We start from the raw sequence: 115,343 nt of genomic DNA, 5'->3' as shown, positions 1-115,343 counted from the left end.
AATTTTTATCAGGATGCGACCAATATTAAGCCCAATGAACTGGGGTCATTACAGTTGTACCATTATCATCAACAGGCTTGGTCCGAAACCCAAGGACTGGATCTTTTTTAACGGATGAAGATAGTGCTTGACATATTATGTCTCAGTGCTATCTTTGAACACAGACATAATATGTCAATAAGGACAAATATGAATATCCATACTCTTGCTAATCACCTCAACAGCCTTGGCAATAACAGCCAAACCGGCTTCCAATTCGATTGCTATCCAATTGATGGTGAAGTCGAAGTGTTGCAAGTGAATGTGGTCGGCCGTGAAGAAATCCCGGTATTCGTATCGGTTACGGATAACCAAATTCTCTGCATCAGTTACCTGTGGGGCGAAAATGAAGTAAACCAAGAACGTCGCAGTGAAATGTTTGAAACCATGCTCGAATTGAACATTCCAATGCCACTGTCAGCTTTTGCCAAGATTGATGACAAATACGTGGTTTACGGTGCACTGTCTCTGCAATCTAGCATGCTCGAAATCGAGCAAGAGCTAGCAGTATTATCCGATAACTGTTTAGAAGTTATCGATGAAATGGTCGACTATCTGAAATAAGGAGCCACAACATGGGCATTCTGAATAAAATTTTAACAGCGTTTCGCGGTGGTGCCACCGAAGTTGGCCAAAGCATCGTAGACGCAAACTCGACCCGAATTTTCGAACAGGAAATCCGCGATGCCGAGAAACATTTAACCAACGCCAAGCGCGAACTGACCGATGTGATGGCCAAAGAAATGCAAGCCAGCCGCGAAGTTGACCGCTTAAAGCGTTCGATTGCTGAGCACGAAGGCTATGTCGCCCAAGCGTTAGACAAAGGCAATGAAGCCTTAGCGATTGAAGTGGCGGAAAAAATTGCCCAATTGGAGCAAGAACTATCTGAGCAGCAGACCGCCAATGATAGCTTCAGCGCCCATGCGGTACGCTTAAAAGATTTGGTGAAGAAAACCGAGCGTCAACTGTCTGATTATCAACGTCAGTTAAGCATGGTAAAAACCACCGAAAGCGTGCAAAAAGCCACGGCGACCATTACCGACTCTTTTGCATCAAGCAACTCTAAGCTACTGAATGCAAAAGACTCTTTAGAACGTATCAAAGCGCGTCAGCAGCAGTTTGATGACAGATTAAAAGCCGCTGAAGCCTTAGCCGAAGAAGGCAGTGATAAATCATTGCAGGCTAAGTTAGCTGAAGCGGGCATCGGTGAGCAAAAATCCAATGCTAACGCTGTGCTCGAACGTATCAAGGCACGTAAAAGCTAATTAAGATTGACCAAACGCCGAGCACTGATGGGACCATCACCCCCTATTGTGCTCGGCTTTTTTGTTTTAGGTATACCAACATTCACCCAAGTCTAAGCTAACTCATGGGTTAGTTCAGAACATTGGCGCACAGCTTAGGAGCGAATATGGGATTTTTTAACAGTATTTTTGGTAAAAAGGCGCCACCAGCGCGTGAACTCAATCATCCCTCCGCGCTCAAGATCGGTGACATGATCTCCATCGACAATAGTTTTGCACTGCCACCACAATTGCGCGGCCAACAACTCAAAGTCGAAGCCGTTAATACCTACGAATTTGAACGTAAACAACAAACCGAATGGGTACTCAAAGGGCATGGTAGTGACACCTTGTTTTTAAGCATCGAAGAAGACGATGAAACTTACCTTGCTTTTTCCCTTAAAATTACCCGCTCCCAGGTTGAGCAACTATTCGACCTAGAGCAATTTAGCACCCTGTTCGATGAGCCTGGACACGCCGAGCTCACCACCCAAGAGTTATCACCACCGTTAGCCGAGCAGCTCGAACAATGGTTGGGCAAGCAATACCACCAAGTGAGTTTTGCACTCTTTGGCTACTTTCACCGTGAAGATTATCGAGGACTTAAACCGCCGCAGGATGCCAATGGCGCCAGCGGTGAACCCTTCGAATATTATTTGCTGCTCGATGATGACGAAAGCCGCGCAGTAGAAGTTGAAGTGTATGAGGGTGGCGATACCGATGTGGTACTGACCTTATACCGCCCCTTGTCAGACATTCGCGACTACTGGCCAGGTCAGTAAAATTTGGCAAAAGATAAAGTGCGTGACTCGCACTTTATCGCTTAAGCCATTACAATCCCCATTGAATTGGCTCGCAATATACGGTTGATAGCAACAGGTAAAACCCAATGAGTAAAATGAAACACCCTCTTCCAGAGCAATGGCAGAAGAACCAAGATGCTGCAAAGGCGACTCAAGTGGCTTTCGACCTCGATGAAAAGTTTCAATATTCTATTCGTAAAGCGGCGCTCGATGCGGGCGTTAGCCCTTCCGATCAGATCAGAACGATTTTGGGCTTAAGTGTTTCAAAACGTCCGACTCGCCCCCGTTTAACCGTGTCACTTAACGCCGACGATTATGTGCAACTTGCTGAAAAATACGGTCTAAGTGCTGATGCCCAGCTTGAAATTAAACGTAGAGTACTTGAAGATCTCGTACGCTTTGTCGCAAAGGACTAATAATTTCAGCGTTAATCCTGCACAAAAATCGGCGTCAAATGGCCTGACTGGACTAACTCGGGCGATTTATCACAAAGTTAATTTACTCATAGCGTAAACTCTTTTACCTTAAACATTCGCCTTAAAACACAGGGATCATGTTAGGCATGACAGATAAAACCTCTTGGTCACTCCGCGCCGTTGGTAATCCCTCACCCATCGAAGTTGCAATGATGCTGCTATCGCTGCTATCGGTGATCATAGTGCTAGTGATGACCTTTGGCCGTCTCGATACAGAAACCTATCGATTACTCTTTTTCATCGATACCACGATTTGCATGATTTTTATGGTCAACTTTTTTGCTGGCCTATTACGCTCGCGGAATAAACTCTTTTACCTACGCCATCATTGGATCGATTTCATCGCCAGTATTCCTGCTATTGAGGCGCTACGCATTGCACGGGTCTTCCAAATCCTGCGGGTGATCCGTTTAATCCGTATGAGTCGCTCCTTCCTTATCCCACTGATAAAACAACGTAAACAAGCCACCCTTGCCAGTTTGCTGGTGGCTATGGTGACCATTTTAACCTTCGCTTCAATTATTATTTTGATTGTCGAAAGCGGCACAGAAGGCGCGAATATCCAAACCGCCGAGCAGGCTATTTGGTGGGCATTAGTGACCATTTCGACCGTAGGTTACGGCGACTTTTATCCCGTCAGCACCGCGGGGCATATTGTGGGTGGCATAGTGATCGTTAGTGGTGTGAGTTTTTTCGGGGTAATTTCGGGGTATATGGCTTCTGTGTTTGTTGCACCAGATGAAAGTGAACGACAGGAGCGCCAAGATGCCCATAAGGCAGAAATCAAGTCAGAACTTGAACTAGCGCTTGCTAGAATGGAAGAAACCCAGCGGCAAATGGAGCAAAATCAGGCACAGATGCTGGCCAAAATTGCTGAGTTAAAACAAGCATTAGAAGCCCAAAAAAATTAGGAAGGCACTGCCTTCCTAAGCTTCGTTTAATATGGCTATTTCAACAGGCCGTTTACCAATAGGTCGTTTGCTCAATCGCGTTTTGTCTCGATGCCTCCATCGCAAAAAGTAAGCTTTGCTGCTTGTCCTCAAGCCAATCGGTTAAATCGACACCAAGCGATTTGGCCGCAAGTGTTAATTGTCGATAACAGGCTAAGGTTCGAATGCCTAACACTAAATCCTGCCATGGCGCCCTAAAGGCATCACGGGATTTTGCCTCATATAAAAGCCCATACGCTTGCCCTATTTGAATACTCTCATCCAGTAACGCGGCACACTGCAAATAATCCTCGGCGGTCATTGTTTTATCGCTAGGCATGGCAGCTAAAATCGCCTGCCATGAGGCTTCCTGAGCATGATCAGCATGCTGGGATAATCCAAGCTCTGCGGGCAGTTCGATATTACCCGCGCTGAGTGCCAATAGGATCTCGACAATCGCTAACTGCAATTGACCGTATTCAACTCTTTGCCAGAGTAAATTTAACCGCCCTGAGATATCCATGGCTTCAAATTGCAGCTGTAGTTGTTGCATCAAAGCTTGACGGGCGTCGTGCCGAGTTAATAAGCCTTTTTGACTACCGAGCAAGGCTGCTAAGGCCTGTGCCTCTTCAATAAACGTTAGTTGTGATTCAATAAGATTAAATTGCTGCATCAAAGTAGCATTAGCGAGACCAAACTGCCTCAGAGTCATCCGTAATAAACGAATACAAGCACGCATCCGCCACCATAGGGCTATCTGAGCTTCGTTATCTTGTTCATCAGCTATCATCGCCTCAAGCAATTGCCAACGTTCAAGTGCCGTTTCAAGTAACACTTGGCAGGTCGCCGTTAAATCCTGTTGATGGGGTTGATGTAGATTCAAATCTTCAGGCACAGGCAGAGGCAAAAACTCCAGCGCACTTAAGGCTAACGGCTTAGATTGCCCCGCGAGTCGATAGCCCCGCTGCGCCTTACTGGCTTTGCCTAAACGCACTGGAACAGTATCAGCCACTTCTGTTGCTAATACTAATAGTGCATTAGCATCTCCACTTAACAGCTCAAATTCCAGTTCACAGAGCGCCTCGTGCTTGCCATTGGCGGTAATTTCGCCAGTGTCTAAGGCGACCTCCACTAGGCTATTTCCCACAGTTACATGCCAAGCTCGGCGATAAAAATCGGTATGGAACACGCAACCAAGCTCAGTTTGTACAGCGGTTAGATTAGCATTTAAGGGCCAAATGTTTGCCGGAAACAGGCTTAAATCAGGGCTATCAGCTTGAATAGTGACATTATATTCGGGGCGTGAATGGATCCCTCCAATCACTTGCCCTGCTGTTTTGATGGTTTGTTCTTGGTGTCCATCATAGCCACGAACCCGCAATCCCATGTCCCATTGACGCAATTGCAATGTGGGTGTGTCAAAGTAACCGTTGGTTAAACGACGTGTGCCTTGCGGAGCAGCATTTTCTAAGCTATCTAGCTTATTTATCAGGGTTTCTAGAAATTTAGGTAGGAAAAACAGTTTTAATTCAATCTCAGCATTCATTACTGCACCGCTCATTTTGTCATCAAATATTCATTCACGCGTCATTTTTAGTTCATAATGTCACAAATGTGTCATAAAAATCCCGTAGGATTTGGTTTTGAAGTTGGTATATAACCCGTTAGAATAAAGCTGTGATTTTTTCTCAAAAAACACAGTTTCAATACGCGGACGCATAGGGTAACATGCGCCCGCTTTTTCCAATCATGGAACAATCTAAATAGGTAAACGGCAATGCCAGTAAACTCTATTTTGGGCGTGTTTGCAAAATCGCCAATTAAGCCTCTTCAAGAGCACATGGACAAAGTCTACGATTGCGCATCGTTACTGGTCCCCTTTTTCGAAGCCACCATCACAGGTAACTGGGATGCTGCAGTTCAACTACGTAAACAAATTAGTTTAGCGGAAAAGCAAGGGGACTCACTCAAACGTGAAATTCGCCTCACTCTGCCAAGCGGTTTGTTTATGCCTGTTGAGCGTACAGATCTATTGGAACTACTGACACAACAAGACAAAATCGCTAACAAAGCAAAAGATATCTCTGGTCGTGTAATCGGCCGTCAATTGCTTATCCCTCAGGTCATGCAAGTCCCCTTTATCGCATACTTACAACGTTGTATCGACGCTGTAGGTCTTGCAAAAGAAGTCATTAACGAACTCGAAGATTTGCTCGAAGCAGGTTTCCGTGGTCGTGAAGTTGACTTAGTGGCCAAAATGATCAATGAACTCGATATCATTGAAGAAGATACTGACGATTTACAAATTCAACTTCGTCGTCAATTATTCGCATTGGAATCAGAATTGAATCCTGTCGATGTGATGTTCCTCTATAAAACGATTGAATGGGTCGGCGGTCTTGCAGATCTGGCCGAACGCGTCGGTTCGCGTCTTGAGCTTATGCTTGCTCGCGTTTAATAAATAAGGTTATCAAGGTATCAATATGGTTGATGCAGGTATGGAGGTGGCTAACGTATTAGCCACTAATGGGCCGTGGCTTATTGCCATTGCGGCTGCGTTTGGTTTTCTAATGGCGTGGGGCATTGGTGCAAACGATGTGGCCAATGCGATGGGAACCTCTGTTGGTTCTAACGCTATTACGATTAAACAAGCGATTATTATCGCTATGATCTTCGAATTTGCAGGTGCTTTTTTGGCCGGCGGCGAAGTGACCAGTACAATCCGTAACGGTATTATTGATTCAAGTTATTTTACCCAAACCCCTGAATTGCTGGTATATGGCATGATTGGCTCATTGTTAGCTGCGGGGATTTGGTTAGTCGTGGCATCGGCATTAGGCTGGCCAGTATCAACGACTCACTCAATTGTAGGCGCGATTATCGGCTTCGCGGCTGTAGGCGTTGGCACTGAGTCTGTCGCTTGGGAAAAAGTAGGCGGTATTGTTGGTTCTTGGGTCATTACACCAGCAATCTCTGGCTTTATGGCGTTCATTCTGTTCCAAAGCACTCAAAAACTGATTTTCAACACCGATAACCCACTTGCTAATGCTAAACGCTATGTACCTTTCTACATGGCGTTCGCAGGCTTTATGATGTCATTAGTCACGATCCTCAAAGGATTGTCACACGTTGGCATTCATTTAAAAGGTGCCGAAGCTTATATCCTGGCGGGCGTAATAGCATTGGTCGTTGGTATCATAGGTAAAGTGTTTATTTCTCGTCTAAAAATGGATGAGAAAGCAAGCCACAAAACCATGTACGCTAACGTCGAAAAAGTGTTTGCGATCCTGATGGTTTTAACCGCTTGTTGTATGGCATTCGCCCACGGTTCAAACGATGTTGCAAATGCGATTGGTCCTTTAGCTGCGGTGGTATCTGTAGTTAATAGTGGTGGCCAAATTGCATCTAAATCACCGTTAGTATGGTGGATCCTACCTTTAGGTGCTGTGGGTATCGTTATGGGTTTGGCGATTTTCGGTCAGCGCGTAATGCAAACCATTGGTAAAAATATTACTCACTTAACTCCAAGTCGCGGTTTTGCTGCCGAATTAGCCGCAGCCTCTACCGTAGTGATTGCTTCTGGTACTGGTTTACCTATCTCTACCACACAAACGTTAGTCGGTGCGGTATTAGGTGTGGGTATGGCCCGTGGTATTGCGGCAATCAATATTGGTGTGGTGCGTAACATTGTTGTGTCTTGGGTGGTTACTTTACCTGCGGGTGCAGGTCTATCGATCATCTTCTTCTATATGATTAAAGGCATCTTTAACTAAGAAGCACATGACGACTATGGCAAGCTCGCCGTAGAAATGTACTAAACACAGAGGAATTGCTAGCATGGATGCGGCAAAGTTGAGGGAAGTCTATGACTTCCCTCTTGCATTGCAGGCCTCAAATCCCTAGCATGTGGTCACTATTTCGTTGATGAGAATACAAAAGTGTTAAGAATGCTGACTCTGGTGGGAATGATGTTACTCTCCCCTAACCTGCTGGCCGAAGGCCAACCCCGCTATATCTCGGATAACGTGTTTCTTTATATTCTCAACGGCCCTGGTACTGATTATCGTATTTTGGGTTCGATTGAAGCGGGACAACCCGTTACGTTACTTGGCGAAACTCAGGGCGATTATTCAAAAATAATCGACCATAAAGGTCGTGAAGGTTGGGTGCCAACCAACTTAATCAGTTCAACGCCTAGTTTTCGTGAGCAAGTTTCAACACTCACTAATGAGTTAAACGAAACCAAAGCCAAGCTTGCAGAAGTCTTAAGTTCGACGAATAACCATTCCGATGAAGTGGATGAACTCAAAGCCAAGCTAAGCGAAGCCGAAGCTATGCTGAACAAAACCACTCAAGAGCGTGATAACCTCAAAGTAGCGGTTGATCATAGCGCCCAAGAGGCACAATTTGCGCTATGGCGTGAGGGCGGACTGATTGCCGCCGCCGGTTTAGTGGTTGGGGTAATTTTGGTATATCTGCCAAGACCACAACGCCGCAACAAGAAGCGTTGGATGTAAATTTTTACGCAAATAATCTGAAAGTCAAAGCTAAAGCCAGTGTTTTCAAACACTGGCTTTTTGTCAATCAAGCGTTACAACTAACACTTAACAAGCCAATCAAACAATCCTCACATTCTTTCACGCTATAGTGTTGTCCGTCACATTTTGGTTGTATAATCTGCGCGCGCAAAGCTTCATATTGTATACAAAATATCAAATGCGTTTCGCGCCCCCCATTTTTGTTTCAACAATAGAGCCGAAAACAACTGGCCAAGATGGAAGCGATTACTATGTTCAAAGCGAGTGAAGTGCTGGCAGGCCGCTACGATTCTGCCAATCTCGACGAACTGTTCAAAGCCGTCACCGACAACTACATTGTCGATGAAGAACAATACTTGTCAGAGCTAATCAAACTAGTACCCTCCAGTGATGAAGCCATCGAGCGCGTCACTCGTCGTGCCCACGAACTGGTAAACAAAGTTCGTCAATTTGAGAAAAAAGGCTTAATGGTTGGCATCGATGCCTTCCTGCAGCAATACAGCTTAGAGACTCAGGAAGGCATCATCCTGATGTGTTTAGCCGAAGCCCTGCTGCGTATTCCCGATGCGGCTACCGCCGACGCCTTGATTGAAGATAAACTTTCAGGTGCTAAGTGGGATGAACACTTAAGCAAGAGCGATTCAGTGCTGGTTAACGCCTCCACTTGGGGCCTAATGCTCACCGGTAAAATTGTTAGCTTAGATAAAAAAATCGACGGCAGCCCGAGTAGCCTATTAGGCCGTTTAGTCAATCGTTTAGGTGAGCCTGTGATCCGCCAAGCCATGATGGCGGCGATGAAGATCATGGGTAAGCAGTTCGTTCTCGGCCGCACCATGAAAGAAGCGCTCAAGAACAGCGAAGACAAGCGTAAATTAGGTTACACCCACTCCTACGATATGCTGGGTGAAGCCGCGCTAACGCGTAAAGATGCCGAAAAATACTTTAACGATTATGCCAATGCGATTACCGAGTTAGGCGCGCAAAGCTATAACGAAAGTGAATCACCACGCCCAACCATTTCTATCAAGCTGTCAGCATTGCACCCACGTTACGAAGTCGCTAACGAAGACCGTGTATTGACCGAGCTGTACGACACTGTTATTCGCCTGATTAAACTCGCGCGCGGGTTAAATATCGGTATTTCTATCGACGCCGAAGAAGTTGACCGTCTCGAACTGTCATTAAAGCTGTTCCAAAAACTGTTTAATTCTGAAGCCACTAAAGGCTGGGGATTACTGGGTATCGTTGTTCAAGCTTACTCTAAGCGCGCCCTGCCTGTGCTGGTATGGTTAACTCGCCTGGCGAAAGAGCAAGGCGACGAAATCCCCGTTCGCTTAGTGAAAGGCGCCTACTGGGATAGCGAGCTGAAATGGGCACAACAAGCTGGCGAAGCTGCTTACCCACTCTACACCCGCAAAGCCGGTACCGACGTATCTTACTTAGCCTGTGCGCGTTACCTGTTATCCGACGCCACCCGCGGCGCGATTTACCCACAATTTGCCAGCCACAACGCGCAAACCGTTGCCGCGATTTCAGATATGGCGGGCGATCGTAACCACGAATTCCAACGTCTACACGGCATGGGACAAGAGCTGTACGACACTATTCTGTCGGAAGCTGGCGCGAAAGCGGTACGTATCTACGCTCCAATCGGTGCCCATAAGGATCTGCTGCCCTACTTAGTGCGTCGCCTGCTGGAAAACGGTGCGAACACCTCGTTCGTACACAAGCTGGTCGACCCGAAAACCCCTATCGAGTCTTTAGTGGTTCACCCACTGAAAACCCTGACAGGCTACAAAACCCTGGCTAACAACAAAATCGTTTTACCTACCGACATATTCGGTAGCGATCGCAAAAATTCCAAGGGACTCAATATGAACATCATTTCAGAAGCAGAGCCATTCTTCGCGGCCTTAGACAAATTCAAATCGACGCAGTGGCAAGCGGGCCCTCTGGTTAATGGTCAAACCTTAACTGGCGAGCACAAAACCGTGGTGAGCCCATTCGATACCACCCAAACCGTGGGTCAAGTGGCCTTTGCCGACAAAGCGGCTATCGAACAAGCTGTCGCCTCTGCCGATGCGGCGTTTGCAACTTGGACTCGTACTCCGGTTGAAGTGCGCGCCTCTGCCCTGCAAAAGCTGGCGGATCTGTTAGAAGAAAACCGCGAAGAACTGATTGCCCTCTGTACCCGTGAAGCGGGCAAGAGCATTCAAGACGGTATCGACGAAGTGCGTGAAGCCGTTGACTTCTGCCGCTACTACGCGGTGCAAGCTAAGAAGCTGATGTCAAAACCTGAACTGCTCCCAGGCCCAACGGGTGAGTTAAACGAACTCTTCCTCCAAGGTCGCGGTGTGTTCGTGTGTATCAGCCCATGGAACTTCCCATTAGCTATCTTCTTAGGCCAAGTCTCAGCAGCCCTCGCTGCAGGTAACACTGTGGTCGCAAAACCCGCTGAACAGACGTCTATCATTGGTTACCGTGCAGTGCAGTTAGCACATCAAGCGGGTATTCCAACGGACGTGCTGCAATATCTACCAGGCACTGGCGCTACCGTAGGTAACGCACTGACGGCTGATGAGCGCATCGGTGGCGTATGCTTTACCGGTTCAACGGGCACAGCCAAACTCATCAACCGCACACTGGCAAACCGTGAAGGCGCAATCATTCCGTTAATCGCCGAAACTGGTGGTCAAAACGCTATGGTGGTTGACTCTACGTCTCAGCCAGAACAAGTGGTTAACGATGTAGTGTCTTCATCCTTCACCAGTGCAGGTCAACGCTGCTCGGCGCTGCGTGTACTCTTCCTACAGGAAGATATTGCAGACCGCGTTATCGATGTTCTGCAAGGTGCGATGGATGAGTTAGTGATTGGCAACCCAAGTTCAGTGAAAACCGACGTAGGCCCAGTTATCGATGCGACCGCGAAGGCTAACCTTGACGCCCATATCGACCACATCAAGCAAGTGGGTAAGTTGATCAAGCAAATGTCTCTGCCAGCGGGTACCGAGCATGGCCACTTTGTAGCGCCGACTGCCGTTGAAATCGACTCAATCAAAGTGCTTGAAAAAGAACACTTTGGTCCAATCCTGCACGTGATCCGTTACAAGGCATCTGAACTTGCCCATGTGATCGATGAAATCAACAGCACAGGTTTTGGCCTAACCTTAGGTATCCACAGTCGTAACGAAGGCCACGCCCTCGAAGTCGCTGACAAGGTTAACGTAGGTAACGTGTACATCAACCGTAACCAAATCGGCGCAGTCGTTGGCGTACAACCTTTCGGCGGTCAAGGTCTATCTGGCACTGGTCCAAAAGCCGGTGGTCCACACTACTTAACTCGCTTCGTGACTGAAAAGACTCGCACTAATAACATCACCGCTATCGGTGGTAACGCGACCCTGTTGTCACTGGGTGATAGCGACGCCTAAGTCCTAACGACTTATTGATAAACGAAAGCCAGACACTGTCTGGCTTTTTTATTGGGTAATGAATGCTTAGACCTAAATTCAATGAGAGAAATGAGCACTGGAATCAGTGGCGCCCTGAACTTTTCTGCCGTTAAACTTTCAGTCGTCGCTTAATTTTTCATCCTTTGGGACTTTATCTGTCTGAATACTGGGCAGTAGTTTCGGTAATGGTTCGAGGTGCTAATAGGCGGCATAATGGTTTCTAGCTATCGTATTCCCTCATTGCCTGCCGCAGGCCTTTGCACTGTTACACCAGTGACACGCCGTGAATACGTCCCTGTAGGCTCTACTAAAACATCCATGTTTTAGAAGGTCACTGGCGCAACAATGCTTGATTTGGTGCAACCATTAATAATCGAGCAATGCCAGCCCTGACCTTATCTCAACTTTCTATTAATCTAAATGAAGTTTGAAAAAACAGGACATTGACCTTAGTAAGCTAGAGCTGACCATAAATGTTTCAATAAATTAGCCTATCAAGTCACTACACGCGTTGTTACTATAGATAACAAATCTAAAAAAATATTCCTTTTAAATGAGCGATAGATGATATGAGTGCAAACTTTGTCTTATAAATGAAGACTTGCAAAAATCACACATTATTCCAAATGCATTTTTTCGTCATATAAAAAAAGATGAGAATGATCCTGGAAAGTATATTGAAATCTCTACTATTAAAAATACATTCGAGCAATGCAGTTACTCAGAAAATTTGCTTTGTTGGGAATGTGAGCAAAAATTTTCAAATGAATTTGAGTCTTATGTTATAACTCTCATCCTTAAAAACCCCATAAATATTAATGTTTCAACAGCAAAACAACACAACCAAATCACTTTCAAGAATATTGATTTTAGCAAACTAAAACTTTTCCAAATGTCAGTATTATGGAGAGCTGCGATTAGTTCACTAAAATTTTTTGAGCATGTAAATCTTGGAGCAGAGCAACTAGAACTTTTAAGGAATCATTTAATGGCATTGAAGCCATTACAACCACAGCAGCTTCCATGTTTTATGGAGCGATGGCTACTAGATCCACTAGATGAAACATCTACAGAGGAATTAATAAATAGTAAGTGTTCCATATTTAAGCCAAGGAGTACGGCAATCAATTTTTTAGGGCTTGAATATATAACATTTGTCTTTGGTGGCTTCGCATGGAGATATTGGTTAAGTGACTTTAGCAATTTTTATGTTAATGAAGGATTGATAGTAAATCCAAATGGTACTCTTATTTGTCCAATAGTAACCCTACCAGATAATAAATTCCTTCTCTCGGCAGGAGTTCTTGCTCTTGCCAATGAAAAAAAAGACAAAGGCATAAAAAAACCAGACTAGCTTCTACAAAAAAAGACAGGATAGGCACAGCTCTTTAGGGATTAATAGCTCGCACAGTTGCGTCAGGAGTTCACCTTCCCCTGCGAAGTTGCTGAAGGGCGTTGAAGAAAATCGCGTGAGCGAGGCATGGATGCCTCGCTAGCTTTCGGGGTACAGGATGTACCATCGGAAGCGTTAGTGATTTTTGAATAAGCACTAAGCCACTAACCAATGCATGTAACTTCGCTAGGGGCGTCTTGGAGCATCCAAGGAGGATAGGACGAGCAGTCCTCCTTGGTCGGGTGTGGGGTGAAGCCCCACGACTTTGATTCACCTCGGCCGACAGGCCGCAATTACTCATAGACTAACCGCGATAACCAAGCCAATTCAAACACTAAGCAAACCAGCATGATTATCGGGTGTGGGTGAAGCCCCACGACTTTGATTCACCTCGGCCGTTAGGCCATGATTCGAGATTCGTGACATAACCCCAACGCATTTTTCTCACTCACTTACCTGACAAGAATTTCCTCAAAATTGAGTCTCACTGAGCAAGAGGTTTCAAAGCCAATGTGAGCGGCTTCAAATTGTGAATAGGCGAGATTTGAAAGCGATATGAGGGGATTGCGCCTAAGAGATAAAAACCTTCATAATCGCCATTCAATCAACCGATTTTTTACTTTCTCAAAGTCACTTTCTCAAGGCAACTATGACATTCTCGCTATTAGATATTTCTGCATTAACGTGGTTTATCGTTTCTTGGGCTGGCTATACCGCCTTTGCCCGACGTAAGGCGAAGGATACCGACTGTATTGCCCGTGGCCTGCACAAGCACAGGATCTACTGGATGCTTGAACTGATGACTCGAGGCGTGCGGGTTGGCGATGCGGCGTTATTAGCGAACCTTGAGCGTAATATTGCCTTTTTTGCCTCGACTACGCTATTCGTGCTCGCGGGGGTACTAACCTTATTTGCCCAGGTTGAACGCCTCGAAGCCGTGATTGCTACGATTCCCTATGCTACGCCGCCGAACCACTCCTTAGTCCAAGTGAAGTTAGCGCTGTTGGTGGTGATCTTCGTGATGGCGTTTTTCCAATTTACCTGGTCGATGCGCCAATACGGCTTTGTGAACGTGATGATAGGCGCGGGTCCCATGGATAGCGAAGGCGCCAACGACAACCTCAAAGCCTATGCGCGGCAAATGGCAACGGTGCAAGACCAAGCCGCCCACTCCTATAACTATGGCCTGCGGGCTTACTACTTTTCGATGGCCGTGCTCTGCTGGTTCGTGCACCCTATCCTATTTATTTTGGCTAGCCTGTTTGTGGTGGTCACCCTCTATCGCCGCGAATTTAAATCCCGTGCTGTTATGGCCATTACCGCTGCGAAGGCACATTTAGGAACCGAATACCAAGCGCGAGAAACTCAGCGTCAATCCAAGTAGTCGTCATTTAGCCTGAGACTGCGCCAGTAAAGCGCAGTCTAATTCTTGTTCTATACTCATTGGGTTAATCACCAATCAATAATGGGAGTGAACCATGAGTGATAATCTGTTAACAGTGGATGAAGTGTGCAAGTTGCTAGATAAGAGTCCGGCAACTATCAAACGCTATGCGCGGGAAAACCTGCTCAGCAGCGTCAAAGACGGTGAAGAATTGCGATTCCCCGAAGAAGAGGTCAAACGTTACTTAGCCTTTTCGCAGCGCTTAGGAAGATAAGCCGCCGCGCCTTTGTCGATTCATCCCCAAATGGACTTGGGATGCCTCGCTTATCCTTGTATAGCCATCTGTAACTGTTTGTAAGATAAAAACTCCCGCTGTGATTCCTCTAGCCCAAGCTCTGCGGCTAAGGCGAGGAGCTGCGCTTCATAGATGGGCAACTTAGTTTCGTCATTAGTCATGATTGCAAGCTCGGCAAAGTCTCCTAAACCTTCGAGCCAATCAAGCGTTAAATGAAATTCCCCGAGAAAATACACGCTGCGGCGTTTTTTAATCTCAAGCACACATTGATAACCTAAAGTCCGTAGCATACTTTTGGCTTTAATGGCATCCGTGATATTGACCGCCTCACAACGGTCTTTCTCGGGTCCTTTCACAATCCACAGCATGATGCCAGAGGGCTGCATCTCACGAATACACAGGCTTTTATGCTCCGCCGCTAACGACACTGAGGGCGAATCAAAATAGCAGTCATGCTCAAGATTATCCTCGAGCATCACCTCGGGGGATTTGGTGCTTAGGCGTGCCCAAAAGGCTTCACGGTCTGTAAGCCGATACTTAAGCTCAACCTCAAACTTGCCGTTAAAATGAGCGTTAATTTGCGGCGCAAGCTGTGCAGGCATAAAATTATTCATCAACTATCTCCATGATTACAGCCTAGTTCAACCTAATCGACGATAAAGAGCCTGGTACGCCGCACATTCCTTGAGCAGACTTTGATGATTTCCTGAAGCAACGATTTTACCCTCAGCCATAAGGTGAATTTGGTCCATCTTGGCCATCGCCGTTAAACGATGGCTAATCATCAGCAGAGTTTTATCCTTTGCAAATTCAAGCAGTAAACTTAAGATCTCCCGCTCGGTGCGCTTATCTAAGCCCTCGGTTGGCTCATCTAACAGTAACAAAGGCGCATCACGCAGCAATGCCCTTGCCACGCCAATTCGGCGCTGCTCACCGCCCGATAACTGCCGGCCGCCCTCACCAATCCACATATCTAATGGCTTGTCGCCTTTGAGTAACTCACCTAAACCAACCTGCTGTAATACTTGGATAAAACGCTCGTCATTGGCGGTACGCTTTTGCCCTTCTGGCACAGGCAAGGCAATGGCAAGATTCTCCCGCAGCGTGCCCGCATACAGATAGATCCGCTGGCTCACGACTGTCATCGCCGATCTTAATGCGCCCTCGCTATAGTCACTCAATTGATGACCATCAAGGTAAATCTGACCGCTTTGCGACTGCCACTCTCGGGTAATTAAGGACAATAAACTGGATTTACCGCAGCCAGTGGAGCCCAATAGCGCCACCTTTTGGCCCGGCTTTATCTCGAGGGATAAGCCCTGAAGTACGGGCTGGCTTTCGCTATAACTAAATTGGATATCGCGGATCAGCAATCCACCAAAGGTCGCCTTAAGATCTGTATCTGTACTAAAACGAATATCGCTTTCCTGCTCGGTGATTTCGTGGATTCGTGTCGCCGCCAGCACGCAGCCCGACAAATGTTGGAAAGCGCCCGCGATTGGCATCATCATTTCGACGCAGGCCATAGTGGCAAACACCATCAAGGCGAACATCGGGCCAGGAGGCACAGCATCGCCCACGCCATTGGCGGCTAAAAATAGCATCATGATGAGTGCCGAGCCCGTCGCTAGGATCAGCATGGCTTGGCTTAAGGCGGTGATATTCGCCATCGCCCCTTGGCTAGCAAATAACGCCTGCTCGGCCTCATCGAGCTTGTGTCTGTATCTGGCGTTTGCACCAAATAAACTCAGCTCCGCTTGGCCTTGTAATATATCGAGTAACTGCACTCGATATTGGCGTTTAGTCTCCAGCATATTGCGGCTAGGCGCATGCCCGAGACGATAAAACAACAGTGGTAGCAGCAGCCAAATCACCACTAAAAACAAGCATAAACTTAAGGCTAGCTTGGCATCAAACCATGCAAGGAATAGATATAACAACGCCGTCATCAGCAAGGAAGCCGCCATCGGCGTCAACAATCGTAAATACAGATGGTCGAGCGTATCGATATCCGCCACGAGGCGGTTGAGCATATCCGCACGGCGCAAACCTTGCAGATTTTTAGCGCTGAGTGGGAAGAGTTTTCGCCAGGCCCAAACTCTGAGTTCAGTCAGTAATTTAAAGGTCGCCTCATGGGTAGCGAGACGCTCACCGTAACGACTGGCCGTTCGCGCGATAGAAAGGAAACGCACGCCACCTGCGGGGGTAAAAAAGTTAAAGGATTGGGAGCCGATAACCGTTAATCCCGCCACTGCCGTCGCCGATAAAAACCACCCCGACAGCGACAATAAACCAATCCCCGCCATGAGTGTGGTTAAGGTGAGCACAAGTCCAACGGCCATCATCAACCATTGGTGGGAGAACAACCGAATAAAGGGAAGGAGTATTTTCATTGTGTTGCTCCTCCTGTTGTCCCTAACGCGATATCGCTGTGGTTATGGGGCATGGGCGTTTCCAGCCCAATATCGGCTACTGATTCAGTATTTTCATGCAACATGGTTTGGAATAACCCCGCCTCAGTTGACAGCGTCGCAAAATCCCCCCGCTGGACTATCTCGCCTTTATCGAGCACTAGGATGGACGACATATGGTCCAGCTGATCGACTCTGTGGGTCACCATAATGCCCATCTTACCCGCCATCGCCGCTTTTAAGGTGCGGCTAACGAGTTGTTCGCTGACACTGTCTAAACTTGCCGTCGGTTCATCGAGAATAAAGACCTGCGCCGCCTGACCCAATGCCCGCGCCAGCGCAATACGTTGCGCCTGCCCGACCGATAAGGTCGATGACTGCTCGCCTATCGGCGTGGCTAAACCAAGGGGTTGGCTGCGGACAAACTCATGGATATTGGCCTGCTCTAGCAATTGCCAAACCTGCTCATCCGTCATTTCGGGATTGGCTAAGGCGACGTTTTCTCGCACTGTGCCATGGAATAACTGCGGCTCCTGTCCAAGCCATGCTAACTGCTGTCGCCAATGGGCAAGATCTAGGCTTGCAAGCTCAACCCCATCGATTAGCAGCTTGCCTTTATAGGGCAAAAATCCTAATAAGGCATTGAGTAAACTGGTTTTACCGGCGCCGCTTGGACCAACCAGAGCCAAATGTTCGCCCTGCTTCAACTCAAAACTGATGGGGCCGAGTAAACGGCTGCCATCGGTACTAAAGACTTCTAGATCTTTTACGCTAAGGTGAGTCAGCTTATCGAGTCGCGTCTGCTGCCCTATCTTTTCCTGCGAAAAATCTGGCTCAGGGTGTTCCAGCAGCGTCATCAATGCTTGGGCCGCGCCAATCGCCTGCGCTTTAGCGTGATAGTGAGTGCCCATATCCCTAAGGGGCTGATAAAACTCAGGCGCCAAAATTAAGATAAACAAGCCGACAAACAGGCTGAAAGGTAAACCTTCATTCGCATTAGGCCCAAGTTGAGCATGCGCGCCATAGTAGCCAAAATCGAGGTGACCTAAATAACTGAAACCAAAGTAAACCGCCAATACGGCAATCGATACCGCGGCAAAAAACTCTAGCACCGCCGAGCTTAAAAAGGCCATGCGCAGCACAGACATAGTACGGCTACGGAACTCCTCCGAGGCTTTTTCGATAACCTTAAGTTCAGCATCACCCCGATAGAAGAGTTTTAAGGTCGAAAGCCCTTTCAATCTATCCATAAAGTGGCCACTTAATCTGGCTAAGGCATTGAAGTTTTTACGGTTAGCATCGGCCGCGCCCATGCCGACAAGGATCATAAACAGCGGGATAAGTGGCGCGGTTAATAGCAAAATCAGCCCCGCCGCCCAGTTGATGGGAAACACTGCGATGAGGATCAATAAAGGGATCGCACCAGCAAGGGTCATTTGCGGTAAATAACGGGCATAAAAATCTTGTAAATCTTCCACTTGCTCTAAGACTATGCTCGCCCAACTGCCTGCTGGTTTACCTTTAATAAACGCGGGGCCAAGCCGAGTTAACTTATCCATTACCGCACCGCGGATCTGTTGGCGTAAGCGTTTGCCCGCTTCAAAACTGGCGCGCTCGCGGCCATAGGCGAGTATTGCTCGCAATAACATTAAGCCAATCAAGGCCATAAAATGCGGCAGATAATCACTCGCTCTGATAACAGTCTGAGCGCTATCGGCGCCTAATCCGAGCAATCCATTACCAATAATCACACCATCGAGGAGAGTAGCAATTAAATAAGCCTGCACGATCAATGCAATAGCACTTAATATTCCACACCAGACCGAAAGTTTAAGAAACCAGCCACAGGCCTTTTTTTGCGACTTGAGCCAAACAAGAAGGGACTTTTCTAACGACTTATCCATGGTGCTCCAACAAAACCAACACTGCAGTAAATTGTAGAAATCGATCTAACGCTTACCAATCAATGCCAAGGACTTGCAATAAGCGAAAAGGTTCGATAGGGACGCAGTATCGCAGGCATCCCCAACAGATGAAACCTTGGACGTATCTTTTGCTAAAAGATTCACGAAAATGCGATGATGATCAATAAATTCAGATTTAGCTCACACAGATAAATACTTCACGCCTATAAACACTTATCTAGAACCACGTATTCGCACTCTCACATATCATCAAACTTAAAAATCTTTGTTGATTACGGATAACCCTATTTAACGAGGATAAAGACTAAAATATTAGCTAACTGGTCATTAGCGAAATTGTTGGATAAGATAGGAATAATTTTCAAGGAGTTAGATAGCAATGACAAACAAACATTCCGGTTTCACGTTAATAGAACTTGTTGTTGTGATTATTATTTTGGGCATTTTGGCTGTAGTGGCTGCCCCCAAATTTGTTAATTTACAGTCTGATGCGTACAAAAGTCAGTTGTCGGGTGCATTGGCATCAATGAAGTCTGCGGTCACCTTATTCAAGGCAAAATCAGAAATCGCCAACACAGGTACGACTAATCGTGTGGTTTTTGATGGTATTCGGGGCGAGAATTACCAACCTTGGGCCGCAAGCAGTAGTGGCACAGCACCTAGTGCGGGCTACACAACACCACCTGAAATTTTTAATGCCGCTGGCTTAAGCGTGAATGATTGGTCCTACCGTATTTATACATCCAACGGCACCTATCAAGTCATTGCAACCCCAAAGCAAAAGTTAAATCTGGCGACCCCTACTCAAGCAGAGGTATCTGCAACCAATTGTTATATAGACTATAAATGGGAGACAACAGGTGTTCCGACCTATACTAAGGTTGACACAGGTTGCTAATGACTGAGGCTTGTTGACGTTTTGGGCGCAATCAAAACGTCAATAGTGCGCATGTAACCATATTTAGTGACCCTATTTCCGCGCTAAGGCTGAATACCACCGTATTTGACTAACACATGCCAAAGTAGCTTGAGTTCATGGGCTACTTGAGCACGATTACCTCGATCTCGCCAGTGTTGTGGTGAATGATATAAATCCCGCGCAGCAACCCCAATGGCATAAGCATCGACGCTGTCGTCAATCGCAATACGTTCGGCCAGAGATGGCATAGTGGGTCCACGGAAATCGCTAGGGATCTGTGCCATATGCAGGCTAAAACCATTATGGTATTGCAGCTCAATATCGTAACGGTCGCACAACTTAGTTAACGTTGCCCCGATTTCAGTCCCTTTAAAACTCGGATCGGCCACCAGCATGGCAATATCTTCATCGAGTGACACGTCACCGTGAATTTGCGCTTCGATATAATGATCAAGATTTGTCGACATCGGGCGTTCAAAGCGAGTAAGCAATGACGAATTAAGCTGATGCGCCAAATAATGGATCACATTTAGAGGCTTAAAGTCCGCTTTACCCAAGGCATAGTGGCGCTCAAAACTCTCGGTCAGCAGTGCCGCTAGCACATCATCAAAACAAGATAATGTCCCCTTTTCCTTAGGATTACGGTAAGAATCAAGGTAAGTAAAGGTCGAACGCGTGAGCAATTGTGAGTGGGTGAGCAGATAACAACTGCCAAAACGCGGGGCGGGGCCATCCTGCCACATGCCTAAATCTAAAGCGCCATACTTAGGGCGGGATTTGGTTCCTTTATACACATCGCCAAATAGCTGATTTTCCCAATGATCCCTTGGTCCTCCAAGCTCAGGTGATAACTGCCCATTGGAAATATGAGTCTCGAACTGACTACGGTATTGCCCGTCACGTAGAAGCCCTTCGGCGACTGTTAGACCTCGGCTGTCGATTCTGTCGGGATGGAAATGCAGTGCAACGCGGCCACACTGAAATAATTGCTTGAGTGCTAACTGCATCTCATGCATGGGAATATTCGACATCTGCTGCACGTTTTTAATCACAGCCACGGCCTGCTCACTTCGCCCACGTGCAAGGCGTTCAATATGCTGTATTGCTGTCATAATCCACCCGCCATGAGGCGTTAATATTCCTGAGCAGAACTATCTTAAGAATGCAATGGTGCAGAATTCAACCTGCAAACGGAAAAACATCCCGCGAATCTTTACATATCCCGTTTATGAATATGTCTGGCCAACACTTTGGCAACCTATTGAGGAATCTTGTTAATTTTACCCCAAGTTGAACTACTTATAAGCAATCAAATTAACATAAACGTGATCTTTCGCTAAATACTGAACAAGATACTGATAGGTCGATAAATTAGCCACTAATGAAATAGGATTTTTATGCCTTTATACAACAAAATGCTTTCAGTCGTAGCACTGAAGCCCCTGTTAATGTAAGCTGCACGCCCGCCGTTCAGGCTATACCAAAGCAACGATGCGATGTTGCCACAAGAGATCCATTAATGAGTTTTTCCGCCTTAGGTTTATCCGCACCACTCCAAAAAGCCGTATCCGAACAGGGCTATGACACGCCATCTCCCATCCAAGCGCAGGCAATTCCAGCTGTACTAACGGGCAAAGACGTCATGGCGGCGGCCCAAACGGGGACAGGAAAAACCGCAGGTTTTACGCTGCCATTACTGGAATTACTCGCTAAAGGCCAAAAAGCCAAGTCAGGACAAACTCGCGCCTTAGTCTTAACTCCTACGAGGGAACTGGCGGCACAAGTTGGCGAAAGTGTTGAAACCTATGGTAAATATCTACCACTGCGTTCAGCTGTGGTCTTTGGTGGCGTGCCTATCAACCCGCAAATCAATAAATTACGTCATGGTGTTGATGTGTTAGTTGCCACACCAGGGCGACTATTAGATCTTGTGCAACAAAATGCGGTGAAGTTTAATCAACTTGAGATCTTAGTGCTCGACGAAGCGGATCGTATGTTGGATATGGGCTTTATCCGTGATATCAAAAAAATCCTTGCACTCTTACCCGCTAAGCGACAAAACCTGATGTTTTCAGCCACCTTCTCCGATGAGATCCGTGAGCTTGCAAAAGGGTTAGTCAATCATCCGGTTGAGATTTCTGTCACGCCGCGCAATGCCGCAGCAACGACGGTTAAACAATGGATTTGCCCCGTTGATAAAACGCAAAAATCAGCCCTGCTGATCCAACTCATCAAACAGGAAAACTGGCAGCAAGTGTTAGTGTTTTCGCGTACTAAACATGGCGCAAACCGACTCGCGAAGAGCCTTATCCAAGCCGACATTAGCGCTGCCGCGATCCACGGTAATAAAAGCCAAGGTGCGCGCACTAAAGCCCTCGCCGACTTTAAGAGCGGTGAAGTTCGCGTATTGGTTGCGACCGATATTGCCGCCCGCGGTTTAGATATCGATCAGTTACCGCAAGTTGTTAACTTTGATTTACCTAACGTGCCTGAAGATTATGTGCATCGCATTGGCCGTACCGGCCGTGCTGGCGCCACAGGCCAAGCCGTTTCATTAGTCAGCAGCGAAGAAATTAAACTGCTTAAAGATATTGAGCGATTAATTAACCGCGTGCTCGAGCGCCAAGAAGTTGCAGGTTTTGGCCCAGTGCATGCGCTGCCCGAAACAACGCTCACTCCCCAAGGCAAAAATCATAAAGTAAAAGCCGTGGCAAGCCAGCGTAAACACCGCAGTGCAGGAAAACCTGCCCCACGATCTGGTTCTGGCCGTGATGTGTCTCAAACATCAAGCGTTCGAGATGGCAGCCACGATAAGCACAGCACGCCATCACGCAACAGCAATGAACATCATAATACCGAGGCAGCAGTTGCACGCTCGCCAAAACCAAAGAGTAAGCATCCTCAGCGCGATGGCGGCACAACTAACAGTGCAACGGCGGGGAACAATGCAAAAGCGAAACCGCATTCAGGTGCACAGCAACGTAGCCATGCAGAACGAAGCGACAAATCAAACAATGATGGACGCCGCCAAGAGCAGCCCAAAGGCCGCAATCCACAGAGTGCAAAACCGGCTTCGAATGAGCCGAAACAGAACTCACATCGCGCAGATAACCGCCCGAATCGTGTTAAGCCTTAATCGCGTTAACTAATAATCGCCGTTAAGCTTCAGCCAGTTATCCCAAAATGCACAATAAAAATGCCCAGAGCCTAAGCGCTGGGCATTTTTATTTTACTAAACAAATTGATAGCGATAGTGCTAAATCCCTAGACTGTGCGCACCTTAAATTGCAGCATCGCTTCACGTAATGAATTTGCCTGTTGGGAGAGTGACTCACTAGCTTTAGCCGTTTCAAAAGCGCTGCTAAGCACCGACTCACCTGAATCCCGTATGGTATTGAGCCGTTCACTGATATCCTCAGCCGTGACAGCTTGTTCCTCACTCGCGGTAGCCACTTGCGCATTAGCCTGCGATAACTGGGTTAAGGCATCCGAAATCTCAAACAAGTTTTGTTTGATTTGATTGACTAATAGAGAGGAGTCTTTGATTTGTAATTCATTTTTACCAAATGAATCCACAGCTGATTTCGCATCAAGCACTAAAGTTTGAATAAGTTCACTGATTTCCTGTGTAGCCGTTTGGCTACGAGTTGCCAATGCACGAACCTCATCGGCAACCACGGCAAACCCTCGACCTTGCTCACCCGCTCTTGCCGCCTCAATAGAGGCATTTAAAGCTAACAAATTGGTCTGGCCTGCAATCGCATCAACTACAGACACAAAATTTAAAATTTTACCCGTACTGGCCTGTAACTGTTGGATCAGTTGACTGGATTGCTGAGCGCTAGCCACTAATTGCTGAGCAATTTTCTCACTCGCGTCAACAACGGCACAACTTTCTTTCACTCGGCTTTCCGCTTGTCCAGAGGAGTAGGATGCACTCTCGGCGCTGCTAGCAACTTCAGTAATTGTCGCCGCCATTTGGGTCATGGAGGTGGCAACTTGATCTGTATCTTCCTGCTGGCTAAGTATCGCTTTACGGTTATTTTCAGCTACAGCATTAAGCTCTGTAACCATAGATGCGATTTCTTCACTGCGACCAATCACTTGCCCAACGGTTTTACTGAGGGTTAGGGCCATTTGATTCATACTAATAGTCAGCTCGCCCAGTTCATCTTTCGATTCTACTGTTAATTCTCGGCTAAAGTTTCCCGACTCCATCATGGATGCAGCATTCCGCAGGCGCATAATCGAACGCACTATGTACTGACTAAAGGCGATTCCGATAACTAAACCTAAAATCAAAGCGATAGAAGAAATAACTATTAAGCCGTAAATGGCGTCTTGCTCTTCGTTCTCGGTAACAGTGTCTGCTGTTTGTGTCATTTGCTCTAAACGCAACGCAAACTGGCTTAGCTGGGTATTAAATTCACCTTGGGTTTGTTCAAGTTCATTCACCTGTTGCACCAATGCCGCAAGATTAGTGCGTTGCTGGATTGCGGCGACCACGGTGGCAAGCTTTAGATCGTAATCTCGATAAACTCGAATAATATTGGTAATTTCTTGGGTTAACTGTTGTGTTTTATCTCGTAACTCTGAAGATTGGGGATATGCTAGCGCCTCATTGAGCATGGTTTGGGTGGACATCAACTCATTATTAATCCGCTCTTTATGTTGAATCACTTCACCAATAAAGCCGTCAATTAATCGCTCCTGCGCTGAAACGGGTATCTCTGAGGCTCTGAAAGCCTTCTCAAGGCTAATCGAACTCTCAAGCTGCAAGATAGTAACTTCATTCGATAATTTCACTAATGGTATGTTTTCTAATGCAATTGTGTGAATTTCATCGGCAACCCGCTTCATTTTAAGCAAGCTAAATCCTGCTAATAACAGAATCAGTAGCAGCATAATGCCGATTAAACTGCCCATTTTATATCTGATCTGCAAATCTCTTAAGAAGCCAAGCATAAGGATGCTACTCCAACTGCCAATGTCTTATTTGTCTTTATTTAGCATAGTCGGAGTTTTTCGCTTTGCAGTGACGAGCAAGCATGACTAAACAAAAATAGTGGCAATCTGCAAACTTAACGTTTGAGTCTACGACTTAAGCATAAGGAGAAATTTGAGACTGAATCTTGGTTAAGCTAAACCGCCATAATAAGAGAGTGGGAAAATAAGCGTTGGGATGCCATAAACGCCTGTGAAAACTTGCATTCGACGGGAAGATATCCGAAGATCCCAACGCCTTTTTATTGCGTTAAGCCCTAGATGACACACTCAACCTCGACCGACACGCTATTGCCCGATAGCCATAGCCAAATCCGCGCGCAATTTCCCACCCTCTCGCAAATGTTGGGCGATTATCCCCTTTGTTATCTTGATACTGCGGCCACCAGTCAAAAGCCGCAGTGTGTGTTAGAGGCAATGGCACAGTATTACCAATACGACAATGCCAATGTGCACCGTGCGGCGCACCAGTTGTCGGCGCGCGCCACTTCTAGCTACGAGAAGGTGCGCGATCAATTGCAGGTATTTATCAATGCCAAACGCCGTGAAGAAATCATTTTCACCCACGGCACTACTGAGTCCATCAACTTAGTCGCGTTTGGCTTAACGCCACAACTTAAATCTGGCGATCTGATTTTGATCGACAGCGCCGCCCACCACGCCAACATTGTTCCGTGGCAAGAATTGGCCAAACGCACGGGCGCTATCATTAAACCGATTCCGCTGACTCAAGATTGCCGACTTGATCTAAATGCCTACCAAGCCTTGCTGGAACTGAAACCCAAGGTTGTCGCCCTGTGCCATGTATCCAACGCCTTAGGTACGGTAAATCCGATGGTGGAGTTAGTTCGCCAAGCAAAAGCCCAAGGGGCACTCACCTTAGTCGATGGCGCGCAGGCCGTGGCACATTTAAGCGTTGATATGGCCGCCATCAATTGTGATTTTTATGTGTTTTCCGGCCACAAGATGTACGGCCCGACGGGCATTGGCGTGCTTTATGGCCGTTTCGAGATACTCGATACCCTTACACCGCTGCTTACGGGCGGCGAAATGATCAAACGCGTTAGTTTTGATGGCACCGAATTTGGCAGCTTGCCTAATCGCTTAGAGGCTGGCACACCGCCGATCAGTGCAGTGATTGGCCTTGGCGCCGCTCTCCGCTTTTTGCAACAACACCTCACGCCAGAGGTTAAAGCCCATGAAGCTGAACTGCTTCAGTATTTGCAAAACCAACTACGCGCCCTTGGCGATGTGCATCTGTATGGCGCGCATCGCGATAATATTGGCACAGTCGCTTTTAACCTTGCCGATGAACATCATCAGGATGTGGGCATTTTATTAGATCAACAAGGCGTTGCAGTTCGCTGCGGCCATCACTGCGCCATGCCCTTAATGCAAACCCTTAACCTTAAAGGTTGTTGCCGCGCATCGATTGGTATCTACACCAATAAAACCGATATCGACCGCTTTATTGCCGCCTTGGCCTCAGTTAAAGAATTGCTACTCTAAGGTTTATCCTTAAAGCCATCAGCAAAACAGATAAAAAGAGGATAGTTCCCCATGACATTGCCAATCATGCCTCCAGCAACCGATTTTGCTTATCAGGTTGAGGATGCAGCGACATTACTAGCACGGTTTGAGCAGGCGCCAAACTGGCAGGAAAGATATCGCCAAATCATGTTACTAGGTAAAACCTTACCCACTTTAGCGGATGCGTTTCACCTTGAGTCTGCTCAAGTGAAGGGCTGCGAGAGTGATGCCTGGCTGTACCATATTGAACAAGACGGTAAGCATTATTTTCTGGCCGATAGTGATACGCGCATCGTGAAGGGGTTAATCGGTTTACTGTTGAGTGCCTGTCACGGCAAACAAAGCGACGAGATACTCGCCTTCGACCCTTCCGCCTATTTCAAACAATTAGGGCTAGAGGGCCAATTAAGTCCCTCGCGTACCAACGGCTTACATGCCTTAGCTAAGGCAATGATTGATGCGGCAAAACCCTAAATCAATCTGCGGGTTAAATAGATAAAAGAGGGATTTAATCAAAGACTTCTATGCTTTAACAGGGTATAAAGAAGTACAAATGAGCTTAATCTAAAGGAGAGTGCACGTCCATGAAGGCTATCAATCACCGTCGCCGAACTCTGCTCAAAGGCCTCAGTGCAGTTACTGGATTGAGCGCCGCCAGTGCATTAAGCCCTTTTGCCAGTTTCTCTAGTCTTGCCGCGCCGCTTCCGCCACGTGCACGGCGCTTATATATCGATGGTTTATCCTTTTTGCCCGATGATTTAGCCGATGTTCGCGCCTCAGGCCTCGATGCCTTTCTGTGTGATATATCCGCCATTGAAACCATTGAACAAGCAGACGGCACCTTAAACTACAAGCGAACCTACAAAGCCTGCATGGACAGCATCCAGCAAGCAGCAAAACGGGTGAGCGAGCATCCCGATATCCTCTTACAAGGCTTAACAGGACGCGATATCCAGCTTGCGAGGGAGAGCAATCGTACGGCAGTTTTCTTTCAAATCCAAGGTGCGGACTGTGTTGAAGATGATAGTGATGCCACCCAATGGGCCCGTGTCGATGAGTTTCATCGCCAAGGCCTACGCGCACTGCAACTCACTCACCATTATGGCAATACCTTTGCGGGCGGAGCGCTAGATAACGATGCCAATGGCGGACTCAATAAACCGCTGACGAATCATGGGCGAGCGCTTATCGCAAAACTCAACCAAGCCAATATATTAATCGATGTGAGCCACTCAAGCGCCCAGACCGCGTTAGATGTGGCTAAACTGAGCCGCGCGCCAATCGTTCAAAGCCATGGCGCGACGCGCGGGATCGTTAAACATGCCCGTTGTAGCCCAGATGAAGTGATCCGTGCTATTGCTAATTCAGGTGGTGTTTTTGGTGTCTTTATGATGAGCTTTTGGCTCACCAATAAGGCCGTCCCAACGATCAATGACTATATTCGTCAGTTAGAATATGTTGCACGTATAGGTGGAGTTGATTGTGTGGCCATCGCCAACGATTTTCCGCTCAGAGGCCAAGAAAATCTGTTAGCCCTGAATAACGATAATGCCCAAGGCATTAAGGAATATCAGGATTGGTGGTACAGCCTAAGGGCCAAAAAAGTATTAGGCTTTGATGCCGAGCCAAGGCATGTAGTCATTCCTGAGTTAAACCATATCGAACGCATGAGTCGGATTGATGATGCCCTAGCCAAGGCCCGATTTAAATCGACCGACCGCGACCGCTTTATGGGCGGCAACTGGCAACGAGTGTTAAATCAAGTATTAATCTAAATCCATCACCGCATAACTGGTACTTAGATAACAGCTCCAAGACAGCTTACTCTAGGATGATGGGAAACCTAACAGGATAACCATGCTAACCACACTTGCCATCTCTAACTACCGCACCTTAAGGGAAGTCGTCTTACCCCTGGGCCGACTTAATGTCGTCACTGGCGCTAACGGTAGTGGCAAATCTAATTTATACAAAGCATTACGTCTATTAGCGCAAACGGCGCAGGGTGGCGTAGTCAATGCTTTAGCACAAGAGGGCGGCTTAGATTCCTGTTTTTGGGCTGGACCTGAGAATCTGACCAAGGGCATGTTAGCAGGTGATACCCCCATCGAAGCGACCGTAAGGCAAGCGCCAAAACGCCTAAAGCTAGGCTTTGCGGGCGAAGATTTTAGTTATCTGATTGAACTTGGCCTGCCCAAACCCGACTCGACGACCCTCTTTGGCTTAGATCCCCAAATCAAACGAGAGGCGATTTGGAATGGTGCAAAATACCGTCCAGCAAGCGTCTTAGTCGAGCGCCGCGGCCCTATGGTGAAAAGTCGCAGCCAAGATGGCCAAGGCTGGATTACCCTAAGCGCACACCTGCAAACCGGTGACAGTATGTTTACCGAACTTGCTGATCCAGAACGCAGCCCTGAAGTGTTAACGCTAAGGGATAGCATTCGTGCTTGGCGTTTTTATGATCATTTTAGAACCGATGCCGAGGCTCCGGCCCGCCGCCCTCAACTTGGCACAGCAACGCCCGTGCTACACCATGATGGCCGGGATCTTCCCTCTGCTATACAAACTATTTTTGAAATTGGCGATAAGAGCGCTTTTGACCATGCGGTGAGCGATGCCTTTCCGGGAGCGAAGGTTCGTATCACGCCTCAAGCGGGCGGGATCCTACAACTTGAATTTCATCAGCAAGGTTTATTAAGACCACTGCATGCGAGCGAGTTATCCGATGGCACACTGAGATATTTACTGTTAATTGCCGCCCTGTTGACTCCAAGACCACCGGAACTCATGGTGTTAAACGAACCCGAAACAAGCCTGCATCCTGATTTATTACCCGCATTAGCGAGACTTATCGCTAAGGCGTCCGAGGTATGTCAATTATGGGTAGTGTCACACGCTAATCGATTAATCAATGCCTTAAGTCAGTTTGAGGAATGTAATACTTTGGCTCTGGATAAAACCCTAGGGCAAACTCAAATCTTAGGTCAGGATTTGCTCAATACACCCAGTTGGCAATGGCAAAACAGCTAGACCTCACGCATCATAAAATACCGCCAGCCATAGGGTTTCGCCCTGTATACAAGTCGAAGCGACGCGGTGTTTTTCATGGGGCGCGATGGTGAGATAATCTCCTGGTTTAAGTGTTAACAATCTACCTTGCTCAAATTCGAGTTGTGCCTCTCCTTTGAGCAACATCACCCATTCATATTGTGTTTGATCGTACCAATCACCCTCAGGGGTTGAATGGCCTTTGGAGATAATGCGCTCAATCTTCACATTGCCATTTCCGGCAAGGGTTTCAAACACTTCTTGTGAAAGATCACTTGGGAGTGACTGATAAAAATTTTGTAGCATCATGAATCCAGATCTCGACTTAAGGGCAAGATAATCTATTGAGAAACCAAAGTATAACCCGTTATCATAGGCCTATTTGACTTAAGAAATTTACCAGATAAGTCAGTTGTATCATATGGATTTGGAGATGTTGACCTATGTCGTTGTTGAACGCATTTAAAGCAAAGTTGTTTAATACCAAAGAAAAACGCGGCGTCCAGCAAGACATTCCATCTCAAGCAGCTCGGCCGCAAGCCACTCAAGCAGCCTCCTCGTTTAAGCCTTATTTTAGCCTTGCCATCCAGGCCACTCCGGCGCAAGCCAATCGAGTGGATACTCAGGCAGCGATAAATCGATATTATTTTGATAACCCGCAAACCATTGAACTCCTTGGCTGGGAACATAAACATGAGTCCTGTACTTTTCACGATACTCAGTTTGACAGCATTGAGGTCAATGGACCTGGGCAATATTTTTATCTAGGCAAAGATAAAACCTGTAGTCTGCTCCCTCATCCCAATAATGCCCAGCAAACACTATGGCAAGTTGAACTCTATAACCAACAAGATTTAGTGACTTGCCATTTTATTATCGACTCAGCTCATACCGTTCAAGGCGATATGCAAGATTTCTCCAGCCTCACAGGGAAATTGCAGCGTACTTTACATCAAATTCATACCGAGCAAGGGCGCTCGCTGCTGAGGATAATCACCCTATCCCCTAACATCACTCAGGCGGTAGATTGCAATTACTTTGGTGAGCGCAACGGGATAACGCGCCAGCTCAATGCCTTAGGTGTACTGCAATTTGAGGGGCATTTCGTTAATGACCAACAACTTGGCCGCCAAACTTGGTACGACCATGAAGGAAAAATCAATCAAGTCGAAGAACGCCAGCTCGATGGTATGTTACTCACCTACTACCATAGTAATGGTCAGATAAGGGAAACCGCAGAAAAGGATAGCGAAGGCAATTATATCAATCAGTTAAAACGCTATTATGAATCTGGCAATCTATGGCTGACGCGCCCAATGGTGGCAAATCACATCCACGGAATTGAGTATATGTACTATGAGGATGGCAAGCTGCAAGCCGAATTAACCCATGATATGGGTAAGCCTGTTAACGAGCTTTGGTATCATCCCAATGGCAATCTGAAGCAAGAAGTCCACTTCAATCAGGTGGGCAAACGCATTGAAACTTACTATGAAGACGGCCAACTCGCTTGGCGAGTACAACTCAATTCACAGGGGGTAAATGAAGGCCTACGTCAAGAATGGCACCCCAATGGCGTACTCGCCAAGCAGCTCAATTTTAGTAACGGTATCGCCCATGGCAACAGTGAACAATGGTATCCCAATGGGCAGTTAGAACAGTGCATTCCCTTTGAAAATGGCCATGAACAGGGCCTTGCCACTTGGTACCATGAAAATGGCCAACTCGCCCTTGAAATCTACCTTGAAAAGGGCTTAAGAGAAGGATTATTTCGCAGTTACTATGAGAGCGGAGTCCTATCTGCCGAAGGTCAATATCGACATAATCTCTCGATCGCGCCTTTTATTGAATACTATGAAAACCAACAAATTCAAATGTATTTGCCCCATACCCAAGGCAATCGTGATGGCACAGCGCGCTGGTTTTATGAAGATGGCACCATCCGCACTATTACAGAATATGTCGTTCGAGAGGGACAGGGTTATCTCAAACAAAGTAGCGCCTACAACAAGCAGGGCATCCTTGAATCCTTTGAGAGCCACTCAAATACTCGCTGCGGCTATAATCTTGAGAATAATCAAAGGCAATACTATCAAGAAGGCACTCCTGATACTCGGATAGAATACTATCAAGATGGGACAATTCGTTGGTTGTTAACTCGCCTAGAAGGAGAACGATACAGCTCAAAATCCTTTTCTGAACAAGGCAAACTCATCGAAACGGGTTTTATCACCTATATCGATGGTGATTACCTTGATGTCGGCCATTGGCAACGATTTACGCCTCAAGGGCAACTGTATCGTGAAGCGTGGCTCAGCGACGATGGTAAGCTCAATGAAAGCCGCCATTATTTTGATGGCGCAGAGGATACACAGGAACAAACTGCAACAATTCAAGCTGGTGCTGATAAAACTCACTTGAATCTTACAGAAGTGACTTCAACTGGAGCAGACACCGCAACCTGGCAGCAAGCAAAACAACCCGCTCCTATCCTCTCTTATCATTTAAAATTTGACCCAGATAGCCAACTCTACGCCATGAAGCGCTATCACCCCAACAGCCAAATCGCTGAGGAGGGTAACCTACACTTCCAAGGAGAAGAGCAATTTTGGGTCGGCATCCATAATCAATATGATGAGCAAGGTCGAATCACACTATCAGAAACTTACACTATGAGCGGCAAACCGATAGAACAGTCTAACGACATAAACTACCGAGTATTAAATTGATTGGATATAAGCAAGCACACCTGCTTGCTTATAATATCTTGATATAAAAGTATTAAATCAAAAGACTACAGTGCGAAAGTGGCGATAGTCTTTTGGATCCCGACCACATCGGTGCCGCGCTTAAGCTCCTTTACCAGTGGCTCACTTCGACCTGAAATCCAAATTCTTAGCTCGGCATCCATATCGAAATGGCCTGTAGTTTCTACTTCGAAATGGGTGATAGATTTATAGGGCACGGAGTGATAGCTGGTTTTTTGGCCCGTGAGCCCTTGCTTATCAATTAAGATCAAGCGCTTATTAGTAAATACAAACAGATCGCGGACCACTTTATAGGCCAGCTTTAATTCTTCCTGAATCCCCATGATTGGGCGCAGCTCTTCGGCCAGCTCCTGTAAATTCACCTCAGAAGCATTTCCGAGCAACCCATCTAATAGTCCCATGCTGACATCCTTTATTATTAAAATTTTTCAATAAAGTATCCTTTCAGTAACCCATAGGCAACAATGAGAAAGCTGAGCAGCTGAAAAACAGTAAAGAATCCACCTTCTGAAGAAGGTGGCTTTGTTTTAACCCCCTAAAAGGGGGCCTTTATTCAAGAGCAAGTTGACCCTGCTCTTGCCGCTCTACTTTCTCTTGATGCCTAACGTATCTACGGATTATTTCCTCGTTAATTCCAATCGAATCGACGAAGTATCCTCTCTGCCAAAAATGATTTCCCCAAAGTTTATTCTTACGTAGGTAAGGAAATTTACTGAATATTTTCAAAGCTATCTTACCTTTTAACGCCCCCATTAAATTCGATATAGATATCTTCGGAGGTACCTTCACCACTAAATGAACATGGTCAACTTGAACATTTAGCTCCATGACTATGCATCCCATTTGATGGCAATAAACCTGAATGCATCGATAAACCTCTTTTCCGACATTACCTTTCAATATCCGAAAGCGGTACTTTGGTGTCCAGACTATATGATATTGACATCGCCAGAACACATGCGATGCTTGCTCGTATCTACTCATGTTATTTGCCTCTTTTGACTTCGCTAAAAATCAAAGATGCATTTAACATGGGTAGGTATACAGGCAAAGCCTCAAATGATGATAACCACCTACTGAAGTAGGTGGTTTTGGGCTAAAAATAAAAAAAGGGAGCATTGAATGCTCAATGCTCCCTTGCTATCAAGGCATTAATTAAAGCGCTTTTTGGCCGCGAACCTGACGGTTTTCACCGACAACAAGCATCTCGCACTTAGGGCAATCAAATACTAACTTAAGTACATCGTTACCGATTTCGAGCACCATAGGATCGGCCTTTATTCCCGGCACTTCCTTAGGACAAAGATTAAAGTTAAATCTCAGGCAGTGCTTAGTCACCATCAAAGGCACGTCTTCAGTCACGCCGTTTTTCTCGTAGGTATCCTGAATTTCAATCACGCCATGGCGCTGATAAAAATCTTTGGCCTTTTCGTTTGCCACGTTACCTAAGTAACTTAAGTGTTTGAATGGATACACAGCATCTTGGTTATATTTCCAAGGTTTTGGGCGTTGGTAGCCCTCAACACGGGCAAGTTCTAATGCCGCTACCGCATCACGGCGCAGGCCGTTAAGCGTTGAAGCAGGCAGGAACCAAGGCTGAGCTGTTTCGATACTAATCTGGCGCGCCGTAAAATCGGTACTGCCAAGCTTGGATAATTGTGTACGAATCGTCTGCAAGGTTTTTTCAGCGTCGGTGGCGGGCGTCTTTTCAACTTCCAACTCAACCGTAGCACTGAGGCCGTAGATATCGGTTAAAGTCAGCGCTACGCCCCTGGCGGTATCGGTTAAACGCATATCTACACCGATAATTCGCTTGGCCGACTCTTTCGCTAACAAGGCTTCAAATGCCTGATTATGGTTACGGTATAAAGTCATACCAACACGTAAATCCCGTGGAACTTGTAACACATGCAGCTTATGGCCTTCGGCGCGGTTTACCCGTAAACCTTGCAACTTGTCGTCGGACTGCTTTGCCATCGCATAATTGGGTGGAAAATACGCTAACCCATCACCGTTATTAAATTCGTGGGTTGAACTGACTTGAATAAAATCCTTACCAAGAGCAACCACTTTACCCACATCTTGGCCAATATATTTGGGCGAGCGAAAATCTTTAATCCCTTGGCTACGCTCATGGACAAAATAGTCGGTGCTGCCACGATTAAAGGTTTTTTCGGGATCTGGGGTAAACGTATGCTCAGTACGGCCATGGGATGAAGCCACAAACTCAGGGCGACGCGCCATAATGGCATCGAGTTTTTGGCGATAATGAGCAGTCACGTTTTTTACATAACTTAAATCTTTTAAACGCCCCTCAATTTTGAAGGAGCGAACACCGGCATCAATCAAAGCTTCGAGGTTATCGGTTTGGTTATTATCTTTTAATGAGAGTAAGTGCTCGTTTTGCGCCAACACATCCCCTTGGCGGGTCTTAAGATTGCCCGGTAAGCGGCACATTTGCGAACATTCACCGCGGTTAGCACTGCGATTACTAAAGGCATGGCTTAAGTTACATAATCCACTGTAGGCCACACACAGGGCGCCGTGGATAAAGAACTCAATCTGCATATTGGTATGAGCCGCAACCTCACGGATTTGGCTTAAGCCCAGCTCGCGCGCCAGTACCACCTGCGAGAATCCCACTTGCTCTAAGAAGGCCACTTTTTCGGGATTACGGTTGTCCATTTGCGTACTAGCATGCAGCGCAATCGGCGGCAGGTTAAGTTGCAATACGCCCATGTCCTGCACAATCAGTGCATCGGCGCCCGCGTTATACACATCCCAAATCAGTTTTTCTGCGGTTTCGAGCTCATCGTCCATCAGAATCGTATTGAGGGCGACAAACACTTGAGCATGATACTTGTGTGCAAAAGCACATAGGCGAGCGATATCTTCCACACTGTTACCCGCCGTCGCACGCGCCCCAAATGCTGGACCACCGATATAAACCGCATCGGCACCATGGCGAATGGCTTCAATACCATAATCGGCATTTTTTGCTGGCGCCAATAACTCTAGACGGTTATTAACGTGAGAAAGTGTCTCAGGGGTGTAAATCTCTGGCTGGCTCATACTTCACAGGCTCAAAATGAACAATAACGAAAAAGGTGACGAGTATAACAAAAACTCAAATCCAGCTCTATCTGCAAATCATTTTTCGCTGGATTAAAGCGAGGCGAACTCAGGAGGAGAGACAACAAACTTGCACCCCAGAGCCTAGCGGAGTATCTTTGCCGCGCATTATTGAATAGGCGCGATTATGACTGATTTTATTTACCAACCACCAACAACTCCCTGGCTCGATGTGCTTTACCAAGATAAAGACATTATCGTCGTCAACAAGCCTTCGGGGTTGTTATCAGTGCCTGGTCGCGATCCCGCCCATTACGACAGTGTGTACGCCCGAGTAAAAGCTGAGCATCCGCATTGCCAAATCGTCCATCGCCTTGATATGGCGACCTCAGGTGTAATAGTGGTTGCGCTCATTCGTAGCGCCGAACGCGAATTAAAACGCCAGTTTCATGATAGAGAAACCAGCAAAACCTATCTCGCCAGAGTCGCCGGCCATGTCAAAAACGATACAGGTAGCGTAGATTATCCGCTGATCTGCGACTGGCCCAATCGCCCAAAACAGAAAGTTGACCACGACATTGGCAAGCCATCATTGACCCATTTTGAAGTGTTAAGCCGCGCCAAGCGCTCGACGCTGGTTAAACTCAAGCCGATTACTGGGCGCTCACACCAACTCAGAGTACATATGATGGCACTCGGCCATCCGATCCTAGGCGATGGCTTTTACGCCGATCCACTGGCCAAATCCTTAGCACCGCGATTATTACTCCACGCCGCAGAGCTTACGATCAAACACCCATATACGGGTGAACCTATGACATTCAGCGCTAATGCCTCCTTTTGCGAACCAGAAGGTGAGCAATGATCACTAAAAACAATTAAAAAACGCAAAAGCAGTAGCCATTCCCTATAAAAAAACGTAACTTTATGACAATTCATTATGTTATAGAGAGTTTATTTATGGAAACCGCATTTCAGCGTGATCAGCTAGATAACCATATCCTCGAAGCCTTAATGCAAGACGCGCGCACACCTTTTGCCGAACTTGCCAAACGTTTTGGCGTGAGTGCGGGTACCATTCATGTGCGTGTCGAGAAAATGAAACAAGCGGGGATTATCACGGGTGCCCAGATCACCATCAATCCCAAGGCACTGGGTTACGATGTCTGCTGTTTTATTGGAATTAATCTCAAAAGTGCTGGCGACTACCCCGCCGCCATCGCCAAGCTAAACGCCCTAGAAGAAGTGGTTGAAGCCTACTATACCACTGGCAACTACAGCATTTTTGTCAAAGTCATGTGCCAATCCATCGATGGCCTGCAACATGTGCTGATTAACCGCATCCAATCAATCGACGAAATTCAATCGACTGAAACCCTGATCAGCCTGCAAAACCCGATTACACGGGCAGTAAAGCCTTAATCAACCCACGAATATAAAGCTCAACAAACAGAACGATATATTGCAAAAGTATGACTTAAGTCTTTTTTACTTCAAAAGTGTTAACCGTACGATATTTTTGTGTTACAACTCCATTGCTAGCCACAAAATGCGCAGCATAATTATAACAATTTAGCTACAAGTGCGATTAATTTTGCACTACAAGCATTAATTGACAAGGAATGAAGTTGTGAAGACAAAACTATCTATCGCTATCTCCGCGGCACTATTATCAAGTGCTGCTGTTGCAGGTACAACTGCTCAGTACAATACAACCAATCAAACAACTGATAAGTATGCAGGCTTAAGCGTTACTAAAAATGATAGTAACGAACAAAAACAAGCTGTAGCTTGGATGGTAAAATTAAAGGCACCTTCTCTTGGGCAACAAAGCCAGCTGAAGGGATTTAATAAGCAATCGGTCATGAGCCAAATTGAAAGCTCTCAAACCAAAGTCAAAAATGCAATTAACAGCATGGATGCTGATTTAAAAATCGTTGCAACAACATCAAAATTAGTAAACTCGATTGTTGTGGAAGGTAATCATAAGCAAATTGCATCCCTGCTTAACAACGCTGAAGTAGCGGCTATTCTGCCAATCTATGACTACAAATTAGATGTTGCCGCAAGCGCTGAATACATCAAAGCAAAAGCAGTGATTGATGCAGGTATTGCCTCGGGTAAAGGTCAACGAGTTGCCGTGCTCGATACTGGCGTTGACTATACCCACAAAGCCTTAGGTGGCTCAGGATTAGTTGCTGACTACAAAGCAGCCGTCGCAGCAAAAAGTGAAATGCCAAACTGGCCACAAGGCAAAGTCATTGGAGGTTGGGACTTTGTTAATAATGATCCAAACCCAATTGATGTCACAACCAATCATGGTACTCATGTAAGCCATTCTGTTGTTGGAACAGCTCCAGATGTTGAGCTGCTCGTATATTCAGTATGTAACTCTGGCTGTTCTGGTATCGCTCAATTAAACGCTCTTGAAGCCTCTATGGATCCAAACGGTGATGGAGACATAAGCGATCGCGTCGACACTGTTAACATGTCGTTAGGCGGTGATTTTGGTGATGTAGAGGACGGCGCCGTTCAAGCCATGATCAATGAAATGGTCAAACTAGGTGTAAACCTTGTGATCTCAGCCGGTAACGATGGTCCAACACCTTTTGTGGTCGGTGGCCCAAGTACCACTAATAGCGCTCTTTCTGTTGGCGCAATGACGCATCCAACGACTAAAGTTGGCAAAATTGAAGCATCCATAGCGGGTAATACAGTCACAGCAATTGGTGCTGGATTTAATAAATCCAATGCTTATAGCTTCACAAATACCGTTGCACCGATTGTTTACCCTGCTGCTAATAAAAATGGCTGCGCGGCTTATACTGAAGATTTAACAGGCAAAACGGTGCTAATTGACCGCGGAACCTGTGGTTTTACAGTTAAGGTACTAAATGCTCAACTAAAAGGAGCCTCATTTGTTATTGTGGCTAACAACGCAGCCAATGCTGGTGCGATTGTGATGGGCGGGACCGACGACAAGATCACCATTCCTTCGGTAATGGTTTCTAAGGAAGATGGCGATGCAATCAAAGCAGCACTCGCATCTGGCGATGTTCCATTTAGTATTACATCAACTGAAGTCACTACCGCAGGTGCCATTGCGACCTTTACGTCAAGAGGTCCATCAATCGGCGGAACCTTAAAACCTGAGATCACCGCACCTGGTACTGATATTCTCACCGCACACCCAGGATTAGGTGAAGGATTAAGTCCAATCAGCGGCACATCATTCTCTAGCCCGATTACAGCTGGTGCAGTCAGTATCATTCGTGAAGCCTTACCTCATCGCAATGCATTTGAGGTAAAAGCGACCATCATGAACGCTGCTAACCTTGATGTAACGCTGGAACCTAAAGAAATCAACCCTGATACAGAGCTTGCACCTATCAGCTATATCGGTTCAGGTTTAGTTGACGTAGAAAAAGCCATTAATCTGCCCGTTGCGGCTTGGAATAAAGACACCAAACAAGCGGCGTTAGCCTTTGGCTTATTAGCGCTCAACAAAACCACATCAATCACTAAGACAGTTACTGTTAAAAACTTCTCTACGGCTGAAAAAACTTACGCCTTAAAAGTCGATCAACGTTTCCAAAACGATCTTGATTCAGGCGCCTTAAGTTTTGCATTACCAGCCAGTGTCACTATTCCTGCCGGACAAACCGTTGATTTTGATGTTACTGCAACGATTGATCCAACTAAGTTGCCAGAATGGACGCTAACCTCATCATATGAACTAGACGGAACTGCTGCAGATGCATCAGTAGCACTGACGCTATCTGAATACGATGGTGCAATTGAGTTCATGGATGGTGAATCGAAAGCACTCCACTTGGTATACCACGTGTTACCTAAAGCAGCGGCGGCAATTTCAGTTGAAACTGAAGTCACTGAAGACGGTTTAGTTCGTACACTAACCAACGTTGGTGCAACCTCAATTACCGATCCATTTACAGCTCCATTGATCGCAACAAGCCCTGTCGACGAATCTAAACGCCATGACTTGTTAAATGCATCGAGTGAACTGTTGCTCAGTAGCTCATGTGATACTGGCATTGCAATCTATAACACCTTACAAATGCGCGATCCTATCGTTCATGCGTTAGTGGCCAGTTATGACGTAGACTATGACCTAAACAATGACGGTGTTTGGGACTATACAGCAGCAACCGCAAACCTAAACTGGTTTAACGATGCCTATCCAAGATCAATCTATGGTTTAGTGGCTAAATATGGCACTTCATCAGGTACGCTTGAGCCTGTTTTCCACGTCACAGGTAATGACTTCCTAACCAGCAAAGTGTGTTTTGAAGACATGGGGTTAACTGAAGCAGACTTAGGTAAAACCATTAAAGTTCGTTACCGTGTAGAAGACAGTGATTGGGCTCCGACACCTTCTGGTGATGAAGACAGTGTTGTTGCATCGCTTGTACTTGATGGCTCAGGAACATCAGCCATGTTAGTGGATAGCGATGGAAAAGAAGTCACTGAACTCAAACCAGGTGAAAGTGCGATTTTAGAAGCTCAAGTTGGTGATAACGCTAAAGGCTTTATGTTCCTGTCGGACTCAGGCTCTATGTCTGTTGTGGCTAATACCACTGATGAAGGTAACTCAGCGCCAACGGTAGAAAACTTAACACTATCAGTTAAGAAAGGTACTGCTGCTGGGACCGTATTAGGACAAATAAAAGCGACTGACCCTGATATGCTGACAAGCCCGTTCTCCGAATTTGTGACTACAGGCTCGAATAGCAGTATGGTTTTAGTTGCTAAAGATGGAACAGTACGCTTAAGTGACGACGCTGTAATTAATCAGCAAAGCAAAACTATGGAAGTTGAAGTTATTGCTCTAGATACGATGGGGAATGCTTCTGCACCAGCCAAAGTGACAGTGTTGATTAATAACACTAAGCCAACAGTCTCTCCTACCAGTGCAAATGCTACTGAGAACTCATATGTAGCCTTGCTAGCAAATGGTAAAGATGCTGATGGCGATACTTTAACTTACACTTGGAAGCAAACATCTGGTCCTGCAATAAGTTTTGTTAACGGCTCAGATAAACTTGGATTTACAGCCCCTGCAGGTGACAACGTTTACACATTTACCGTTGTCGCATCTGATGGGGTAGATGATAGTAATACTGGTACATCAACAGTGACAGTTAAAACAACAAAAGCAAACAATGCTGGCGGTACCTCCGGCGGTGCGCTGGGTTGGTTAACGGCATTGTTATTACCTCTGGCGGCATTGCGTCGTCGTATGAAGTAATCTGTTCACATAAGTAAGTAAACAAAAGGGAGTCTAAATGACTCCCTTTTTATTATTCAATGTGTCCTGTCCTGAAATACGTGAGACATTGATGGTATGAACAAGAACCGGATTACGAACGCAGCCCAATACCTCTTGAAATAAGGTAATACGCAACACCCCAAAGTACAGCGCAAAAGCCCACCATGATGCCAATAGAAAGCGGAATGCTGATATCGGCAAAACCTAAGAAACCGTAACGGAAGACGTTGATCATATAGACCACAGGGTTGAGTGCCGAAACGCCTTGCCAAAAGGATGGCAGTAACGACAGTGAATAGAATACTCCACCAAGGTAAGTTAATGGCGTGAGCACAAACGTCGGGATGATGCTGATATCATCGAAACTCTTGGCAAATACCGCATTAATTAATCCCCCTAAGGAGAATAACACTGAGGTTAAAAATACCGTCATGACGACTAGGCCCGCGTGGTGCAAACTGATGTCGACAAAGAACATCGCCACCAGCGTCACGATTAAACCAACGCATAACCCCCGAGCGACACCGCCCCCTACATAGCCTGCGATCATCACATAGTGAGGCACGGGCGCGACCATTAACTCCTCGAGATTACGCTGAAATTTCGCGCTATAGAAAGAACTCGCCACATTCGAATAGGAGTTAGTGATCACCGACATCATGATTAGGCCTGGCGCGATAAACTCCATATAAGATACACCCCCCATATCACCAATGCGGCTACCGACCAAGTTACCAAAAATCAAAAAATACAAGGTCATAGTGATTGCAGGCGGAACTAAAGTCTGGATCCAGATCCGAGTAAAACGGTTGATTTCCTTGGTTAATATGCTTTTGAAGGCGATAAAATACAGCTGTTTCATGCCTTAGCTCCTTGGGTTTTCTTCACTAACTCCACAAACAATTCTTCTAACCGATTGGACTTATTGCGCATCGACAACACTTCCACATTGGCCGCGGTTAATTGGGTAAACACATCGTTGAGATTGTGATCCTTTGCCACATCGACCTCTAAGGTATGCGGATCGGTTAAACGGCACACCATGCCATCGAGTGTGGGCGCGACATTGATATCGCGGCGAAGGTCGAGGATAAAGGTTTCAAGATTCAGCTTACTCAGCAAGGCCTTCATGCTAGTACACTCCACCAGCACGCCCTTATCGATAATGCCGATATTGCGGCACAACATTTCAGCTTCTTCAAGATAGTGGGTGGTCAGTATGATAGTCACACCCTGCTGATTAATTTGCTTGAGGAATTCCCACATTGAGCGTCGTAGCTCAATATCGACCCCCGCAGTTGGTTCATCTAAGATCAGTAACTTAGGTTCGTGCATCAGGGCGCGGGCAATCATTAACCGCCGCTTCATCCCCCCCGACAAGGTGCGGGACTGACTATTACGCTTCTCCCACAAATCAAGCTGGCTTAAGTATTTTTGGGCTCGCTCAAGAGCCACGGCCTTAGGTACGCCATAATAACCCGCCTGATTCACCACAATTTGCAGCACAGTTTCAAACTGGTTGAAGTTAAATTCCTGTGGCACTAAACCTATGCACAGCTTGGCTTCCTCGAGTTGCTTATCGATATCAAAATCAAAAACCTGCACAGAGCCAGCAGTTTTCTGCACTAAGGAGCTGATAATCCCAATGGTAGTCGACTTACCCGCGCCGTTAGGGCCTAACAGTGCAAAAAAGTCTCCCTGTTCAACGGTAAGGCTAATGCCCTTTACCGCTTCTACACCGCCTTTGTAGGTTTTTTTTAGCCCCTCGAGTACGAGAGCATGGGCATGCTTGGCCATAGTGCTACCTGATCCTGAAAGAATAAACGAAATACTAAAATGGTGACGAAAACAGCAATTGCAATACGCTAAGCTGTATAAAAACGAATTATGACTCTAATTGATTGAAAAAATAGTTATTAATTTATTAAAAATAACTAATAGATCTCCACACACATAGGTCAGTTACACCAAATCGCATTCGTGTGACCAACTTTCTACACAAAACAAAACTCCCGCCTAGGCGGGAGTTTGAGTCATAACGCATCTGAGCTTATTCGAGCGGCACCACTTTGGCGATATAAGGTAAGTTGCGATATTGCTCAGCATAATCGATGCCGTAACCCACAATAAACTCATCTGGGATAGTAAAACCGATAAAGTCGACTTTGACATCCACTTCGCGGCGCTCGGGTTTATCCAACAGAGTGCACAGGGCTAAACTCTTTGGCTCACGCAATAACAGCATTTCGCGCACTTTGTTTAAGGTGTTACCCGAGTCAATTAAGTCTTCCACAATCAACACGTCGCGGCCCGCGATATCCGATTGCACATCCTTCAGCACTTTCACATCCCGTGAGCTGGTCATGGAATTGCCATAACTCGAAACCGACATAAAATCGATTTCAACATGGCCTTTAATACGGCGGCACAGATCAGCCATAAATACGACTGAGCCTTTTAATAATCCCACCATCAGCAAACGCTCGCTGTTGGCATAGTGGGCATTGATTTGCTCGGCCATTTGATCCAATTTTTGGCTAATCTCTTCAGCGGAGATCATCACTTCGGTGGTGTGTTTCATATCAGTCTCAATTGTCGATGTCAGTAGGGGAGTGATTGTCATAACCCCAACGACTCGTTAATGCATGGTCAACGCCCAAATGATCGAGGATTCGAGCGACCATGAAGTCTACCAGATCTTCAACCGATTTGGGATTGTGATAAAAGCCAGGCGCCGCAGGCATAATAGTGACACCTAAGCGCGATAGGTTGAGCATATGCTCTAAGTGTATGGCATTAAAGGGAGTTTCCCGCGGAACGAGGATCAGTTGACCGCGTTCTTTTAACACCACATCTGCCGCGCGCTCGAGCAAATTGTTGCTCATACCAGTGGCAACAGCCGCCAGTGTCCCCGTCGAGCAAGGGCAAATCACCATTTGTTTAGGGGCAGCACTGCCTGAAGCTGGCGGCGAAAACCACTCATCTTTGCCTAATACCACTAACTCGCCAGATAAGGTTATCTTCTTCTGTGCCAGCACCTCGAGCAATTGTGCCTTGGCTTTATCGCTATTAGCACTAAGCTGCAAGCCATGCTCAGTGGCCAGCACCACACGGGCGGCGCTTGAGATCATTAAAAACACTTGATAGCCCGAGGCCAATAAGCATTCTAATAATTTCAAACCATAGGGCGCGCCCGAGGCACCAGTCCAGGCTAAGCTAATGGCTTTATCAGATTTGGCATAGACCATATTAGTCCGCCTGCTGAACAAACTGTGGGCTCACTTCGAGCGCCGCCAACAGTTTCTTATGTAAGCCGCCAAAGCCGCCGTTACTCATCACCACGATAGTATCACCCGCTTTTGCCGAGGCAGCCACTTTAGCGACAACATCATCAATTTGATGCAGAACAGTCACAGGGATCACCGCCGCTTCCATCGCCTCTTTCATGTTCCAATCTATAGTATCGGCTTGATATAAAAAGGCTTCGTCCGCTTGCAGCATGGAATGAGCCAGCGTGTCTTTGTGCACCCCACTCTTCATAGTGTTCGAGCGTGGCTCTAATACGATAGTGATTTTGCTTTGACCAACCTTGGCACGCATGCCCTTAATGGTGGTCGCAATCGCCGTTGGATGGTGAGCAAAATCATCGTATACACTCACGCCGTGGACAGTGCCCAACAGCTCCAGACGACGTTTCGGCGGCACAAAGCGAGTTAATGCTGCAATAGCAGCACTCGGTTTAACCCCAACATGGCGTGCGGCCGCGATGGCCATTACTGCATTTTCGATATTGTGCTGACCAATCAGCGCCCATTCGAGCACACCTTGGGATTCGCCGTCGAAGAAGACTTCAAACTCGTGGCAATCATCACTTAAAGCCTTAGCATGCCAACCCTTAGTCACCTCAGCGGTGTGGAAGGTCTCTTGCTCGCTCCAGCAGCCCATCTCAATGGTTTGTTTTACCGCGTGGGAATCGGCAGGCCAAATCACTTTGCCTTGCCCTGGCACGGTACGGATCAGATGATGGAATTGTTTTTGGATCGCCGCTAAATCGGCAAAAATATCGGCATGGTCAAATTCGAGGTTATTGATCACCAGCGTACGGGGATGATAATGCACAAATTTAGAACGCTTATCGAAGAAGGCGCTGTCGTATTCATCGGCTTCGACCACAAAAAACGCCGATTCCCCTAAACGGGCCGACACGCCAAAGTTTTGCGGCACGCCGCCAATCAAGAAACCGGGTTGATAACCACAATCCTCTAAGATCCACGCCAGCATGCTTGAAGTGGAAGTCTTTCCATGGGTACCAGACACGGCTAACACCCAACGTTCAGGCAGAATATGATCGGCTAAAAACTGTGGTCCAGAGGTGTAAGGGATCCCAAAGTTTAATACCGCTTCGACACAAGGATTGCCTCGGCTCATGGCATTACCAATCACCACAAGATCAGGATAACTACCCGCTTCACCTAACTGACTTGGATCAAAACCTTGAATGAGTTCAATACCTTGCTCTTCAAGCTGCGTACTCATCGGTGGATAGACGTTGGCATCCGAGCCTGTCACTCTGTGCCCTTTTGCCCTAGCCAAGAGTGCAATACCACCCATGAAGGTTCCACAAATTCCTAAAATATGTACGTGCATACCGCTCGCTCTGATGTTTTTGAATTCAAGGCTATTCTAATCCATAGCACAGCAGATTGGCAGGTTAGGATCTCGGAAAAGCCACATCTTCGGCAAAGATCCTGAGAGTGGAATAAATTTTAACAATTGGCTGAAGTTTAACTAACAGAATTATGCCACTAGGCTCACTTATCCGCGCAAGCTGGCATAGAGCTTGGGATATTGACTGCGGTGACGATTAAAGAGGAATTGACGTAGGGCTTCTCGCTCTTCGGCTTCGGCCTGAAATCTGACAATCGCCAGTCCCTCTTCATGGCGGATAGGCTCGATTTTAACCCGCATGGTTTCACCATCGGGTAACTGTAATTGCAGTTCTTGGCTATCGACCAACTGTTCAAACTGTTGCGGTGATTTAGCACGAATCGCCATGCCAGAACTAGATAAAGACACCACAGACCATTGTTCACCCTGATCTTGGTCGAAGATCCACACATCTTCAGGCTGAGTCAAACGCCAACTCCGCTCAGCCCCTTTTGCGTCTAACACTTCAGGCACCCCAAGAGTTGGCTGTAATTGGCCAAAATCATCGAGGCGCATCTCAAGGGGAAACCAGAGTTTATAGGAGCCGACTTCAGCCAATAGGGTCAGCTTGGCCTTACCCAATAGCGAGGCGAGTGCCTGTGGCACCTCGGTTTTGACCGTTAATACATGGTTAACCAAAGGCTCAGGATGAGCATCCTCAGTGCTATGGGTTATACGATTGGGGGAAAATAGCTCTCTAAAACAAGCTAATTCCTCTAAGGTTAAATGCGGCTCATCAACCATACGACAACCTACTCAGATGAATCACTTGTACAAAAAATTACCACCAAAGCGTGACTCTGTATATTTTTTCAGCGATTAATTTGCAAAAAAAGAAAAGTAGGCTAGCAAGGTTAAGATCTGACTCCAATTACCCATTTGCACTATTTGAAGATGGATGATTCCTGAATTTAAGCAACTCACTTATCTTTTTGCTGACTGGCAGGAGGGGCGAATAACAGCTTAAGCCGCTCTGAAAAGCTCAGCCCCTTAGTCGTGACATCACTAAACATATCGCGCCATTCGCTAAAGGTCACTTTGATTGGATTAAAACTGTTGACGGGTTTAGTGATGCCGTAAATCACGGTTTCCTCTTCAGGAACAAAGGTACCGAAAAGTTTGTCCCAGATAATCAAGATACCGGCATAATTTTTATCGATATATTGCGGATTACGCCCATGGTGCACCCTGTGGTGGGAAGGCGTATTAAACAGCCATTCCAATGGGCCGAGTTTTCTCACCGCTTGGGTGTGCACAAAAAACTGTAATCCCAAATTGAGCAGCACCACAAAAACCACCCAATTAGGGTCGAAACCCAAAATTACCAACGGCAACCAAAACACCCACATACCAGCGAAGGGATACATCAAACTCTGGCGAAACGCGGTGCTAAAATTCATATTCTCCGAACTATGGTGCACCACGTGGGCTGCCCACATCCACCGTACTCTATGGCTCGCACGATGGAACCAGTAATAGCAAAAATCTTGGGCAATCATCAGCAGCACAAAGCTGAATGGCCCCATTTGAATATCGAATAATTTCCAACCAAATACCGCAAGATACAATTTAGCGATCAGCAGGCCGGCCAAGATATCCACCCCTTGGTGCATGGCGGCGAGGCTAAAATTACACAACACTTCCTTTGGATAGTAACGGGCGCTAACGGGCAGTTTTTGTCTTCTGTCACCTAAGTACCATTCCAGCAACATGCAGACAAAAAAAAGCGGGGCAAGTACCAGTAACAGTACTTCGGGATGATTAATTAACGCTGCGATATCCATATACCTTTATCCTATTGTTATTATTGTATTAAAGCGTAAATTTGCCTATGTTCTACCAGCGAGCGTAATGATCCTCGGTTAATCCCAATACATTGTTGAGTTGGAATCTCCGCCCCTGATTGTCAATGATAAAACCGCTAAAAAGCCCCAGATATTGACGGAAGTTACTCTTCAGCAAGATAAAATTGCGTTTCTCACTGCGGCAATTTCTCGCGGTAAACTCTAAATCGACGCGGCCATCGTGACTATGAATACGCCAGAGATCTGTGCCCTGCTGGCCATGACGGTCAAATTCAAATTGTACTGGTCCGAGTAAATGCCGCTCACCATTGATCCAAAACACATTTTCATTAGCACCAGTTTCATTCACGCCCGCAGCAAGATTTAATCCAATCACTCCGTCGTCAATTTGCGCACTCAGCGATGCCCAACGCCAACTGGTATCTCGGCGCATAAATCCCGCGGAAAAATCATAGCCTGCGAGGGCGAAATTCAATGGCTGCGGTTCATGATCTACGGTGAGTTGTCCTTTGACCGATAAACCATTGTGTTTTTGGGTATAGGTCCAGCCGTTGTATCCCGTGGGGCTACACATGGCCATAGGTAAACTTAAAGGCAATGCATGTAAGGTTAAATCGGCTTGAATGCTTTTAGTATCAATGACTAAATGCCAACTCCCCTCTTGGATTTTAAAGGTTATGCGCTTACCTTTGCCGCCAATGGTTGCCGTGCCATTGGCTGGAGAAGGCGTCATCCGGTAGCCAAACCCAAGGGGATTTAGCCAGTCCTGCTGAGTTAACCTATTGTTTTTAATATCGTATAAATAACAAAATCCACTGCCAAGGTAGGCGATATCCGCGAGCGCAACACCAATAATATAACGGGGCGTAACGATAGAAATAAATTGGAACTGCTTATAGTCAAACCGTTTCGCCCAAGCCGATGCGGGCTTATCCATAGTATCGAAATAGGCAAAATCCGCTAAACCTAAGCGACTGACTATACCGTCGAAATGACCAAAATGTGGCTGACCTTTGGCATTGATCAAACTGTCGGGGGCGATTTGGGTGATAATCCTAGACATAACTTCGCCTTTGCTTTTGCACTCGAGGGAGCATTTATGCTCTCTTATTTAATGTTGAATTTTTACTCTAACCTGTCATTCATTGCATTAAAAGAGTGCAAGCTCAAATTGTTGTGATTTTGTTGCCGAGAGGAGTTCGGTTTAGTTTCCTCAAAAAACCATTAAAAAAGCGCCCAAAGGCGCTTAGTTGAGACAAACCCACTTAATCAAATATTGACGAATCCAGTGGAACACCTTAGCCGTTAAAAACGATAGCTGATACCAAAGTTTACCCCTTGCAACTCTAGCTCTTTCATCGGCACATATTGGTATTCGAGGTTTAGCCCAAAGCCCGAGCGAAAACGATATTGCCAACCGATAGCGCCGTAAAAGCCCACATCGTCCGAATCCATCTCCTGCTTTTCAAACTCATAACTCACTTTAGTGTAGGCTGCACCAAGTTTGGCATAAAGACTATTACCACGAGACAGAGCATACTCACCGTAAGCAGTGGCTCTCACGCCTTGGTAATCTAAATCTTTTATATCACTGATCGCACTAACAAGCGCACTCGCCACGCCACCAGAGCCCGCTAAATATCCCGCTTCAAATCCAAAATGCTCGTTGAGCATATAGCGGTAATACAAGTCGCCAGTAAATGTATCACCCGCATCATATTTACCGCTTTTAGTTTCAAACTCTTGGGTACCATAGCCTAAGCTGCCGCCTAACACATGGGGTGAATCGGTGGCATTGGCATTACCAGCAAAACCAGCACATAAAGCGAGAAATAACACGCAAACATTTATTTTTAAGTACTTCATATTATTAATATTCCATTATTATAAGGTAGTCATATCATAGCCCCCAACCCTGTACAAAAACTGAACACCCATGCATTGTGGCAACAGAGATGATTTCTGGTATGCTGTAACCACTTTTTACTAGCATGAGATTCCACATGAAACGGTTATTATTGACGCTGACTTTTCCTTTACTTTTTGTAGGCTGCGCGAGCCAAAATCCGACTCATATGGCATTTAGTCCACAGGTTCCAGATATTAGCCAACAGACTTCAAGACCGCTGCAAATCTCACTAGACACAATCGACACTCGTAACGCCGAATACGTTGCGCGTTTTATGGAAGAAGGCACCAAAACCCGTTTAGTCGGCCCAAGCGAGCCCCCTAAGTTATTGCTCGACGAAGTATTTCGTAACGGTTTCACTCAAGCGGGATACCAAATCGATCCCAGTGCAACCAACTCTGTTCAAATTCAATTAGAAGAATTACAGATGGATGTCACCAAAAAGACCTTTGGCTACGAAGCCAAACACAGCGTCCGTATCGCAGTTCAAGCACGTAATTCCAATCAAGAATTGGTCAAACGCTATAAAGCCAAGGGTGTCTTAAAAGGCCCATTAACTCCTGACTTTGCCACCTTAGAAATGGATATGAATAAGCTCCTCGGTCAACTCACAGGGGAGATTCTAAATGACCCAGAGTTAAACCAGTTTCTACAACAATAATTGCGCAAGTTTATAATGATTAAGGAAAGAATGATGTTTCGTTGGATATCCGCACTTTTAGTTCTCTGTGCAAGTTATAGCAGCTGGGCGGCAATCGACATTCAACCCGATAGCTTGTATCCACAGGTCGAGTTTGATACGAGTTTAGGTAAGATTGTCGTCGAACTCGATAGAACTCGCGCGCCGATTACGGTTGATAACTTCCTCACCTATGTGGTCAAAGGCGAGTACAACAACACAATTTTCCATCGCGTGATCAGTGACTTTGTGGTGCAAGGCGGTGGGCTGAATCCACAATTAGAAGAGTTGCCAGCGGGCAAGCCGATAGTCAACGAGTCGGGTAATGGTTTATCAAATAGCATGGGCACCATCGCCATGGCGCGCGATAATGAGCCCCATTCTGCCACCCGCCAGTTTTATTTTAATGTTGCGGACAATACAAAGCTGGATCCATCAAAACGCCGTTGGGGATATGCGGTATTTGGTGAAGTGATCGAAGGTAAGCAAGTCCTCGAAGCCATGGCTGTGGTAGAGACCACTACTAATGCCAAACTGAATTGGCCCGATGTGCCAGTAACACCTATCATATTGAAAACAGCTAAATTACTCCCCAAAAAATAATCGAAAAAAATTTGAGCAAAAGCCCTAATCCTCCATCTATACTGTACAAGCAGAAAGAAAGGAGGCAAGGGTGACGATTGAAGAATTTATCGATAATAAAGCGCCCCAACTTGCAGTATATGGGAAAGCGTTTTTGAGTGATGAACTCGATTTCTGCGAGATCCAGCTCTATTTATGGGACACACTTGAAGAATGGCAACAACTCATTCCAACAAGTGAAGCGCAAACAGAAATGGAAACCGTGTTTTGGCACTTGCTCCATAGCTTTAGTAAGTGGCCAGACTGGATGATCCGCGGCAATCAGTACCTGTGTCAGCAGTTGCATGCGTGCTGTGACTTCCTCTGTTTGGGAGGCCAAATGCCCTCGGGTTGTATCGGTATCCGACCTTGAACAATCCCTTCTTAAAAGACTCAGCTTGCTGGGTCTTTTTATTTTTAGCTTTTGCAAACAAAATCGCTCTGAGTATCAAAAGGAGATACCTTGCCCCTTGAACCTAACCACATCTTACCCGTAAGCTAGGCGGATTCGACTCTTCGGCTAATACATATGTCCGTACCCAGTTTTACTCGTCGCACCTTAGATTCCTTGAGTGTTTATTACCATAAACGCGTTTTGATCCTACTATTACTCGGTTTTTCTGCTGGCCTACCATTAATGCTAGTCTTTTCAACCTTGTCATTTTGGTTACGGGAAGCAGGTGTCGATCGCACCTCTATCGGTTATTTCAGTTGGATAGCCTTAGCCTATGCCTTCAAATGGGCCTGGTCACCGTTAGTAGATAGATTATCACTCCCTTTACTGACGCGCTTTTTAGGCCGGCGACGCGGCTGGATGTTGTTCGCCCAGTTGTTACTGGTCGGTGCAATTTTGGGGATGTCTTTTAGTGATCCCGTTAAAGATCTCGAACGCTTAGCTTTGTTTGCATTAATGGTTGCATTTGCGTCTGCGACCCAAGATATCGTGATTGACGCCTTTCGCATTGAATCGGCTCCCGAAAAAATGCAAGCAGCCTTAGCGGCGGCCTATCAAGTAGGTTATCGCAGCGCCATGATTGTGGCGACCGCAGGCGCGCTGACCATCGCTGCTTGGGTTGAGCCAGGTAATACCGAATATAACTTAATCGCTTGGCAAACATCCTATTTAGTCATGGCTGGACTGATGTTTATTGGGGTTTTGACTACGCTCTTTAGCCAAGAGCCACAGGTCGATACTCGCGCCGCCGATGAGACCGAATTAGCGGTCAAACAACGCTTAAGCGAGCGTTACCCTAAACCTATAGCTGCGAGTCTCTCGTGGATTTATACCGCCAGCATCCTGCCCTTTATCGACTTTTTCAAACGCTATGGCCGTAGTGCTATCTTGATTTTATTGCTGATTTCCTGCTATCGCATCTCGGATATTGTGATGGGGATTATGGCCAACGTGTTTTATGTGGACATGGGATTCACTAAGGAAGAAATTGCCTATTTAAGTAAAATCTATGGCCTTATTATGACCTTGGTTGGCGCAGCCTTTGGCGGAGTCCTGTTAGCCCGCTTCGGTACCATGAAGATATTATTTCTTGGCGCGCTGTTGGTTGCTGTCACTAATTTGCTCTTTGCTTGGCAAGCGGTCATTGGTTATAACGTCAGCTTTTTAACCTTTGCCATTTCGGTTGATAACTTCAGTGCGGGGATTGCCACCGCTGCCTTTATCGCCTATTTATCAAGCCTCACCAGCAGCGGCTATAGCGCAACCCAATACGCCCTGCTCTCTTCGATTATGCTGCTCTTCCCTAAGTTTATTGCGGGTTTCTCGGGCGCCTATGTCGACGCATTTGGTTATGTGAACTTCTTTGTCGCTGCCAGTGTGATAGGCTTTCCTGTGTTGTTACTTATTCATTTAGTGAATAAATACGCCCCCCACGTCAGTAACAAACCAGACCAAGAATAATCAGATATAAAAAAGCCCCAAACCGTAAAGGTTTGGGGCTTACTGTATTTTCCACGTTTAAGTTAGCTTAACGCGAACTCAAGCCAATTTTCATGATTAATCGCGGAAGTTATTGAACTGGAAAGGCTGACCAAGATCTGCTTGACGAACTAACGCCATCACAGCTTGTAAATCATCACGGGCTTTGCCCGTCACACGCACTGTGTCGCCTTGGATCTGCGATTGCACTTTAATTTTACTATCTTTGACCATCTTAACGATTTTCTTGGCGATATCCGTCTCGATGCCCTGCTTAAAGCGTACTTTCAGGGAGAAAGTCTTGCCACTGTGAACTGACTTTTCGTCGACATCCATAGTCGAAGGCTCAACATTACGCCTGCTCAATTGAGTACGTAAAATATCCACTAACTGTTTGCACTGGAAATCGTCTTCTGCGGTGAGTGTCACCACATGATCTTTGTAATCGATGCTGGCATCTTTACCACGAAAATCAAATCGGCCGCTGAGTTCACGGCGAGAGTTTTCGACCGCGTTACGTAACTCAACCTCGTCAACTTCAGACACAATATCAAATGAAGGCATAGTTGCCGCCCCTTAGGTGATTGTAAATACCCATAGTTTACCGACTCCCTCCCCCAAGTTGAAGGTTAACTTTGTCCCAGCAAGATAAAACTCGGCTTAGGGATGACTTTGGCGACACATTTTCCTATTATGGCGGCACACTAAGATAATCAAATTGTATTTGTGATAACTAAACACACCCTATTCAAACTGGCTTTAGCCGTAGCCTTTGTCGTGATCAGTTATCTGGTGTTCTCCAGACCAACCTATTCGCAAAGCATCCCCCATATCGATAAAGTAGGCCATCTTGGAAGCTTTTTCTGCCTCTCGTATCTGACCTATCTCGCCTTTCGTCCGAAGTGGTATTGGCTCTCACTGGTACTTGCAACTTACGCGATGTTAATTGAGATTGTGCAATCCCGCCTACCCTATCGCAGCGCTTCAATTGGTGATGTGTTGGCTGATTTTGCGGGTATTGCCTTGTTTTATTTTTGTCTTTGGGCCTATCGAAAATATGTTAGTGCCGCACAACTCAAGGAAGAATAATGTTAGGCCAAGATGCGCCATTAGCTATGGAGTCTCAAGTCACTGATATTGCGATTTTAGGCGCAGGTGCTGTAGGGCAATTGATTTGCCATCAATTGTCTTCGGCGGGATTAGCGGTAGGCTTAATTGCACGGGACTCCTCGGTATCAAACCTTGAAGCAACTGATTGGCAAGACTTGGTATTTAGCCATTTGTCCCCAAGCGATGCCGTTACTGACTGTGTGTCCTATCGAGTCCCGCTGCTTAGCGCCGACAAAGCCCACTTACAGCAAGTACAACTGTTGATTGTGTGCGTAAAAGCTTATCAAGTCATTGATGCAATAGGTCCTTTACTCAACAAGTTATCGCCACAATGTCATATCCTATTATTACATAATGGTATGGGGCCACACCTCGCGCTCGCACCAATGTTAAATGGCCGCGGCCTAAGCTTAGGCACGACCTCGCAGGGCGTATTACGTCAGTCATGTTGGCAAGTTAAGCAAACCGGCCAAGGCTTAACCCAGTTGGGTCATTTTACCGGCCCGGCGCTACCACAAACGCTTAGAGATAACCTATTACATGCCATCCCAAACAGTGAGTGGGTTGAGGCGATTATCCCCTGTCTTTGGCAAAAACTGGCCGTAAACGCCGCAATCAATCCTCTTACGGCGCTGCATCAATGCCCCAACGGCGCTTTGGCTCAAGCTGAGTTTAGTGACACCATTGCTAGTATCCTAGATGAATTAGTCGACGTTGCAGCACATGATGGGATTGAGCTCGACAGGCACTTCTTAGAGGAGCGCGTCTATCGAGTGATTGAACTCACAGCCGCAAACTTCTCATCGATGCACCAAGATGTTGCAAACCACAGACTCACCGAGATAGACCAAATTAATGGCTATATTTGTGACCGCGCCAACGCGCACGGTTTAAGTGCAGCAACTAATACCAAGATGGTCCGCGCTATTAAACAGCTTTCGGCAATAACGTTACCACGATAACTGCATATTCAATTGATTTTAAATAGATTTAATATAAGCCTGCCGTAGAAAATCATTCTCGATAATACTTAACTGTGTTTAAATGCACCCTAATTGGCTTTTTTACATTTAACGCACCAAGGGCGCGCACCAAGTCAGGGCGTGCTCATCTATTTTTGCACTATTTTGCAGCAAAAATAAGATTTATTTGGGTGCGCCACATTATTAACATAATGATAATAAAACGTTTATTGTTGTGGCCTAATTCCTGCTATATCCAACGAACTGATGCCTGATGTTCGTTGGAGAATAAAGTTGAAACTCATCACCGCAATTATTAAACCTTTCAAAATTGATGATGTACGTGAAGCGCTTACTCAACTGGGCGTCCACGGCATGACAGTGACTGAAGTGAGGGGTTTTGGCCGGCAAAAGGGGCACACAGAGCTCTATCGCGGCGCCGAGTATGCTGTCGACTTTCTTCCCAAAATGAAGCTTGAAATCGCGATCCACTCAGAGCTTGAAGAAGCTGTAATCGAAGCCATCATCCAAGCCGCTCGCACAGGCAAAGTCGGTGACGGTAAAATTTTTGTCACTCCGCTCGAACAAGTGATCCGCGTTCGCACCTCTGAAGAAGGGAGCGATGCCATATGATCAATCCAAAATCTAAGTGCAGTTATCAAGCGTTACTTATCCTCATCGCGAGTAGCTTTACAGCTCCAGTATTCGCCGATGAGGCGCAGTTGAGCGGTGCCAACACCGCATGGATTTTAAGTTCATCAGCCTTAGTATTACTGATGACGCTCCCAGGACTGGCATTATTTTACGGTGGACTGGTGCGTAGCAAAAACGTGCTCTCCATTTTAATGCAGTGTTTTTCGATTGCTGCTATTGCCTCAATACTCTGGTTTGTCGTGGGTTACTCCATCGCCTTCGATACAGGCAATGGTTTTATCGGTGGGCTAAATAAAGCATTTTTAGCCAGCATTGGTCGTGAGAGTATGAGCGGTGACATTCCCGAACCTTTGTTTATGCTATTCCAAATGACCTTTGCCATTATCACGCCAGCGCTGATTATCGGCGGCTTTGCTGAGCGAATGAAATTTTCTGCGGTACTCATATTCTCAAGCACTTGGCTGCTGTTAGTCTATGCACCTATCACCCACTGGGTATGGGGTGGCGGCTGGTTAGCTGAGCTTGGGCTCTATGACTTTGCCGGCGGCACAGTCGTACACATTACCGCAGGGGTGGCGGCACTGGTTGCGGCAAAAGTGCTTGGCCCACGCAGGGGATTTTTAAACTCAGCGATTATGCCCCACAACTTGACCATGACTGTCACAGGTGCGGGCATGCTGTGGGTGGGCTGGTTTGGCTTTAATGGCGGCAGCGCCTTAGGCGCCAATGGTACAGCGGCAATGGCGATACTCGCGACCCATTTGGCGGCGTCGATGGGTGCCATCACTTGGGCTGGGATTGAATGGTATAAATTTGGTAAAGCCAGCGCACTTGGTATCGTTACAGGTATGGTGGCGGGTTTGGGAACAATCACGCCTGCATCGGGTTATGTTGGCCCAGCTGGAGCCTTAGTGATTGGTTTTCTTGGCGGGGTGGTCTGTTTCTTTTCAACGGTTTACATTAAACAAAAATTGAAGATTGACGACTCTCTCGATGTATTTCCTGTCCATGGTGTAGGCGGCATCCTCGGTACATTGCTCGCAGGCGTTTTTAGTTCGACTCAACTTGGGATCTTTAGCGGCTATGGTTTTGCCACTGTTAACGACACTATGATTGACCAACTCGGCGTCCAAATGATTGGTATCATGGCTACCTTTAGTTATACCGCAGTAGTGACTTGGCTCTTGTTTATCGTGATTAGCAAACTCCTTGGAGGACTGCGTGTCAGCAGTGAGCAAGAAGTGAATGGGCTCGATCTTTCTGAACATGAAGAAACGGGTTACAGCCTGTAAGCACATCAACCTCTGCGCAAAACCTATAACCGTCAGGATACCTATCCTGACGGTTGTTGTTAGTTGCGTTTCTTCAGCCAAAGGGCAAGCTCATCTAATTTCATCGGTTTAGCGAATAAATATCCTTGCAGAAAATGCACATCACGACTAATTAAATAATCCGCCTGTTCCTGTGTTTCTACCCCTTCTGCTACAGCGACATAATTCATTTTATGGCAGAGTTCGATAATAGTATCGAGCACATGGGAAGTGACCGAATCTTGGCCTATGGTATCGATAAAGCACTTATCTATTTTAAGGTAGTCCAAGGTAAAGGTTTGCAGCAGCGATAAGGTCGTCTGTCCGGTGCCAAAATCATCAATAGCGACTAAAATGCCAAGCTCACGCAATGCTGTAATTCGCTCGCACATATCCGCCGTTAATAGCTGCCGCTCGGTAATCTCAATCAAAGGTTGAACACCAATTTGAGAAAAAGCATCCTTTAAATAGCGAAATTTAGCTTCAATATCACTTTGAATAAAATGCTCAGGTGCTACGTTAAAGCCAATTCGAAACCCTGGCTGCACGGAAAACAAACTAAAATCGGCTAAAGCGCGTTCAAAAATATAATTAGTTAGCGGCACGATCAGTTGGCTCTGCTCGGCGATGGGAATAAATAGATCTGGCCGCACCAAGCCCATTTGCGGATGTAGCCACCGTACTAATGCCTCAACCCCTTTAGCCTTACCGTCTTCAGTACAAATAATAGGTTGGTATACAAGGAAAAATTCTTTATTTTCGATCCCGCTTCTAATATCGTCGGCCAGTGAATAGCGGTTTTTTTTACGCCAAAGATGTAAACCGACTAACCAAGTAAATGCCAAAAAAACGGGGAGCGATAGCCCAAAAGATATCCAGAAGAAGTACCAAAAAAACGCTTGCGAGACCTCAAGTAGGATCACCAATTCCGAATTATCAGCCTTTACGGCAACAACTTTCCCATTACCAAACTGTGGCACAGTCGGTAATGTCGCGCCCTTCAACCCCAATACCACATTCAGCACAGGACGAGGAAACACCTCTGGCTGAATAAAGCTGTCGATAAAATATTGCCCTTCAATAATCACAACCGCTCCACTCGTCAGGTTGGCCTGCGTAGCAATAACAATGATGGCAGGGACACCTAAACGCGCAGGCGTTTCAGGAACAATAAAATAAGTAGGCTCTTTTAGGGTCGGTTCAGGTAAGAGTGTGTTCAGTGGAAAATCAATTTCACCATTTGTGGATGAACAATAAAAACCATGAGCATTAAAAAGCAGTACACCACGATAATAGGGCTTAAACTTCATATACTCATTCAGGTCACTACAATCACCTTGACTAAGAGTGATGGCATACTGACCTATAGACTCAGACTGGCTTAATAAATCCTCAAGCCGTTTGAGATTAAACTCACCAACTTCATGCACCTTTTTCTCAACTAAATAACTCGTCACCATAAAACTGGATGCGATAGCCAAGACAACAGGAACAGACAACATAATGAATAAATGCTTGCCTGAAAGATCGTACTGAGAGATGAATAAGCGTAAAAGTGACGACAGGCTGTTAATACGATTCTGCATCCGGAATCCTTATCTTGTTGCCGTTATAGCGATTTATCTTGGTTAAACATTGCGTTGCATATGATAAATATAAAACAGCTCAAATACTCATCCCCACATCACGAGTATGGCAGCAACCGCAATGAGTGCTAGACCAAGCATTTCTTTTATTTTTACGCGTTCCTTCAACCAGAATGCGGAAATCAACATCATAAAAAAGATTTCCACTTGGCCTAAGGTTTTCACATAAGGGACAGTTTGTAACGACATCGCACTGAACCAACCAATAGATCCAAAACAACTTGTAGTACTGGTCAGCAAGGTTAACTTAGGCCGTTGTAACAGGCCGATTAATGTTTCTTTATCCTTTAAAACCAAGTAACTGGCTAGCACGATTGTTTGCAGGCTAATCACCAACAACAACACCCAAGCCGCACTATGAGGAAAACCGACATCTAACCTCAAACTAGCTTCCCGCACCCAAAGCGAAGTCAGCGCAAAGGCGCTGCCACTGGCAATGCCAAGGAGCACTGTGCTTAGGGATAGCTGCCTAAGCCCCTGCTTAGCACTCAGCAAAAATACAGCGATACCGCCCAAGATAACCCCAACCCAGCCGAGTAAGGATAAATGGGTACCAAAGAACAATGTTCCTAAGATTGCCGCGACTATTGCCTCACTCTTAGCAAGCCCGGCACCAATAGCAAAGTTTTGCTGCTGGAATAGCTTAACCATCAGGCCGGTCGCAAGGATCTGCATCATGGATGCGCCGATAATAAAGCCGAAAAATTCCGCCGTAAAATGTGGTAAGCCGACATTATTCCAAAGATATAATAGTGCAAGATACAAGGCCGCAATTGGGCCTGCCCAAATAAACCGCGCTAAGGTGACGCCCGCGACCTTAACCTCTTTACTCAGTTGGCTCTGAAAGGCATTGCGCCACGCCTGCATAAACGCAGCGAGCAAGGTAAACAAAATCCACATAAACCTATTTCCACCAAAGCATGTTCTCTTGCTTCGACGCAAAAGATAAGACAAGCATCATACCCCACATGGAAACATTAGACACGACACAAAGACTGATAAATGCCTTTGAGATCATACGCTAGTATGGTCATCGATTAAATAATCGCTATAAAAACGAATAGAAAATATACATAATAATTTGAATATTAATTATGGATGTATAAATTGCATGAAAGAGCCAATAATTGATGCAATAAATGACGCCCATGTATAACCCAACACAGCCATTAAAACCGCGATAGATCCTAATTTAGGATGAAAAGCACTCGCGACAACAGGCGCTGAAGCTGCGCCCCCAATATTACACTGACTTGCAATAGAAAAATACAATATGGGAAGTTTAAAATACAAACAAAATAATAGTAGAATAATTATATGAGTAAAAAACCAAATCAACCCAATAATAAAATAGTAGAATATGGATTGAAATGAAGCAAACTCAATATTTAATCCAATATTCATAATCATAAAGTACAGCAAAAAAAAATGAAACAAACCTGACTTGTTTAACAAACACATGTCTTGCATAGGTCATCGAGAGTAAAATACCTAAAAGTGTTGACAAAATCATAGACCAAAAGAAACTTGATCCTAGGTTATAATGCAATAAATAAGGAAAACGATTGTTCACTGTTAGGGATAAAAATTCGGAGACCGAATGACAAAACAAAAAAATAAATAATGAAAAAGAAATGAGTAACATACAGCCAATAAAATGCTTTTTGCCATCTAACCTTGTTATATCATCTTCAATAAAAACAGGTAAATTGTTCAAATCAGCATCCAACATTCTATCAATCGCTTTTTGTTTTTTAGCCAAAAACAACAAAATAGCCATCCATACGCCAGAAAAAACCACATTTATCGTCATCATTACTGCAAAAATGGCCTCGCCAACTTGGTGAATTTCTTTGACTACAAGTTGGTTTGCTGTACCACCCAACCAGTTCGCCATTAATGTTGCCATACCACGCCATGCTGCATCGCCACCTTGCCATAAAAGCTCTTCTGGAAATAATTTAGAGCCAATCCATAAACTAATTGGCCCTCCAATACAAACACCAACAGTTCCGATGAAAAACATCAATAAAATCTTTCCACCGACTGACTTTAATGTAATAAAATCCGTACTCACTATTAGCAAAAATAAACTAAATGGAATTAAATGCGCTTTAAAATAGTCATCAACACTTGACCTGCTTGCATCTACCACATTAAAAAAACTAAATACAGCAGGTAAGGTATAGCAAATAAACATGACAGGGAATACACTATAAAAGCGTTTAAAAAAAAGACAAGATGAAGAGTTTGAATATAACACAACGACAAGAAGTGAGATTAAAAATATAACGATTCCACACTCTGAAGAAATCATTTATTTCACCAACTTTCTAACTAGCATTATTTAAAAAATTCAAAAAAATATTAGACTGTAATGAAAGTTCATCAGACTCTCGCTGGATTGACCAGTAAGTGCGTTTATAATCCCATCCTTTCAAATCGATCAAACATAACTCCCCCCGCTCTAACTCTTCTTTTATGGCTACATAGGGTAAAACACTCAAACCTATACCCGTTCCAATTGCACGTTTAATCGCCCCAATAGTAGACATACAAATGTCATTTCTGACATAAACGTTTAAACTTTTTAACAATTGAACAGCCCTAATATGTGACAGAGAGGACTCATGGTCAAAAACCCACAATTGTTCACTTAAAATATGACTAGAACATTCTTGCTTTGCTACAGGATGTGAGCACCCACTTACAATGCAAAGCTTATCTTGCATCCATTGCTCGCATATTAGATTTCTACTTGCAGGCTTGGCATCAATGAAACCTAAGTCGATTTCTTTTTCTGATACCATTTTTTCAATCACCAGACTATTCTCTATTATGAGTTTAATTTTTACGTCTGGATATTTATCTTTAAATAATGGGATCTTTCTGGATAAAACATAGTTACCAACCGTTTTACTGCTACCGATCACTAAACAACCTTTAACGCCATCCTCAGCAAAATTAAAAAGCTTCTCTAATTCATTTCCCTTACTAAGCATTTCATTAGCATAAGGCAGAATAATTTTTCCATGGGCATTTAGCTCCAATCCACCACCAGCTCTTTCAAACAGTCGACATCCTAGCGAGTTCTCTAATTCTTTCAGAGCCATACTCACTGCAGGAGTTGACATGTGCATCAGTTTTACCGCTTTTGAGATCTGCCTCTCGGTACAGATAGCCTTAAAGATCATTAACTGCCTTAACGTAATGCGCATCTACATCCCCAATAAACTCCAGTTGGAACAAGATAAATGAAAGATACATTTTTTAACATGACTGATATCTAATTTTAATAAAGCGGTCTATTGGACCGCTTTATTTGATATGTTCTAAAAAAGGTATCTTGTTGAAAAAGAAATCAAAGTATCGTCAAACTCATTATTACCTTTTGAATCTGAGTGCTCGCCTTCAAAGTAGCTTACTGCTGCACCAAATGTTAATTCCTTCATCAGATTATAATCGACACCAATTGAATATTGACTCGCATCACTATTATTTAATGTTTTAAGATCTGCACCAGCATTTTTGGTAACTTTACCCAGACCAGCATCATCTTTAAGGTACTGAAACTTGAAATCATATTTATCAACAGGAATACTCATACTTAACAAATATGAATTGCCTTTAACATTTTCATAGATACTGGATTTAGAATACTGATATATCGCCCCCACTTTTATAGATGAAATAGAAACACCAGCAACAACTCTTGTTGCCTCTAACAAATTTAGTCCATCAGCATAGGCGAGAGAAAGATAACTATTTCCTTTTTTAAATGAAGGATCACCATATACTATACTAACAGCATAATTGTTTTGATTGTCAGCAAGCATTGGATTTTTTTGATTAAAATCATCATCGAAAGCATATGTAATGCCAACAGACATGCCTGCAACTTTTGCCGTATTGATCGTGACTAAATCACCTAACCGGTCATTACCTGCAATAATCATATTCATATCACTTGATGTAATATTGAATAGATCGACTTTACCTTCTGAAGTTTTGAATACAGTATCATTTCGCCAAAAAACAACACTACCATATTTAACCTTAAAGCCTAAATATGAGTTACGCGGTTTAAAAATATTTGTATCATCATTATCAAAACTTTCAACTCCAGCTTCGAACTTATATATCAAACTAAAATCTTCATGCACATCATAATTACCTTTAATCCCAACGTATGAGGCAAAATTCTCAAGTGAAAAACCATTAACCTTTTCATTACCAGAAATACCATGACTAGAGTTTGATACACCAAGCCACAATCTCCCATAAAAATCTAAGGGCTCAGACAAAGCTTGATTAGAACAAAGTAATAAAGCAACAGGCACAAAACAATTGGTATATTTCATAAATTTCATCCTTTAACATAAAAACGTAATTATGCTAATTCTATGTTAAAGATTCCGTTTGAACTTTAATCACACCTCTAATATAAAAATGATTAATTAAAAATTATTTAAAACAATTTCAATTTTATTTAACCACAATAATTTATTGCGCAACATCACCATTTAACAATTAATAAAAAAATATCATAAGTGATGATTACCTCAATAAAACTATAATTGGAGAATTATATGAAGTTAACACTTTTAAGTTTTGTCTTGTGCTCAATCTTTTCTACAGCATCTTGGGCTGCAAATGACAAAAATGATCTGGCCTCTTTTCATAAAGAAATGGGAGGATGCAAGAGCTGCCACACTCAACCTGGCAAAGTATCTGACAGTGAAACTTATGAAAATCAGCAATGTAAATCATGTCATGGTGAATACAGTGCTTTGGCTAATCCTAAACTAAAGCTAGATCCTCACGCATCACATTTAGGTGATATTAACTGTACAAGCTGCCATAAAGGTCATGAAAAACCCAAATTATACTGTAATGAGTGCCACTCATTTAAAGGGCTTGAGATGCCTTTTAATAGTGCACAATCTAAAGAACCATGGGATAAAGGTTGGGACAATGATGCAATCAGCAAGGCGATTGCAGCTGGTCCAAAAGAAACGACGGATGTCATTGTTGTCGGAGCGGGAAGCGCAGGGTTTAATGCTGCTATCGCAGCGAAAAAAGCAGGAGCGCAAGTAGTATTACTCGAAAAAGGCCCATTTAGTGGTGGTAACTCTATGCTTGCAGCTGGCGGTTACAATGCAGTAGGAACTGCTCAGCAAAAAGAACATAAAGTGGATGATAAAATTGAATGGTTTGTTGAAGACACAATGAAAGGTGGTCGCTATGCCAATGATCCAAAGTTAGTGCAAATATTAGCTGAGCAATCTGCTGATGGTATTAAATGGTTAGAATCTTTAGGTGCAAACATGGATGACTTAAAACGCTCAGGTGGCGCAAGAGTTGACCGCACCCATAGACCCACAGGAGGTTTAAGCGTTGGTCCACATATCATTGATGTATTGAGAAAAGCTTCAGTAAAAGAAGGGGTCGATACTCGGCTTAATTCTAAAGTTGTCAAACTTGTGATTGATGAAGACCAAAAAATTGTCGGCGTAGTCGTCCATGGAAAACATTCTGGCCACTATATGATTGCTGCTAAATCAGTTGTTCTAGCAACCGGTGGATATGGTTTTAATAAGGAAATGGTCGCATTTTATCGTCCAACGTTTAAAGGGATGACTAGTTCTAATAACATTACTTCCACTGGTGATGGTATTGAGCTTGCCAAAGCAATCGGAGCGAGTATGACCGATATTGATTGGGTACAAGCTCATCCAACTGTGGGAAAAGATAGCCGCATTTTAATCTCCGAAACTGTTCGAGGGGTAGGTGCAATTATGGTTAATAAAGATGGTAATCGTTTTGTCAGTGAATTAACGACTCGCGATAAAGCATCAGATGCCATTCTTAAACAGCCTGAACAATATGCTTGGTTAGTCTTTGATAATGAGCTTTATAAAAAAGCTAAAATGGTTCAGGGATATGACCATTTAGATATGCTTGAAAAAGCAAATACAGTTTCTGAACTTGCTAAAATTACAGGCATGAAAGAAAGCTCATTAGAAAAAACGGTTTCAAACTACAATCGTTATTTTAAACAAGGTAAGGATGAAGAGTTTGCTCGCGAACAAATGCCATTGCCACTAGAAAAGGCGCCTTTTTATGCCGTAAAAGTGGCTCCTGGTATCCACCATACTATGGGTGGTGTCGCCATTGATACCAAAGCTGAAGTGCTCGATATTCAAAGTAAACCGTTAGTCGGCTTGTTTGCTGCTGGCGAAGTCACAGGTGGTGTACATGGGTATAATCGCTTAGGTGGCAATGCCGTTGCAGACACTGTGATTTTTGGAAAAATTGCAGGCACTAATGCGGCAAAACATGCGTTAGAAACTAAGTAACTCAAGCTCAGATGTACTAGTTCAGAGAGGCGTGGGAATCGCCTCTCGTCACATCTCATCGCAAGCTTTATTCATCATGATTATTGGCAATCAATTTATTGCCAGACTTCAAAAGCTCCCCAGCTATTTTTGAGAGGTTAATTTAACCTCTCTTTTTTTACTTGCTGGTATCAATTGGCTCGAAGGATTTGACTAAATCATCCATCGCTTTCATCTGCTTCAGATAATTTTCTAACTGGTGCAAAGGTAACGCACATGGACCATCACACTTAGCGTTATCTGGATCTGGGTGAGCTTCGATAAACAGACCTGCTAAGCCTAATGCCATGCCACTACGGGCTAATTCAGTCGCCTGAGCACGACGGCCGCCCGCTGAATCAGCACGGCCACCTGGGCGTTGCAATGCGTGGGTGGCATCGAAAATCACCGGATAACCCGATTGCTTCATTTCATCCATACCCAGCATATCTACTACTAGGTTGTTGTAACCGAAGCATGAACCACGTTCACACAGGATAATTTCATCATTACCCGCTTCATTAAACTTAGTGATGATATGGCGCATTTCGTGGGGGGCTAAAAACTGCGGCTTTTTCACGTTGATGATAGCGCCCGTTTTCGCCATCGCGACAACAAGGTCTGTTTGGCGCGCTAAGAAAGCTGGTAATTGAATAATATCAACCACTTCAGCTACAGGTGCACATTGGTAAGGCTCATGCACATCGGTAATGAGTGGCAGATTGAAGGTCTTTTTGATTTCTTCAAAAATCTTTAAGCCTTCTTCCATGCCTGGACCACGGTAAGAGTTGACAGAAGAGCGATTAGCCTTATCGAACGATGCCTTGAAAACATAGGGGATCCCTAGTTTTTGAGTCACTTCGGCATAGGTTTCAGCAATCGACATCGCGAGATCGCGAGACTCAAGCACATTCATGCCACCGAATAGCACAAAAGGTTTATCGTTTGCAATTTCTATTGAACCTAACTTTATGATTTTATTACTCATCGCAACATCTCTCTCAAATACTAGACTCTGTCCAGCGGAAAACTGAATATTGGCACTAGAGCGACTATACCGCAACTAGCTGTAAAATTTGGCCACAAATCCAAGCCATATACGTTCCTAACACATAACCAAATACGGCCAACAGCACCCCGACGGGAGCTAATGCAGGGTGAAACGCAGCAGCCACAACGGGCGCTGATGCAGCGCCGCCCACGTTAGCCTGACTACCTACCGCCATATAAAATAATGGCGCTTTAATTAGCTTAGCAATCAATAACATAAAGCTAGCGTGTACAATCATCCAAATAATACCCACTAAAAAATATAATGGTGTATCAAGGACTTTGCTTACATCCATATGCAAACCAATGGTCGCCACTAGAATATACAGGAAAGCCGATGCAACCTTAGATGCCCCCGCTGCCTCCAAATGGCGCAAAGGACTAAAAGACATTGCTAAACCTATGGTGGTCACAACCACCACTAACCAGAAGAACTTCGAGGTAAAACTGTAGTCCTCGGTCCAAGGATAATTGGCCTCAAAATACGGGCCGAGGAAATCGGCAGCAATATGGGCTACGCCCGTAATACCAAAACCAACTGCCACGATTAGCATAAGATCACGTAGGCTTGGAATGCGCGCATTTTCAGCGTGATACTGTTCAACTTTGTTCTTTAAAGTTTCAATCGCCGTCGTATCCGCACCGGTTTTAGCATCGATTTCCTTGGCCTTTGACGCCATAAACAACAATACCGCCATCCAAATATTGGCCACAATTACATCAACTGTCACCATCACGGAGAAGATATTGCCACCGACTTCATAAATTTCTTTCATCGCCGCTTGGTTAGCACCGCCGCCAATCCAGCTACCCGCAAGGGTCGTCATACCGCGCCACACCGCATCAGGGCCATCAACACCAATCAGCGATGGCTCGATCAATGACACCAGGAGTAAAGCAATCGGGCCGCCGATGACAATACCGATGGTTCCCGTTAAAAACATGATCACCGCCTTGGGCCCAAGTCCTAAGATGGCTTTTAAATCCACACTTAAAATCAACAACACCAAACAGGCGGGTAATAAATAGCGAGAAGCTACAGGATAAAGCTGTGATGTATGGCCATCAATCACCCCAAAGGTGTTTAGCAATGAAGGCAAGAAATAGCAAAGTAATAACGCTGGGATGAAACGGTAAAACTTTTGCCAAAATGGATGACTGCTCGTACTGGTATAAAACACAAATCCCAGAATCGTCGCTAAAATCCCCAGCGCTACCGCGTCATTGGTAACTAATGCCGTACTTGCCATGTGTATTCTCCCTGTTTGGTACAGTTGTTATTGTATTTATGCTAAAAACTGCCGTTTGCAGTTAGTAGGCAAACTTCCCATTCGCCCGGTTTGTTATTGTTTTAGAAAAACAAGAAGAGCCTGTAAGGCTCTCCTTTAAGATTTAATGATAGATTTCAGCGTGTTCACTGAGTTCTTTGAGCTGCATCTTAACGATTTCGATAACAGGATCGTGTGGGCTGTTATCGACAAAATGTTGTAGATCGGCCGCAGCAACATTAATGCATCCAAGTTGCTGCGCAATAAAAGCGCGCTCGCGGTTCAAATGCACATCATCGGGATGCCACTGAAGCAACAAGTTACAACACTCCATCGCCGCCTCAAATTGATGGGAAACGATACAACCCGCCTTAAGCTCATGCAGCATGCGCGAAATCAGCTTCTTTACCGACGCCGCCTTTAAGTAACTTGGCTTAAGTTCAGCCGCATTACCCAACTCACCGCGCACTAACACATGCAGCTGGTGTTTCGTCAGCTCTTTGCCCGTCAGCGGATCGTGATAACGAACAACGCCACCAACGTTACTGCGAAGCACAGTATTACCCGGTAATAGCAGGGCCTCGAGCTCTAAATCGAGCTGCTTGGCCAGTAGCATCAATACCGTTGCCAGCGTGGTGCTATTACCCTGTTTAGTGATAAGACAAGTGCCCAAGTCCGCCGCTTCGGTGCTGAAGTAGTTGTCGCGAACACAGAACCCTAAATCCTGATAAAACCAACGAAACAAAGCCTTTAAGCGTTGCTGTTGATCTACCAGATAATGACTTAATACGGCTCCAGCCAATTCAAACCAAGCCCATTTCGCCGCTTCGAGGTTTGAAAAGCCAAGGTGAGCACCTACATCCAATGCCGACTCGGGCAAAGAAATGCCATCTTGCAGAGTGTATTTACCCATTAACCCAATAATACCGCTTGTTTAAAATGCGCCAATTTAGCCGCGTAAACCAACCAACCTATAGCGCCGAGAAAGGCGAAAACTTTGAAAATTTTGTTTCTGTTGGCTTTTATTGCAATTACACCCAAGGCAATATAAGCAACGACAGCGCCAATCTTTTCGGTCAACCAAGGATCCACAAAGGGATATTGCTTGATCATAAAGCACAAAGTTAAACCAGAAAGTAGCAAGAAAGTGTCAATCACATGGGGAGCGACTTTAAAGACCTTCTTGCCCATCAGTGCTGACTGACGTAAATGCAACACAAAACGAACGACAAAAAACAGCACACTCACGGCAATTAAGGTTAAGTGCAGGTGCTTAACAGCAGGATAAAGACTGTAAAAAGTTTCCATTGTGATACTTATGGCCAGTGACAAAGGCGCTAGTTTACCCTAATCATAACGCCAGACCAATGCCTAACACTCGAGATTCACAGACGGGCCCCGTCGCGCACTTTGCAGGAAACCATGATGAATTTAATGATAATTGACGATGAGTCCACCGAGTTTGCCGACACGGTAAAGCAAAAAATCGTCGAATTTAATCAGCAGCACTGGCAAACGCTGCAACGCCAAAACCTAGGCTTAAAGTTGCAGGATGAGCAAGGCACCTTACTTGCGGGCTTAAGCGGCAAGACCTTCGGCAATTGGTTCTTAATCGACTATCTGTGGGTGGATGAAGCATTACGCCAGCAAAACATCGGCTCACGCTTATTACTCGAGGCAGAAAGCAAAGCCAAACAACGCGGCTGCCAATTTGTTCTGCTCGATACCTTAGATTTTCAAGCAAAACCTTTCTATGAGCGCCACGGATATCGTGTGCAGTGGGTACAGCAAGCCTATCCCGAAACCGGCAGTAAATTCTTTATGGTCAAGGTGCTGTAGCTTCTTAAAGATAAAATGTGATTTTAAGACGTCTTGTCATGATCTTATAAAGACTAATAATCTCAACAGATACATAGACAACAACGCCATTGACGGGTAATCAATGGCGTTTTTTGGCACTCAGCTAGATTGGAGCAAATATTAAATTCCAATCAATCCCATCCACTTACCCATAGTGCATCTATCGTTGCTGCCAAAATCCCGCACGGTAGCGACATTTTGGTAACCTAGCTCTGTGAGTTTTGCCCTGAGTTTTACTGCTTGTTCAAAACCATGCTCAAGCAATATATAACCATTCGGCTTTAAATAATCTCGAGCAGTTTTTGCAATGTAGTAAAGATCAGCAAACCCTTCATCGGCGGCAGTAAGCGCACTTTGTGGCTCAAAACGCACATCACCTTGATGTAAATGCTCGTCAGCCTCATCGATATAGGGCGGATTGGAAACAATTAAATCAAAGTCACGGGAAGTGATAGCGCTAAACCAATCGCTTTGTAGTATCTCAACCTGTTCAAGTTTCAGATTAGTGCGATTCGCCTTTGCCAGCGCGACCGCATCTTCCACTTTATCCACCGCGGTAATTTGCCACTCGGCGCGTTCAGAAGCCAAAGCCAGTGCAATCGCGCCGGTTCCCGTTCCCAGATCGAGCACTTTTGCATGGCTTTCAAGGGGTAGGTTGAGGGCGGATTCGACGAGGATCTCAGTATCAGGACGAGGGATCAAGGTCGTGTCATTCACAATAAAGGGCAGTGACCAAAACTCACGCTCGCCAACAATGTGAGCCACAGGTACGCCTTGCTGACGCCGTTGCACCATTTGCTGGAAGCGTTTCCACTGTTCTACGCTCAAGGCTTTTTCAGGCCAAGTGTACAGATAAGCACGATTCTTAGTGAGGCAATACAATAATAAAACCTCTGCATCCAAATGGGCGGATTCAGAGGTTGAAGCTAGCTGTACATAGGCCCATTGCAGGGCCTCGGCGATACAGGATTGATCAGCCAAAATTACCCCTGCTCGTCAGCGAGTGCGGCTAATAAATCTGCCTGATGTTCTTGCATCAGCGGTCCTAAAATCGCATCCAAGTCACCCTCCATCACTTCGTTTAAGCGATATAGGGTTAAGTTAATACGGTGTTCACTCACGCGGCCCTGCGGGAAGTTATAGGTACGAATCCGCTCAGAACGGTCACCACTGGCGACCAGACTACGACGAGTTGACTCTTCAGCGCTGCGGCGTTTTTCATCTTCTACGGCTTGGATACGCGCCGCTAACACGCTCATTGCTTGTGCGCGGTTTTTATGTTGCGAGCGTTGATCCTGACATTCCACCACAATCCCAGTTGGAATATGGGTAATACGAATGGCAGAATCGGTTTTGTTAACGTGCTGACCACCGGCGCCCGATGAGCGGAAGGTATCAACCTTAAGATCGGCAGGATTGATGGAAATCGCCTCAGCTTCAGGCACTTCATGCATTACTACCACAGTTACTGCGGAAGTGTGAACTCGGCCTTGGGACTCGGTTTCAGGTACACGTTGAACGCGGTGACCACCGGATTCAAATTTGAGTTTACCGTAGGCGCCTTCACCACTGACTTTAACGATGATTTCTTTAAAACCGCCATGCTCGCCTTCGTTCGAGCTCATGATCTCGAGCTGCCAACGGTTGGCTTCAGCATAACGGCTATACATACGGAATAAGTCGCCCGCGAAGATCGCCGCTTCGTCGCCACCCGCACCGGCACGAATTTCGATAAAGGCGTTAGTGTCGTCGTTAGGATCTTTTGGTAGTAACAGAATTTGCAGTTCGGCTTCGAGACGTTCAAGTTCAGCTTTAGCAGCCTTGATTTCTTCCTGCGCCATTTCACGCATTTCAGCGTCATCTTCTTCCAGCATTTCCTTAGCAGACTCGAGATCCGCCAGTGCCTGCTGGTAGGCTTTAAAGCCTGCAACTACTTCTTCTAACTGAGAATATTCTTTGGATAACGCACGAAAACGATCCTGATCGGCAATGACAGACGCATCACCAAGCAAAGCTAAGACTTCTTCGTTGCGCTCGAGCAAGCCTTCCAGCTTGCGGATAACGGATTCCTTCATTTAACTCGCTAACCTTAGTTTTTATCTAATCCGAGCGCTGTTCTTAACTGACCTAATGTATTCAAATCCCCCTGACGGCTCGCCACCGTGAGGGCTTGGGTGGGTGCGTGAATGAGTCTATTGGTCAGGCGATTGGCTAGTTCAATCAATACCTGCTCAGTGTCGCCCCCCTGCGCTAATTTATTCAGGGCGCGTTCCACTAACTCATCCTTTATCGCCATGCTCTGGCTGCGATACTCGCGAATACTATCGACCGACTCTAAAGAACGCACCCACTCCATAAAGAGGTGAGATTGTTCTTCAGTAATTAATTCAGCTTGCTCGGCGGCCTCCTTACGGGAAGCCTTATTCTGTTCAATAATGCTATGCAGGTCGTCCACTGTATACAGAAACGCATCGTCCAAATCGGCGACTTCCGGCTCAATATCCCGGGGAACTGCTATATCAACCAATAACATAGGTTGATGGCGACGCTGCTTTAGCGCTTTTTCTACCATGCCTTTACCAAGGATTGGTAGCGGGCTGGCGGTAGAGGATATCACGATATCGGCTTTAGGGAGAAAATCTGGTATCTGTGCCAGCGTAATTGCCGTGGCATTGAACTCTTCACACATGCTTTGAGCGCGCTCTAAAGTACGGTTTGCCACTACCATTGAAGCAACACCGTTATCTTTAAGATGCTTAGCTACTAGCTCTATCGTTTCACCCGCACCGATTAACAGTACCTTAGTGGTCGACAGCGAAGAGAAGATATGCTTTGCCATGCTCACGGCCGCAAAAGCGACCGATACAGCAGCGGCACCGATTTCGGTTTCGGTACGCACTTTTTTAGCAACAGAGAAAGTATTTTGGAACAAGCGGTCAATAGTTAAGGCGACAGTACCGGCTTCTTTGGCTTTGACAAAGGCTTGTTTAACTTGACCAAGAATCTGCGGCTCACCCAGGATCAACGAGTCAAGACCCGAGGCAACGCGCATCAAATGCCTCACCGCCTCTTGTCCGTGATAATTGTAGAGGCAGGGCGCGACATCTTTATGCTCTAGGCCATGAAATTCTTCAAGCCATTCAATGATATCGGCCTCATCGCCATTGTTACAATACAACTCAGTGCGATTACAGGTCGAGACGATAACGGCTTCACCGGAGCGCGTACGACTGGCCAGACTCTTCATGGCATCATGAATTGTGTCTGGAGAGAAGGCGACTTTCTCACGCAGGTCTACCGTGGCTGTTTTATGGTTAATACCGATTGCTACAAGGCTCATCTGACTCTTTTCTAGATTCTTGGCGTCTATCTTAATAAGGGCATTCTACTGAATTGGCCCAACTAAAAACAGAATACGCTTAACAAAACCGAATAAAGGTCTAACTTCTTACCTAAATTTTCTATCAATGATAGACAATTACCGATTAGCACGACTGAAGTTATCCCAAGTGACTGCCAATGGAAATTTTACAAATGGCATTGGTATTCTTTCCAAGCCCTCGTATCATAAGGACTTTGGTATATCAGTTATAGATGAATAATTTGAAGCGCTTCACAAAATCCATTTTCTCTTGTATCGCCTTGAGCGGACTATTGTTTTTAGGCGGCTGTGAAACACTGCCGCCTATGACCGATCTCAGCCCTATTACGGTCGATAATGCAGCCCAAGCTAAAGCGTGGGAGCTACAGGGTAAACTCGCTATCCGCACACCTGAAGATAAGCTCAGTGCCAATCTCTATTGGCGCCACAGCGAGGAACGCGACGAGCTCACGCTCACGACGATGTTAGGTACTACAGTATTGACTTTGGAGGCGACGCCTCACTCGGCTCACCTACATATTGATGGCAAAGATTTTCGTGATAATAACGCCCAAGCCTTGCTTGAGCGCGTCAGTGGCTGGTCCATCCCGATTAATGATTTACCCCTGTGGATCACAGGACAAACTGGCAGTTTAGATCGCGTTATCGCCGTTGATAGTACAGGTCAAACTAAGCAACTGCAAAATGTGCAAACGCCACCACCTTGGTTAGTCACATTTTTAAGCTGGCAATCCCAAAGTGGCGCTAAGGTGCCTTACCAATTAACGCTCGAACGCGGTGATTTACAGCTCAAGCTTCAGCTCAATCAATGGCAAGCCTTAGGTAAACCCTCAATACTGCTCGGAGAAAAACCTTAGCATGTCCCAAGAGATTTCACGCAATTGGCCAGCTCCCGCCAAACTCAATCTGTTTTTGCATATCAACGGACGTCGTAGTGACGGTTACCATGAGTTGCAAACCCTATTTCAATTTGTTGACTGTTGCGATCAACTCGACTTTCGAGTGACTGACACACCTGAACTGATTTTGCACTCGAACATGTCAAACGTTGTCGCGGATAGCGATAACTTAATTCTGCGAGCCGCAAAATCACTGCAACAATCTACAGGTTATCGTGGCGGTGCTGAAATCTGGCTCGATAAACGTCTACCCATGGGCGGCGGTTTAGGCGGTGGCTCCTCGGATGCAGCCACCACACTTGTCGCCTTGAATCAGTTATGGAATACCCAATTGTCTCATGATGAATTAGCGGCAATTGGATTAAAACTCGGTGCCGATATCCCTGTTTTTATTCATGGTTTCGCTGCATTTGCCGAGGGAGTTGGAGAGTGTTTACAGACTGTTAATCCCGCTGAATTATGGTATTTAATCATTGCCCCTGACGCCCATGTTTCCACCGCAGCGGTATTCCAAGATCCGCAGCTGCCGCGTAATACGCCTAAGCTTGGCATTGACACTTTACTGAGCCAATCTTGGAGAAATGATTGCCAAGAACTGGTCGTATCTAAATACCCTCAAGTTGCCAAGGCCTTAGGCTGGCTGCTAGAATATGCGCCGTCGAGAATGACCGGAACGGGCGCATGCGTGTTTGGGGAGTTTTCGTCGCAGCAGCAAGCTCTCGCAGCCTTGGCGAAATTACCGTCTGATATGCAAGGATTTGTTGCAAAAGGGATGAATATTTCGCCGCTCATAGTGCGACTCAATCGTCCATAAACTACTTTCTTCTAGAGCAACTTTTTTCACGATAGCCCACGGGTCCGCTCCCGTCCCCGCATCGTCGTTGCTCTAGCCACTAAAATATAAAGCAAACGCCTGAGGTTCATACAGTGCCCGACATCAAGCTCTTTGCTGGGAATGCCACCCCCAGTCTCGCTAAGAAGATAGCCGATCGTCTATTTTGTAAACTCGGAGACGCAGTGGTTGGTCGTTTCAGCGATGGTGAAATCAGTGTCCAAATCAACGAAAATGTACGTGGTGCCGATGTGTTTATCATCCAATCCACCTGCGCGCCGACTAACGATAACCTCATGGAACTGATCGTGATGGTTGATGCGCTACGCCGTGCATCTGCTGGTCGTATCACTGCTGTTATTCCTTACTTTGGTTATGCTCGTCAAGACCGTCGCGTCCGCAGCGCACGTGTACCTATTACGGCAAAAGTGGTTGCTGACTTCCTGTCTAGCGTCGGTGTTGACCGCGTTTTAACCTGTGATTTACACGCTGAGCAGATCCAAGGCTTCTTCGACGTTCCTGTTGATAACGTATTTGGTAGCCCAGTGCTATTAGAAGACATGGTTGCGAAGAAGTTAGATAACCCTGTGGTTGTCTCTCCTGACATCGGTGGCGTGGTTCGTGCTCGCGCAGTGGCAAAACTGTTAGATGATTCTGATTTGGCCATTATCGATAAACGTCGTCCACAGGCAAACGTTGCACAAGTCATGCACATTATCGGCGATGTTCAAGGCCGTGACTGCATTATCGTTGACGATATGATCGACACAGGCGGCACTCTGTGTAAAGCAGCTGAAGCCTTGAAAGAACATGGTGCAAACCGCGTATTTGCTTACGCAACTCACCCAGTGTTCTCTGGTAAAGCGGCTGAAAATATCACCAACTCAGTGATCGATGAAGTGATCGTCACAGATACCGTACCTTTAAGCCCTGAAATGCTGAAAGTGGCGAAAGTGACTCAACTGACGATGTCGGCCGTATTGGCGGAAGCCATTCGCCGTGTAAGCAACGAAGAGTCTATCTCTGCAATGTTCAGCCACTAATCTTACGGCACTTGCATAAAAAAACGCACCTCAAGGTGCGTTTTTTGTTTGCGCGTTTTAGCTTTGGTCTTAGTTTACATTTTAGGATTGAATCGACTTCTGCCTTATCCATCCACAAACCGCGCCTCAAAATGCTATAGAAACGCCCCCCAAGGTGCGTCTCAAGCATAATCGTTTAGATCTTAAAATGGCTCACAGCACTCACCAAATACTCGGCTCGGGTTCTTAACTCGTCCGATGCCGAAGCATTAGCATCGGCGGCATGGGAAGATTGCTCCGCGATATCGCGGATGACCACAACATTCTTATTCACTTCAGCAGCCACCATACTTTGCTCTTCAATTGCAGCAGCAATCTGCGTACTCATATCCATAATGTTTCGAACGTCATTATTGATAAGCTTTAGTAATTCTCCCGCTGCTGCGGCCTGCTCAGCACTCTCTGCACCTTGTTTTTGGCTCGCATCCATTAATTGCACAATAGAACGGGTTCGACTTTGCAAGGTTTGAATAATATTAGCAATCTCCTGTGTCGATGTCTGAGTTCGCATCGCTAGACTACGCACCTCATCAGCCACAACAGCAAATCCACGCCCCTGCTCTCCAGCACGCGCCGCTTCAATCGCCGCATTGAGTGCGAGTAAGTTGGTTTGCTCAGCAATGCCGCGGATCACATCAAGCACACTGCCAATGGTTTCGCTATCGCGCTCAAGCTCGTCCACCACTGAAGCACTCGTATTAATTTGCTCAGATAACTGTCTAATTTTAAGAATCGTCTGCTCTACCTCAGTTTGCCCCAACTGAGCGTTATCATGGGTTTTACCCGCTTTGAGTGCCGCAAGCTCGGTCGTTTTAGCGATTTCATCAATGGTGGCGCCCATTTCGGTAATCGCGGTAGCCACCATATCGGTTTCGTTAAGTTGCTGCGCAACACCTTCAGAAGCAAGCATGGCATTCTCTGAGACACTCTTACTTGAGGTGTTAATAGTAGAGACAGAGTCAATAACCTGCTCGATAAGCTGCTGGAAACTGCCCACCATGCTATTGAAATGCTGTGCAATTTCGCCTAACTCATCTTGCGTTGATGCATCGCATCTTAGGGTTAAGTTTTTACTCACTTCGATGCGTGAAATGACCTGTGTAATGCGCGCAACGGGGTTAATAATGCTACGGATTATTAGGTAAGTAATTATGCCGAGGATTAATGCAATCATCAGAAAGACAGCGATTCCAATATTCCTGCTGCTCTTTTCTGTATCTTCGATAGATTTAAGAGCAAGTTTATGCAGCTCATCGGCGCTAGATTCTGTTAATTTATTCGCGGCGATTAACTGTGCCATCGTGCCCTGTTTTTCATCTAAACCCAGTTGCTGCTCTTTACTAACGAGGCTTTTAAAGTCTTTTTGATATTGTTCGATCAATGCAACAATTTTATTTTGCGCATCAATATCTAAACTTGATGCCCTTAAGCTGCTATTAAACAAAGCAATATTGGCATCGAAGGTCTCGACATAGCTCATTTCGCGGCGCAACATAAAATCTTTTTCATTGCGTCTAAGCTGCAACATGGCAACTTGCAAAGAAAGTTGATCGTATTCCTTCAGCATGGATTCCACATTATGCACCGCAGTTCTTAAGGTGCCATAGAGACCTGTTTTGGGTGTTAAGCCAATTTCTTGTTGCAGTTGAACAACCTCATTAAAGGCCTGTTGATATTGATTTAAATTGCGGTCAAAACTTTCGAGGGAAGTAATAGGTACATCGTATTTTTTAAAGATTTTTTCAAGCTTAGGAATCATGTCATCAATTGAGGCATGAACTTGTTTATGTTTTTCAACATATTGAATATCTTTACGGCCAAAAAAGTCCTTTTCATTTTTACGCAGTAACAACACGTCACGCTCAAGTTCGAGCACGTTTTGCGCCGCGTGGGAGAGTTCCGACTCAACTGAATTTGTATAAAGCTGCAATCCAAACATGGCTATCACGGCCGTTACAGATACGGCAGCACTGAGTAACAATTTCGAGCGGATTAACATAAAAAGCCCCTAATAAATAACATCTCTTAAAAAGATAGTTGGGAGTCACGTCTTTTACAGTAAATATAGCCTTGACATAAAAAGTTCATCTTTCATTTATTGTTTTATCCGCTTCGGAACTTTCTCCATTTTTCGATTTACATTGACAGCCAAGTATAGTGGCAACTATGCAAGTATAATCTGTGATTTTACTTTCATAGAGTTATCATTCAGAATACCAACTGGTATAAAACCTGTAAGTTCATAAACTTAACTCTAAATTTTTGCCACTAATTTTACTATAAAACTCGAACAAGTGATGCTAAATGAACTGATAAAAAATTTATTTTTATCAGATACAAACCTTTTGTGCTTTTCAGAGCGTCCAATCTATAAACATTCACTCAGATGACAGGAAAAGGCTGTGACGGCAGGGAGACTCCCACTCAACAATGCAATGTCAGAATTTGACCTCATCACCTTGGCTAGCCAAGGTAATAGAGCCGCATTTAAGCAGCTGTATTTACACCATCATCCAAGGATATATGCCCTATCACTGCGATTATCTGGCCAAGCCTCGCAGGCAGAAGAAATCACCCAAGAGTGCTTTATTTTGGTGTGGCAGAAATTGCCGCAATTTAGGGGAGAGAGTCAGTTCTCCACTTGGTTACACAGCATTTGCGTGAATCAGGCACTGAGCTTTATCCGTAAGCAAAAGTCGTTTTGGGCACGTTTTATCCCAATGGAGAGTGACGATGAACATTCAAGCGCCGATGAACATTATCAAGGGTTAGACAAGTTGATCCTAAAACTGCCAGAGCGGGCGCGTATCGTGTTTGTACTCTGCGCGATTGAAGGCTATCAACATGAAGAAATTGCACAATTACTTGGTATTGCCGTGGGAACCAGTAAGACCCAGTACCACAGAGCCAAGCAATTACTACAGGAGATGCTGTAATGTCCTTATCTAATAATGCTCGCGAGGCCAAGCTCCAGCAGTTGATTGATGATGCTCCCAAAACATTAACGCCCGAACGGGATCTTTGGCAAGGCATCGAAAAACGTATGGATAAGCCATTGGCGTCGCAACCAGCGAGTCGCCAAGCGCCGCTACTACAAGGCGCGCAATGGGCGATTGCCGCAACTATAGTGCTGGCGGTGTTCTTCGGGTTCTACACTCAAGCTCCGGTAAAAACGTCGCTCCCAGAACAAATCGCCAGCCAAGCTGCGGATGATGAACAAGTGCTGCAAGCTCTGCTAAGCCAAATAGCCCAGACACATCAAGCCCAGGTGACGAGCCTCGAACAGACCCCAACGGTAGTCGCTTGGCAAACGAGCCGCTTTAGCGCCCCGTTAGAGCAAGGCTTAGCGGAATTACGTCGTGCAGGCGAACAGATTTATCAAGCATTACAGGCTAATCCAACTGACAAACAACTTTGGCAACTCTGGCTTTGGGTGCAACAACGTGAACTCGATTTGCTACAACAAGGCCAAAAACTTCCGATTCAAAACTCAACACAAGGAAATAGCATATGAGCCATTTTACCCTCACGAAAACCAGTCTATTAGTGTCAACACTTTACCTTGGTCTTATGGGCAGCGTGTTCGCCGCTGAAAGTGTGGATAAACAGTTACCCATTAGCAGCGATACTCTGCTGCAAATAAAAATCCAACGGGGCGACGTGCAAATTCAAAGCTGGGATAAAAATGAAGTCAGCGTGACCGGCACTTTGGATGAGCTAAGCGAAGGTTTTGTCTTTGAGCAGAAAGGTAACAATCTGAATATCGAAGATAAAATGCCACGCCACTATAACGGCAGTGACAACAATGGCTCAAAGCTCACCATTAAAGTACCTAAAACCGTTAAGCTCAATGCCGATACGATTTCAGCTAATCTACAAATCAGCCAGACCCAAGGCGAGCTTGAACTCAATACCGTTAGTGGCAATATCAGCGCCGATAATTTGGGGGGTAATCCGACGCTACACACTGTCTCAGGCGATATCACCACCAAAGGATTAACAGGTAAAGTGATGTTAGATACAGTTTCTGGCGAGATTAAAGATTCTGAAAGCAAAGGCGAAATTAAATACCGCTTAGTCAGTGGCGATCTCAGCAGCCAAACCTTAGCCGACAAAGTCAACGTCGAGCAGGTTTCAGGCGAAATTAATGGCGACTTTAAAACCGCTAAAGAAGTTAATGTACGTACCGTTAGCGGCGACACCCAAGTGTCGCTAGCCAAAGCCTTTAATAAAGCCAATCTTGAAAGTGTCAGTGGCGATATGACTTTAAGCTTTGCCGATGTGCCCGATGCCAGCTTCGAGCTCAATGGCGGCCCAGGCGGCAAAATCAAAAACGGCTTGAGCCAAGATGTGCCACAAAGACAAAAATACGTGCCGAATGAATCCTTAAGCTTCCAAACGGGTGCTGGTAGCGCCAGTGTGAAGATGGACACTATTAGCGGTAATCTGATCCTGAAAAAACAATAGCCTTATCAGAAAACACGAATTAGCAATAAAAATGCCGCTCATCAGGAGCGGCATTTTTTTAGCCAAATGGTGTTAAATCGAGGCGATTTCTTCGCTCGTCAGATAGCGCCATTCGCCAAGGGCAAGTTCGGAATCTAATTCAATTCTGCCAATACTTTCACGATGCAAGCCAACCACATGGTTGCCCACTGCGGCAAACATTCGCTTTACTTGATGATACTTACCCTCGGTAATGGTTAAACGCACCAACTGTGGCTCAATGATTTCAAGCACCGCGGGTTTTGTCAGGCCGTCCTCGTTTCTAAGCTCCACTCCAGCGGCAAAGACGCCAATCAGACTCTCGTCCACAGGCTCGGCTAACGTCACTAAATAACGCTTGCCACAGTCTTTTTTCGGCGAGGTGATCCGATGCGACCATTGACCATCACTGGTGATAAGCACCAAGCCTGTGGTATCGGCATCTAAACGGCCAGCAATGTGTAATGCTTCAGGCTTTTCGATATCCAGCAAACTCAATACCGATGGATAGGCTTCATCTATGGTCGAGCAAATCGTATCAACGGGTTTATTGAGCATAAGATAACGCTCACCAACGAGGGAAATAGGCTCGCCGTCAAGGCATACTTGCATCCCCTCAAGCACTTTAAAGCCAGAGTCTTTGACCACAACGCCGTCACAGGTAATCTCACCACGGTGTAAGGCTTTTTTAGCTAGGGAACGTGTAAGTGAGGTACTTTCACAGATAAATTTGTCTAAACGCACTTGATGACTCAACTTCAATAAATGAAAACTGACGTATTATGAGCCCAATCAATAAAAGGACAAAGCCTAAACTAAAACGACATCAGTACGTCGGCGTAAATAAAATAAGTACCTACTAACTCGGTAATGCTTGCATACGGTATGTTTGCTGCTTTTTAGGTCAATTTAAGTTATGGTAATTTTTAGTTACAACTGCCAGATAATAAATCCATCTTTAAAAGTGTAATCACCTTGTTTCGATTCCCACTAAAGCATTAACATACGTTGCATTGCGCCTGAAGCAATCCCATTTAGAACCCAAATAGCCCCTGATATGGGCACAATAACAAACTCGAAGGAAACGACATGAGAAAAGTACTCATTGGGGGACTGTGTGCCTCACTTATCGCGGGCCTTACTGCCTGTAATGATAAACCAGCACAAGTTAGCGCGCCCGAAACCGCTAAAACCGCCACAGCTGCCGCTGTCACTAAAGCATTGGGTTCTGGTATCGAATTTGACAACTTTGATAAATCAGTACGTCCACAGGACGATTTCTATAAATATGTTAACGGTACTTGGCTAAAAAAATCTGAAATTCCAGCCGATCGCACCAGCATTGGAGCCTTCTACGATCTGCGTGAAAAATCCCGTGACGATGTCAAAGCGATTATCGAAGAAGTCGCAGCTACGCCAAACCTAGCCGAAGGCACTGACGAGCAAAAAGTGGCCGATCTTTATCGTTCATTTATGGACACTGCCACATTAAACAAACTAGGTGTAACACCACTCAAAGGCGAGTTTGATGCCATCAACGCTTTAAAAGATAAAAACGAACTGGTTAAATACTTCGCCCATAGCCAAATCATGGGTGCGGGTACACCAATGGCTTTCTACATCGATATCGATGCAAAAAACTCTAGCCGTTACGCGACTCACCTGTATCAATACGGCCTAAGCCTGCCAGAAAAAGACTACTACTTTAACGAGTCAGAGCGTTTCGTTAATATTCGTAAAGCTTACTTGGCTCATATCGAAAAAATGTTCACGCTAGCTGGCCTTGCCAATCCAAAAGCCAGTGCAGAATCTATCCTCGCACTTGAAACCGCCATTGCCGCTAAACATTGGGATGTGGTTGAAACCCGCGATAGCACTAAATCCTATAACCTGTATCAAGTTAAAGATCTGCCAAGCTTAGCGCCAGATATCGACTGGACAGGCTACTTAGCGGCATTAGGTGCTGACAAACAAACCGATATTATCGTTAACCAACCAAGCTATATCCAAGGCCTGAACGAAGTCCTCAAAACGACCGATCTAGCAACTTGGAAAACCTACATGCAATGGCAAGTGCTTACCCACGCAGCGAGCAACTTGAGCGAAGACTTCGACAACGAAAACTTTGCCTTCTTCTCTAAAATCCTTAACGGTCAAGAAGAACAAGAGCCACGTTGGAAGCGCGGTGTTGCCGCAGTTAACGGCGTATTAGGTGAAGTGGTTGGTAAAGTCTACGTGAAGCGTCACTTCGCACCTGAAGCTAAAGAGCGTATGCAAGCACTGGTTGAAAACCTACGCGGTGCCTACGGCGACAGCATCAAAGATCTGACTTGGATGAGCGATACGACTAAACAAGCTGCGGCCGAAAAATTAGCGAAATTCAACCCGAAAATTGGTTATCCAAACAAGTGGGAAGATTACAGCAAGCTAACCATCAAAGCCGATGATTTAATGGGTAACGCGGTACGCGCAAGCGAAGTTGAGCACGCTAAGTCGCTAGCTAAGTTAGGTGCACCAATCGATAAAGACGAGTGGCATATGACCCCACAAACGGTTAACGCCTACTACAACCCAACCATGAACGAAATCGTGTTCCCAGCGGCCATTCTGCAACCACCATTCTTCAACATGGAAGCGGATGACGCTGTCAACTACGGTGGTATCGGTGCAGTAATTGGTCACGAAATGGGCCATGGTTTCGATGACCAAGGTGCTAAGTTCGATGGCGATGGTAATATGCGTGACTGGTGGACAGCGAAAGACTTAGAAGAATTCTCTGCCCGTGGTAAAGCCCTGATCGCACAATACGATGGTTACTATGTGTTTGACGATCTGCACGTGAACGGCAGCCTGACCTTAGGTGAAAACATCGGTGACTTATCAGGCGTGACTATTGCTTACCGCGCGTACAAAAAGTCACTCAATGGTAAAGAAGCTCCAGTTATCGACGGCCTGACTGGCGACCAACGTTTCTTCATCGGCTTCACCCAAATTTGGCGTGCAAAAGCCAAAGAAGAAGCTCTGCGTAACCGCGTAGCGACAGATCCACACTCACCAGCGGAATTCCGCGCACTGGGTGCGCTATCTAACATGCCAGAGTTTTACACCACCTATGATGTGAAACCAGGTGATGCAATGTATATCGCGCCAGAGAAACGCGTAAAAATTTGGTAATGCCAAATTAATTCAAGGTTGTAGCTAACGCGACATTATCATGAAAGCGCAATGGCGCCGCTCACAATAGCGGCGCCATTTTTTTAGGTGCGAAAAATGTGAACCTAAGCCAAACATGAACAAGTCTTCATCATTGATTCAGCTTTAATTAAGCCACGTCAGCCTATGGTATCCCTGTGATGTGTATCACTCCCATAAGGAAGTAGGCCGTTATGAATAAGTTGTTTCGTACCTTTTTTATCTTTCTACTCTTATTATCGACCCGCACTGGTGTAGCCAATCCTCTAGATATCAATGACAGCAGAGCCGAACGTAGCAGCTATAGCGCAAGGCAAGCTCAAAGCCATGATCTGCAAGGGCTATATGCACTAAATACCCAAACCTTCGACACACCACGCCAATCTTTAAGCTGTTTAGATAAACTGTATTCAAATGCCCCTATTGCCCAAAATGAGCTAGGTAACTTATTGCAACGAGTCACTACGGATACACAGGCGCAGGTGATTTTGCCCGACGTAAAAAGCTATCAACGCGCCGCCGAGAAGGTCGCCAGCAAATTTAAGGGGGATGCAAGCCAGATCACCGACCTTGCCCGCGCCAGCATTGTCAGTAACAGCATCTCTGAGCTGATGCAAAGCTATTACGCCTTAAGCGAGCAAGCTCAGGTCGTAAAACAGAAAAACCGTTTCGCCGAGCCTAAAGCCTCAGGTTATCGCGACCTTAACTTACTGGTGCGTTTGCCCGAAAGCGGCATGATTGCCGAGGTCCAATTACACCTTAAGGATATTGCCGACATCAAAAGCGGCCCAGAACACAAGGTTTACGAACAGGTTCAACAAATTGAGGCGAACGCGATAAAACAGCACCGAGGGTTAAGTGAATTTGAAACCGCTCAAATCGCTAAGCTGCGCCAAGAGTCCCATAAGCTGTATCACAAAGCTTGGCTGAACTATAAACGCGTCGATGAAGGACTGCTGCTGACTAACTCAGTTGCTTAATCACCCGTTTGTTTAATCGCTTAACCGTTTAACGCTGTACCACTTCCACTGTTGCGCTGGCTATTTGTGAAAACAGATGCCAGCGCTTTTTTATGGCGTAACCCCAAACTCAACCAAAGCGTCACTGCTGCAAATGCGCAAACAAAAGCCGAACTATCCCAGCTACAAGCTCACTGCCCTTCCCTCGCATCCAGCCTTGTTTCCCTATATAATCCCGCGCCATAAGGCGACCCTTAAGGACATTCCATGCACGACATTATTGAGCAACTCCAAGAACGCAGTGAAACCGTACCTGTGCCACTCGAGTTACCGACATTCGAGCAGTTAGTGGAGGTTGAGGAACAGATTTTGATCCCGCTGCCACGGGAATTAAAGGAATACCTACTCCATGCCAGTGATGTGATTTATGGTGCAATTGAGCCTGTGACCGCAGCCGATCCCTATTCACACACCTATTTACCCGAAGTCACCTGCTATGCTTGGTCAATCGGCTTGCCAAGGGACTTAATCGCCATCTGCCAATTGGGCGATGACTTTTACTGTATCGATCAGGATGGCCAAGTTCACTTCTGGCAAAATGGTGACTTTACCGATACCTATTGGGAATCCTTCTGGGAATGGGTCGAAGATATTTGGCTCAAAAACAAATACTGATTTTACCGAGATTTTATTTTTATCAACTTGAGAACCGCATTATGTCTAAAAATATTGGCTTGAACGCCATCGAAATGAGCTACTTACGCCAATCACTCAGCCTCAGTGCGGCTCAAGTAGGACAACTGACCAATCACAGCGAAGCCGATGTATTAGCGTGGGAAAATGCTGAAACACAGGCCCCTGAACTGGCACAGAAAAAGCTCTTAGATCTCGACGATATTATCGAGATGCAAGTGCTCAATACCACTGACGGCATCGAAGCCTTATTTAAGAAAGAGCCTAAGCGTCACTTGGCCTTCGTGGTGTATCCAACCCAAGCCGTTTACACCCAATATAACCCTGAATTTTTAAGCTCGCTGCCGTTAACTGAGCTATACAACACCGCTGCATGGCGCATTAAAAAAGAATGCAAACTGGTGCTTGAAGTGGATGTCAGCCTAATCAATTTGGACGTAGAAGCCTATAAAGCTTACCGTGAACAAAACGGACTAAGTGAGAGCCGTGAAAGCCGTGCGAAATGGGCGGCGACTCAGCTATAAACGCAAAATAACTTAATCAAAAGGGCAGAAGTGAATCTTCTGCCCTTTTGTTTTTAATGCCTAAATCAGATTAAGCCTGCGCCGCAGCAGCGACAGCATCCATTTTGGCCAACGCCGATTTACGCGAAGGACGCGCTGCAATTCTATCGCGATACGCCGCCAATTTAGGCGGGATCTGCTGCTCAAATAAAGTGCCCCACATCAATGTATGTGCCAGCAGAATATCGGCAACCGACAAGGTGTCGCCGAGTAAAAAGTCACTATCGGGCAGCATAGCTTCGGCCAAGGCCGCCGCCTTATCAAACTCCCACACAGCGCAAGGCATGATGGAAGGATGACGCTGCGCTTCCGGCAGCGCGAATTTATGCTTGCCTAGGGTCCATAGAGGCTGCTCGAGTTCGGTAATAATAAAGCTCACCCATTGATGATGAAGGCCCGATGCCGCACTTCCCGCTTCAGGTAACAACTTGCCAAATTTCTCCGCCAGATACAGGCAAATAGCCGCAGACTCAGACAACACAAGATTATCATCGGTTAACACAGGCACTTTGCCACAGGGATTGAGCGTTAAGAAAGCGGCGCTTCGGTGCTCGCCCTTATTCATATCCACAAACGAAAAGGCCCACTCGGCGCCTAACTCTTCTAGCACCCAGGCGACTCGTAATGCACGGCTGCGGGGCATGCCATATAAGGTGATCATATTAACGTCCTTTTAGTGATGACTGATTAACGAGAACGAAGATACACTGTGTCGCGGCAGAGTAACATACAAAAACGGCGCCGAAGCGCCGTTTCCAATGACTCAGCCAATGACTCGTTAGAAGTTCATTGTCAGCTTGGTGTAGATATAACGTCCCATAGGGTTGTGTACAGAAATCACATAACCATAGAGGTCGGTATCGCCGTCACCAATCGCAAACGGTGGCTCTTCATCGAACACGTTGTTCACGCCTAATGTCAGCTTAAACATCTCGTTGAAACGGTAACTGCCTGACATATCAACTAATAACTGTGCATCCACCATACGAGACTTGTTGGTTTCGAAGTCTAACACACCGTCAAAGTCGATATCTGGAGTATCTTCAAACTCACCGATATAACTCAGGTTTACGTTGGCGGCGAAGTTATCCATGGTCCAGTTCGTGGTGAGCAACCAGCGATGTTGTGGGAACTTGTACTCGCCAGTGTAATCGAGACCGTCTTTTTCGAAGTTATGTAAGTAGCTGTACTCTAAGCCAAACTTCAAATCACCAAAGTTATCTAACTCAAGGCCATAGTGGGTTGACAGGTCAACACCCTGCACATCCTGCGAGCTTAAGTTGATAAAGCTTGAGTGAATAATGCTGATAGGACCTAAGGTTTGACCCACTTGCGGTGCTAAACGCTCACACACAGTACTGTTTTGATCGTTACAGTTTGCGGTGTAAATATCACCCAATGGCTGCTTATCGATCTTGTTATCTTGAGTAATGCTGTAAACATCGAATCCGATATCAAACTTCTGGCTTGGTGCCCAAATCATCCCCAAGTTCCATGTTTCTGACTCTTCGGCATCCAACTCAGAGTTACCTTGGAATTCAGTGTTATAGTCGAGCGCTTCACAATCCACACCATCGGCGGCGCAGCGATAAGTATCGATAAAGAAGCTACTTTCGCGAGATGGGCCTAAACCGATTTGTGCTAATGAAGGTGCACGGAAACCCGTTGACCAAGATCCACGGCTCGTCAGCTCATCGGTAATCCCCCATTGGAACGCCACTTTAGGGTTAGTGGTTGAACCAAAATCGCTGTAGTGGTCATAACGACCTGCAAGTTGAAGCTCAAAGTTATCTGTCACTGGAATAGAGAACTCCACATAACCCGCGTATTGGTCACGAGAGGCCGCCGCAGAAACCGCTTCGGTACCGAAAATCAGCCCACGTTGGAACTGTTCATCCGGCACGTCGCTCACGCTTTCTTCACGGTATTCTACACCCGCTGCCATCATAATATCGCGGTCCGCCAGCGTGAACGCTTGACCCGAAATGTTCGCCGCATATGAAGTCATGCTCGACAAACCTTGGCGGACAAGGCTAGTCGTGATGGCATCAATCACATCCTGTGAGTTCATCGTGCCACCAAAAGGATTGTAGCGGCCTGCATCGATCTCAGCTTGTAGATAATCGGTTCTGACCCAACCTTGGCTACGATCGCCGGTTTGCATCGATTCACTGCGACCGCGTTGTACCGAGGCTTCCCAATCCCAAGTTTTGATAGTGCCACGTAATCCAGCAACTAAACGCAGGGTATCAGACTCAATATCCCAACGGCGTGCGCCCGCATCCACAGTACGGAAACGACCGATTTCAATATCTTTGCCCCAAGGATTATTAGGGTGGGTACCCGGTACAGTTAAGGCCGCATCTTCATCCAGAGGTGTGGGCGCACCACCCGCAATAGAGGAGTTATGTTGCGCCGCTAACTCGAGGAAAGCAGTCAAATCGTCATTGAAATGGTAATCGAATTGACCAATAGCCCCGATACGTTCAGCTTCAGGGATCACTAGGTTGTAAGGGCCGTAGTCGAATAGACAACTGCCACTAGCTGTTGCGCGATCGGGCGGACAGGATGGGTCGATAGTCTTCACGCCATCAACATAAAAATAACCGGGGAAACCACGGGAAGAGCGAAAATCCTCACCACCATAAGGACTTTGATCCGCAGTGCCAAAACGGCCTAAATCGGTCGCTGACAGCGTTTCGTTTTTAAAGTAATCAAGGATAATAGATGCACTGCCTTTTTCGGATTTGGTTCCCCACACAACACTCGCCGTGGTTTCATCGTAACCCGTACCAGGGGTATCGCCGTAACCTAAGTTAACCTCAATCCCTTCGATGTCTTTTTTCAAGACAATGTTGACTACGCCCGCAATCGCATCGGAACCGTAAATCGCCGACGCACCATCTTTCAGAATATCTATTCGCTCAATCGCTGAAACCGGAATGTTGTTAATGTCGACGAAGGAGTTAGTGATACCTTCAGCAAAAGCACTTGCCGCAACACGACGCCCGTTAATTAATACCAGAGTGGCGTCAGGGCCCAAGCCACGCAGACTGATCGAAGCTCCGCCGTTAGCTGTTGAGTCTTGGCTGTTACCACGGGTAGAGAAAGCACCTGCACCGTTCGCAGGCATCCGCTCGAGTAACTGCTGCAGGTTGTCAAAACCCATGTTAGCAATATCTTCTTTGCCGATGGATTGAATGGGTGATGGTCCCTCGATATCGGTACGCTTAATACGAGAACCCGTCACTTCAATACGTTCAACTTTATCAGCACCATTTTCAGCTGCATAGCTAACATTCGGGGCAAACGCCATTGCGATCGCGATAGCACAAGCATTGGGTAGAATCTGAGGTCTTTTCATTTGCATTCCCTAACTTTAGTATTGTTGGAATTAATTTACTTTAATTCAACTTTTTATTAACAATATTCAAGGTAATGTGTTGTGAAACAAAGTCAATGGCCCACTGAAAAAAGTTAAACTTTTGTTACTAATAAAAACCATGTATTTTTCAGCACAAACATCTCAAGATAGTTAACAACTCACTGCATAAAATAGGGACGAAAATGCAAGAACAAACGATTCATGAAGCCGAATTTGAAGCCAACTTAGGCATGTATTGGTTACTCGCTGGGGCCGCTTACTTCACCCTAAGCATTGTAGGTATACCTTTGTTATTGCTTTGGTTTCCTCTTGGCTTATGGGGGACGCGTCGCTATATCAACAATATGAGCGCGCGTCTCACCAGCAAAAAACTTATTGTGCGTAGAGGCATATTAACCCGCACCGAAAATACCGTTCCCTTAGATAAAATTACCGATATCGCCTTAATCCAAGGTCCCATAATGCGCCTAATGGGATTACATAAACTCACAGTCGAAACTGCTGGACAATCGGGAACGGGTGCCTTAATTAGTCTAGTGGGCATAGTCGATGCCCCTAGTTTTAGAGCACAGATTTTGGAGCAGAAGGAGCGCTTGAGTGACAAGCATCCACAATCTGAAACATTACCCGCTACAAACGATAATACGCTACTCGGCCAGCTTGTCGAAATAACCGCCAGTTTAAAACGTATCGAAGGCTTACTCGCATCCAAACACGATGCTTAACAGTTAATTCGATCCAAATTTAGAATGTATGCATTAATATCAAACAGATAAATTTTCACCGATAAGGAAGTACGCACCACGCCATGGACAACTATGAAGTTAAACCACTCTCCATCAATTGGACTGCACAGCTCGCCCTTGGCATAAAAGCCATGGGACCGGGAGTGTTGATGGCCGCCGCCGCGATTGGGGCTTCACATTTAGTATCATCCACTCGCGCCGGCGCAGAATTTGGTTGGCAATTGGCTTGGGTCATTCTTGGCGTAAATTTGCTGAAATACCCCTTCTTTGCCGCAGGTGCGCGTTACACCGCCGCCACGGGCGAAAGTTTACTGCATGGATATCTTAAGCAAGGTCGGGGTTATCTATGGCTATTCACAGGCCTCAATGTGATAGCCTCCATCGCCAGTACCGCGGGAGTTTGCATGTTAACTGCCGCCATGCTCACCCAGTTTATCCCCCTACCTATTGATGTGTTGGCGCTGTTGGTGCTAATAAGCTCACTGTTGTTATTGATTTTAGGTCACTATTCATTGTTGGACAGGCTAACTAAGATCATCATGTTTGCCCTGACACTCACCACATTAATCGCCGTCGCCTTGGCATTAGATCATGTAAAACCGCTAGCAAGCCAGTTTATATCCCCCTCTCCTTGGCAGTGGGCTCATGTAGGATTTTTAGTCGCCATGATGGGCTGGATGCCTGCACCGATTGAAGTCAGCGCATGGAATTCATTGTGGTTGCTGGAAAAACAAAAGACTTCACCGGTAACACCATCACAAGCTCTGCTCGATTTTAACTTAGGCTATATCGTCACCGCCCTGCTGGCAGTGGTCTTTCTAGCCTTGGGCGCCCTGGTAATGCATGGCAGCGGCGAACATTTTTCTGAATCGGGTGCCCAATTTGCAAATCAGTTAATCAACTTATATAGCCAAGTCATGGGCGGTGAAAGCAGATATTTGATTGGCATAGTAGCGTTTTTATGTATTTTCAGCACCACTGTCACCGTCATCGATGGCTATAGCCGCACCTTGAACATGGGCTGGCAACTACTCGCTCGCGCAACAGTCACCGAAGTCCAGTCGGATAAACGCCTGACAGGCATCATGCTCAGTGTCAGTGCGTTAGGATTATTATTAATCCTGTTTTTTAAGGGCGCGCTGCTGCCATTACTGGAGTTTGTGATGATCTTGGCCTTTATGACCACAGTGGTCTTTGCATGGTTAAATTATCGCTTAATGACCAGCAGCCAACTCCCAGAAGCTGACCGCTACGGCACAAAAATGAAATGCCTCTCTTGGATAGGCTTAAGTTATTTACTTATTTTTGCCGTACTTTTTATTTACTGGTACTGGGTAAAGGCCTAGCAGGTGTTCAACGCTAGCGTGATATTAATGATTAACACCACAAATACCGCTGAATCCTGCATCTTCAGGTTGTTTGGGTATATACTATCTGCTCTTAAACCAGACTGCGCAGCCGCGCCTAGAGATGACCATGATAAACAATGATATTTTGCGCCGTTTGCGCTTCGTATTCGATTTTAGCAACGCCAAAATGATTAAGATTTTTGCCAAAGTGGGTAGAGAAGTCTCCACCGAAGAGATGATTAACTTACTGCGCAAAGAAGAGGAAGAAGGTTATAAAGCCTGTAACGATACCACCCTATGTCAGTTTTTAGATGGTCTAATCATCGAAAAGCGTGGTCTACGTGAAGGTGCTGAAATTCCTAAACCAGTATCAAAATTAAACAATAACTTAATCTTCAAAAAATTACGTGTTGCCCTCGAAATGCGTGAGGAAGATATTGTGGCCACCCTAGCTCTCGCCGAAGTGCAAATGTCTAAATCTGAATTAAGTGCCCTGTTCCGCAACCCGGACCATAAAAACTTCAAAGCCTGTGGCGATCAGATCCTGCGCAACTTTATCCGTGGTCTATCATTAAAATATCGCGGCGTCTAATCCTGCTAGCATCAATGCAAATCTTGCTAAGATTAGCCTGAAAACTAAAAATCCGAATATCTGTAAATATTCGGATTTTTAGTTTTCATACATCAATTTAACGCAAAGCACTATGTAAATGTAACGCTAGTAAAGCTCGAAGGTTCCCCGTTTAACGGCAATGCCATTATCAACAAGTAGTTGTCCCTTACCCCAGACTTTATTAATAGCAAGCTTATGGTCTAACAAAACAAAGTCAGCATCTTTATCAAGACCAATCCCTCCTTTGCGCTTTAACTTCAAATTACGTGCGGCATTGGATGTCACTAGTGGAAGAATTTGCTCTAAGGTAAAACCACTTATGATCAATGCCTGCATCGCATTGAATAAGCTACTAACCTTACCCACCTCAACACCAATACATTCACCCGCAGAGTCAAATACGGGTAAGCTAGCATTACCGTCGGAGCTTAAGCTTATCCGACTAAGTTCAACCCCTTGCTCAAATGCAAATTTGACAGCCGACACCACTGACACTTCTCCATGATTTAAGAAATGTTGATTGGTCGATGTGGTAAAATCAATGACACCACCTTTTTTAGCAAATTCAACTCCTTGCTCTAACAGCGGTTGTGAGCGATTGATATGCGTTGGATAAAACTGAGTCAGAGGAATATCCGATTGCTGTGCAACCTGATGTAATAATTTGAGCCCCGATGCGCCATCGCCCACATGAACAAATACAATACCCGCTTTACCACTGAGCATACCCCCCACTCGACTCTGCGCTGCCACCCGTGCGAGTTCTGCAACTGAAAGTTGCGAGCCTCGGTGATCTGCAATGGCGATCTCGCCAACCCCAATCACATTATCAATCATCATTAAATCTTGAGTGACGTCACCAGTAATGGTTTTAACCGGAAACTCATATGAGCCTGTGTAACAAAAAACGCTAAGGCCTTCATAGGTTAATGCTCGCGCCTTAATCACTAACTCATTTAAACTGCGGCTTACCGCGTCCGTCCCAAGCGCGGCTACTAAGGTGGTCACTCCGGCAAGTGTGGCATCCGTTAATTGCATTTCAGGCGTTCGAGTATGATAGCCCCCCTCACCACCGCCACCAGTAATATGCACTAAAGGATCAACCAAACCAGGAATAAGGATACAGCCATCGGCATCAACTTCTTTGACCCAAGCCGCATTGGGTAATTTAATCCCTTTAGCAATTTGCAGTATGTTCGACCCACAAAATAGGACATCCTGTAGCCCCAGTAATTGTGGAGAGTAGACCAAGGCATTGCGAATTAAAGTTAACATCAGTGATATCCCATAAAAATTGCAAATAAAACCACCGCACTCGCCATAATCGTCAATAAGAGTTGAAAGCGCCAAATCAGCGCGAGCCATTGACCATAAGACAGCTTGGCGACACCTAAACAGCCCATGAGGGAGGCGGATGTAGGGATGACCAAATTGGTTAAACCATCCCCTAATTGAAAACATAAAACCGCGATTTGTCGGCTAATTCCAGCAATATCAGCCAGCGGCGCCATAATAGGCATAGTCAGTGCTGCTTGTCCGGAACCAGATGCGACGAAAAAATTCATCACAGATTGAAACAGATACATCAGCAGTGCCGCAATAGCATCAGGTAAGGAGGCCAGCCATTGACCCGCATAATGCAGCACAGTATTCAAAATGGAAGGCTGCTGCGGATCATCTCCCCCCAGCAGTAACACCACACCTTTGGCAAAACCGACTATCATGGCAGCAGGGAGTAATTCACTCGCCCCCCGTTGGAACGCCATTGAAATTTGGTTCAAACTGCGTTTGCGCCATAAAACGCTAATTAATCCAACCAGTAAAGCTAAGGTAAAAAATTGGCTGGCAATTTGGGGAATATAATATCCCTTGGCTACCACCCCCCAAATAACCCACAGGATCACGCCAAACAAGCAAAGTAACACTATGATATCAAAGGAAGAGCATTGAGTGTTTAAGGTGCTTTGCTCAAGTTGCTCTGTTTTAATTAACAAAGGAGTACGATGTTTGTTGGCATAATGCAGAGTAAAAGCCAGTCCTACCGCGGTAAACAAACACCAAATAGCTATTCTAAGTCCCGCACCTGACATTAAAGGTACATCGGCAATCCCTTGGGCAATAGCTACGCTAAAAGGGTTCATCCAAGAGGTGGCAAAACCAATTTGGGTCGACAGATAAGTCACCATCACAACCGTTGCCGCACTGTAACCCAGAGCGTTAAATAGGGGTAATAAGACAATGCAAAATGCAATCGCTTCTTCACTCATGCCATAAACAGCGCCGCTCAGTGAGAAAATAACAAAAAGCAACGGGATTAATAATATTTGACTACGTTGTAATTGGTTTATCACGGCCATGATACAGGCGGTAATAGCCCCAGTTTCCATTACCACCCCAAAGGCGCCACCCACAATAAGAATAAAAGCAACAACCCCAACGGCGGAGCCCATTCTGTCGCCCGAGGTCATACCATCAAAGGCAAAGTTAACAAATCCCGTTTTATCGGTTGAGGAAAACAAACTCACATGGTGGGCAGTATCTTGAGCAATAAAAAATTGCTGTGGGTCAATTCGCTTAACGGTATTTCCCGCAGAGTCTATGATCTCCGTCATCGCGAACCACCCCGCGGGGACAAGGTAGCTGCTGATTGCTGCGAGTAACACAATAAAAAATAAGATAACAAAGGCGTCGGGCATTTGCCGCGCTAGGGGTGATTTCATTGAGGAATACCTTCATCAATAGGATGACAAAGGGCTGGCTTAATCGCGATTAAGCCAGCCCACAGACTGATTAAAACTTGAAGGTGTAACTCATATTCCAGCGACGGCCGAGCCAATCATGTACTGAACTGGCATAACCATTAGTGGGGGATGAAGCATAAGGCGGCTCCTCATCGGTTAAGTTACGCACTGACAACAACAAGCTATGGTGCTCGCTTAGCTCATATCCCACGCTAGCGCTAAACGTCAGCCAGCTATCTACGGTTTCATTATCAAACTTAAAATCACCGTCACCTAATGAGCTGATATAGTGTCCTGCGATACTAACGCTCAAATCATTCAGCTGCCAGTCAGTACCGAGATCAATCACGCTTTCAGGGCGAGCAATTTCAGAGGCGCCACTTAAACGACCGAGTAAATCTTCCTTCGGTGTAGAAGGAGTCAATTGCCGCTCAAAGGAGAAGGTTTCGGTACCCGCGAGATAAAAGCTAAACTCGCCGGCTGCATCGGTTTCAAGACGATAGTCCACTTTATAATCTAAACCATCGGTCGATTGGTTACCGACGTTAAAGTAACCCGTCCGTAAGAAACTAATATCTCCTTGGCTATCCACAACACAGCCAAAGTTGTCTCCTAATGCTGCGATACTATCGACAATATTTGCAGGATTTTTAATACAGGCATCTAAGGTGGTGTTAGCATCAATATCGACAATATCATCGTGATCATAACGCCAATAATCGACAGTAAATTGCAAATTGTCAGTAGCATTCCAAGACATTCCTATATTTAATGCCTCAGATTTTTCAGCCTCTAACCCTTTGTTACCAATGGTTTCTTGATCAAATTCTAGCTCTCCAAACTCAGCACCCGCGACACCGCATAGACTATTGTAGGGTTCGTCAGCGCCGCAATTAATATATTGACTGCTAAGTGAGGTTCCCGCACCAAGCTGGGAAAGCGATGGCGCCCTGAAACCTGTGCTCCATGAAGCCCTCAGCACCAGTTCATCTATTGGGCGATAACGCAGCGATACCTTAGGATTCACATCGCCACCAAAATCACTGTAATGGTCGTAACGTAAAGCTGCGATCAGATCCAAACTCTCAGTGAGTGGAAAATTAAACTCGCCATAGGCAGCATATTGGGTGCGGTCTGCTGCGGCATCACTTGCCCCTAAGCCAATAATCTCGTTATTAACCGCATTGGCCGACGGTTTATCGAATATGTCCTCTTTACGGAATTCACCGCCAAATACTGAACTTACAGTACCAGCAGGTAAATTAAATAACTCGCCACTAATATTAAAATCGACAGAAAGCACCTCGGACTCACCCCGTCGAACTCCGGGATCTCTTAGCGCCGCTAGCTCAGCCTCTGTATTATCACGACCTAAATTGAAGGGATTAAATTTCCCCATCGCTACAGCATCGTCCAATAAATTCGCATTCATATAACCAGATATGTTTTTGATTTCATTAGTCGACTTGCCGTAGCTCAGCGCACTTTCCCAGCTCCAGTCCGCCAGTTCACCACGCAGGCCCGCAAGTAAACGGTAGCTTTGTGTATCGTATTCCTGAACTCGACGCTCAGGAAAGCGTGTTCTCACCGTGATAAAATCACTGGCGCTGCCATCTTTAAGATCAATATCCTTCACATATTGTGGAATAAACGCCGCGTCACCTGCTACATCAACGGTATAGCCCGCAGGTGCTTCATATGCCGATCCCGTATTTTTTTGATACATGCCCTCAGCAAATAGCTCTAAACCATTATCCAATCGATAAATATGATTGAAAGTCGCCCCCGCATTTTCGTAATCAGGCTGAATAGCCCGCTGGATCACATAGTCATAATTACAACGGGTGCCTGCCTTTTGGGTGTCGTTACCACACCAGGTTTCGGCATAATCGCTACCATCAATTGTCATGCGAGTATTCGATTCAAACGTGACGTTGACAGGTCTGTCACTGTTAAAAATGGGGTTACGGGTTGCGTAATCTAATACGACAGTGGTATTGCTTTTCTCCGTTGCAAAACCGCCCGCATAGGTCAGATTTTTACGGCTGGCATCATGATCCGAGGTATCGTCACCATATTGAGCGGTCAGCTCATGCCCAACAAAATCCTTACGTAAGATAAAGTTAATCACACCTGCAATCGCATCTGAGCCATAAATAGATGAGGCGCCGTCGGTTAATACATCAATGCGCTCAATCGCAGATAAGGGAATCGCGTTAACGTTAACAAAGGAGTCCGAGCCATTTGAAAATGAATCCACAGCAACCCGTCGACCATTGACGAGCACTAAGGTTGAGCTAGAGCCTAATCCACGCAAACTCACACCAGAGGCTCCCGCAGGAGCGCCATCCGCGCCCCCCACTCCGCCAGTTTCGGAGAAGGTTCCGGCACTCGAAGCCTGAGGTAAATCCTTGAGAAACTCACTGACCGATGCATAACCGCGTTTAGTGATTTCATCCTGACTAAAACTTTGTAAGGGATTTGCCCCTTCCATATCCACGCCCTTAAGGCGAGAACCTGTGACGGCAACCCGTTCAACCTCAGATTCTGTCGCGGGTTGATTTGGCGAACTTTTTTCTAATTCATTTGCAACTGAAACTGCGATAGGTGACAAGGCCAAGCCAAAAATTGTGCATAAAAGTACTGAACTTCTCATGGTAAGCTCCCGAAAATCATCTTATTAGAATTTTGAGACGTGGCTTTGCTGTGCGTGAGTCAATACGCATGGCATTAGTTAATGTTTTACAGAAAGCCTTTCGTCTATCAAATCATTGATAGGGGAGTTAGACAGCAGAACAAAACTCCACTAAACACAAGCGTGTTCAGTAGGTTATTCGTCCCACCATTCGGACAGATACCACGTACGATAGTGATATCGTTGGAAAAGAGTTGCTGCAGAGTTCATGTTATGAAAAACAGTCTTTTGTTATTGACCTGTTAAGAGGCTATCCGTAACATAAGCTCCGAGTCAATACATGGCGCACACTTTTTTATTGAGTGCCACCATGAACCATCCATCATCAAAATACTTACTTTTTAGATCCAAGAAGTTGCTAGCGTTTTACTGTTTTTTTGGCGTCTTAGTTTCTCCTAACCTCAATGCGTTACCTATTTTACAACCCCAAAAACAAGCTCCTCAGCAGCTACAATTTGACCTGATGCTCGTTGGTGGAGGAATAAAGACCTGTAGTTCAATGTCACCTGAAAATTGCAAAATCAACACCGCATTTTCGCCAACCGCCAAACGTGACATTCGCTATGATTTCAGTCCATTATGGCTAGAGCGGGCTTTGGCTCACCCAAGCCTTGAGATGCTCACTCAAGCACAACAGACCAATCTACGTAATGCCAGCTTAGCCGCAGAAAAATACCCCGCGCTAATTCCCTTAAACGAATTAAAACAGAAGATTGGAAAATTCGATCCAGCGTTACTCAACTCATTGGATGATAAAACGTATTTTGCCCTACTCGATTTACTCGAAGGACAGCAGCAAGCGGATGGTTCAAGTAAACAAGAGCAAGTCATACTTGATGCCAGTCGTAGTTCACATACTATTGAACTCTATCGATTGTTTGTTCAGCAAGCCTTAAAAAAGCGTCAACAAAGGCAACCGACTGCACAGCGGCCATTAATTGCTATCGTTACGGCCTCGGCCAGAGATCCCCTTGAGAGTGCTCACTTTTATCTAAGTGTGTTTGAGCAAGCGGGCGCAGAGGTGATTTGGCTACCCATTGACGCTGCTCTGCAAAAGGGAATTGCCACTGGTGAATGTAAAATGCTGCCATTGTTCCGTCAGCAACTCCAAGGAAACATTGATAAACAAAGGCTCTATCCTGCAAAAACTCAACGTCAACATGATTACTGCGATAATCCAAACACACTTTACAAGTTTCTTGAACAAATGGATGGATTGTTCCTCAACGGAGGCGATCAAAGTCTAACCCTAAAAGCCTGGCTAACGCCTGAGGGTCAACCAAGTGACGCCTTAACACTGGTTAAAAAGCGCTTTGCTCAGCAACAAATCGTTATCGGCGGCACCAGTGCTGGCACAGCTGTCATGACCCAACATAATATGATTACTGGTGGCACCAGCGAGGGGGCACTCACCTTTGGCACGTATGCCGCAAAGGCGCCAAGTGAACGTTGTGAACTCAATAATTGTGATGGTGCAATTCCAGCTACAGCAGTGACTTACCGACCTGAAGGGGGCTTAGGATTTTTCCCCTTTGGCATTCTCGATACCCACTTTACTGAACGGGATCGCCAGCTACGCTTGCTGATCTTGGCCGCAAATACTGGTACTGAGATGGCGTTTGGAATTGATGAAAACACAGCTTTACTGGTTGATACTAAATCACAAAAACTCACAGTTTCTGGGCAACATGGCGTATGGGTTATTGAACAAGTAAAGCAGAAAACCGCACACAGTTTTCACACTCAAATAAACGCTATATCCCATTATCTCACTAAGGGGTCAGTGCTCACTATGGACAAAGAGGGCAATAAAATTGCTGAATTAACAATAAGGAAAACTGCAGAAGCAGCCACCTCTAATTCACCCCAAGTAACTAAGCCAGTAGTGAATAATTTTACACAATGGGTGAAGAGTGCATGCTTAGATGAAGAGCAAAACCAAGTCATGGTAAATAAAGCCAGATTAACGATTAAACCTATGCTAAATGATAGCTGCCAGCTAGCCCAAGGCGCTGTGGGATATCAATCCATCAATTTAGTGCTCGAAATACAGTGATACTATTACGCAGCCTAGGCTGCGTTTTTGTTTCAATAACGCCGTTAAACAGCCATTTACTCGGCAAAAGCATTTACAACAATTTAACAGAAGCCTGTTTTAAACAGTAAGAATTGCCTGTGCTGCAAAAAAAGCCACAAATAGCGCACGACACAGGCAACAAAGATCACATTTCGTGATAACCTTACGTGACCTATAGCACGTCTCAAGCACGTACCGAACCACTTAAACAATAACTCAAAGGTTACCCATGGACGATAATAAACGCCCCCTCTATCTTCCGTTTGCAGGACCTGCCATTCTTGAAGCTCCCTTAATTAACAAGGGCAGTGCATTTTCGGAAGAAGAGCGTATTTTCTTTAACCTCGAAGGCTTAGTACCCTACGCCATTGAAACTATTGAAGAACAGGCTTCGCGCGCCTACGATCAGTTCAGAAGTTTCAATAACGATCTCGATAAGCACATCTATCTGCGCAACATTCAAGACACCAACGAAACCCTGTTTTATCGTTTAGTGCAAAACCACATCAGCGAAATGATGCCAATTATCTACACCCCGACGGTAGGTTTGGCCTGTGAGCGCTTCTCGAAAAACTATCGCCGTAACCGTGGTCTGTTCATCTCCTACCCGAATAAGGACAGAATCGACGACATCCTCAATAACTCGACTCGCCAAAAAGTAAAAATCATCGTTGTGACCGACGGCGAGCGCATCTTAGGCTTAGGCGACCAGGGTATTGGCGGCATGGGGATCCCGATTGGTAAATTGTCACTCTATACCAGCTGTGGTGGGATCAGTCCCGCGTATACACTGCCAATAACCTTAGACGTAGGTACCGACAATCCACAGTTGCTGGAAGATCCTATGTACATGGGTTGGCGCCATCCGCGTATTGGTGGCGAAGAGTATGCCGAGTTTATCGAAGCCTTTATGCAAGCCGTGCATGTGCGTTGGCCAGATACCCTAATCCAATTTGAAGATTTTGCCCAAAAGAATGCGATGCCAATCCTTGAGCGTTATAAGGATCGCTACTGCTGCTTTAACGATGACATTCAAGGTACCGCCGCCGTGACTGTGGGTTCATTACTCGCCGCCTGTAAAGCCGCGGGCACTGAACTTAACAAACAACGAGTTGCCTTCTTAGGTGCGGGTAGCGCGGGCTGTGGTATTGCCGAAGCCATCGTTGCGCAAATGGTGTCTGAAGGGATCAGCGACGAGCAAGCCCGCAGCCAAGTCTGCATGGTTGACCGTTGGGGTCTGCTGCTCGACAACATGCCTAACTTGTTGCCATTCCAACAAAAATTGGCTCAAAAATGTGCCGATATCAGCAACTGGAATAACTTCAGCGATAATATTTCACTGCTCGATGTAGTCAATAACGCTAAGCCAACGGTTCTGATTGGCGTATCGGGCGCACCGGGTCTATTTACTGAAGAAATTGTGCGTGCAATGCATAGCCACTGCGAACGCCCAATTATCTTCCCACTTTCGAACCCTACCAGTCGTGTTGAAGCGACGCCAAAAGACATTCTGCACTGGACGTCTGGCCAAGCTTTAGTTGCAACGGGTAGCCCGTTCGAACCAGTGGTTGTTGATGGCGAGACCTATGAAATCGCCCAGTGTAACAACAGCTTTATCTTCCCTGGTATTGGTTTAGGTGTACTCGCCTCGGGTGCTCGCCATGTATCCGATGCGATGTTAATGGCATCGAGCCGTGCGCTCGCCGAATGCTCACCGTTAGCCATTAATGGCTCAGGGCCGCTCCTGCCAAAACTGGAAGATATTCACTCAGTGAGTAAGCATATTGCCTTCGCTGTCGGTAAAGTGGCGATTGAGCAAGGCTTATCCTTACCAGCGAGTGATGAACTGCTGATGCAATCAATCGAAGATAATTTCTGGAAGCCAGAGTACCGCCGTTATAAGCGTACTTCGTTCTAATTTCAGACATTATTCCAATAAAAAGCCCGTCAATCGACGGGCTTTTTATGGAGTCAAACTCACAGCTTAAGGCGCCATCACCTGTTTAAAGCTGTTGAGCATAGAACGGTCTGTACGCGCTTTCTTTAATTTCCGCACGCACTCTTTCAGTGACTCATCGGCTAGACGACCGAAAATACCGTTGTACTCATTCTCATTGATGGCCTCATCGGTATCGGCCTGCTCAGAAATCTCCTGGGCGACACGGCTAAGTTGCAACCATGCATTGGCAATATAAAAACCGTGGAACTCAGCCTGCGGCATTAAATTGCGCGCACTGGCGGGTAATGCTTCCCAAGCCGTGGCAAATTTATCTTCGCGATCGAGTAACAACTCGGCACATAAACCTTGGTAAGCTGCTAACAGGCTCTCAGGCATTTTTGCCATAGGTAGCACTTTATTGGCAACATTGTGGGAAATCCGCTCGGCGGTTTCACGATACTCAACTGATACTTCAGCCATAATAACTCTCTTATCCTAAGCGGCTCAAAATTGGCCACTAATATATAAACCATAGACCCCATTATGGGCCAAAGGTGTCACTGTGATCCCTTTATAGGGCTCAGTAAAATACCAACCCGCCAGTGCGCCAATGGCTGCGCCTGCCAGCACATCTTCTAAATAGTGCTTATCACTCTCGACTCGGGTGTAGCCCACATAAGTCGCAGCAAGATAGGCCGGTAGACCATATTGCCAGCCATAGCGCTGCTGAATAAACGTGGCCGCCATAAAGCTGTCCGAGGTGTGCCCTGACGGAAAAGAATCATCACCACTGCCATCGGGTCTATCCTTACTAACACCCAATTTAAGCCCTTCGACTATAACTCGGCTCGAGACGGCGGCCTTAAGTAATTGCCACGAGCCTTCATTCTCCTCTTCATAGAATAGGGTCGCGCCCAAAGCTGTCGCAGGCAAGAGTAGATGCACCACATCGCCCGAGGTCTCGATATCATCCGAGTTTGCCCAACTCGCTCCCGTGAACAGTAACAGTGCGGCACAGAGTAATTTTTTCAAGGGTTTTCCTTATTGGGTGAGATCCAAGGCGACGTTTATACCTTGATAGCGGAATGAATGCAAAAATTGCCAATACACAATGTAAACAATTAGTGAAAAACTTATGTTAGGATAATAGTTAGCTATCTGTTTCAAAGTGAACAGGAAATCTATCTCTTGCGATATTGCCGACGATTCTTTGCCATAGCACTACTCCTCTTCACCGGGCAAGCATACCTAGCTTTAGCTGAAGAGCCGCCACAGGTCGAACAAATATTCAAATTATTTGATAGCGGCGAGACAATGTCCCGTGAAGCCATCGAGAAAAATATTGCTTTACTAGAGCAGTACATCTCAAGTGATGATATAGAACGTATTGAAAAACTTAACCAAATCAAGTGCTGGAGCCAACCTTCAGATGATGAAGGCCAAATAACTAACGCGCTTAATTATGCCGAGCAAATGCTCTCACATATTCCATCTACCGCTTCGGCCCATTTTATTACCGATATAACCCTTTGCCATGCTTGGTTTTTACAGCTAAGTGGTGATATTAGCGGAGCTATGGAAGGTTATAATAAAGGCGTGAAAAGCGCATACGCGCATGAAGATATAAAACTCATTGCCGATGCCCGCAGTCTTCGTGGAGCACTACACTCCTATATTGGTGACTTTTCAGAGGCATTAGACGATCTTGTCACCGCCCAAGGGCTTTATGAATCATTAAATCTCACAGGCTGGGCCAATATAAACTTGACCGATATTGCCACCAGCTTTAGACGCTATGGCGACCCTGAAAGCGCAATAAAATACTATCAAAAACTCAAAGAGTTATATTTAAAAAATGGCAATATGGATCAAGTTGCAGGTGTAACTTCAGATATTGGACTCGCCCTAGATGAAATAGGGAATCATGAACAAGCCATAGAGAACTTTCGCTTTAGTTACCAATACTTTAAAGACCACAAGTACAAGCTTGTGGCTGCAATAAATGCAACGAATATAGCCTACAGTCTTATTCAATTAAACCGGTTACAGGAAGCGGAAAACTATTTAAAGGAGGCTGCACTCGACATTACAGAGAAAGAGCCCGGAGCTTATAGTTTTATGAAGCTGTTTATGGCAAAAATCCTTTATCAACAAGCTCTTTACCCAGAGGCGCTAACTGAACTAGCCTCAGCCGAAAATTCTTTTCGGACCATGCATAATGACCGTGGTCTTGTTCAACTGTTACAACTCAAGAGTGATATCTATGCTGCGATGGGGGACTTACAGCAAGCCTACTATACTCTGCAGCAATTTGTTGATCTAACGAAGAAAGTTGATAACAGCTCCACGGCTCACCAGACAACTGAATTAAAAGTAAAATTTGATACCAGTAGGATCGAATCTGAAAACAAGCGATTGATTGATAACCAAAAATTAAAAGAGCAAGAATTAGCCTTGCTCGAAAAAAATAAGTCACTACAGCTTATCATTCTGCTGTTGACGGGCTGTATTTTGGGCATAGTGTCGCTATTTGCCTATAAGCAAGTGCATAGAAACCGCCAACTACAAACCATCGCCTTAACCGATTATCTCACCCAATTGCCTAATCGCAGGCATATATATGCCCAAGCAGAGCAGTATTTTCAGCAAGCGCTTAAACAGCAAATGCCTTTTTCGATCATCATCTTCGATGCCGATCATTTTAAAAAAATCAACGATAACTTCGGCCACGAAATTGGCGACCAAGCACTTTTAACCATAGCCCAGGCCTGCAAAGAATTTGCCGCGGACCACAATCAAATCGGCAGGATCGGCGGTGAGGAGTTTTTGATCTTATTACCCAATACCAGCGCTGAACGCGTTTGGGAGCTGGCCCATAAATTACAAAGCTTAATCAGCCGTTACGGCACCATTAATTTACCGGAAGAGTTAAAACTGACTGTTAGTGCAGGAGTTGCCACCTTATGTCCAGAGAAAAAGCCTCAAGATGAAAGCTTTGCCCGTTTACTGAAACGGGCAGATAGCGCGCTGTACGAAGCCAAAAATGCCGGAAGAAACTGTGTTAAAGCTGCGGAACTTACCTGCTAGCTGAATTATTTTTACGCCAAAAAATCTGATTTTCGAGGGGGGGCTGCAGTGCGCCAAACCATTTTTGATAGACCTTTGCAAACTCCCCTGACTCTTTTAGCTTTTCTAACTCAACTTGCCAACGCTGCACAGTCTCGGCTGGTGTGCCCTTCGAGAAAGCAAGATAAAGATGGATTTCAGCGATAATATAAACAGGTTTAATAGCCGATTCCTTCGCCCCCACATCTTCAAGTATATGCTTTACCGCCAGATCAGCCTGACACCAGAATCGTATCCGCGAAAACAACAGCTGTTTAGCCGATTGCTGTGGAAAACTTGCCACTAAGAGGGCATTAACTCCCTGCTGTTGCAACAGTTGTGCCCCCACAGACTCTCGATACACACCAACGATTCCCGCCGTATTCACATCTAACAAGTGATTGATGCTGATAGGATCGTCCGCTCTGGTGTAAAGAGTAATGTTACTAGTCGCGATGGGACCAATAAAATCAAAATTGGCTTCCCGCTCATCGCTAATAGATGTCGCAAACAGCAGCACATTTGCCGTTGTACTCGCGATCGAATACGCCCGCGCCCAAGGCAATACTTCAATCTTTTCTTGCTGTCCAAGGCGAGCTTGCAGCATATTCACCAGTTCCACCCCAAAACCAGTGGGTACACCATCTTGCTCAAAACTCATAGGCGGCCAAGCTTCTGTGACTAAACGCACTGGAGCCACTATCGCAAAGCTTAGCCCTGAATAACCTAAGCTCACACCTAATAACAATCGATAGCAGTACTTGGAAATGGCGGATAACATAGGCAAGGCCGAAGGGGAGGTTAATCTTAATCATAGATCTAATTTACGCACAGAAGAAAGTAACAATTGCTGTTTGGCTTAAATCCCCGAAACACTAAACTCGTCCGTAGCGGCTTAAAACTGCTATCATAGAGCCATCTTATTAAGTTCAACGCAGCTTCCATGTCAACCACAGCAACCTCTCCCGCCAATATTCCCGACGCAGCAACACTTAGTCGTCTTGCCATGCAAATCAAGAACTGGGGAAAGGCGCTCGGTTTTGCCCAAATAGGGATTTGTGACACCGATTTAACCGCGGAAGAAGCTAAGTTGGAAGCGTGGTTAGATAAAGGATATCACGGAGAAATGGCCTACATGGCCACCCATGGCATGATGCGCGCTCGCCCCCATGAATTGCATCCAGGCACAGTTCGAGTGATTTCAGCACGGATGGATTATTTGCCACCGGAGGCGGGCTTTGCCACTAACTTAGCTTCACCGAATATGGGCTATATCTCGCGTTATGCTGGCGGCAGGGATTACCACAAACTCATCCGTGCCCGCTTAAAAAAGCTGGGTGATCAAATCAGTTGCGAGCTTGTCGCCTTGGGGTTTGATGCCGCCGACTTTAGGCCCTTTGTCGATTCTGCCCCTGTGCTGGAACGTCCACTCGCCGAAAAAGCCGGCATAGGTTGGACAGGTAAGCACTCACTTATCCTTAATCACGATGCCGGTAGCTGGTTCTTCCTTGGGGAATTGCTGATCAACCTGCCCTTACCCGTAGACATTCCTATCCAGGAAGACTGCAACACCTGCGTGGCCTGCATCACCTCCTGCCCGACAGGCGCCATTGTTGAGCCTTATACCGTGGATGCTCGGCGCTGTATTTCTTATCTGACAATCGAATTGCAGGGTGCCATTCCAGAAGAGTTTCGCCCTTTGATGGGCAATCGCATTTACGGTTGTGATGATTGTCAGTTGGTGTGCCCGGTCAATCGCGAAGCACCACTGACCCAGGAGAGTGATTTCCACATTCGGCCTAAACTCAAGCAGCCTGAACTGCTCACCTTATTTGCGTGGAGCGAAACCGAGTTTCTTAAACAGACCGAAGGCAGCGCCATTCGCCGTATTGGTCATCAGCGCTGGTTACGCAATATCGCCGTTGCCCTTGGCAATGCGCCGAGTTCGCCGCAAATCATCGCCGCCCTTGAGCAACGTAAAGCCCAAGCAGATATCGATGAAATGGTGAAAGAACATATCGATTGGGCCCTAGCGCGGCAACATGCGGGCGGCTCACAAGCCAATAACCGTAAAACGGAGCGACTGGTTCGGGTCATTCAAAAAGGCTTACCACGGGATGCCTAGCATTCTCGCTGCATGCTTTAATTCATACTGGCAACAATCACTTGTGTGGCATCAAAACAGGCAAAACAAGGCTCACCAACCTTGAGCGTTTGGATGTCGGCCAATGGCATTACCGAATAGATAATCTCTTTAGCGCCAATCTCTATCGCTAACTCAGCCTTATCGGCAAGTTCGGTCACGCTCAGTAAGTGCCCACTGACACAGTTTTGCCCCGCGCTCTGGCAAGCATCACGACTGGCCGTCACCGCTGGCGCCTTAAACAACAATAGAATCGATTGGTCCAAGGCTAACTGCAGACGCTCAAAACTAGCATGGGTCACTGAGATTTGGATCTGTTGCCCACCCGCCAATGTCACCTTCAGGCTGTCATTCAAACCGAGTGGCTCAATGCTGTGGATACGCCCCGTTAATTGGTTGCGGGCACTGGTTTTAAGGGAGAAATGCGCCATCACATCTAACAAACTGTGCATATCGACCGAATCATCCAGCAACGCTGACAGTGCCATTTCCTGCACCTGCGAGGTGATGGAATACACCTTAAGTAAACGCTCACCAAACTCGGTAAGTTTGGCGCCACCACCGCCCTTACCACCCTTTTCGCTGCTGACGACGGGCTCGGGCATAGTGGTGTTCATCTCGTTTATCGCATCCCACGCGGCCTTATAGCTGATCCCCGCCAACTTAGCGCCCTGGCTGATAGACCCAGTGTTAGCCACTTGGCGCAGCAAAGCTATCCGCCGAGGATTGGCGAAGGGTTTGTCCCCCAATGACAATGTCAGTAGTGCGTGTAAGTCCATGTTCCTGCGCGCCTTAGCTTAAGTGAATGCTATTGTCCCCGATCAATCTTGAGATACCAATACGTACGGTCGGAATTCTCCGCCGAGGTATTAGCGTTTTCGCCAATAAACCGAGCCGAGATCACTAATTTACGTATCAGGACTTGAATGATCGATGTATAGATTGGTATATAACGATCACTTTTTATCACGGAGGAACACCATGAGCTCGCTCAAACACTTTTTGCGTTTTACCACAGCCTCAGTCGTTGGCTTAGCCCTCAGTTGCAGCATCAGCTTTGCCGCAGACCAAGAACAAGTGACGGTTTTTGCCGCCGCATCCCTCACGAATGCGCTTAATGAGATTGGCCAGCAGTACGAAAAGGAACATCAAACGAAAGTGATTTTCTCCTTTGCCTCCTCCTCAACACTCGCCAAACAAATCGCTAATGGTGCGCCCGCCGATCTGTTTATCTCCGCCAACCAAAAATGGATGGATTACCTCGTCGAGGCCAAGGCGGTCAATGCCGATAGCCGTATTACCCTGTTAAAAAATACCTTAGTGCTGATTGCCGAAAAGAACAGCCCGGTAAACCAAGTGACACTGAACAGCGATTGGGATATTAAGGCCGCAGTCAATGGCAGCCGTTTAGCGGTGGGCGACCCTGACCATGTCCCAGCTGGACAATACGCCAAGCAAGCGCTTGAAAACCTGAATCTTTGGAAAACCGCAGAACCACTCCTAGCGAGAGCAAACAATGTCCGCGCTGCTCTAGCATTGGTGGAACAGGGCGAAGCCCCGCTCGGTATCGTTTACTCGACCGATGCCAAAGTCGCGCAAAAGATTAAAATTGTGGCGACCTTCCCCGCGACCAGCTATAGTCCGATTGAATATCCCAGCGCCTTGACTAAGCAGGAATCCACCGCCAGCGCTAAAGACTTTAATCAATACCTTCAAAGCTCAAGTGCAAAAGCAGTATTTGAAAAATATGGCTTTGGAGTGAACTAGTGCTGAGTGATGTTTTAGTAAGTGGCTCGCTGTTTGACGGGCCACTCCTCAGCGAATACGAAACCACCGCGCTGCTGCTGAGCCTCAAAGTCTCAGCGGTTGCCGTGCTCGCCAGTTTACCCTTAGGCATTTTATGCGCTTGGTTGCTGGCGCGCGTAGAGTTTCCCGGTAAGGCTATCTTCGACAGTCTCCTGCATCTCCCATTGGTGTTGCCGCCAGTGGTGGTGGGTTACCTGCTACTCATCAGTATGGGGCGTCAGGGCGTAATCGGGCAGTGGCTCTATAACTGGTTTGGGTTAAGTTTTAGCTTTAGCTGGCGCGGAGCGGCACTCGCCGCCGCAGTGGTCTCCTTTCCTTTAATGGTCAGAGCCATACGTCAATCCTTCGAAACCGTTGATATTCGCCTCGAACAGGCGGCGCGCACCTTGGGAAGCAGCCGCTGGCGGGTATTTTTGACCATCACCCTGCCGCTCACCTCGCCCGGAATAGTGTCGGGAATGATCATCGCCTTTGCCCGCAGCCTAGGGGAATTTGGCTCGACAATTACCTTCGTCTCTAATATTCCCGGCGAAACTCGCACCATTCCGCTGGCCATGTATTCCTTTATCGAAACACCGGGAGCGGAATATCAGGCAATGCGCCTATGTATCATCTCGATAGTAATAGCCCTGGCTTCTTTGCTCGCCTCCCAATGGCTCACGAAAAAAGCCCTCAAAAGAACGGCAAGCGTATGTTAAACATCAATATTGAAAAACAACTCGGCCAACTACAACTCAAGGTGAACACCCATTTACCATTACAGGGCGTCACCGCCGTATTCGGCCGATCAGGAGCGGGCAAAACCTCCTTAGTGAATTTGCTCGGCGGATTAACTACGCCGGACAAAGGCGAGATTAGTCTTGGTGATACGCTGTTGTTTAAACATAAAACCGTTAATCTGCCCCCTGAAAAACGCCGAATTGGCTATGTCTTTCAAGAAGCGAGGTTATTTCCCCATTACAGTGTGAAGGGCAATCTCACCTATGGGATGCGTCATAAAACGCCTGAATTGTTCGATAAAGTGGTCTCGCTACTGGGTATAGAAAAACTCTTAAGCCGCTATCCCAGCACACTGTCTGGCGGTGAAAAACAACGGGTCGCCATTGGCCGAGCCCTACTCACCTCGCCGCAAATGCTATTGATGGATGAGCCCTTAGCTTCCCTCGATTTACCCCGAAAACGCGAATTGCTGCCTTACCTACAAACCCTAGCGCAGGAATTGAAGCTACCAATCGTCTATGTGAGCCACAGCTTGGATGAAATCCTACAACTTGCCGACCATATGTTGGTGTTGCATCAAGGAAAAATGATCGCCCAAGGACCGCTAACACAGGTATGGAATAGTAAACAAATGCGCCCCTGGGTACCATTGCAGGAATTAAGTTCACTGCTGAGCGCCAGAATCTCCGACAGACATCCTGATTATCCAATGACCAGACTGTTGATGGATGACGGCAATCAGCTCTGGGTCAGCGGCCAATTGCCCCCCACCCATAAACAGTTAAAGGTACGCATTCAAGCGAACCATGTTTCGGTTTGCACAGAGGAACCTAAAGGCTCGAGTATTCGTAACTTACTCAAAGGAAAAATAAAAGAGCTCTACCCCAGCGGTAATGGCGAGCAAATTCAGCTAAAAATTGCACTAGGTAAAGACGAACTGTGGGCCAACATCACCCCATGGGCTTGTGACGAGTTACAACTCGCTCCAGGAAAGGCTATCTATGCCCAAATCAAAGGCGTGACTATGACACAAATGGATATTGCCGAGTCCCACTGAGTTGCATGTTTGAAGCAAATTTCAGACACAAAAAAACCGACTCTAGGTCGGTTTGAGTCCCTTTTAAAGGGATGGTACCAGAGGACGGACTCGAACCGTCACGCTTTTAAGGGCGGCGGATTTTGAATCCGCTGTGTCTACCGATTTCACCACTCTGGCATTATCAATGCTTAGAGCTAATAAAAACAACTAGCTGGCTCTAAGTGGTGGGAATTATACCTTTGCCAAAGACAATGGCAAGCCCTTTTAAAGACCTTGTTGGCAAATTAGTTTTAACCGCTCAAAAATCCGGCGTCTATTAATTTTACCTTGGATACTGCTCGATGACTCTTAAAGCAGCATCTTAATCTACTCAGCGCCACGGGAAAGTAAAAACTGCGTATATTCCTTGTCACTTTTTTGAATATGGTTAACCAACCAAGATTTTAAGAATGCCATTAACTCGTCAGCCACATCTTCACCTCTACCAACCCGCTTTTGAAAATCAAGCACTTGACCAACAAGCTGCGCATGTTTCTCCTTATGGGCAATAGTTTGTGGGTATCCAAAACGAGCAAACAACTCTTCTTCATAGGAAAAATGATTCGCGGTGTAATCCACAAGTCCTTGAACAATCCGTTTAATCGCTTCGAGGCCATAGGCTTCGCTTAAGGTACGGTGCAATTCGTTAACAAGAGAGACTAAGCGTTGATGCTGGCGGTTAATCTCCGGCATACCGATATCAAGTTCTGGCCCCCATTTTACAAATAGTTGGCTTTGGGCTTGATTAGAGGTAAATAGCTGCTTATCCACATGGAAACGATGTAGCAGTGAACCAATCTCCTGAGACATATTATAAACCTTAAGACTAGATAGATTGGTTAGATTAGTATGATGCGCATTTTTCAACGCTAATTCAGCCATCGCGTTGATATTTTTGTTAATTTCCTCTGCAACGGCATGCTGCTCTTCCGATGCAGTGGCAATTTGATGAGACATATCCGTAATGCTTTCAACGTGAGTGACAATTTCACCCAAAGATTGATGCGCTTTCTCTACCATCAAGGCGGTTTCGTCGGCGATAGTGACGTTTTTTAACATCACTTCAACCCCTTGTTGAGCGCCCTTTTGTAATGCGGTTATCTGCTGTTGAATTTCAGAGGTCGCCTCTGAGGTACGTTTTGCCAAATTACGGACTTCATCGGCAACAACCGCAAATCCACGGCCATGCTCACCCGCTCGGGCACTCTCAATCGCCGCATTAAGAGCCAATAAGTTGGTTTGCTCGGCTACTTGCGAGATAGTCTCAATAATGCTGCTAATGCTATTCGTATCGGCGGCAAGGTGTTCAATCACTGCTTTTGTTTGGTGAATTTGCGACGTCATATCGCTGATTTTATTGACAATAGCGCCCATAACTTCATCACCATGTTTAGCTGAAGTCTGTGCAATATCAGCGGCTTGCGCGGTATTAGCCGCATTTTGTGACACTTCTTGTACGGTTGAAACCATCTGGGTCATGGCCGTTGCCGCAAGCTCGGTTTGACGTTCTTGCTCCAGAACGCCTTGTTTTGCCTGCTCACTAATCGTCTTTATGTCGGTGGCGACCTTCTTCATCCATTCGCTGGTATCAACTAGAGATAGAATAGTACGACTCACATCTTCGCCCATGCGATTGATGCTGTGAACGACAGTGTGAAACACTCCCGCATCTTTCTCATCAAGCTGGTAACTCAAATCACCGTCACCCAAGTGATGAGCCGCACGCTCGAGGTGCCTCAGATTACGGATAAGTTTGTTAATGTTAAAAAATAGAATAAGGGCAAGTGCGATTAAACATAAGGTTGCAACCCAATGCGCGCTACTAAGCAAACAATAAAGGGGATATAAAAGTAAGACCATAGGAGCGAAAATAATACCATATCCCATAGTGCCCTTTTTAACAGTGGTGCTAGCCATTTTTGGCTCCTTCAAAAATGCAGTCTAACTTCAATCAATGCTAAAACGGATTAGCAAATACCTTGTTCTTGGTATCACTTAATAGTTACTACTCTTAAGACTAGTCCCGAATGAAGTAAGAAACAAAGCCCAAAAGATTGAGTTTGATAAAATTTCATCACCCGCTAAATTTGAAGTAGATCACAGGGTTAATCTTTGGTTACAAGATTGTTTTAGGACGTCGATTTTTTATTGATCAGGATCAGTATTTGCTGACAGTAAGAGCGCTAGTGTATGGATGACTTCACAAGAAAGAGGATTTCAATCATGGCATTTTGGTTAGATTTAATGTTCGGTAACCCAATTGGTTTACTTTCAATGATCGTTATCTTTAGCACTATAGGGATAATTTCTTATATCACTTGGATGTTTATCGTGAAGTCAGCGCAACAATCGTAGTTTTTGCTTCCAAATTGTTATTCTGTTCATTGTAGCTTGTAAAAATTGCACGTTGTTATGGGGGTTCCATTAACCCCCATTTTTTATGCCTGTAATTTTGCGCTATAGCCAACGCTACACTTAAGCTGCGTGTTTACGGTTTTGTACTAAGCCATTGAGAAACTGCGGGCGCGCTTTAATCAGATGTTGCATTTCTTCTTCACTTGGTTCCCCTGCTGGTAAACGTAAAACGCCCCGATTTAAGTAGATACGTGCTTTCATCGAAATTTTATAGTCTGCTGTGGGCCCTTGGATTGCGTAATGACGTTCATTGCCTAAACATTCGAGGATACACGCACTGAGCAAACTTTTTACCGCGGGTTCGTTTTGCGGCAATGTCAAAATAGTGGCTCCTTGCAAAAAGAATTCTCGTAATAATGCTCGCTCTGCACGATCCAGCAAATTAACTTTTGCTTCAATGGTCTCGGTGATGCGCTTATCACTTAAATGACGAATCGACTCATCTAATCCCAAGTTCAATAACTGAGTTAAAAAATACGCGATCGAGATAATAAGTCCAAGCCCGACAAAATGTGCGTGCTCGGGTACAAACTTATCCAGTGCCAGCAAAGTAAGAATATTTGACGGCATCGCCAATAAAACCGCACAACTCACCATTAGCCACAGCATAACCCGAAACATTACCTTCTTAGGGTTAAACAACTTCACTGAATCGAATTTGAGTTTAATCATAGTGTTATCCCAGTGACAAAAAATTGAACTTAGCCAAGACCAAGCAAGTTTGATGCCATTGCTTTGTTCAATATTGAGGGATTTTTCACTGGGATAACATGCGAAATTTTTTAAGCTTGAGTCTATGCTTATAAGCATCCAACTTGCTATCAGATAAAGATTATTTAAGATGCTGACATTCTTCAGTCAATTTATAAAAAGCCCGATTGGTAGGCACCTCACCTTGTCAATTGTGCTATTCAGCTCCTTAATCACACTAATGACGACAGCCTACCAACTCATTAGCGATTATCGGGGCGATGTTAGTCGGATTGATCGGGTATTTTCTAATATCGAGAAAGCTAACCTCGATGTATTAGCCGCAAGTATTTGGGTAATAGATGAAAGACTGATTAACACCCAACTGAATGGTCTCATCCAACTACCTGATATTAACTACATTTCAATCAAAGATGATAGTGGCCAGTCGTGGAACGGAGGAACCCCAAAACCAACTCATACTTTAAATAAAATCTTTCCTCTGGTGTATAAATCACCGACCGACAATATCAACGTTGGTACTTTAGAAGTACAAGTAGACATGGATGCCATTTATGATCGCCTTTACGATAAAGCCATCCTTATTTTACTATCCAATGGCATAAAAACCTTCTTAGTCGCTGGATTTATTCTATTTTTAGTTTGGTACAACATCACTAAACATCTCGATAAACTCAGTAAATACTGCAAACGGATTAACTTAGACACGGACTTCGAACCCCTTCAATTTGAACGTAAGGAGAAAATCGATGAGTTTAAACAAGTTGCTGATGCGATTAACAGCATGCAAGGGCAACTTCGCAGCTCATTTGAAGCACTGAAAAGTTCTAAAGCCGAGTTACAAACAGCATTAGAAGATAGAGAGCGTTTACTGAAACTCGAACGTAGTTATAAGGAAGAACTAGCAAGACAAGTTAAAGAGCGAACCCAAGAGTTAGAGCAATCCTTAGCCGCTCTAAAGCGCGCACAACAGGTGTTAGTTGAACAGGAAAAAATGGCCGCCTTAGGAGGGTTAGTGTCTGGTGTGGCGCACGAAATTAATACCCCCATCGGTATTTGCTTAACGGCGGCCAGCGCGCAATTAAACCATATAGAAGAACTCATAGAGCTTATCCATAGTGAGCACGCAACACTCGACGAAATCAATGCGATTTTGGACGAGTATCAACAAAGCTGTGAGCTTATAGTTCGTAATATCACCAAAGCCAGCAGCCTAATTCAAAAATTCAAGACTATTGCTATCGACCGCAGCCACGAAGAGCATCAGTGCATCAATCTGCAAAGGCAGCTTAAAGAGATTTTAGCGTCTAGCTTGATAATGCATCCTAAACTCAACGCAAAAACCGACCTACAAGTCGATCCCAACTTAAATATTCAAACTAATGTGAGTCTATTAAACCAAATCGTCAGTAATATATTGTCCAACGCTTATACCCATGCATTTCAAGACCGAGAAGATAATCAGATACAAATCTCCGCCAGTATTGAGCAGGGTTTTGTGAATATCAGCATCCAAAATAATGGCGTCGCAATCCCCCCGAAGTCGCTGAACATATGTTCGAGCCTTTCTTTACCACCAATAGAAGTAAAGGCGGCACGGGATTAGGTTTATCCGCCGCCTTTAATGCAGTCACCTTGTTAAAAGGTTCAATGAGCTATCAAGCAGACTCTTCACTTGGCGGCGCGCAATTTAACATTCGCATTCCTCTTAACCAATGCGATGCGCCTAAGATAACCACTCACCACGAGTTCACTATTTGAAATATTTAGAACAATAAAACATACAAATTGGATTATTCGTTAGCTAATTGTGCCAACCGAGAAAGGACACGGCTCGCCGCCACAAATCCAAAAGTACCAGTGACCATAGTCACAGCACCAAACCCCGAAGCACAATCCATCCGCATGCTACCATCGGCGGTGGCTTTGGTACTACAAACCGAGCCATCAGCTTGAGGGTAAACGAGCTGTTCACTAGAAAAAACGGCATCCACAGCAAAACGACGTTGTACATTTTTGGAGAAGTTATATTCGCGGCGCAAAATATTACGCACTTTGGCCAGCAAAGGATCTTGATAGGTCTTAGCTAAATCAGTCAGTTGGATCTGAGTTGGATCAACTTGCCCACCAGCACCACCTACGGTCACAATCTTGATTTTTTGACGTTTACACCAAGCAATAAGCGCTGCTTTTTGTTTTACCACATCAATACAATCAACAACATAATCAATATTGCCGCCTGACAGAGAACCTAGTAAATAGTCACCCAGATTGTCGACCGTAATAAAATCTTCTACTTCATTGACTTGGCAATCAGGATTAATCTCGCGGATCCGTTTGGCCATAACTGCAACCTTAGAATCGCCAATAGTTGAGGTAAGCGCATGAATTTGACGGTTAGTATTGGTCACGCAGATATCATCTAAATCAATTAAGGTAATTTGACCAATACCACTCCTTGCCAATGCCTCAGCCGCCCAAGTGCCCACACCACCAATACCAATTACCACGACATGAGATGCTGCAAATTTCGCAAGCGCTTTTTGCCCGTACAAGCGGCCTATGCCACCAAAGCGATTTTGATAGGCTTCAGTCATCAATACTTACCTTATTATATCTAGCGAACCCAGCCGCAACGAGAAGGAGGAGAAACACTTACCAACGCAGCATAATGCATGAAAAATGCGCCGAAGATTCTAAACGATTTAAGCCAAAAACCGAAATCAAACTCAACCCATGAGCTAAAAGATGCAGCTAGATATTAAATTAAACCACTTGGCTTTCCTAAGGCACTGAGCAGACATGTTTGCGCGAATGCGAGTGTAAGCGCTAAACCCACGTTGATTGACGGCTTTACTCGTCAATAATCATTCCTCGTTTCGCAAGCACGAGCTTGCCATAACGAATAAAATTCACACTCAAAACGTCAATACGCCCTAATACTATGGTCTAGGATCATGGCTATCGCATTGAACTAATGCTTATGCTAGCTGAGTTAATACAATATCTAAATAATAGATCATCAACAACAATTAAATTTTTGATTTTAAACACATTTAACAACATCCCCTCAGGTATTTTGTTGCTAAAAAGTAACTTTACTTGTTTTTTTTATTGTACTCGGTACCCAATAACACCAACTCACGCGTATATGACAAACTTGCGACAACATTAGTATATGCTACAGTTAGGCCCGCCGGTCTGTATATGCTACGGCACTTCGCATACCTCTTTAGTAGTATGCCAAAAATACAGTTTTATCTCTTACACGCCGATTTTCGGT

At 45.7% G+C, this 115,343-nt stretch carries 101 protein-coding genes, 1 tRNA gene and 1 pseudogene (1 of these 103 running past the window's edge); 55 read left to right on the top strand and 48 right to left on the bottom strand.

The annotated features are described in order from the left end of the window. From KXJ80_RS06995 to KXJ80_RS06970, 6 genes are all read left to right on the top strand, one after another. Positions 1–111: the 3' portion of a polyamine aminopropyltransferase gene (locus KXJ80_RS06995; RefSeq protein ID WP_218738037.1), read on the top strand. It extends 1,614 nt beyond the left edge of the window; the window shows 111 of its 1,725 coding nt (coding positions 1,615–1,725); its start codon lies off the left edge, out of view; it ends in the stop codon at positions 109–111. Between the two features lie 78 nt (positions 112–189). Beyond that, entirely contained in the window at positions 190–603 is a 414-nt protein-coding gene (locus KXJ80_RS06990) for a YjfI family protein (protein ID WP_007645549.1), read from the top strand. A gap of 11 nt (positions 604–614) precedes the next feature. Beyond that, positions 615–1,304: a PspA/IM30 family protein gene (locus KXJ80_RS06985; RefSeq protein WP_037421761.1), complete on the top strand. Its 690-nt coding sequence runs from the start codon at positions 615–617 to the stop codon at positions 1,302–1,304. 146 nt (positions 1,305–1,450) lie between these two features. Further along, entirely contained in the window at positions 1,451–2,104 is a 654-nt protein-coding gene (locus KXJ80_RS06980; protein WP_047539554.1) for a hypothetical protein, read from the top strand. A 107-nt stretch (positions 2,105–2,211) separates the two neighbouring features. Continuing rightward, complete coding sequence (locus KXJ80_RS06975) at positions 2,212–2,541, top strand: hypothetical protein (protein ID WP_037421772.1); 330 nt, start codon at positions 2,212–2,214, stop codon at positions 2,539–2,541. A 146-nt stretch (positions 2,542–2,687) separates the two neighbouring features. Then, positions 2,688–3,512, top strand: coding sequence for an ion transporter (locus KXJ80_RS06970; protein ID WP_037421864.1), 825 nt, complete (start codon positions 2,688–2,690; stop codon positions 3,510–3,512). 52 nt (positions 3,513–3,564) lie between these two features. On the opposite strand, the gene KXJ80_RS06965 is transcribed toward KXJ80_RS06970, so the two are convergent. Continuing rightward, positions 3,565–5,076, bottom strand: a complete 1,512-nt coding sequence (locus KXJ80_RS06965) for a CYTH domain-containing protein (RefSeq protein ID WP_109277722.1) — start codon at positions 5,074–5,076, stop codon at positions 3,565–3,567. A gap of 231 nt (positions 5,077–5,307) precedes the next feature. Here KXJ80_RS06965 and KXJ80_RS06960 point away from each other — a divergent pair, with 231 nt between their 5' ends. The 7 genes from KXJ80_RS06960 to KXJ80_RS06930 all read left to right on the top strand — a co-directional run bounded on the left by KXJ80_RS06960 (position 5,308) and on the right by KXJ80_RS06930 (position 14,571). Then, a complete protein-coding gene (locus KXJ80_RS06960; RefSeq protein ID WP_037421779.1) occupies positions 5,308–5,988 on the top strand; it encodes a TIGR00153 family protein in 681 nt (226 codons plus the stop codon). 25 nt (positions 5,989–6,013) lie between these two features. Next, a complete protein-coding gene (locus KXJ80_RS06955; protein ID WP_080612413.1) occupies positions 6,014–7,303 on the top strand; it encodes an inorganic phosphate transporter in 1,290 nt (429 codons plus the stop codon). 195 nt (positions 7,304–7,498) lie between these two features. After that, positions 7,499–8,047 (top strand): TIGR04211 family SH3 domain-containing protein, encoded by a 549-nt coding sequence (locus KXJ80_RS06950; protein ID WP_037421868.1) that lies wholly within the window; start codon positions 7,499–7,501, stop codon positions 8,045–8,047. Between the two features lie 257 nt (positions 8,048–8,304). After that, entirely contained in the window at positions 8,305–11,499 is a 3,195-nt protein-coding gene (gene putA, locus KXJ80_RS06945; RefSeq protein ID WP_218738036.1) for a bifunctional proline dehydrogenase/L-glutamate gamma-semialdehyde dehydrogenase PutA, read from the top strand. Between the two features lie 622 nt (positions 11,500–12,121). Continuing rightward, entirely contained in the window at positions 12,122–12,874 is a 753-nt protein-coding gene (locus KXJ80_RS06940) for a hypothetical protein (protein ID WP_218738035.1), read from the top strand. A 688-nt stretch (positions 12,875–13,562) separates the two neighbouring features. Continuing rightward, positions 13,563–14,297 (top strand): DUF599 domain-containing protein, encoded by a 735-nt coding sequence (locus KXJ80_RS06935; RefSeq protein WP_037421785.1) that lies wholly within the window; start codon positions 13,563–13,565, stop codon positions 14,295–14,297. 94 nt (positions 14,298–14,391) lie between these two features. After that, on the top strand, positions 14,392–14,571 hold the full coding sequence (locus KXJ80_RS06930; protein WP_011623867.1) for a helix-turn-helix domain-containing protein: 180 nt from the start codon (positions 14,392–14,394) through the stop codon (positions 14,569–14,571). A 50-nt stretch (positions 14,572–14,621) separates the two neighbouring features. Here KXJ80_RS06930 and cyaB read toward each other — a convergent pair whose 3' ends face one another. From cyaB to cydD, 3 genes are read right to left on the bottom strand one after another with little or no spacing between them, the layout of a single operon-like run. Continuing rightward, complete coding sequence (gene cyaB / locus KXJ80_RS06925) at positions 14,622–15,206, bottom strand: class IV adenylate cyclase (RefSeq protein ID WP_218738034.1); 585 nt, start codon at positions 15,204–15,206, stop codon at positions 14,622–14,624. Positions 15,207–15,233: 27 nt separating this feature from the next. Next, positions 15,234–16,985 (bottom strand): heme ABC transporter ATP-binding protein/permease CydC, encoded by a 1,752-nt coding sequence (cydC, locus tag KXJ80_RS06920; protein ID WP_259474642.1) that lies wholly within the window; start codon positions 16,983–16,985, stop codon positions 15,234–15,236. Next, on the bottom strand, positions 16,982–18,907 hold the full coding sequence (gene cydD / locus KXJ80_RS06915) for a heme ABC transporter permease/ATP-binding protein CydD (RefSeq protein ID WP_218738032.1): 1,926 nt from the start codon (positions 18,905–18,907) through the stop codon (positions 16,982–16,984). The genes cydC and cydD overlap by 4 nt, the downstream gene beginning before the upstream one ends. Before the next feature lie 400 nt (positions 18,908–19,307). Here cydD and KXJ80_RS06910 point away from each other — a divergent pair, with 400 nt between their 5' ends. Continuing rightward, entirely contained in the window at positions 19,308–19,826 is a 519-nt protein-coding gene (locus KXJ80_RS06910; protein ID WP_055647743.1) for a type II secretion system protein, read from the top strand. 83 nt (positions 19,827–19,909) lie between these two features. On the opposite strand, the gene KXJ80_RS06905 is transcribed toward KXJ80_RS06910, so the two are convergent. Beyond that, positions 19,910–20,959 carry a DUF3626 domain-containing protein gene (locus KXJ80_RS06905; RefSeq protein WP_218738031.1) on the bottom strand — a complete coding sequence of 350 codons (1,050 nt, stop codon included), beginning with the start codon at positions 20,957–20,959 and terminating at the stop codon, positions 19,910–19,912. Between the two features lie 407 nt (positions 20,960–21,366). On the opposite strand from KXJ80_RS06905, the gene KXJ80_RS06900 reads away from it, so the two are divergent. Continuing rightward, the gene (locus KXJ80_RS06900; RefSeq protein WP_099457538.1) at positions 21,367–22,983 is read left to right on the top strand and encodes a DEAD/DEAH box helicase; all 1,617 of its coding nucleotides are present in this window, start codon (positions 21,367–21,369) and stop codon (positions 22,981–22,983) included. Positions 22,984–23,111: 128 nt separating this feature from the next. On the opposite strand, the gene KXJ80_RS06895 is transcribed toward KXJ80_RS06900, so the two are convergent. Then, positions 23,112–24,812, bottom strand: coding sequence for a methyl-accepting chemotaxis protein (locus KXJ80_RS06895; protein WP_218738030.1), 1,701 nt, complete (start codon positions 24,810–24,812; stop codon positions 23,112–23,114). Positions 24,813–25,112: 300 nt separating this feature from the next. Between KXJ80_RS06895 and KXJ80_RS06890 the strand changes: the two genes are divergently transcribed. From KXJ80_RS06890 to KXJ80_RS06875, 4 genes are all read left to right on the top strand, one after another. After that, positions 25,113–26,360, top strand: coding sequence for an aminotransferase class V-fold PLP-dependent enzyme (locus KXJ80_RS06890; RefSeq protein ID WP_218738029.1), 1,248 nt, complete (start codon positions 25,113–25,115; stop codon positions 26,358–26,360). A 51-nt stretch (positions 26,361–26,411) separates the two neighbouring features. Further along, the gene (locus KXJ80_RS06885) at positions 26,412–26,855 is read left to right on the top strand and encodes a SufE family protein (protein WP_099457535.1); all 444 of its coding nucleotides are present in this window, start codon (positions 26,412–26,414) and stop codon (positions 26,853–26,855) included. A gap of 110 nt (positions 26,856–26,965) precedes the next feature. Further along, a complete protein-coding gene (locus KXJ80_RS06880; RefSeq protein ID WP_218738028.1) occupies positions 26,966–28,156 on the top strand; it encodes a membrane dipeptidase in 1,191 nt (396 codons plus the stop codon). Positions 28,157–28,238: 82 nt separating this feature from the next. Further along, on the top strand, positions 28,239–29,411 hold the full coding sequence (locus tag KXJ80_RS06875; RefSeq protein ID WP_047533314.1) for an AAA family ATPase: 1,173 nt from the start codon (positions 28,239–28,241) through the stop codon (positions 29,409–29,411). Positions 29,412–29,414: 3 nt separating this feature from the next. Here KXJ80_RS06875 and KXJ80_RS06870 read toward each other — a convergent pair whose 3' ends face one another. Then, the gene (locus KXJ80_RS06870) at positions 29,415–29,735 is read right to left on the bottom strand and encodes a cupin domain-containing protein (RefSeq protein ID WP_055647738.1); all 321 of its coding nucleotides are present in this window, start codon (positions 29,733–29,735) and stop codon (positions 29,415–29,417) included. Positions 29,736–29,872: 137 nt separating this feature from the next. On the opposite strand from KXJ80_RS06870, the gene KXJ80_RS06865 reads away from it, so the two are divergent. After that, positions 29,873–32,158 (top strand): toxin-antitoxin system YwqK family antitoxin, encoded by a 2,286-nt coding sequence (locus KXJ80_RS06865; RefSeq protein ID WP_259474641.1) that lies wholly within the window; start codon positions 29,873–29,875, stop codon positions 32,156–32,158. A gap of 65 nt (positions 32,159–32,223) precedes the next feature. On the opposite strand, the gene KXJ80_RS06860 is transcribed toward KXJ80_RS06865, so the two are convergent. The 3 genes from KXJ80_RS06860 to KXJ80_RS06850 form a co-directional block, all read right to left on the bottom strand. Then, a complete protein-coding gene (locus tag KXJ80_RS06860; RefSeq protein ID WP_037421824.1) occupies positions 32,224–32,598 on the bottom strand; it encodes a PH domain-containing protein in 375 nt (124 codons plus the stop codon). Positions 32,599–32,746: 148 nt separating this feature from the next. Next, complete coding sequence (tnpA, locus tag KXJ80_RS06855) at positions 32,747–33,181, bottom strand: IS200/IS605-like element ISShes8 family transposase (RefSeq protein ID WP_039978090.1); 435 nt, start codon at positions 33,179–33,181, stop codon at positions 32,747–32,749. A gap of 171 nt (positions 33,182–33,352) precedes the next feature. After that, positions 33,353–35,269: a peptidase U32 family protein gene (locus KXJ80_RS06850; RefSeq protein ID WP_047539475.1), complete on the bottom strand. Its 1,917-nt coding sequence runs from the start codon at positions 35,267–35,269 to the stop codon at positions 33,353–33,355. Positions 35,270–35,456: 187 nt separating this feature from the next. Between KXJ80_RS06850 and rluA the strand changes: the two genes are divergently transcribed. From rluA to KXJ80_RS06835, 3 genes are all read left to right on the top strand, one after another. Beyond that, positions 35,457–36,134 (top strand): bifunctional tRNA pseudouridine(32) synthase/23S rRNA pseudouridine(746) synthase RluA, encoded by a 678-nt coding sequence (rluA, locus tag KXJ80_RS06845; protein ID WP_037427817.1) that lies wholly within the window; start codon positions 35,457–35,459, stop codon positions 36,132–36,134. A 95-nt stretch (positions 36,135–36,229) separates the two neighbouring features. Beyond that, complete coding sequence (asnC, locus tag KXJ80_RS06840) at positions 36,230–36,691, top strand: transcriptional regulator AsnC (protein ID WP_011073571.1); 462 nt, start codon at positions 36,230–36,232, stop codon at positions 36,689–36,691. Positions 36,692–36,899: 208 nt separating this feature from the next. Continuing rightward, positions 36,900–40,538 (top strand): S8 family serine peptidase, encoded by a 3,639-nt coding sequence (locus KXJ80_RS06835; protein WP_259474640.1) that lies wholly within the window; start codon positions 36,900–36,902, stop codon positions 40,536–40,538. Positions 40,539–40,650: 112 nt separating this feature from the next. On the opposite strand, the gene KXJ80_RS06830 is transcribed toward KXJ80_RS06835, so the two are convergent. The 9 genes from KXJ80_RS06830 to KXJ80_RS06790 form a co-directional block, all read right to left on the bottom strand. After that, a complete protein-coding gene (locus KXJ80_RS06830) occupies positions 40,651–41,421 on the bottom strand; it encodes an ABC transporter permease (RefSeq protein ID WP_011715945.1) in 771 nt (256 codons plus the stop codon). Continuing rightward, positions 41,418–42,356 carry an ABC transporter ATP-binding protein gene (locus tag KXJ80_RS06825; protein WP_047539469.1) on the bottom strand — a complete coding sequence of 313 codons (939 nt, stop codon included), beginning with the start codon at positions 42,354–42,356 and terminating at the stop codon, positions 41,418–41,420. Before KXJ80_RS06825 ends, KXJ80_RS06830 begins: the two co-directional genes overlap by 4 nt. Before the next feature lie 253 nt (positions 42,357–42,609). Beyond that, positions 42,610–43,140, bottom strand: coding sequence for a hypoxanthine phosphoribosyltransferase (hpt, locus tag KXJ80_RS06820; protein WP_037421839.1), 531 nt, complete (start codon positions 43,138–43,140; stop codon positions 42,610–42,612). A gap of 7 nt (positions 43,141–43,147) precedes the next feature. Then, a complete protein-coding gene (locus tag KXJ80_RS06815; RefSeq protein WP_218738026.1) occupies positions 43,148–43,807 on the bottom strand; it encodes a flavin prenyltransferase UbiX in 660 nt (219 codons plus the stop codon). 1 nt (position 43,808) lies between these two features. After that, positions 43,809–45,206: a UDP-N-acetylmuramate:L-alanyl-gamma-D-glutamyl-meso-diaminopimelate ligase gene (gene mpl / locus KXJ80_RS06810; RefSeq protein WP_218738025.1), complete on the bottom strand. Its 1,398-nt coding sequence runs from the start codon at positions 45,204–45,206 to the stop codon at positions 43,809–43,811. Between the two features lie 168 nt (positions 45,207–45,374). Next, positions 45,375–46,010, bottom strand: a complete 636-nt coding sequence (locus tag KXJ80_RS06805; RefSeq protein WP_055647732.1) for a hypothetical protein — start codon at positions 46,008–46,010, stop codon at positions 45,375–45,377. 176 nt (positions 46,011–46,186) lie between these two features. After that, positions 46,187–47,050 carry a sterol desaturase family protein gene (locus tag KXJ80_RS06800; protein ID WP_218738024.1) on the bottom strand — a complete coding sequence of 288 codons (864 nt, stop codon included), beginning with the start codon at positions 47,048–47,050 and terminating at the stop codon, positions 46,187–46,189. A 52-nt stretch (positions 47,051–47,102) separates the two neighbouring features. After that, positions 47,103–48,134: a DUF2804 domain-containing protein gene (locus tag KXJ80_RS06795; RefSeq protein ID WP_218738023.1), complete on the bottom strand. Its 1,032-nt coding sequence runs from the start codon at positions 48,132–48,134 to the stop codon at positions 47,103–47,105. A 242-nt stretch (positions 48,135–48,376) separates the two neighbouring features. After that, the gene (locus tag KXJ80_RS06790) at positions 48,377–48,937 is read right to left on the bottom strand and encodes a porin family protein (RefSeq protein ID WP_099457523.1); all 561 of its coding nucleotides are present in this window, start codon (positions 48,935–48,937) and stop codon (positions 48,377–48,379) included. 137 nt (positions 48,938–49,074) lie between these two features. On the opposite strand from KXJ80_RS06790, the gene KXJ80_RS06785 reads away from it, so the two are divergent. The 4 genes from KXJ80_RS06785 to KXJ80_RS06770 all read left to right on the top strand — a co-directional run bounded on the left by KXJ80_RS06785 (position 49,075) and on the right by KXJ80_RS06770 (position 52,195). After that, positions 49,075–49,641, top strand: coding sequence for a YajG family lipoprotein (locus tag KXJ80_RS06785; RefSeq protein WP_037421857.1), 567 nt, complete (start codon positions 49,075–49,077; stop codon positions 49,639–49,641). A 33-nt stretch (positions 49,642–49,674) separates the two neighbouring features. Then, on the top strand, positions 49,675–50,262 hold the full coding sequence (locus KXJ80_RS06780) for a peptidylprolyl isomerase (RefSeq protein WP_011073582.1): 588 nt from the start codon (positions 49,675–49,677) through the stop codon (positions 50,260–50,262). A 70-nt stretch (positions 50,263–50,332) separates the two neighbouring features. Further along, positions 50,333–50,653, top strand: coding sequence for a hypothetical protein (locus KXJ80_RS06775; protein WP_037421860.1), 321 nt, complete (start codon positions 50,333–50,335; stop codon positions 50,651–50,653). A 156-nt stretch (positions 50,654–50,809) separates the two neighbouring features. Further along, complete coding sequence (locus tag KXJ80_RS06770; RefSeq protein WP_037427834.1) at positions 50,810–52,195, top strand: AmpG family muropeptide MFS transporter; 1,386 nt, start codon at positions 50,810–50,812, stop codon at positions 52,193–52,195. Positions 52,196–52,291: 96 nt separating this feature from the next. Here the strand turns inward: KXJ80_RS06770 and KXJ80_RS06765 are convergent, their stop codons facing one another. Then, positions 52,292–52,777 (bottom strand): YajQ family cyclic di-GMP-binding protein, encoded by a 486-nt coding sequence (locus KXJ80_RS06765; RefSeq protein WP_249553324.1) that lies wholly within the window; start codon positions 52,775–52,777, stop codon positions 52,292–52,294. Positions 52,778–52,939: 162 nt separating this feature from the next. Between KXJ80_RS06765 and KXJ80_RS06760 the strand changes: the two genes are divergently transcribed. From KXJ80_RS06760 to KXJ80_RS06745, 4 genes are all read left to right on the top strand, one after another. Then, complete coding sequence (locus tag KXJ80_RS06760; RefSeq protein ID WP_037422291.1) at positions 52,940–53,302, top strand: VanZ family protein; 363 nt, start codon at positions 52,940–52,942, stop codon at positions 53,300–53,302. Further along, positions 53,302–54,285, top strand: coding sequence for a ketopantoate reductase family protein (locus tag KXJ80_RS06755; protein WP_218738022.1), 984 nt, complete (start codon positions 53,302–53,304; stop codon positions 54,283–54,285). The genes KXJ80_RS06760 and KXJ80_RS06755 overlap by 1 nt, the downstream gene beginning before the upstream one ends. Before the next feature lie 294 nt (positions 54,286–54,579). Continuing rightward, positions 54,580–54,918, top strand: coding sequence for a P-II family nitrogen regulator (locus KXJ80_RS06750; protein WP_037422289.1), 339 nt, complete (start codon positions 54,580–54,582; stop codon positions 54,916–54,918). After that, positions 54,915–56,231 (top strand): ammonium transporter, encoded by a 1,317-nt coding sequence (locus KXJ80_RS06745; RefSeq protein ID WP_172587631.1) that lies wholly within the window; start codon positions 54,915–54,917, stop codon positions 56,229–56,231. The genes KXJ80_RS06750 and KXJ80_RS06745 overlap by 4 nt, the downstream gene beginning before the upstream one ends. Positions 56,232–56,290: 59 nt before the next feature. On the opposite strand, the gene KXJ80_RS06740 is transcribed toward KXJ80_RS06745, so the two are convergent. The 6 genes from KXJ80_RS06740 to KXJ80_RS06715 all read right to left on the bottom strand — a co-directional run bounded on the left by KXJ80_RS06740 (position 56,291) and on the right by KXJ80_RS06715 (position 62,256). Next, positions 56,291–57,835 (bottom strand): EAL domain-containing protein, encoded by a 1,545-nt coding sequence (locus KXJ80_RS06740; RefSeq protein ID WP_218738021.1) that lies wholly within the window; start codon positions 57,833–57,835, stop codon positions 56,291–56,293. Positions 57,836–57,922: 87 nt separating this feature from the next. Further along, positions 57,923–58,795: an EamA family transporter gene (locus KXJ80_RS06735; protein WP_099457518.1), complete on the bottom strand. Its 873-nt coding sequence runs from the start codon at positions 58,793–58,795 to the stop codon at positions 57,923–57,925. A gap of 192 nt (positions 58,796–58,987) precedes the next feature. Then, positions 58,988–59,299, bottom strand: coding sequence for a DUF819 family protein (locus tag KXJ80_RS06730; protein WP_256931113.1), 312 nt, complete (start codon positions 59,297–59,299; stop codon positions 58,988–58,990). After that, positions 59,277–60,212, bottom strand: a complete 936-nt coding sequence (locus KXJ80_RS06725) for a DUF819 family protein (RefSeq protein WP_256931062.1) — start codon at positions 60,210–60,212, stop codon at positions 59,277–59,279. The genes KXJ80_RS06730 and KXJ80_RS06725 overlap by 23 nt, the downstream gene beginning before the upstream one ends. Before the next feature lie 16 nt (positions 60,213–60,228). Further along, positions 60,229–61,113: a LysR family transcriptional regulator gene (locus tag KXJ80_RS06720; protein ID WP_218738020.1), complete on the bottom strand. Its 885-nt coding sequence runs from the start codon at positions 61,111–61,113 to the stop codon at positions 60,229–60,231. A 114-nt stretch (positions 61,114–61,227) separates the two neighbouring features. Continuing rightward, the gene (locus KXJ80_RS06715; protein ID WP_256931061.1) at positions 61,228–62,256 is read right to left on the bottom strand and encodes a porin; all 1,029 of its coding nucleotides are present in this window, start codon (positions 62,254–62,256) and stop codon (positions 61,228–61,230) included. A 228-nt stretch (positions 62,257–62,484) separates the two neighbouring features. On the opposite strand from KXJ80_RS06715, the gene KXJ80_RS06710 reads away from it, so the two are divergent. Further along, positions 62,485–64,254, top strand: coding sequence for a flavocytochrome c (locus KXJ80_RS06710; RefSeq protein ID WP_047539441.1), 1,770 nt, complete (start codon positions 62,485–62,487; stop codon positions 64,252–64,254). Positions 64,255–64,411: 157 nt separating this feature from the next. Here KXJ80_RS06710 and kdsA read toward each other — a convergent pair whose 3' ends face one another. From kdsA to KXJ80_RS06690, 4 genes are all read right to left on the bottom strand, one after another. Further along, entirely contained in the window at positions 64,412–65,260 is an 849-nt protein-coding gene (kdsA, locus tag KXJ80_RS06705) for a 3-deoxy-8-phosphooctulonate synthase (RefSeq protein WP_037422272.1), read from the bottom strand. A gap of 64 nt (positions 65,261–65,324) precedes the next feature. Beyond that, positions 65,325–66,572 (bottom strand): DUF819 family protein, encoded by a 1,248-nt coding sequence (locus tag KXJ80_RS06700; RefSeq protein ID WP_218678355.1) that lies wholly within the window; start codon positions 66,570–66,572, stop codon positions 65,325–65,327. A 142-nt stretch (positions 66,573–66,714) separates the two neighbouring features. Then, positions 66,715–67,503 carry a transglutaminase family protein gene (locus KXJ80_RS06695; RefSeq protein ID WP_037427842.1) on the bottom strand — a complete coding sequence of 263 codons (789 nt, stop codon included), beginning with the start codon at positions 67,501–67,503 and terminating at the stop codon, positions 66,715–66,717. Then, positions 67,503–67,898, bottom strand: coding sequence for a SirB2 family protein (locus tag KXJ80_RS06690; protein WP_218678354.1), 396 nt, complete (start codon positions 67,896–67,898; stop codon positions 67,503–67,505). Before KXJ80_RS06690 ends, KXJ80_RS06695 begins: the two co-directional genes overlap by 1 nt. 117 nt (positions 67,899–68,015) lie before the next feature. Here KXJ80_RS06690 and KXJ80_RS06685 point away from each other — a divergent pair, with 117 nt between their 5' ends. Continuing rightward, a complete protein-coding gene (locus KXJ80_RS06685; protein WP_037422261.1) occupies positions 68,016–68,429 on the top strand; it encodes a GNAT family N-acetyltransferase in 414 nt (137 codons plus the stop codon). A gap of 141 nt (positions 68,430–68,570) precedes the next feature. Here the strand turns inward: KXJ80_RS06685 and prmC are convergent, their stop codons facing one another. Genes prmC through hemA form a run of 3 tightly spaced genes read right to left on the bottom strand, consistent with a single transcriptional unit; the run spans position 68,571 to position 71,790 of the window. Then, complete coding sequence (gene prmC / locus KXJ80_RS06680; RefSeq protein WP_218738018.1) at positions 68,571–69,431, bottom strand: peptide chain release factor N(5)-glutamine methyltransferase; 861 nt, start codon at positions 69,429–69,431, stop codon at positions 68,571–68,573. 2 nt (positions 69,432–69,433) lie between these two features. Beyond that, on the bottom strand, positions 69,434–70,525 hold the full coding sequence (gene prfA / locus KXJ80_RS06675; protein WP_218738017.1) for a peptide chain release factor 1: 1,092 nt from the start codon (positions 70,523–70,525) through the stop codon (positions 69,434–69,436). Between the two features lie 14 nt (positions 70,526–70,539). Next, on the bottom strand, positions 70,540–71,790 hold the full coding sequence (gene hemA / locus KXJ80_RS06670; RefSeq protein WP_037422253.1) for a glutamyl-tRNA reductase: 1,251 nt from the start codon (positions 71,788–71,790) through the stop codon (positions 70,540–70,542). Positions 71,791–72,044: 254 nt separating this feature from the next. Between hemA and lolB the strand changes: the two genes are divergently transcribed. The 3 genes from lolB to KXJ80_RS06655 all read left to right on the top strand — a co-directional run bounded on the left by lolB (position 72,045) and on the right by KXJ80_RS06655 (position 74,606). Then, positions 72,045–72,689: a lipoprotein insertase outer membrane protein LolB gene (lolB, locus tag KXJ80_RS06665; RefSeq protein WP_037427848.1), complete on the top strand. Its 645-nt coding sequence runs from the start codon at positions 72,045–72,047 to the stop codon at positions 72,687–72,689. A gap of 1 nt (position 72,690) precedes the next feature. Further along, positions 72,691–73,545, top strand: coding sequence for a 4-(cytidine 5'-diphospho)-2-C-methyl-D-erythritol kinase (gene ispE, locus KXJ80_RS06660; RefSeq protein ID WP_099457510.1), 855 nt, complete (start codon positions 72,691–72,693; stop codon positions 73,543–73,545). A gap of 113 nt (positions 73,546–73,658) precedes the next feature. Further along, a complete protein-coding gene (locus tag KXJ80_RS06655) occupies positions 73,659–74,606 on the top strand; it encodes a ribose-phosphate pyrophosphokinase (RefSeq protein WP_037422243.1) in 948 nt (315 codons plus the stop codon). 175 nt (positions 74,607–74,781) lie between these two features. Here KXJ80_RS06655 and KXJ80_RS06650 read toward each other — a convergent pair whose 3' ends face one another. Next, positions 74,782–76,644, bottom strand: coding sequence for a methyl-accepting chemotaxis protein (locus tag KXJ80_RS06650; protein WP_055647718.1), 1,863 nt, complete (start codon positions 76,642–76,644; stop codon positions 74,782–74,784). A 403-nt stretch (positions 76,645–77,047) separates the two neighbouring features. Here KXJ80_RS06650 and KXJ80_RS06645 point away from each other — a divergent pair, with 403 nt between their 5' ends. From KXJ80_RS06645 to KXJ80_RS06635, 3 genes are read left to right on the top strand one after another with little or no spacing between them, the layout of a single operon-like run. Then, positions 77,048–77,581 carry an RNA polymerase sigma factor gene (locus KXJ80_RS06645; RefSeq protein ID WP_037422238.1) on the top strand — a complete coding sequence of 178 codons (534 nt, stop codon included), beginning with the start codon at positions 77,048–77,050 and terminating at the stop codon, positions 77,579–77,581. Then, a complete protein-coding gene (locus tag KXJ80_RS06640; protein ID WP_218738016.1) occupies positions 77,581–78,159 on the top strand; it encodes an anti-sigma factor in 579 nt (192 codons plus the stop codon). The genes KXJ80_RS06645 and KXJ80_RS06640 overlap by 1 nt, the downstream gene beginning before the upstream one ends. Beyond that, positions 78,156–79,112 carry a DUF4097 family beta strand repeat-containing protein gene (locus KXJ80_RS06635; protein ID WP_099457507.1) on the top strand — a complete coding sequence of 319 codons (957 nt, stop codon included), beginning with the start codon at positions 78,156–78,158 and terminating at the stop codon, positions 79,110–79,112. The genes KXJ80_RS06640 and KXJ80_RS06635 overlap by 4 nt, the downstream gene beginning before the upstream one ends. A gap of 72 nt (positions 79,113–79,184) precedes the next feature. Here KXJ80_RS06635 and rsuA read toward each other — a convergent pair whose 3' ends face one another. Further along, positions 79,185–79,874, bottom strand: coding sequence for a 16S rRNA pseudouridine(516) synthase RsuA (gene rsuA, locus KXJ80_RS06630; RefSeq protein ID WP_259474639.1), 690 nt, complete (start codon positions 79,872–79,874; stop codon positions 79,185–79,187). A gap of 345 nt (positions 79,875–80,219) precedes the next feature. On the opposite strand from rsuA, the gene KXJ80_RS06625 reads away from it, so the two are divergent. The 4 genes from KXJ80_RS06625 (at position 80,220) to KXJ80_RS06610 (ending at position 84,498) form a co-directional block, all read left to right on the top strand. Next, positions 80,220–82,304: a M13 family metallopeptidase gene (locus KXJ80_RS06625; protein WP_259474638.1), complete on the top strand. Its 2,085-nt coding sequence runs from the start codon at positions 80,220–80,222 to the stop codon at positions 82,302–82,304. A gap of 212 nt (positions 82,305–82,516) precedes the next feature. Further along, a complete protein-coding gene (locus KXJ80_RS06620; protein ID WP_169547136.1) occupies positions 82,517–83,302 on the top strand; it encodes a RelA/SpoT domain-containing protein in 786 nt (261 codons plus the stop codon). Positions 83,303–83,548: 246 nt separating this feature from the next. Beyond that, a complete protein-coding gene (locus KXJ80_RS06615) occupies positions 83,549–83,956 on the top strand; it encodes an SMI1/KNR4 family protein (RefSeq protein ID WP_011623923.1) in 408 nt (135 codons plus the stop codon). A gap of 41 nt (positions 83,957–83,997) precedes the next feature. After that, a complete protein-coding gene (locus KXJ80_RS06610) occupies positions 83,998–84,498 on the top strand; it encodes a DUF4447 family protein (RefSeq protein WP_037422226.1) in 501 nt (166 codons plus the stop codon). A 70-nt stretch (positions 84,499–84,568) separates the two neighbouring features. On the opposite strand, the gene KXJ80_RS06605 is transcribed toward KXJ80_RS06610, so the two are convergent. Further along, on the bottom strand, positions 84,569–85,198 hold the full coding sequence (locus KXJ80_RS06605; RefSeq protein WP_218738013.1) for a glutathione S-transferase family protein: 630 nt from the start codon (positions 85,196–85,198) through the stop codon (positions 84,569–84,571). A 117-nt stretch (positions 85,199–85,315) separates the two neighbouring features. Continuing rightward, on the bottom strand, positions 85,316–87,901 hold the full coding sequence (locus KXJ80_RS06600) for a TonB-dependent receptor plug domain-containing protein (RefSeq protein WP_037422221.1): 2,586 nt from the start codon (positions 87,899–87,901) through the stop codon (positions 85,316–85,318). A 203-nt stretch (positions 87,902–88,104) separates the two neighbouring features. On the opposite strand from KXJ80_RS06600, the gene KXJ80_RS06595 reads away from it, so the two are divergent. The 3 genes from KXJ80_RS06595 to KXJ80_RS06585 all read left to right on the top strand — a co-directional run bounded on the left by KXJ80_RS06595 (position 88,105) and on the right by KXJ80_RS06585 (position 90,609). Further along, positions 88,105–88,647, top strand: a complete 543-nt coding sequence (locus KXJ80_RS06595; RefSeq protein ID WP_218738012.1) for a PH domain-containing protein — start codon at positions 88,105–88,107, stop codon at positions 88,645–88,647. A gap of 83 nt (positions 88,648–88,730) precedes the next feature. Next, positions 88,731–90,014 (top strand): Nramp family divalent metal transporter, encoded by a 1,284-nt coding sequence (locus KXJ80_RS06590; RefSeq protein ID WP_218738011.1) that lies wholly within the window; start codon positions 88,731–88,733, stop codon positions 90,012–90,014. 130 nt (positions 90,015–90,144) lie between these two features. Further along, positions 90,145–90,609: a YehS family protein gene (locus KXJ80_RS06585; RefSeq protein ID WP_037422212.1), complete on the top strand. Its 465-nt coding sequence runs from the start codon at positions 90,145–90,147 to the stop codon at positions 90,607–90,609. 126 nt (positions 90,610–90,735) lie between these two features. Here the strand turns inward: KXJ80_RS06585 and iadA are convergent, their stop codons facing one another. The 3 genes from iadA to KXJ80_RS06570 all read right to left on the bottom strand — a co-directional run bounded on the left by iadA (position 90,736) and on the right by KXJ80_RS06570 (position 96,027). Continuing rightward, a complete protein-coding gene (gene iadA, locus KXJ80_RS06580) occupies positions 90,736–91,905 on the bottom strand; it encodes a beta-aspartyl-peptidase (RefSeq protein ID WP_037422206.1) in 1,170 nt (389 codons plus the stop codon). After that, positions 91,905–93,350, bottom strand: coding sequence for a putative basic amino acid antiporter YfcC (gene yfcC, locus KXJ80_RS06575; protein ID WP_218738010.1), 1,446 nt, complete (start codon positions 93,348–93,350; stop codon positions 91,905–91,907). The genes iadA and yfcC overlap by 1 nt, the downstream gene beginning before the upstream one ends. 70 nt (positions 93,351–93,420) lie before the next feature. After that, the gene (locus tag KXJ80_RS06570) at positions 93,421–96,027 is read right to left on the bottom strand and encodes a TonB-dependent receptor (RefSeq protein WP_218738009.1); all 2,607 of its coding nucleotides are present in this window, start codon (positions 96,025–96,027) and stop codon (positions 93,421–93,423) included. Positions 96,028–96,565: 538 nt separating this feature from the next. Between KXJ80_RS06570 and KXJ80_RS06565 the strand changes: the two genes are divergently transcribed. Then, the gene (locus KXJ80_RS06565) at positions 96,566–98,122 is read left to right on the top strand and encodes a cyanophycinase (protein ID WP_218738008.1); all 1,557 of its coding nucleotides are present in this window, start codon (positions 96,566–96,568) and stop codon (positions 98,120–98,122) included. Between the two features lie 250 nt (positions 98,123–98,372). Beyond that, positions 98,373–100,061 (top strand): NAD-dependent malic enzyme, encoded by a 1,689-nt coding sequence (locus tag KXJ80_RS06560; protein ID WP_023268525.1) that lies wholly within the window; start codon positions 98,373–98,375, stop codon positions 100,059–100,061. Between the two features lie 66 nt (positions 100,062–100,127). On the opposite strand, the gene KXJ80_RS06555 is transcribed toward KXJ80_RS06560, so the two are convergent. Both KXJ80_RS06555 and KXJ80_RS06550 read right to left on the bottom strand, forming a co-directional pair. Continuing rightward, entirely contained in the window at positions 100,128–100,562 is a 435-nt protein-coding gene (locus tag KXJ80_RS06555) for a DUF3069 domain-containing protein (protein WP_011625248.1), read from the bottom strand. Positions 100,563–100,586: 24 nt separating this feature from the next. Further along, the gene (locus KXJ80_RS06550; protein ID WP_218738006.1) at positions 100,587–101,114 is read right to left on the bottom strand and encodes a phosphatase PAP2 family protein; all 528 of its coding nucleotides are present in this window, start codon (positions 101,112–101,114) and stop codon (positions 100,587–100,589) included. Positions 101,115–101,228: 114 nt separating this feature from the next. On the opposite strand from KXJ80_RS06550, the gene KXJ80_RS06545 reads away from it, so the two are divergent. Beyond that, positions 101,229–103,169 carry a GGDEF domain-containing protein gene (locus KXJ80_RS06545; RefSeq protein ID WP_218738603.1) on the top strand — a complete coding sequence of 647 codons (1,941 nt, stop codon included), beginning with the start codon at positions 101,229–101,231 and terminating at the stop codon, positions 103,167–103,169. Here the strand turns inward: KXJ80_RS06545 and KXJ80_RS06540 are convergent. After that, the gene (locus tag KXJ80_RS06540) at positions 103,159–103,968 is read right to left on the bottom strand and encodes a substrate-binding periplasmic protein (protein WP_080612369.1); all 810 of its coding nucleotides are present in this window, start codon (positions 103,966–103,968) and stop codon (positions 103,159–103,161) included. The genes KXJ80_RS06545 and KXJ80_RS06540 overlap by 11 nt on opposite strands. 162 nt (positions 103,969–104,130) lie before the next feature. Here KXJ80_RS06540 and queG point away from each other — a divergent pair, with 162 nt between their 5' ends. Continuing rightward, positions 104,131–105,312: a tRNA epoxyqueuosine(34) reductase QueG gene (gene queG, locus KXJ80_RS06535; protein WP_218738005.1), complete on the top strand. Its 1,182-nt coding sequence runs from the start codon at positions 104,131–104,133 to the stop codon at positions 105,310–105,312. Between the two features lie 17 nt (positions 105,313–105,329). Here queG and KXJ80_RS06530 read toward each other — a convergent pair whose 3' ends face one another. Then, positions 105,330–106,109: a TOBE domain-containing protein gene (locus KXJ80_RS06530; RefSeq protein ID WP_089068439.1), complete on the bottom strand. Its 780-nt coding sequence runs from the start codon at positions 106,107–106,109 to the stop codon at positions 105,330–105,332. 202 nt (positions 106,110–106,311) lie between these two features. Here KXJ80_RS06530 and modA point away from each other — a divergent pair, with 202 nt between their 5' ends. Genes modA through modC form a run of 3 tightly spaced genes read left to right on the top strand, consistent with a single transcriptional unit; the run spans position 106,312 to position 108,913 of the window. Continuing rightward, the gene (gene modA, locus KXJ80_RS06525) at positions 106,312–107,097 is read left to right on the top strand and encodes a molybdate ABC transporter substrate-binding protein (protein ID WP_218738004.1); all 786 of its coding nucleotides are present in this window, start codon (positions 106,312–106,314) and stop codon (positions 107,095–107,097) included. After that, positions 107,097–107,834, top strand: a complete 738-nt coding sequence (modB, locus tag KXJ80_RS06520; RefSeq protein WP_218738003.1) for a molybdate ABC transporter permease subunit — start codon at positions 107,097–107,099, stop codon at positions 107,832–107,834. Before modA ends, modB begins: the two co-directional genes overlap by 1 nt. Beyond that, complete coding sequence (gene modC / locus KXJ80_RS06515; protein ID WP_218738002.1) at positions 107,828–108,913, top strand: molybdenum ABC transporter ATP-binding protein ModC; 1,086 nt, start codon at positions 107,828–107,830, stop codon at positions 108,911–108,913. The genes modB and modC overlap by 7 nt, the downstream gene beginning before the upstream one ends. A gap of 72 nt (positions 108,914–108,985) precedes the next feature. On the opposite strand, the gene KXJ80_RS06510 is transcribed toward modC, so the two are convergent. Further along, positions 108,986–109,072: transfer RNA gene (locus KXJ80_RS06510), tRNA-Leu, on the bottom strand. 189 nt (positions 109,073–109,261) lie between these two features. Next, positions 109,262–110,851 carry a bacteriohemerythrin gene (locus KXJ80_RS06505; protein ID WP_099457485.1) on the bottom strand — a complete coding sequence of 530 codons (1,590 nt, stop codon included), beginning with the start codon at positions 110,849–110,851 and terminating at the stop codon, positions 109,262–109,264. Between the two features lie 306 nt (positions 110,852–111,157). Between KXJ80_RS06505 and KXJ80_RS06500 the strand changes: the two genes are divergently transcribed. Further along, on the top strand, positions 111,158–111,289 hold the full coding sequence (locus KXJ80_RS06500) for a DUF3149 domain-containing protein (protein ID WP_011715898.1): 132 nt from the start codon (positions 111,158–111,160) through the stop codon (positions 111,287–111,289). Positions 111,290–111,409: 120 nt separating this feature from the next. On the opposite strand, the gene KXJ80_RS06495 is transcribed toward KXJ80_RS06500, so the two are convergent. Continuing rightward, positions 111,410–112,021: a superinfection exclusion B family protein gene (locus KXJ80_RS06495; protein WP_047540754.1), complete on the bottom strand. Its 612-nt coding sequence runs from the start codon at positions 112,019–112,021 to the stop codon at positions 111,410–111,412. A 169-nt stretch (positions 112,022–112,190) separates the two neighbouring features. Between KXJ80_RS06495 and KXJ80_RS06490 the strand changes: the two are divergent. Continuing rightward, positions 112,191–113,821, top strand: a pseudogene (locus tag KXJ80_RS06490) (sensor histidine kinase). A gap of 32 nt (positions 113,822–113,853) precedes the next feature. Here KXJ80_RS06490 and tcdA read toward each other — a convergent pair. Further along, entirely contained in the window at positions 113,854–114,657 is an 804-nt protein-coding gene (gene tcdA / locus KXJ80_RS06485) for a tRNA cyclic N6-threonylcarbamoyladenosine(37) synthase TcdA (RefSeq protein WP_218738001.1), read from the bottom strand. Positions 114,658–115,343: the final 686 nt, after the last annotated feature.

The organism is Shewanella xiamenensis (assembly GCF_024971755.1).
Lineage (GTDB): Bacteria > Pseudomonadota > Gammaproteobacteria > Enterobacterales > Shewanellaceae > Shewanella > Shewanella xiamenensis.
The sequence above is the reverse complement of the archived record's forward strand: the minus strand, read 5'-3'. Positions and strand labels throughout refer to the sequence as shown.

Coding starts and splice junctions, on each gene's coding strand:
- KXJ80_RS06990 (WP_007645549.1), top strand. CDS start 190: ATGAATATCCATACTCTTGCTAATCACCTCAACAGCCTTGGCAATAAC.
- KXJ80_RS06985 (WP_037421761.1), top strand. CDS start 615: ATGGGCATTCTGAATAAAATTTTAACAGCGTTTCGCGGTGGTGCCACC.
- KXJ80_RS06980 (WP_047539554.1), top strand. CDS start 1,451: ATGGGATTTTTTAACAGTATTTTTGGTAAAAAGGCGCCACCAGCGCGT.
- KXJ80_RS06975 (WP_037421772.1), top strand. CDS start 2,212: ATGAGTAAAATGAAACACCCTCTTCCAGAGCAATGGCAGAAGAACCAA.
- KXJ80_RS06970 (WP_037421864.1), top strand. CDS start 2,688: ATGACAGATAAAACCTCTTGGTCACTCCGCGCCGTTGGTAATCCCTCA.
- KXJ80_RS06965 (WP_109277722.1), bottom strand. CDS start 5,076: ATGAATGCTGAGATTGAATTAAAACTGTTTTTCCTACCTAAATTTCTA.
- KXJ80_RS06960 (WP_037421779.1), top strand. CDS start 5,308: ATGCCAGTAAACTCTATTTTGGGCGTGTTTGCAAAATCGCCAATTAAG.
- KXJ80_RS06955 (WP_080612413.1), top strand. CDS start 6,014: ATGGTTGATGCAGGTATGGAGGTGGCTAACGTATTAGCCACTAATGGG.
- KXJ80_RS06950 (WP_037421868.1), top strand. CDS start 7,499: ATGTTACTCTCCCCTAACCTGCTGGCCGAAGGCCAACCCCGCTATATC.
- putA (WP_218738036.1), top strand. CDS start 8,305: ATGGAAGCGATTACTATGTTCAAAGCGAGTGAAGTGCTGGCAGGCCGC.
- KXJ80_RS06935 (WP_037421785.1), top strand. CDS start 13,563: ATGACATTCTCGCTATTAGATATTTCTGCATTAACGTGGTTTATCGTT.
- KXJ80_RS06930 (WP_011623867.1), top strand. CDS start 14,392: ATGAGTGATAATCTGTTAACAGTGGATGAAGTGTGCAAGTTGCTAGAT.
- cyaB (WP_218738034.1), bottom strand. CDS start 15,206: ATGAATAATTTTATGCCTGCACAGCTTGCGCCGCAAATTAACGCTCAT.
- cydC (WP_259474642.1), bottom strand. CDS start 16,985: ATGAAAATACTCCTTCCCTTTATTCGGTTGTTCTCCCACCAATGGTTG.
- cydD (WP_218738032.1), bottom strand. CDS start 18,907: ATGGATAAGTCGTTAGAAAAGTCCCTTCTTGTTTGGCTCAAGTCGCAA.
- KXJ80_RS06910 (WP_055647743.1), top strand. CDS start 19,308: ATGACAAACAAACATTCCGGTTTCACGTTAATAGAACTTGTTGTTGTG.
- KXJ80_RS06905 (WP_218738031.1), bottom strand. CDS start 20,959: ATGACAGCAATACAGCATATTGAACGCCTTGCACGTGGGCGAAGTGAG.
- KXJ80_RS06900 (WP_099457538.1), top strand. CDS start 21,367: ATGAGTTTTTCCGCCTTAGGTTTATCCGCACCACTCCAAAAAGCCGTA.
- KXJ80_RS06895 (WP_218738030.1), bottom strand. CDS start 24,812: ATGCTTGGCTTCTTAAGAGATTTGCAGATCAGATATAAAATGGGCAGT.
- KXJ80_RS06890 (WP_218738029.1), top strand. CDS start 25,113: ATGACACACTCAACCTCGACCGACACGCTATTGCCCGATAGCCATAGC.
- KXJ80_RS06885 (WP_099457535.1), top strand. CDS start 26,412: ATGACATTGCCAATCATGCCTCCAGCAACCGATTTTGCTTATCAGGTT.
- KXJ80_RS06880 (WP_218738028.1), top strand. CDS start 26,966: ATGAAGGCTATCAATCACCGTCGCCGAACTCTGCTCAAAGGCCTCAGT.
- KXJ80_RS06875 (WP_047533314.1), top strand. CDS start 28,239: ATGCTAACCACACTTGCCATCTCTAACTACCGCACCTTAAGGGAAGTC.
- KXJ80_RS06870 (WP_055647738.1), bottom strand. CDS start 29,735: ATGCTACAAAATTTTTATCAGTCACTCCCAAGTGATCTTTCACAAGAA.
- KXJ80_RS06865 (WP_259474641.1), top strand. CDS start 29,873: ATGTCGTTGTTGAACGCATTTAAAGCAAAGTTGTTTAATACCAAAGAA.
- KXJ80_RS06860 (WP_037421824.1), bottom strand. CDS start 32,598: ATGGGACTATTAGATGGGTTGCTCGGAAATGCTTCTGAGGTGAATTTA.
- tnpA (WP_039978090.1), bottom strand. CDS start 33,181: ATGAGTAGATACGAGCAAGCATCGCATGTGTTCTGGCGATGTCAATAT.
- KXJ80_RS06850 (WP_047539475.1), bottom strand. CDS start 35,269: ATGAGCCAGCCAGAGATTTACACCCCTGAGACACTTTCTCACGTTAAT.
- rluA (WP_037427817.1), top strand. CDS start 35,457: ATGACTGATTTTATTTACCAACCACCAACAACTCCCTGGCTCGATGTG.
- asnC (WP_011073571.1), top strand. CDS start 36,230: ATGGAAACCGCATTTCAGCGTGATCAGCTAGATAACCATATCCTCGAA.
- KXJ80_RS06830 (WP_011715945.1), bottom strand. CDS start 41,421: ATGAAACAGCTGTATTTTATCGCCTTCAAAAGCATATTAACCAAGGAA.
- KXJ80_RS06825 (WP_047539469.1), bottom strand. CDS start 42,356: ATGGCCAAGCATGCCCATGCTCTCGTACTCGAGGGGCTAAAAAAAACC.
- hpt (WP_037421839.1), bottom strand. CDS start 43,140: ATGAAACACACCACCGAAGTGATGATCTCCGCTGAAGAGATTAGCCAA.
- KXJ80_RS06815 (WP_218738026.1), bottom strand. CDS start 43,807: ATGGTCTATGCCAAATCTGATAAAGCCATTAGCTTAGCCTGGACTGGT.
- mpl (WP_218738025.1), bottom strand. CDS start 45,206: ATGCACGTACATATTTTAGGAATTTGTGGAACCTTCATGGGTGGTATT.
- KXJ80_RS06805 (WP_055647732.1), bottom strand. CDS start 46,010: ATGGTTGATGAGCCGCATTTAACCTTAGAGGAATTAGCTTGTTTTAGA.
- KXJ80_RS06800 (WP_218738024.1), bottom strand. CDS start 47,050: ATGGATATCGCAGCGTTAATTAATCATCCCGAAGTACTGTTACTGGTA.
- KXJ80_RS06795 (WP_218738023.1), bottom strand. CDS start 48,134: ATGTCTAGGATTATCACCCAAATCGCCCCCGACAGTTTGATCAATGCC.
- KXJ80_RS06790 (WP_099457523.1), bottom strand. CDS start 48,937: ATGAAGTACTTAAAAATAAATGTTTGCGTGTTATTTCTCGCTTTATGT.
- KXJ80_RS06785 (WP_037421857.1), top strand. CDS start 49,075: ATGAAACGGTTATTATTGACGCTGACTTTTCCTTTACTTTTTGTAGGC.
- KXJ80_RS06780 (WP_011073582.1), top strand. CDS start 49,675: ATGTTTCGTTGGATATCCGCACTTTTAGTTCTCTGTGCAAGTTATAGC.
- KXJ80_RS06770 (WP_037427834.1), top strand. CDS start 50,810: ATGTCCGTACCCAGTTTTACTCGTCGCACCTTAGATTCCTTGAGTGTT.
- KXJ80_RS06765 (WP_249553324.1), bottom strand. CDS start 52,777: ATGCCTTCATTTGATATTGTGTCTGAAGTTGACGAGGTTGAGTTACGT.
- KXJ80_RS06755 (WP_218738022.1), top strand. CDS start 53,302: ATGTTAGGCCAAGATGCGCCATTAGCTATGGAGTCTCAAGTCACTGAT.
- KXJ80_RS06745 (WP_172587631.1), top strand. CDS start 54,915: ATGATCAATCCAAAATCTAAGTGCAGTTATCAAGCGTTACTTATCCTC.
- KXJ80_RS06740 (WP_218738021.1), bottom strand. CDS start 57,835: ATGCAGAATCGTATTAACAGCCTGTCGTCACTTTTACGCTTATTCATC.
- KXJ80_RS06735 (WP_099457518.1), bottom strand. CDS start 58,795: ATGTGGATTTTGTTTACCTTGCTCGCTGCGTTTATGCAGGCGTGGCGC.
- KXJ80_RS06730 (WP_256931113.1), bottom strand. CDS start 59,299: ATGAATATTGGATTAAATATTGAGTTTGCTTCATTTCAATCCATATTC.
- KXJ80_RS06725 (WP_256931062.1), bottom strand. CDS start 60,212: ATGATTTCTTCAGAGTGTGGAATCGTTATATTTTTAATCTCACTTCTT.
- KXJ80_RS06720 (WP_218738020.1), bottom strand. CDS start 61,113: ATGCGCATTACGTTAAGGCAGTTAATGATCTTTAAGGCTATCTGTACC.
- KXJ80_RS06715 (WP_256931061.1), bottom strand. CDS start 62,256: ATGAAATATACCAATTGTTTTGTGCCTGTTGCTTTATTACTTTGTTCT.
- KXJ80_RS06710 (WP_047539441.1), top strand. CDS start 62,485: ATGAAGTTAACACTTTTAAGTTTTGTCTTGTGCTCAATCTTTTCTACA.
- kdsA (WP_037422272.1), bottom strand. CDS start 65,260: ATGAGTAATAAAATCATAAAGTTAGGTTCAATAGAAATTGCAAACGAT.
- KXJ80_RS06700 (WP_218678355.1), bottom strand. CDS start 66,572: ATGGCAAGTACGGCATTAGTTACCAATGACGCGGTAGCGCTGGGGATT.
- KXJ80_RS06695 (WP_037427842.1), bottom strand. CDS start 67,503: ATGGGTAAATACACTCTGCAAGATGGCATTTCTTTGCCCGAGTCGGCA.
- KXJ80_RS06690 (WP_218678354.1), bottom strand. CDS start 67,898: ATGGAAACTTTTTACAGTCTTTATCCTGCTGTTAAGCACCTGCACTTA.
- KXJ80_RS06685 (WP_037422261.1), top strand. CDS start 68,016: ATGAATTTAATGATAATTGACGATGAGTCCACCGAGTTTGCCGACACG.
- prfA (WP_218738017.1), bottom strand. CDS start 70,525: ATGAAGGAATCCGTTATCCGCAAGCTGGAAGGCTTGCTCGAGCGCAAC.
- hemA (WP_037422253.1), bottom strand. CDS start 71,790: ATGAGCCTTGTAGCAATCGGTATTAACCATAAAACAGCCACGGTAGAC.
- lolB (WP_037427848.1), top strand. CDS start 72,045: ATGAATAATTTGAAGCGCTTCACAAAATCCATTTTCTCTTGTATCGCC.
- ispE (WP_099457510.1), top strand. CDS start 72,691: ATGTCCCAAGAGATTTCACGCAATTGGCCAGCTCCCGCCAAACTCAAT.
- KXJ80_RS06650 (WP_055647718.1), bottom strand. CDS start 76,644: ATGTTAATCCGCTCGAAATTGTTACTCAGTGCTGCCGTATCTGTAACG.
- KXJ80_RS06640 (WP_218738016.1), top strand. CDS start 77,581: ATGTCCTTATCTAATAATGCTCGCGAGGCCAAGCTCCAGCAGTTGATT.
- KXJ80_RS06635 (WP_099457507.1), top strand. CDS start 78,156: ATGAGCCATTTTACCCTCACGAAAACCAGTCTATTAGTGTCAACACTT.
- KXJ80_RS06625 (WP_259474638.1), top strand. CDS start 80,220: ATGAGAAAAGTACTCATTGGGGGACTGTGTGCCTCACTTATCGCGGGC.
- KXJ80_RS06620 (WP_169547136.1), top strand. CDS start 82,517: ATGAATAAGTTGTTTCGTACCTTTTTTATCTTTCTACTCTTATTATCG.
- KXJ80_RS06615 (WP_011623923.1), top strand. CDS start 83,549: ATGCACGACATTATTGAGCAACTCCAAGAACGCAGTGAAACCGTACCT.
- KXJ80_RS06610 (WP_037422226.1), top strand. CDS start 83,998: ATGTCTAAAAATATTGGCTTGAACGCCATCGAAATGAGCTACTTACGC.
- KXJ80_RS06605 (WP_218738013.1), bottom strand. CDS start 85,198: ATGATCACCTTATATGGCATGCCCCGCAGCCGTGCATTACGAGTCGCC.
- KXJ80_RS06600 (WP_037422221.1), bottom strand. CDS start 87,901: ATGAAAAGACCTCAGATTCTACCCAATGCTTGTGCTATCGCGATCGCA.
- KXJ80_RS06595 (WP_218738012.1), top strand. CDS start 88,105: ATGCAAGAACAAACGATTCATGAAGCCGAATTTGAAGCCAACTTAGGC.
- KXJ80_RS06590 (WP_218738011.1), top strand. CDS start 88,731: ATGGACAACTATGAAGTTAAACCACTCTCCATCAATTGGACTGCACAG.
- KXJ80_RS06585 (WP_037422212.1), top strand. CDS start 90,145: ATGATAAACAATGATATTTTGCGCCGTTTGCGCTTCGTATTCGATTTT.
- iadA (WP_037422206.1), bottom strand. CDS start 91,905: ATGTTAACTTTAATTCGCAATGCCTTGGTCTACTCTCCACAATTACTG.
- yfcC (WP_218738010.1), bottom strand. CDS start 93,350: ATGAAATCACCCCTAGCGCGGCAAATGCCCGACGCCTTTGTTATCTTA.
- KXJ80_RS06570 (WP_218738009.1), bottom strand. CDS start 96,027: ATGAGAAGTTCAGTACTTTTATGCACAATTTTTGGCTTGGCCTTGTCA.
- KXJ80_RS06565 (WP_218738008.1), top strand. CDS start 96,566: ATGTCACCTGAAAATTGCAAAATCAACACCGCATTTTCGCCAACCGCC.
- KXJ80_RS06560 (WP_023268525.1), top strand. CDS start 98,373: ATGGACGATAATAAACGCCCCCTCTATCTTCCGTTTGCAGGACCTGCC.
- KXJ80_RS06555 (WP_011625248.1), bottom strand. CDS start 100,562: ATGGCTGAAGTATCAGTTGAGTATCGTGAAACCGCCGAGCGGATTTCC.
- KXJ80_RS06540 (WP_080612369.1), bottom strand. CDS start 103,968: ATGTTATCCGCCATTTCCAAGTACTGCTATCGATTGTTATTAGGTGTG.
- queG (WP_218738005.1), top strand. CDS start 104,131: ATGTCAACCACAGCAACCTCTCCCGCCAATATTCCCGACGCAGCAACA.
- KXJ80_RS06530 (WP_089068439.1), bottom strand. CDS start 106,109: ATGGACTTACACGCACTACTGACATTGTCATTGGGGGACAAACCCTTC.
- modA (WP_218738004.1), top strand. CDS start 106,312: ATGAGCTCGCTCAAACACTTTTTGCGTTTTACCACAGCCTCAGTCGTT.
- modC (WP_218738002.1), top strand. CDS start 107,828: ATGTTAAACATCAATATTGAAAAACAACTCGGCCAACTACAACTCAAG.
- KXJ80_RS06505 (WP_099457485.1), bottom strand. CDS start 110,851: ATGGCTAGCACCACTGTTAAAAAGGGCACTATGGGATATGGTATTATT.
- KXJ80_RS06500 (WP_011715898.1), top strand. CDS start 111,158: ATGGCATTTTGGTTAGATTTAATGTTCGGTAACCCAATTGGTTTACTT.
- KXJ80_RS06495 (WP_047540754.1), bottom strand. CDS start 112,021: ATGATTAAACTCAAATTCGATTCAGTGAAGTTGTTTAACCCTAAGAAG.
- tcdA (WP_218738001.1), bottom strand. CDS start 114,657: ATGACTGAAGCCTATCAAAATCGCTTTGGTGGCATAGGCCGCTTGTAC.